The organism is Streptomyces sp. NPDC025793, assembly GCF_055558375.1.
On sequence record NZ_JBVHMR010000002.1, the window covers coordinates 91,180 to 203,987 of the forward strand.

A 112,808-nucleotide genomic window follows, 5' to 3' on the forward strand; every position below is an offset into this window, starting at 1 on the left:
TACCGCGAGGCGATGCTGAAACAGGGCAAGTCCCTCATCCGCGTCACCCCCGACCGCTGGGGCCCGGTGGCGACCGGGGGGTTTCCGGCGCGGCTGGCCGGTGAGGGGTGAGGAGGGGGGTCAGCCGCGGCTGACCATCGCCTCGATGCCCGCGATCAGCAGGTCCAGGGCGAAGGTGAAGTCGCGGTCCAGCATCTCGGCGACCGTGTCACCGCCGCGGGCCGCCACGAGGTCCCTGGACTCCTCGATGGCCCCGGCGGTCTCCGGGGTCTCGGCCACCATGGCCATGGCCTGCTGGTAGTACTCGTCGGCGGTCAGCCCGGAGTCCGCGATCCGGGCGCCGAAATGGCTCTCGATCGTGCCGTAGCCGTAGACGAACTGGAAGACCGCCGAGATCGCCCCCATCACCCCGTGCGCGGGCAGCCCGGCCCGGCGCACGACCCGCTGGACCACGCGGGAGAAGGTCAGCGAGTTCGGGCCGATGTTGAGGTAGCTCCCCGCCAGCGGCGACAGCCAGGGGTGCCGTACCAGCAGCGCCCGGTACTCGGCGGCCAGCGCGCGCAGCTGCTCGCGCCAGTCCTCACCCCCGGCGTCCGGATCGGGCAGCGGCAGCTCCCCGAAGGCGGCGTCCAGAGCGAGTTCGAGCAGGTCGTCCTTGGTGTCGACGTACCAGTACAGGGACATCGCGGTGACGTTCAGCTCGGCGGCCAGCCGGCGCATCGAGAACTTCGCCAGCCCTTCGGCGTCCAGCAGCCGTACGGACGCGTCGGTGATCCTCTTGCGGTCCAGCCCCGAGGGCTGGCCGCCGCGTCCGCTGCGCTGTGCCTTCTCCCCCTGGAACCACACACTGCCCCGCGCCGACCGCGCACCCTGCTCCACCATCGGCGCCTCTCCCTCCGCGGACTCCGGCCAAGTGGTCCAACTTTAGGGGCGCGGCCTACGCCGCCGCCCGCTCCGCCCTGCGCAGCAGCCCCGCCGCCACGAACCCCCCGACGAGCACGGCCACCGCGCCCACCAGCTGGCCGGCGCCCAGACCGGCGGACAAGGACGCCCCCGACGCGACGGAGGAGCTGAGGACGGCGCCCAGAACGGCCACACCGAGACCGTTGCCGAACTCGGCGAGGGTGCCGTTGATCCCGGCCCCCACGCCCGCCTTCTCCGGCGGGATCGCGCTCATGATGGCGTGGGCCATCGCCGGGTTGGCGACCGCGCAGCCCGCGCCGATCAGCAGCAGGCCCAGCAGCGTACCGGCATAGCCGTTCGTGTCGATCTCGGCGATGGTCACCAGTCCCGCCGACATCAGCACCATGCCGAGCGCGATCGACACCGGCGTGCCGAGCCTCGTGGACCACTTCGCCGCGACACCGGTGAAGTTGAGCAGCACGACCGCCAGCGCCAGCGGAGCGGTGCGCAGCCCGGCCTCCAACGGCTCGTAGCCGAGCACGAACTGCAGGTGCTGGGTGAGCAGGAACAGCGAACCGGTCATGCCGAAGCTGAGGAGCACGGCCCCCGCGACCGCACCCGTGAACCGGCGGTCGCGGAAGAAGTGCAGGTCGAGCATCGGCTCCTCGGCCCTGCTCTCCCACCGGGCGAAGGCCCCGAGCACCAGCACCGCCACGGCCGCCGTGGCGAGCACGCGCGGCGAGGTCCAGCCGTGGAGCGGGCCGGAGATGATCGCGAAGACGACCGCGGCCATGCCGACGGTGGACAGCAGCGCGCCGAACAGGTCCGGACGGTCCCCGCGGGGGTCCTTCGACTCCGGTACGAGGGCCACGACGGCGACCAGGGCCAGCGCCGCGACCGGGATGTTGACCAGGAACATCGAGCCCCACCAGAAGTGGCCGAGCAGGAAGCCCCCGATCAGCGGGCCGGTCGCGAAGCCGAGGGCGTTGACCGCGCTCCAGATGCCGATCGCCCTGGGCCGCTCCTCGGGCGTGAAGATCTGCATCGCCACCGCGAGCGTGGTGGTCACCAGCAGTGCGCCGCCTATGCCCATGCCGGCCCGCGCGGCGATCAACTGCCCGGTGGAGTGGGAGAGTCCGGCCGTGAGCGAGCCGATGCCGAACAGGGCGAGACCGGCCATGAGCATCTTCTTGCGGCCGTAGCGGTCGGCGGCGCTGCCCGCGGTGAGCAGCAGACCGGACTGCACCAGGGAGTAGGCGTTGATCATCCACTGGATGTCCGAGGTGGCCGCGTGCAGCTCGCGGGTCAGCGAGGGGATGGCCACGTTCAGGACGGTGTTGTCGAGCAGCACGGTGAGCTGCGCGAGGCAGATGACACCGAGGATCAGCCACCGCTGGGGGTGACCCTGGTGGCCCTGGGGGCCTTGATGACCTTGGGGGGTGGACATGTTGTACACCGTATAGCGGTCACTATACGGTGTACAACGCGTTATCGGTTCCGATGTGTCAGCCGCTCTTCTTCCGCGTGAGGTCGTAGAAGGTGGCCGAACCGACCGTCACCTTCTTGAAGTTCTTCCGGACCCACGAGCTGATCTGCGAGGCGGAGCCGTTGCCGCTGGTGCCCATGCCGCCGCCCATGCCGCCACCGGCGATGAAGTAGTGGATCCTGCCGTCCGCCGCGTACTTCTCGAACTGCGCCAGTGTCGGGGACGGGTCGGTGCCGTTGAAGCCGCCGATCGCCATCACCGGGTCACCGGTGGCGAGCTGGTAGCCGGCCGCGTTCTGGGAGCCGATGGACGCGGCGACCCAGGTGTACCTCGGGGCGTCCCGTGCCAGCAGCTTCTTTGCGGCGGAGGAGACGTCCGCGCCGTTCAGCAGGCCGCCGGCACCCATGCCGCCGCCCATGCCGCCCGTGCCGCCCTCGCCCGTCCGGCCCGCGCCGGGGAAGCCGTTGCCGTTCTGCCTGCCCTGGGTGTTGCCGTTCCGGCCCGGCATGCCCCCGCCCGGGAAGCCACCGGTGCCACCGCCCGGGAAGCCGTTGCCGTTCTGCTGACCCCGGCCCTGCTGCCCCTGCCCGCCGGGCGTGCCGCCGCCGAAGCCGCCGCGCATGCCGCCCTTGCCGCCGCCCGGACCGCCGCCCGGACCGCCGCCGAAGCCCATCATGCTCGCGCCCGCAGGACCGGCCGTCGGGATGGAGCCGGTGTGCGCGGAGTCCACCGTGCTGAGGGTGTACGCCGTCGGACCTGCGAGCGCCGCCACGAGGCCCACCGCCGCGGCGCCGAGGGCCAGTTGCCGGGAGATCCGGCCCGCGAGGACCAGGCCCAGCGCGGCGGTCAGACCGCCGATCAGCACCAGCCACTTCAGCCGGGGAAGGTAGTCGGCGGTGCGGTTGAGCAGGACGTAGCCCCAGACCGCGGCCGCGACCGCGGAGGCGGCCAGCGTGATCGACGCCCACAGCTCCTGCCGCTTCTCCCACAGCAGCCCGGCGCCCATGCCGATGACGGCCGCGAGGTAGGGGGCGAGGGCCACGGTGTAGTACTGGTGGAAGATGCCCGCCATGTAGCTGAAGACCACCAGGGTGATCAGCAGCGAGCCGCCCCAGACCAGGAACGAGGCCCGGGTGACGGAGGTCCGCTTCAGCTTGCGGGTGGCCACCAGGCCGGCGGTCAGCAGGATCAGCGCGGCCGGGAGCAGCCAGGAGATCTGGCTGCCGATCTCGGAGTTGAACATCCGGTCCCAGCCGGTCGCCCCCCACTGGCCGGTGCCGCCCGCGCCGCCCATGCCGCCGACGCTGCCGGTCTCGTCGCCGTTGATCCGGCCGAGGCCGTTGTAGCCGAAGGTCAGCTCCAGGAAGCTGTTGTGCTGCGAACCGCCGATGTAGGGGCGCGAGGAGGCCGGCCACAGTTCGACGATCGCGACCCACCAGCCGCCCGCGACGACGAGCGCGAGGGTGGCGGCGGCCAGCTGGCCGAACCGCTTCTTCACCGGGACCGGGGCGCACACCGCGTACACGATCGCCAGCGGCGGCAGGATCAGGAACGCCTGGAGCGTCTTGGCGAGGAAGGCGAAGCCGATCGCGGTCCCGGCCCACACCAGCCACCTCGTCCGGCCGTCCTCCACGGCCCGTACGACGAAGTAGCAGGCCAGGGCCATCAGCAGGGCCAGCATCGCGTCCGGGTTGTCGAACCGGAACATCAGCGCGGCCACGGGGGTGAGTGCGAGGACCGCGCCCGCGATCAGACCGGCCCCGGGGCTGAACCGGCGCCGTACGCCCGCGTAGACCACCGCGACCGAGCCCACGCCCATCAGCACCTCGGGCGTGAGGATCGCCCAGGAGTTCAGGCCGAAGATCCGGACCGACAGCTCCATCGGCCACAGGAACGCCGACGGCTTGTCCACGGTGATGGCGTTGCCCGCGTCCAGCGAGCCGAAGAAGAACGCCTTCCAGGACCTGCTGCCCGCCTGCACGGCCGCCGAGTAGAAGGAGTTGGCGTAGCCGGAGGCGCTGAGGTCGTACAGGTAGAGGAGCAGGGTGGCGGTCAGCAGGGCGAGGAGGGCCGGGCGCGCCCAGCGCGGGTCCTCGGGCCGGCCGCGCCACAGCCTGCGGAAGAAGGGCCGCTGGGGCTCACCGGCCCGCGGGGCCGGCGGGGCAGCCGCGGCGGACGGCACCCACGCGGCCGTGCCGCTGTGCTGGTCGACGGTCATCGGGGGTCCCTCGGATCGGTGTCGTGGGGGTGCACCGGCTGCAACTGCACGGTGGCGTCCCGCCAGGTGCCCTCTCCGGCTTCGTACGACCGCTGGTGCGGCGACGGTGCGTACGGGTCGGCGGGCGTGCCGTACGGCGGGGTGGTGGGGGCCTGGTTCGTGCGGTACGTCGGCGAGGACGGGGTGTGCCCGGCGACCACCGTCGAGCCGGAGCCGGAGCCCGGGCCGAAGTGGCCGCGGTCCGGGAAGACCCAGGCGCGGAAGAGCAGGAAGCGCAGCACGGTCGCGGCGAGGTTGGCGGCGATGAGCACCGCCAGCTCCGTGGAGTGCGCCGGGCTGGAGCTGGCCGCGTTCAGGGCGGCCAGCGAGCCGCTGGTCAGGACGAGACCGATGCCGAAGACGACCAGGCCCTGCGCCTGGTGCCGGACGGCGCCGCCCCGGCCGCGCACCCCGAAGGTGAGCCGGCGGTTGGCGGCCGTGTTGGCGACCGCCGAGACCAGCAGGGCGAGCGCGTTGGCGACCTGGGATCCGGAGAACTGCCGGAAGAGGCTGTAGAGCACCAGGTAGAAGAGGGTCGACAGGCCGCCGACCACGCAGAAGCCGACGAGCTGGCGGGCCAGCCCCTTCGGCACGTCCTGGATGTCACGGTCGCGCGGGTCGTCGCCGAAGGGCCGGGTGAGCCGGTCCAGCGACAGCGAACCGGTGGCCAGGGCCTTGCCGACCCGCCAGACGCCCTTGAGGTCGTCGGTCGCGGTCTTCACGATGTGCACGGTGGAGTTCGGGTCGTCGACCCAGTCGACCGGCACCTCGTGGATCCTGAGCCCCGCGCGCTCGGCGAGCACCAGCATCTCGGTGTCGAAGAACCAGCCGGTGTCCTCCACCAGCGGCAGCAGCACCTGGGCCACATCGCGCCGGATGGCCTTGAAGCCGCACTGCGCGTCCGAGAAGCGGGCCTGGAGCGAGCCGCGCAGGATCAGGTTGTAGGTGCGGCTGATGAACTCCCGCTTGGGGCCGCGTACGACACGCGAGCTGCGGGCGAGCCGGGAGCCGATCGCGAGGTCGGAGTGGCCCGAGATCAGCGGCGCCACCAGCGGCAGCAGGGCGTTGAGGTCGGTGGACAGATCGACGTCCATGTAGGCGAGGATCGGCGCGTCGGACGCGGACCACACGGTCGCGAGGGCCCGGCCGCGGCCCTTCTGCTCCAGGCGGAAGTTGGTGACCTCGGGGATCTCCTGCTCCAGCCGCGCCGCCACCTGGGGGGTGGTGTCCGTCGACGCGTTGTCCGCGACGGTGATCCGGAACGCGTACGGGAACGTGCGCTTGAGGTGGTCGTGCAGTCTACGGACGCACGGCTGGAGGTCCTTCTCCTCGTTGTAGACGGGGATCACTACGTCCAGGACAGGCGTACCGGCGTCTGTGGCCGGGAGGTGCTCCCGCGCCGGCAGAGTGCCGGGAGAAGAGTCGGTTCGCATGGGGCCGACTCAACTCAAACCCCCTGTTGCGCCCATGTGGTGGCACTGTGCTGTGCCTGTGAGTGCGATGGCCGGTCGGTTTCGGGGGCCGGCCGGGGAACGACGGGAGTGAGGGCGGGCAGATGCACGGTGAACACGGTCCGCCCGGGAACGCTGTCCACGGTCACCGCACCGCCGTGCGCGTTCGCGACGGCCTGCACGATGGCGAGCCCGAGCCCGGTGGACCCGGTGGAGCGCGAGCGCGCGGAGTCGCCGCGCGCGAACCGCTCGAAGACGTGCGGCAGCAACTCGGGCGGTATCCCCTGCCCGTTGTCCTCGACGTCGACGCACAACCAGGGCCCGCGCCGCTGCACGCGCGCGGTGACGGTCGTCCCCGGTGGCGTGTGTTTGCGGGCGTTGCCGAGCAGGTTGACCAGCACCTGCTGGACGCGGGCCGCGTCCGCCGCCACGAGCGCGGGCTCGTCGGGCAGATCGAGCCGCCAGTTGTGGTCCATGCCGGCCGCGCGGGAGTCACTGACGGTGTCCACGACGAGCGGGATGAGATCGGTCTGCTCGAACTGGAGCGGCCGTCCGGCGTCGAGCCGGGCGAGCAGCAGGAGATCCTCGACGAGGAGGGTCATCCTGCCCGCCTCGGACTCGATCCTGCCGAGGGCGTGCCGCGTGTCGGGCCCGACCTGTTCGCGCCCGCGCCTGGTCAGCTCGGCGTAGCCGCGGATCGACGCGAGCGGCGTGCGCAGCTCGTGGCTGGCGTCGGCGACGAACTGCCGTACCCGCATCTCGCTCTGCTGGCGGGCGTGCAGGGCGCCGTGCACATGGTCGAGCATGCGGTTGAGCGCGGCGCCGACCTGGCCGACCTCGGTGTGCGGATCGCACTCGGACTCCGGGACCCGCTCGCTGAGCTTCACCTCGCCGGTGTGCAGCGGGAGTTCGGAGACGTGGGTGGCGGTGCCCGCGACCTTGCGCAGGGGGCGGGTGGCGACACCGACGAGCACGTAACCGGCGATGCCGGCGGCGACGAGACCGGCGGCGGTGACGCTGATCTCGACGAGGATCAGGGTGTCGATGTTGTCGTCGACGTCCTTGGTCGGCAGGGCGATGTAGTACGCGTCGCCGCTGTCCCGGCTCGTCACGTACTTCACGAGGTAGTCCCCGAGCCCGGGGATCTCCACGCTGTGCGCCTTGTTGTCCCTGGGCACGGCGTTCAGCGCGTTCTTCTGCGCGGCGGTGAGGTCGTCGGCGCGCATCCGCTTGAAGAGGCCTTGGTCGTCGTTCTGCTGCTGGGCGACAGCGCCGGAGCTGATCGAGCCGTTCTGCACGTACGCCGCGACGGTACGAGGCTGCGTCGGGCCCTTGGTGAGCAGGTTGTCGACCTTCTCACTCGGTGTCACGGCGTCCGACGCCGACGGGTCCGGGAGCGCACCGAGCCTCAAACCAGCCGGAGCCTGCATATGGCCGACCGCCCGCGCGGCGGTCTCGTTCACCTTGCCCTCCAGCTGCCCGTACAGATGCGAGCGCAGCGCCAGCGTCGTCACGGTGCCGATCACCGCGCACACCACGGCGATCAATACCACCGACGCGACGACGAGCCGGGTCCGCAGGGTGCGCGGCTGTCCGGGCCGTCGCTTCGGTCGTTTCTGTTGCTTGCGGGGACCCGGCCGTCGTCGTCCGCTCATGACACGGCGGGCTTGATCAGGTAACCGGCCCCACGCCGTGTGTGGATCATCGGCTCGCGCCCCGCGTCGATCTTCCGCCGCAGATACGAGATGTACAGCTCGACCACGTTGGCCTGACCGCCGAAGTCGTACGACCACACGCGGTCCAGGATCTGCGCCTTGCTGAGCACGCGCCGCGGGTTGCGCATGAGGAAGCGCAGCAGCTCGAACTCGGTGGCGGTGAGGTGGATGTTCGCACCGGCCCGCGACACCTCGTGGCTGTCCTCGTCCAGGGTCAGGTCCCCGACGACGAGCACGGAGTCCGAGCGCCGGTCGGCGGCACCGGACCGGCGGATGAGCCCCCGCAGCCGCGCCACGACCTCTTCCAGGCTGAACGGCTTGGTGACGTAGTCGTCCCCGCCCGCGGTGAGCCCGGCGATCCGGTCCTCGACGGCGTCCTTGGCGGTCAGGAACAGGACGGGCACGTCGGGCAGTTCGCGGCGCAGCCGGCCGAGGACGGCGAGCCCGTCCATGTCGGGCAGCATCATGTCCAGGACGACGGCGTCGGGCCGGAACTCCCGGGCGGTCTGTATCGCGCCCTGTCCGTCGCCGGCGCTCCTGATCTGGCAGCCCTCGTAGCGAAGGGCCATGCTCAGCAGTTCGGTGATCGACGGCTCGTCGTCCACCACAAGCACGCGGACGGGGCTCCCGTCCGGCCTCAGCAGTTCGGTGCGCCCCTGGGGCGAGGTCGTGGTCATGGTGCACACCTTGTCCGGGCCCTCTGAGAAGACGCTTTCCACACTCTGTGATTTCCCTGAGAAACGCACAGGCGGCTCTCAGGCGGCGCCTGGGAAGCGCCGCGGCCTCACGCCGTCCGGCTGAAGGCGTGGCTGTGCTCGACGCGGGCGACGTGGATCACGTACCGCTCGTACCACCGCTCCCGTCCGCGCCGCTTGGCGTCGAGGTGCTCGGGATGCTCCCGCCACCGCTCGATCCCGTCCAGGTCCCGGAAGTAGGCAACCGATACGGCGAGTCCGTCCGGACCGGGGCCATGGGCGAAGTCCTCCCCCAGGAAGCCGGGGATCTCCCGGACGAGGGCCGAGAGCCGGGCGGCGGTCCGCTCGTACGCACCGGGTTCGTCGTCGCCGCGGCGCACGGAGGTGAACACGACGGCGTAGTAAGGGGGTTCGTGGGCGGGAGTGGGAACGACAGTGGTGTCCGGTTGATCGCTCATGACGACAACCGTCGGCGAACGCCCTGCCGCGCGTCCATGGACCTTGCCGAAGGGGATCCGTCCGGGATCCGTTTCTTTACGTCCGGTCAGAACAACAGGTCCGGCTCCTGTCTGAACTCCCGCACCGGAAAGCCGAGTCGGCCCTCCCCGGACTCGCCCGGCACCAGCCCCCACCCCGCCATCAGCCGCGTGTCGAGCACGACGACCCCGCGCCCGCCGACCGCCAGATGCAGATCGGGCCCGGCGGCCGCGACCAGCTCACCGCTCACGGCGCCGCCCGGCACCAGCTCCAGCACCTCGCCGAACGCACCCGGGGCCCGGTCGAGCCCGAACACGCCGAGATGATCGGTGACATGGCACTCGGCGGCCCGCAGCGACTCCGGCCACGCCGGGAGCGCCACGGCCCGCGCATGCAGCTCCCGCACCTCGGCGGCGCGCTCCGCCGCGGCCCGCGGCAGCGCCGCCCGCACCGCCCGCTTCTCGGCGTACGGAATCCGGTCCGGCACCCGCAGCGCGGCCCGCAACAGCTCCTCGGTGCGCCGGGCGGCCATCAGCGGGCCGGTGCCGAGCCAGCTGAAGCAGACGGCACCCTGCTCCAGCAGCCGGGCGTCCCCCCGCTCGACCGCGGTGATCCCGACCTTGACCAGCCCGGGCCCGAACCACGCCAGATACACCCGGTACGGCCGGGGGTCGTCGGCGATCGTGTCGGCGGCCACGGAGTGCGCCCGGTCCAGCCGGGCGCACTCCTCGCACCGGGCCCCCGTACTCCTGCCCGGCATGCCGGCCCGCACCGGGCAGCTGTTCCCCCGCGCCCCGACGCAGGTCCGCACCCCGCCCCCGGGCACGGCGAAGGCGATCCGCTTCCCCCACGCCGGCGCGCTGCGCCGCCCGCCGTCCCAGACCAGCACCGGCCCGTCCGCCGACCAGCGCAGTCCCGAGCATTTCCATTCGCGTGCCATCCCTCCCGAGAGTAGAGGGAGGGTCTGACAGCGGGCCGCGAGCGGCGGACGGTCACTCGGCGGGCGCCGGGGCGACCGGTTCGGCCGCCGTCGGCGCGGCCACCGCGGCGACGCTCCGGCCGCGCCCCGCCAACCGGCAGCTCACACACCCCGGATGCCCCTCCCGTGCCCGCGTGTCGCGGAGCCGCATCCCCCACTGGTCCCGCGGCCGCACCCCCGGCGGCTTCCCCCAGCCGGCCAGATGCAGCACCCACGTCATGGCGACGCTCACCGCCACCACGACCAGCCCGCCCCCGACCACCGGCAGCGAGGCCGCGCACACCCCGAGCCCCGCCACGGCGCCGCCCACGGTCGCGACGCCGAAGCCGGTCCAGCCGGCGATCGTGTGACCCTCGTCGTACAGACTCATAGCCGCCTCCAAAGACGAGCCGAAACTCTCTCACGAGCTAAGAAGTTACGTCGCCGAATATCTCACGAACTAAGGGATTACGAAAGATGCACGGCACGCCGCGACCGTCCGCCACCCCGGCCATGGCACTGTCGGCGATGGACCACCTCATCGCCGCCCATGTGATCGGACAGCAGGAGCTGGCCCGGCGACTGGGCCTGAACGTCACCGACCTGACCTGCTTCGCCTTCGTCCTGGAGGCCGGCGACACACTGCTGACCGCCGGAGACCTGGCCGCCCGGGCCCACGTCACCACCGGCGCGGTGACCGGCATCCTCAACCGCCTCGAACGGGCCGGCTACGTCACGCGCCGCCCCGACCCCGGCGACCGGCGCCGGGTCCGCGTGGCCGCCGTACCGGACGCCGTCACGCGCGTCGAGGCGGTGTACCGGGGTCACTACAAGCGGCTGACGGACCTGTTCTCCGCCTACTCCCCCGAGGAACTGGCGGTCATCACCGACTGGTTCACCCGGGCCACGGACCTCGCACACGCGTACCTGGAGAAGCTGAACCGGAACGACCCCGATGAGGAGTGCTGAACGGCCGGGCGGCCGACGACACCACACGTACTGCGCACGCGGTGCGCACACCGTACGAGCATCCGACCCTGTGACGACCGGTGGATCGGTCCGCTCGCTCCCCAACTTGTCCAGACACCTTTTCTCCACGGATCGATCCATCGATGTTCGCGTCGATGTTCTTTCCGCCGTACCGGCGAGTACCTAGAGTCTGTCGCGCTGTCATGGACGCGCCCCGATCGTCGGCCACGCACCGGCCGGCCGGGGCCTCCTCCCCCTTCCTTCTGGAGAGCGCATGGTCTCGCGTCGTACCGCTACCGCCCTCACCTCCGCGGCGGCGGCCCTGCTGCTCGGCGCCGGCGGCTACACGGCCCCCGCCGCGAGCGCGGCCACGGGCACCGATCTGTCGGTGTTCGCCTGGAACGTCGACCTCGGCACCCCGGTCGTCGACACGACCCAGAACGAGAAGGCGGCCCAGCGCACCCCGGTCATCGAGTCGGTCATCCGCAAGCACAGCGCGGACGTGGTCGTGCTGGACGAGGACTTCAACAACACCTCGACCGCCGACATCACCAGCAAGCTCGCCGACCTGTACCCGTACCACACCCCGGTCGTCGGCCAGACGTGTTCCGGCGGCGGCTGGAACGGCATCAGCGGCGACTGTTCCAACTCGCTGTTCGTCATCAACGGCGGCACGATGATCCTCTCCAAGTACCCGATCACCGCCCAGTACGCCCACGTCTTCAGCAACTCGACCTACGGCACCTGGGACTACCACGCCAACAAGGGCGCGGCGCTGGCGCAGATCGACAAGGGCGGGGTGAAGAGCTGGGTCGTCGGCACCCACCTCCAGGCCGACGAGTCCGACACCTCCACCGACACCACCCAGGCCACGCGCCTCGCCCAGCTGGGGGAGATCCGCTCCTGGGCGGACGGCATCGCCGGCACCGGCGGCCCGGTGCTGATCGGCGGCGACATGAACGTGGAGTACTACGGCGGCCAGTCGCGCGGCGACTACGCCCACGCCCAGAGCGCGGTGAACGGCGTCCTCGGCACCCCCGCCACCGACTCCTCCCAGACGCTGCGGACCATGGACTGCCCGGTCTCCGCCTGGTGCCAGTACATGTCCGGCGTCGAGTCCTTCCCGAAGGACTACCGCGACGACCTCGACTACATCGGCTACCTGAACGCCGACGGCCGCCCGGTCCCGGCCGCGATGTCCGCGGTCAAGGTCGACTTCGACCCCCAGTCCGGCTGGACCAGCGGCCAGACCGACACCAACGCCCCCAGCGACCACTACCCGGTCGAGGCGGCCTTCCAGCTGAACTAGTCCGCTGGACCGTTCCGTACGACGCCGTCGGCCCCGGATTCCCTCCGGGGCCGTCGGCGCCGGTGACCGTTCGGCCCTGTGGCAGTGCCGTTCGGCCCTATCGCCCCGGGCCGGGACCGACCAGCCTGGAGAGATCGGCAAGGGAGGTCGTCATGGATGACCGCGACTTCCAGGCACATGGCCTGATCGACGAGTTCTTCGACCGGAGTCTGCCCGTGTACGAGGCGGCCGGCCCGCGTTGGCGCGAGAGCGGACAACTCGACCCGCTCACCGTCGCCCAGATCCGCATGTGGGCCGCCAACCGCACCCTTGCCGCCTTCAGACCCGGAAGGTCCGACACCGCGCGGGCCCTGCGGGAGGTCGAACGCAACTCCCTGGACCGGTGGCTCACCGAACGGGGCTTCATCTCCCCGACATGACGACGGAGGCCTGGGCGGACCTCGGCTGCGCTGGGCGGTGGCGGCACCACCTGATCCGGCCCGTTGCCGTACTTCGCTGCTGTACGCCCCTGAAACGCCGAAGGCCCCGGAGTGATCCGGGGCCTTCGGCGTGTGTGCACTCGGCAGGATTCGAACCTGCAACCTTCTGATCCGTAGGATCGGGCAGGCGGTTGGGCGGGGGCTCCGCCTTCCTTCCGGTGGGCGGGGGCTCCGCCTTCCTTCCGGCTGATCGCTGATCATCGTGATCGACGGCCTCTGTGTGCCGTCGTTGCCGTCAGGGTTGCCGTCAGTGCTGAGCGGTGACGCCGGCCGGCGCCGACTCGCAGCGTGCGCAGGACTACGGCCCCAAAGCCGCTCCGCCGCCCTCAGTGGTGGGCGTCACGAGGCCGTTATCGCCCGCTCTCGCCAGAAGAGCGGCGGCCGCGGACAGATCCGCCGACGGTTTCGTGGGTGCCGCCTGTCCGGGAAGCCGCGTGGTGGTTCAGCACCTTCATGATCTCCGAGGCCAGCACATCTGCCAGGGCCGGCGCGAGAGATTCTGCCAGTGCGGTCGCGAGGGTCTGCGCGAGCAGCACCCGTTCCAGTTCCGAGGAACGGGAAGGCGGCTGGGAAAGGACCGCTACGGCCGCCTCCATCAGGGCTCCCGCCACTGGGTCCTTTCCATGCTTGACACCGGTGCCGGTATGGGGGATTCCGGCATCGCGCACGATTTCCTCGAAGACCTCGTCAACGAAGGTCTCCAAGGGATCCCGTTCCGATTTTTCGCCGGACTCAGCTGCCATTGTGTTTCCTCAGGTCTTCGGTTGCCGTATGGGACCTGCCCCCCGATGCCGGCGACTGCCGGGATCGGAGGGCAGAGTGTCGCTGTTTCCTGTCAGCGGCGCATGAGCGCCGCAAGGAGCAGGGGATGCTGGATCAGCGACTCGCCACGCTCCTCACGGCGACGGCGCATGAGCGCGGCCAGCAAGAGCGGGTGCTCGATGATCGACTCCTCACCGCCCTCCTCACGGCGACGGCGCATGAGCGCGGCCAGCAGGAGCGGGTGCTCGATGATCGACTCCTCGCCACGCTCCTCACGGCGACGGCGCATGAGCGCGGCCAGGAGAAGCGGGTGCTCGATGATCGACTCCTCACCGCCCTCCTCACGGCGGCGCGCGAGCGCGGCGAGGAGAAGCGGGTGCTCGATGATCGGTTCCTCGCCACGCTCCTCTCGCCGGGACAGCAAGGCTGCCAGCAGAAGCGGACCGAAGGCGGATTCCTCGCCGAACTCTTCCTGGCCTACCCCGGCCTTTTCACGAGTGGGAGTCTCCGTCGCTGCCGTCATGGTTTCCTCTTTCTTTGGCGCATGACTCGGCGGAGGCTCGGCTGGCACAGGCCAGCCCCGCGCTCCGCCCTTCAGTGCCATCGTCGAGGTGAGTGACGCCGGCCGCATTTCGATCATGCTCCATGTGGTCACACAATTCACGAAAACTCGCGCGAGTCGAAAGCAAAGGGCACAGGGTGCATCCAATGAGGGGAACAGCTAAAATGCCAAGTTTCGTCGGCTGAAGTTCAGTCGGACCATCTTGCGAACGGCCAACAGACTTGGAAAGCGTGCGCCCGCCACGCCCACGCGAGAGAGGTTGTGCGCGGCCGGCGCCGGCAGGTCGCCTCCTGGCCATCGACGAAGCCCGAGCGTCGGATAAGTCCATGGGGGACCTGACCGGTGACGGCAAGGCGGACCTGCTCGCCCGCGACTCCTCCGGGAACCTGTACGTCTACCCCGGCACCGGCAGCCCCACGTCGCCCTTCGGGCCACGCATCAAAGCCGGCTGGGGCTGGGGCGGCTACACCCTGGTAGGCCCCGGTGATCTGACCGGCGACGGCAAGGCGGACCTGCTCGCCCGCGACTCCTCCGGGAACGTGTACCTCTACCCGGGCACCGGCAGCCCGACGTCGCCGTACGGCTCGCGGACCAAGATCGACACCGGCTGGGGCATCTACAACGCCATCACTTGATCGGAAGTACCTCGTTGTCCGAGGCTGAACCCGGCCGTTCCGGACTTCCCGAGCGACGGCGGTGCGCAACCCCCTGAGTGTCGTGGCCAACGCCGGTGCCGTCCATCGCGGCACATGTGAAACGTCCGCGGACACCGGGCCGCGGGCAGCCGTAGCCGCCACGGTTTCTCTTCGGGGAAGCGACAGGGGTCGCTGTACAGCAGCGAAGTACGGCAACCCCAGCAACCGGCCATGACCGGTAGGAACCCCGAGAGGCCGAACCGTGGCCTGTGCGACCCCCGTTGACCGATCTCTGTAGAGCTACGGATCAGAAGGCGCCCGTGCCGTGCCCCATCCGTGCCCGATCACGGGGGGGGAACAAGCGGGCGTTGCATAGCATCGCGGCCCCTGACCGTTTCAACTGGTCAGGGGCCGTTTGCCTGCGCAATGGGTGGGGGATTTGAACGCCCCGTGGCTCGTGCCGCGACGGCTTCAAGATCCCTGAATGCATCGCCCCCCGGTCTTCGGCCATCCGAGGAATTCAGCTCATCGGTTCGGGTGACTATCTGTGACGCCTTCGTCCCTCGGGCATATGCCGCGCGTGAACTGAGCCTCATAGCACGAGAGGCCGGCTGCCAGCCAGGGTGACCGGCGACCCACCCCCCACGCGGCGCCTCGTTGGCACCGGACGAGAAAGGGAGACCGGATGCGCGTACTGCGCTCTTTCGTGGGGAGCGTCCTCGCATCGCTCCTCCTGCTGGTCGGCCTATCACCGGCCACGGCCCACGCAGACCAACCCCGGGCGGGACACGGATCTCACTGCCCCACCACACACCGCAGCCGCGGGAACAACTCCGCACCGACGACGGCGTACCAGCGCTACTACCTCAACGACTGGCGGCTGGGACCGACTTACCTCCCCCGGACAGGCGCCCTCGGCAAGATGCTGAGGGGCTATCACCGCACGGACGACACCTCCGCCTACTGGTTCCTCGGATGCTACTGGCAGACGGATCCCCAGACGGGGAAGTCGGGCTGGTGGTATCCCGACAACAACGGCTTCGTGCTGAAGAACGGCAAGCCGGTGAAGCACTCCCTGACGCTGCGCAAGGGCCAGCTGGTCGACCTCTTCGGCAGCGGCTTCGGCAACTTTCTCGCCCCCGCAGGCACGCCGTACGCCAAGCGCGCGATCCCGCCGAGCAATCTCGACACCTACGTCAACACGTACCCGTTCAGCTACCACCTCTACCGGGTCCTCCAGCCGTTCACCGTCGACGCCGGCCCGATCAGGCCCTGGTTCGGCCAGCCCGGACTGGGCCTCCAGTACGTGACAAAGCCGACCATCCCCATGCTCATCAACGCGTACAAACTGGAAGAACTGCATGTGACCTGACGAAACCAGGCCCGGGGTGGCCGCGGATCTAACCGGTCGGCGGCCACCTCTGAGGCAGACGACGGGACGGACCTGATGGACAGCGCAGAACTCGTTGAAAGGCTCCGCGAGGCGGACGTTCCAGAGGCGTTCTACGACATCCCCGGTGTCCACGAGGTGCCCATCCAACTGGACGCTTACTACTTCCTGTGTCGTGAGGCCGACGGCTGGACCGTAGGGCTGCGCCAACGCTCTCAGGACAGCGTCATGCGGCGTTTCGCCACCGAGGCCGAGGCATGCGCGTACCTCTACGACACGCTCATCCAGTTGCCCTCTCCCCCCTCAGGGCCAGCGCAGCCCCTGGAAGAACTCCTTGCGAACACCGAGGAGATCCAACGACAAGCGTGGGAAGACTTCGATCGTCGGCGTGGGGGCAGCTGACTACGGTTGAATCCTGAGCCGACCTTCGTCCGACAGGCGAAACGCCCTGGACGCCTCCCAGGACCGCCGTGACGGCCCCACCGCCCTGCAGACCGGTCTCTCTCCTGAGGCAGCCTCCGCATTTGACCAGCTTCCACCGCCGACCACTTGAGGCTGGCAACGCCCGGCGCAGCACGAGTCACGGCGCGACTGGCGGGCCTCCATGATGGACCTGCCGGAGAGCTTCGGCCTGGAGGAAGAGGACGAGATCTAGAGGACGGTCCGTCTCAGCTGTCGTCTCATTCATCGCCGTTCCCAGCGTTCGGACGGTTCCGGCTAGCGGTTCCGTAACACGGTCGACGGTCCATGAACGTAGGTGAACGCCCACACGCGCGGCCCACCACCTCACCAACAGACATGGGAAGCGTGCACCCTCGGCGCCTGGTGGCTGGGGCTGCTCTGGTCGGACGTGGATCTTCACGAAGGCGTTCTCACCGTCCGGCAGGCCCTACAGCGGGTCGGCGGCGAGCTGCTGATCGTCGCGCCGAAGACGCAGCGCTCGGCCCGCCGCGTGGCCCTGCCGGCCGAGTGCGTGACCGCGCTCCGTGCCCAGCGCGCCCAGCAGACAGCCGATCGGAAGGCCGCCAGTGCGAGCTGGAAGGGGACAGGACAAGGCCTCGTCTTCACCACGAAGAACGGGACTCCCATCGAGCCGCGCAACCTGAACCGGTCCTTCGAGGCGCTGTGCGCCCGCGCCGGTGTCCGCAAGGTCCGCTTTCACGACCTGCGCCACACCTGCGCCTCGCTCCTCCACGAACAGGGGGCCGACGCCCGCATGATCATGGAGGTTCTGGGCCACAGCTCCATCCGCGTGACCATGGACATCTACACGTTCGTCCGGCTGGACTCCCAGCGCTCCGCCTTCGACCGTGTCGGGGATGCGCTGAGGGGTGACGACAAGGGATCAGAGGGTGACGACGGCTCGACCGGTGCTCTTGCAGCCGTCTAGTTGTTGCCCTTGCAGCCCGCCGCTGACGGCATGTCATGACACAACCGATCCTGGTGGGACTGCGCCGCAGCCCCACCGACGACGATGACGCAGATCAGAGCGGCCATGGCGGCCTGGGTGACAACCGTTACGGCGGCCCCGGCCCGCGCGGCGATCGCGGCCGCCACGATGGCGAGGACTCCGACCCCGCCAGCGGCGGCCAGGTAGTTCCACAACGAGTCGGTCGTGGCGGTCTTGCCCGGGTCGAGGTTGAACCCGGACAGGAACCAGAGTCCAAAGATCACAGCCAAGGCGATCAGCTCCAGGAACACCAGACCGCACCCGGCTCCGATGTCGGCGCCTCGGTCGGCACGGCGATGCCGTCCCGGGCCGGTGGTCGCGTCGAAGGCCGGTGGGGCGACGGGTAAGTTCATACTCGCCACGTTGCTCGTGCGGGCGAGGCGGGCGCATGAGTAGGAGTACTCAGCTCCGCCCGGGTGAGTCCGGTGATCCACCTGACACCCCTGATCGGCCCCGCGCCCGCCCCCGAGGCGGTTGCCGTCAAACACTGCCGTCAAGGCAAAAGCCAGAGGCCCTGTGGATCTCTCCACAGGGCCTCTGATCTGTTGTGCACTCGGCAGGATTCGAACCTGCAACCTTCTGATCCGTAGTCAGATGCTCTATCCGTTAAGCTACGAGTGCTTGTTCTTTTGTTTTTGTCTTCGTTTCGGTCCTTTCGGCCCGTCCCGGCGACAGGAAGAACATTACATGACTGCCGCCGCCATGTGAAATCCGTTCCCCACACCCACTCTGACCTGCGGAAACGTCAAACAGGGGCAGTGGGTGGCGATGATCCGGGAACGCCGAAGCCCCGGTCCTGGGGACCGGGGCTTCGGGATCGGTGCGGAGGCGGAGGGATTTGAACCCTCGATGGGCTTTAAGGCCCAAACCGCATTAGCAGTGCGGCGCCATAGACCGGACTAGGCGACGCCTCCAGCACAACCGCTCACGCGAGCGCGCGAGTGGTGCGTGCAGATGATGACACAGCCTCGCGGCCCGTCACCAATCGAGCTCCACGGTACTAGGCACGGGGGCCGCAGGGCAAAGGGCTTCCGCCCGGCGGGGCGCAACGTCCTGACGGCGGAGCCGTTGGGCAGGACATGGTCTTTCTCTCTCAGCGGGGGTCCGTGCGTGTCCCCCTCCGGCACGGGCGCCGCGACGGCGGGCACACCGTCCTCGCCGTGTCCTCCCTCGCCGCCGTCTCGGCCCTGGTCTCCCTCGCCGCCGCACCCGCCGTCGCCGCGCCCGCCGGGCCGCCGCCCGTGCGGCCCGAGGACCGGGCCGGCGATCACCTGACCGTCGCCGTGCAGCACGCCGGGTCCGGGAAGGACGGGACGTACGAGCTGTTCTGTCATCCGGACGGCGGAACCCACCCGGACCCGGCCGGGGCCTGCCGGGCACTGGACGGGACCACGCAATGGGGGCGGGACCCCTTCGCCCCGGTGCCCCCCGACTCCGTCTGCACCATGATCTACGGCGGTCCGGCCACCGCCCATGTCACCGGCACCTGGGCCGGCCGCCCCGTCGACGCCGTGTACGACCGCAGCAACGGATGCGAGATCGGGCGGTGGGACCGGATGGTGCCGCTGCTGCCCGCTCCGGGATCGGCCTAGGGCCCCGCCCGGTCCGCGCGATCCACCCGGTCCGCCCGGCGCGCCCGGCGCACGGGCGGTTCCCGGAAGTCTCTGCGGTGCCCGCCGGCCGGATCACTCCCGCATCACCCAGGCCGTAAAGGTCCCGCGAAGGTCTTGCGGAGCAAGGGCCGGAGCCGGGGCCGGAACCGGCGCCGTGGCCGGTGGTCGTGCACAGGTTCGGTGTCACTTCCTCGTGGGACCTCCCTCTCATCCGGCGCCGCGAGCGCAACACGTGCGCATAGACTCCCTCGCGTGACACGTCGCGGGCCGGTTGGCAAGATGGCCCGAGCGGTCGGCAAGGTGCGGTAACAGGGAGGAAGGCGTCTCGTGAGCAGCAGGCCATCCCGAGGCGCTGCTCGCCTCGCAGCCATACTCGACGCTCTGCCGGACGCGTTGGTCCTGGTCAACGCCAACGGAACCGTCGTCAACGCCAACACCATCGCGCTCGAGGCATTCGAGGCGCCGGGTACGGCTCTCGTGGGGCGTGGGCTGCTCGATCTGCTGCCCGAGTTCGACTCGCGGCTGATCCCGGGCTCGATGCGGCGGCCCGACCACATGGACCCGCACGGCCGGACCAAGCCGACCCGGATGATCGCCCGGCGGACCGACGGCTCGTCGTTCCCCGTCGAGGTCACGAGCGCGAACCTGGAGAACGGGCAGCAGGCGTACGACGGTTACGGCTACACCGGCGACGAGCTGCTGATGATCGTCGTACGGGACCTGTCGGGGACCGTGGACACCGAGGCGGAGCTGGCGCGCTCGCAGCGGCAGACCGAGATGATCCTGCGCGCGGCCTCGGAAGGTGTCGTCGGCACCGACACCGACGGGCGGATCGTGCTCGTCAACCCGGCCGCCGCGCAGATACTGGGCTACCGGGCCGGTGAGCTGGGCGGCAAGGAGCTGCACGACCTCGTGCTGCACTCGCGCGGCGACGGCACCCCCTTCCCGTACGAGGAGTCTCCGCTCGCCGACACCCTGCGCTCCGGGCGCAAGCACCGGGTGCGCGGGCAGGTGCTGTGGTCCAAGGGTGAGCAAAAAGTCTCCGTCGATCTCACCACGGCTCCCGTGCGCGACGGGGACCAGCTGGTCGGCGCCGTGATGACCTTCACCGACCGGCGGCCGTACGAGACGCTGGCCGAGGAGAAGGCCGCCCGGGAGAAGGCGCACGCGGAGGAGATCGAGCGGCTCTCCGAGGAGCACGCCTCCGATCTGACCGCGCTGCGCCAGAAGCACGTCACCGAGGTCGAGGAGCTGCGCGAGGCGCACGCGGAGGAGACGGCGGCGGCCGAGGAGCGGTACGCGGCGCTCGGCGAGCGGGAGAAGGACCGGTACGAGGCGCTCGCCGGACGGCACGACCAACTGCTGACCCTGCTCGGGCAGTCGCTGCGCGGGCCGCTGGACGAGCTGCGGCGCGAGCTGTCCGCGCTGGCCGCGGACGACGCCGGACAGCTGTGGCCCGAGGCCAACCAGGTGCTGCATCACCTGTCCGCCGGGTACGCGCGCATCACCACCCTCATCGACAACGTCCTCGGCTACCAGCGGCTGGACACGGGCAGCGAGGGCATCACCCGTACCAAGGTGATGCTGGACGCCGTCGTCGCCGCCGGTGTCGACGGCGCGGTGGAGCTGATCGGCCCCGGCCGGGTGCAGTTCGCCGTGCACGCGCCGCCCATCGAGGCCGAGGTCGACCCGCAGCGGCTCGCGACCGCGCTCGCTCACCTCGTGGCGGACGTGGCCGGCGTCGACGCCACCGGCAACGCGCCCGCCTCCACGGGCGGTTACCTGGACAACACGGTCGTGGTCGCCGCCGCCCAGCGCGGCGAGGTCGTCCGCATCGAGGTGCGCGGGCCGTACTCCGGGGGAGACCCGGTGCACGAGCCGATCGTGCGCGGGATCGTGCGGGCCCACGGCGGGGTGCTCCAGACGCACGAGGTGCCGGGGATGAGCGGCAGCGCGTACGTGCTGGAAGTCCCGATCGGCGGGGGCGCCGGGTCCGTGGCCGCCCTGTCGGCCGTGGCCGAGGCCGGCGCGGACGAGAGCGGCGCGGCCGACGGGCACACGGCCGGCGGTGGCGGACGACGGCGGGCCCGGCGGGCCTCCACGGACGCCTTCCTGGAGAGCGGTGACGTGCCCGGCGGGGGCGAGACCGGTGATGCGGAGGCGGCCGCGCCGACCGGGCGGCGGCGCCGGCGTGCCGCCGCGCCCGCCGAGGAGGCCGCCGTCGCCGTGGTCCCGGCCGAGGGCGAGCGGACGGCATCGGCACCGTCCAGCGGCTCCGGACGGCGCCGCGGCCGGCCCGCCGAGAACGGCGCCGGTGACGCCGGTGACGGTGCGGGCGTCAGCGAGGGCGCCGTGGTGACCGCGGCCGAGCATGCCGCGGGAGCGGCCGCCGCCGGTACGGGACTCGGCGCCGCCGTGCCGCCGCAGGGCGTGCCGGTCCGCCCCGACGCCGGGGCACCGGCCCAGGCCGCGCTGCCGGCCGCCCTCCCGGCCGGGCAGAACACCGCGGGCGACGCTCCGGGTACGGAGGACGCCCCGGGCGAGGGCGCGCAGCCGACCGGGCGGCGCCGACGGGCGCTGGCCGCCGCGGCCGAGCGCGCCGCCGCGCAGGAGGCGGCCGGGCCGCGTCCGGTCTTCGCCCTGCCGCCGGCCGAGGCCGACCGCGTACCGCGCTCCGCCGAGCCGGTGAGCCGCGAGGCCCGGCCGCAACCGCAGCCGCAGGTACCGCCGCAGCTCCCGGCGCCCGTCGAGGCGGCGCCCGGTGACACCGGCCGGCACGACGCCGTACCGCTCGACCAGTCCGAGGACCACACCCCGCCGCAGCCGCACCCCACCACTGCGCCGACCGGCCGGCGCCGCCGTGCCGTGGCCGGGCCGGCCCCGGGTGCGCCCGCGCCGGAGACCGCGCAGGCGCAGCCCGTTTCCGCCCCTGTTCCCGCCGCCGTTCCGGCGCAGGGTACGGCCGGTCAGGGCGTCCCCGTCCCCGCGCAGGCCGGTCCCGTGCCGGTGCCGGCCCAGCCGGTCGCTCCGGGACAGGCGGCGCCCGGTGCCCAGCCCGCGGCACCGGCTCAGGGCGGCGCCGCCACCGCCGCGCCCGCCGTACCCGGACAGCCGCTGCCCGCCCAGGCGGCACAGGCCCCGGCCCCGGCGCAGACGTCGACCCCGCCCGGCGGTACCCCGGCCGCGCAGCCACTGCCCGCCGAGGCCGCCGCGGCGGCCGTCGCTGCCGGTGCCGGTGCCGGACGGGCCCCGGCGCCCGCGACCGCCGTCCCGCAGCAGTGGCCCGGTGCCGACGACACGTCGGGCGCGGGCACTCCCGTGGCCGCCGCGGCACGGCCGGCTCAGCCGTTGCCCGCCGACGACGCCGCGGCCGATCCGAACTCCACGCAGGGGCGGGCGATCAGCGTCCGCACTCTCGGGCAGGGCGTGCCGTTCGCGCGGCAGGCTGCGCAGGTGCAGCAGCCGACGCAGACGCAGACCCCGCCGCCACACGCGCCCGGCGGTTCCGGCCGCCGGCGCAAGCTGGGCACGCCTCCCGACCCGGCGGCCCGCCCGGAGCCGGCGGAGGGGGCGCCCGCGCAGCCGGCCGTGGCGCAGCCGTCGCTCGGCGGGCAGTCCCGGCCCGCGCCGGGCACCGAGGGCGCCGGACGGTCGTACGCCATAGGCGCCCCGGACGCCGACGCCGCCGAGGGGCCCGAGCCGTTGGACGGTCCCGGCGGGGCCGTCGAGGTCGCGGACCCGCCGCGGCCGCAGCCGATGGACGACGAGCTGCCCCCGGAGCCGCTGGACAACCCGCGCCGGCTGCTGGTGTGGCCCGCGCCGGACGTGACGACCCAGCAGGCGCTGAGCGACCGCGGCTACCGCCCGGTGATCGTGCACTCCCGTGAGGAGGTCGACGCGCAGATCGCGGCCTTCCCCGCCGCGCTGTTCGTGGACCCGCTGACCGGGCCCATCACGCGTACGGCCCTCCAGTCGCTGCGCCAGGCCGCCGTGGCCGCCGAGGTGCCGGTGCTGGTCACGGCCGGGCTCGGGCAGGCGACGCGCGAGGCGGCGTACGGCGCCGATCCCGCCGTGCTGCTGAAGGCGCTCGCGCCGCGCGACAGCGAGCAGCACCCGCCGCGCGTCCTGCTCATCGAGGAGCACGCGGAGATCGCGCTGGCGCTGACCGCGACGCTGGAGCGGCGCGGCATGCAGGTGGCGCGCGCCGCGAACGACAACGACGCGGTGACGCTCGCGGGGCAGTTCCGGCCGAACCTCGTGGTGATGGACCTGATGCAGGTGCAGCGGCGGCACCCCGGATCCGGGTTCGCCGGGATCATCGACTGGCTGCGGGCGAACAGCCGGCTCAACCGCACCCCGCTGGTCGTCTACACCGCCGCCGTCGACCAGGCCGACCTGCCCCGGCTGGCCTCGGGCGAGACGGTGCTGTTCCTCGCGGAGCGGTCCACGAGCGCCGAGGTGCAGGGCAGGATCGTGGACCTGCTGGCGCGGATCGGCACCAACTGACGTCACGCCCCACACGTCACCGGCCGGTCAGGAACCGCTCTTCCCGACCGGCCGGAGCACCCGCACTGCGGGGTCAGAGGCGGGTGACGTCCAGGGCGCCGTCCGCGTACCGCCGGCGCAGCACCTTCTTGTCGAACTTGCCCACGCTCGTCTTCGGCACCGACTCGACGATCGTCCAGCGCTCGGGGAGCTGCCACCTGGCGATGTGGCCCTCCTCGGCGAGGAACGTGCGCAGGGTCGTGAAGTCGGCGTGCGCGCCCTCCCTGAGCACGACCGTGGCCAGCGGGCGCTCGCCCCACTTCTCGTCGGGTACGGCGACCACGGCGGCCTCGGCGACGTCCGGGTGGGACATCAGCGCGTTCTCCAGCTCCACGGAGGAGATCCACTCGCCGCCGGACTTGATGACGTCCTTGGCGCGGTCGGTGAGGGTGAGGAAGCCGTCGGGGGAGATGGTGCCGACGTCGCCGGTCTTCAGCCAGCCGTCCTCGCTGAACTTGTCGGCGGGGCGCAGCGGTTCGGCGTCCGCTCCGTTGTAGTAGGCGCCGGCGATCCAGTTGCCGCGCACCTCCAGCTCGCCCGCCGACTCCCCGTCCCAGGGCAGGCGTTCGCCGCCGGGGCCGCTGAGCCGGGCCTCGACGCCGGCCGGGAAGCGGCCCTGGGTGAGGCGGTAGGAGAACTCCTCGTCGGTGCCGACCGCATGGGCCGGCGGGCGGGCCACCGTGCCGAGCGGGGAGGTCTCCGTCATGCCCCAGGCGTGGCAGACCCGCATGCCGAGCTGGTCGAAGGCCGTCATCAGGGAGGGCGGACAGGCCGCGCCGCCGATGGTGACCTGGGTGAGGGAGGAGACGTCCCGGGGCCTGGCGGTCAGCTCGGCGAGCAGGCCCTGCCAGATGGTGGGCACGGCGGCCGCGTGGGTCGGCCTCTCGCGCTCGATCATCTCGGCGAGCGGCGCCGGCTGCAGGAAGCGGTCCGGCATCAGCATGTTGACGCCGGTCATGAAGGTGGCGTGCGGCAGGCCCCAGGCGTTGACGTGGAACTGGGGGACCACCACCAGGGAGGTGTCCTGGTCGGTCAGGCCCATCGACTGGGTCATGTTGACCTGCATGGAGTGCAGGTAGATCGAACGGTGGCTGTAGACCACGCCCTTGGGGTCGCCGGTCGTGCCGGAGGTGTAGCACATGGCGGCGGCCCGGCGCTCGTCCAGCTCGGGCCAGTCGAACGTGGTCGGCCGGTCCGCGATCAGTTCCTCGTACTCGTGCACCCGCGCGCCGGCACCGGCGAGCGGGGAACGGTCGCCTGGGCCGCAGACCACGATGTGCTCGACGGTCGGCAGCTCGGACAGCAGCGGCGCGAGCAGGGGGACCAACGAGCCGTTGACGATGACGACCTTGTCGGCCGCGTGGTTGACGATCCACACCAACTGCTCGGCGGGCAGCCGCAGATTGAGGGTGTGCAGCACCGCGCCCATGGACGGGACCGCGAAGTACGCCTCGACGTGCTCGGCGTTGTTCCACATCAGGGTCGCGACCCGGTCGTCGTCCCGGACGCCCAGTTCGTCCCGCAGGGCGTTCGCCAGCTGTACGGCGCGGGCGCCCGCCTCGGCGAAGGTGCGGCGCTGCGGCTCGCCCTCGCCGGTCCAGGTGGTGATCCGGGACTGTCCGTGGATCCTCATCCCGTGTTCGAGGATCCGAGTCACGGTCAACGGTACGTCCTGCATGGTGCTCAGCACGGCGGTCCTCCCGGGGCGGCGTTGCCCTGCGCGGCAGTAGGGGTAGGGCAGATTCTGCTCACATACCGCGCGGTATGTCACTAGGGAGTACGTCACCACACGAACGGGAACTCGACGCCGGTGAGGGTGCGCGTGGGGTGTCGGCCAGGGCCTGTCGTCACCTTCCCGTCGTCCGCCCGAAGGGCGGGCCGCGCGGCGTCCGGTGCGTGCGGCTGCACGGCGGAGGAGGGGGTCGACGCGATGGGGGCCCCTCCCGCGCGAGCGAAGCCGAGCGCGGGGGAGTCGGTGACCGACGACAACGCGGCGGGAGGTGCCCCCTCTGGGGGAGCGCGTGCCAGGGCCCGCGACGCCGGCATGGCCCAAACGACACCTCCTAGCGGACGAGGCCCAGCTCGGGGTCCTCACGCAGCTTGCCGAGCGCACGCGACACCGCCGACTTCACCGTGCCCACCGACACGCCGAGCACCTCGGCGGTCTGGACCTCGCTGAGGTCCTCGTAGTACCGCAGGACGACCATCGCCCGCTGCCGCGCCGGCAGTTTCATGATCGCCCGCCACATGGCGTCGCGCAGCGCCTGCCGCTCGGCCGGGTCGTCGTCGCCGGGCACCGGCTCCGGCTCGGGCAGCTCGTCGCAGCAGAACTCGTCCACCTTGCGCTTGCGCCACTGCGAGGTACGGGTGTTCAGCAGCGCACGGCGCACATAGCCGTCCAGTGCCCGCTGGTCCTCGATCCGGTCCCAGGCCACGTACGTCTTGGCGAGCGCGGTCTGCAGCAGGTCCTCGGCATCGCTCGGGTTCGCGGTCAGCGAGCGTGCGGTGCGCAGCAGGACCGGTTGGCGGGCCCGGACGTACGACGCGAACGACGGGTACGTGGGGGCAGCGCCGCCCTGGCGCACTCGGGCGTGGGGGAGGGTCTGTCCCGCTGGTGCGGCGGCAGCCGAGGCGCTGGTGCAGACGGGTGTGGTCATGGCTCCACGCTAGGAGCGGGAGCCGCCCCGGCGGATCGCCCGCAGGTCCCGAAGCGGCGTCCCCCTCAGGTTGTAGGGGTGGGGCAGGCTCCACCTCCTGAAGGTGGAGTACGACTACACCCGGTCTGCGGGTTCGGCCCTGAGGCGGACCCTGAGGCGGGGCGTGGGCGGCCGCCGGAACTCGACGGTCCCCGCCCCGTGGCCCCCGCCGTGGCCCGCGGTCACCGGCACCCTGGCTGCGGTCACCGGCACCCTGGCTGCGGTCGCCGGCGTCCCTCGGCTCACCCGTCCGACGTCAGGACCAGCCCCGACGTCGGGACCCCGGTGCCCGCGGTCACCAGGGTGCGGGAGGCGCCCGGTATCTGGTTGACCGCCGTGCCGCGCAACTGGCGCACCGCCTCCGCGATGCCGTTCATGCCGTGCAGATACGCCTCCCCCAGCTGGCCCCCGTGCGTGTTCAGCGGCAGCCGCTGCTCGGCGACGAAACCGGCCGCCTCCCCCCTCCCGCAGAAGCCGAACTCCTCCAGCTGCATCAGCACGAACGGGGTGAAGTGGTCGTAGAGGATCCCCACGTCGATGTCGGCCGGGCCGAGGCCGCAGGCCCGCCACAGACGGCGGGCCACCACGCCCATCTCCGGCAGACCGGTCAGGTCGCCCCGGTAGAAGCTGGTCATCTGCTCCTGTGCCCGCCCGGCTCCCTGCGCGGCCGCCGTGATCACGGCCGGGGGATGCCGCAGGTCCCGGGCCCGCTCCACCGAGGTGACGACAAGCGCCTGCCCGCCGTCGGTCTCCTGGCAGCAGTCGAGCAGTCGCAGCGGCTCCACGATCCAGCGGGACGCGGCGTGCTCGGCGAGGGTGAGGGGACGGCCGTGGAAGTACGCCGCCGGGTTGGTCGCCGCGTACGTGCGGTCCACCACGGCCACGTGCCCGAACACCTCCGGCGTCAGTCCGTACGTGTGCAGATACCGCTGGGCCGCCATCGCCACCCAGGAGGCCGGGGTGAGCAGCCCGAACGGCAGCACCCAGCCGAGCGCCACCCCCTCCGCCGACGGCTCCCGGTGCTGCACGCCCGCGCCGAATCTGCGGCCCGAGCGCTCGTTGAAGGCGCGGTAGCAGACCACCACCTCCGCCACGCCCGTCGCCACCGCGAGCGCCGCTTGCAGGACGGTCGCGCAGGCCGCGCCGCCGCCGTAGTGGACCCGGGAGAAGAAGGACAGCTCGCCCATCCCGCAGGCCTGGGCCACGGTGATCTCCGGGCTCGTGTCCATCGTGAACGTCACCATCCCGTCCACGTCGGCCGGCGCCAGGCCGGCGTCGTCCAGCGCGGCCCGCACCGCCTCCACCGCCAGCCGCAGCTCACTGCGCCCCGAGTCCTTGGAGAACGCGGTGGCCCCGATCCCGGCGATCGCCGCACGGCCGCCCAGGGCGTCCCGCGTCCGCGCGCTCATGACGCGCCTCCGCCGGGATACGGGCCCGGGCCGGGAGACGTGCCCCCGCCGGGGAGGGTGACCGTCACCGTCCCGGTCACATGCCGACCGATGCCGTTGGCGCCGACGACCCGCACGGTCGCCGTGTCGCCGTCGTCCCCTTCGACGAGCTCCTCTATCCGGCCGGTCAACACCATCGTGTCCCCCGGGTAGTTGGGCGCGCCCAGCCGGATGGCGACCTTGCGGAGCACCGCCGACGGTCCGAAGTGGTCGGTGATGTACCTGCCGACGAGGCCGTTCGTCGTCAGGATGTTCATGAAGATGTCCGGCGAGCCCTTCTGCCGGGCCAGCTCCGCGTCGTGGTGCACGTCCTGGTAGTCGCGGGACGCGATCGCCCCCGCCACGATCAGCGTGCGCGTGACCGGGATCTCCAGCGGCGGCAGCTCGGCACCCACCCGCGGCTCCGCCGCGCCCTCACTCGCCATGTGCGATCAACTCCCCCAGTTCCTGGAGCACTTCGGCACCGCAGCCCAGATACGCGTCCAGCTGCCGGCCCCACAGGAAGTGCCGGTGCACCGGATGGTCGAGGTCGGCTCCCGCCCCGCCGTGCAGATGCTGGCCCGTGTGGACCACGCGGTGTCCCGCCTCGGACGCCCACCAGGCCGCGGTCAGCGCGTGCGTGGCGTACGGCAGCCCGGCGTCCCGCCGCCAGGCCGCCTCGTAGGCCGTCACCCGGATCGCCTCGATGTCCATGTGGGCGTCGGCGGCGCGCAGTTGGACGGCCTGCCGGGTGGCGAGCGGGCGCCCGAACTGCTCCCGGGCGCCCACATGCGCCACGGCCCGCGCCAGCGAGCCCGCGCACACCCCGGCCTGGAGCCCGGCGAAGGCCGTACGGGCGGTGGCGAGGACGTCGGCATGGGCCTCCGGGCCGCCCACCGGCTCGGCGGGTGCCCGGTCGAGGGTCAGTCTCCCCGCCGACCAGGGCGCCGTCAGCTCGACCGGGGTGACGGCCGTGCCCGGGCCGAGGGGGACCAGCCACAGCCCGCGGCCGGCGTCGGCGACCAGCACATGGGTGGCGTCCCGCAGCCACGGCACGACCGGGACCGTGCCGGTCAGCTCCCCGCGCGCCGAGGCCCGCACCGCGCCCTGCGCGGGAAGCGCCCCGGCCACCACGGCCGAGCCGTCCTCGACCGCCGGGAGCAGTGCGCCGCGCTGCGCGTCGCTGCCGTGCGCGGTGAGGGCCAGCAGGCCGTACACACAGCTCGCCGCGTACGGCACCTGGGCCGTCGTCCGCCCCTGTTCCTCCAGGAGCAGCACCAGCCCGAGCAGGCCCAGGTCCGTCACCGCGCCGACCAGGCCCGCCGCGCACAGGGCCTGCCAGAGCTCCGGGTCGCTGCCGGTCCCGGCCGCCTTCAGCCGGTCGGGGCCGGCCAGGTCGCCGAAGATCCGCGCGGCCAGGTCACGGGCCCCTGCCTGGGCCTCGGTGGGCGTGAAGTCCATGTCAGCCCTCTCCCTCGACGACCCGGAAGACCGGCAGGACCAGCGCGCCCTCGTCGCCCCCGGCGCTCCCCGCGTCCCCGGCGTTCTCGTAGCGGCGGAACTCCACCCGGACCGGCAGCCCGATGCGCACCTTGTCGTACGGCACCCCGACCACGTTGCTCACCATCCGCACGCCCTCGGCGAGCTGGATCAGGCCGACCGCGTACGGCGGATCGAAGGCCGGGAAGGGCGGATGGTGCATCACCACGTACGAGTGGACCGTGCCCTCGCCGCTCGCCTCGACCGTGTCCCACTCCGGGCAGCCGCAGGCGTTGCAGCCCGGCAGCCAGGGATGGCGCAGCGTGCCGCAGTCCGCGCAGCGCTGGATCAGCAGCCGGTGCCCGGCCACGCCCTCCCAGAAGCCCGCGTTGTCCCGGTTGACCACCGGGCGCGGGCGCCGGGGGCGCGGAGCGGGCGGATCCCGGTGCGCGGGGGCGTACTTGAGGATGCGGAAGCGGTGCGTGCCCACCAGCTCGCCGGCGACCCGGACGTCGGTGCGGGTGGTCACGAAGTAGCCCGTGCCCAGCTTCGTCGTCTTCCGCTCCGACACCGCCTCGATCACCGTGTCGAAGGCCACCTCGTCGCCCGGGCGCAGGGGCCTCAGATACTCCTGCTCGCAGTCGGTGGCCACCACGGACGTGCAGCCCGCCGCGTCGAGCAGGCCGATCAGTTCGTCGTAGGCGCCCGTGCGCCCCGCGTGTCCGGACAGACCGCCCATCGTCCAGGCCTGGAGCATGGTGGGCGGGGCGACGGCGTCCGGGCCCGCGTACACCGGGTTGGTGTCGCCCATCGCCTCGCACCAGTGCCGGATCATCGGCAGGTTCACCGGGTCCTTGCCCACGGCGGCGACGGCGGCCGCCCGCCCTGCGTACCCCGCGAGCCGGGCGCCCAGCTCGTCCGCCTGCGGAACCCGCGCGCTCGCCTCCGCCCCCTCCGGGACCCTCGTGCTCACCGCTGTCCCCTCCGCGTCCCGGCCGCTCGCGCCGTCCGTGCCATCCCGAGCCGCGTCGTCGCGACGATCTCCCGCTGCACCTCGCTCACCCCGCCCCCGAACGTGTTGATCTGTGCCGCCCTGTTCAGCCGCTCCAGCTCGCCGTCCCCGAAGACCCCCGGGGAACCCGCGCGGACCAGTCCCGCCTCGCCCGCGATCTCCTGACACATGCGATACGTCGCGACAGTCGATTCCGTTCCCGCGAATTTCACGCCGCTCGCCTCGCCGGGAGCCAGCCGGCCCGCCCCCACGTCCGCCACCAAACGCCAGCTGAGCAGGCGGTTCGCCGCCAGGCGGGCATGTGCCTCGGCCGCCCGAAGACGCACCCAGGGCTCGTCGATCCGGCGGCGCAGATTCACTGGATCGGGTGTACGGGCGGCGGCGAGCGCGGCTTCGAGACACTCCTCGGCCTGCATGCCGAGCGCGGCGAGCGCGACGCGTTCGTGGTTGAGCTGGCCGGTGATCAGCGACCAGCCCTCGTGCTCGGTGCCGACCAGGTTCCGGGCGGGGACGCGGACGCCGTCGTAGTAGGTGGCCGTCGTCGTCTGCCCGCCCACCGTCTCGATCGGCGTCCAGGAGAACCCGGGCGCGTCGGTCGGGACGAGGAGGATCGAGATGCCCCGGTGCCGGGGCGCCTCGGGGGCGGTGCGGCAGGCGAGCCAGATCCAGTCGGCGTGCTGGGCGCCCGAGGTGAAGATCTTCTGCCCGTCGACGCGCCAGCCGTCGCCCTCCCGCACGGCCCGGGTCCGCAGCGAGGCGAGGTCGGTGCCGGCCGAGGGCTCGGTGTAGCCGATCGCGAAGACGGCCTCGCCGCTGAGGATCCGGGGCAGGAAGCGGGCCTTCTGCTCCGCGCTGCCGTACCGCATGAGGGTGGGCCCGACGGTGTTGAGCGTCACCATGGAGACCGGGGCGCCGGCCCGGTGGGCCTCGTCGAAGAACACGAACTGCTCGTCCGCGCCGCGCCCCTGGCCCCCGTACTCGACCGGCCAGCCGAGCCCCAGCCAGCCGTCGGCGCCGATGCGGCGCAACAGGGCGCGGGGGTCGGCGGGTTCGCCGCGCTCGGGGAGCACGGCCCGGAAGTAGGCGCGCAGTTCGGCGCGCAGGCGCTGCTGTCGCTCCGTGGGGGCGAGGTGCACGGCGGGCCTCCCTGCCTCGCGGACCTTCCCGGGAAGATTTCTGACTGTCCGTCAGATCAGAGGAGGTGTCAAGGTCGCCGACGCCACAGCCCGGGCCCGGACTCCCGACTCCCCGGGAGAACGCCGACGCGGCGGCACCGAAGTGCCGCCGCGCGACGTGTTACGACCCCGAAGCACACCCCACGAGGGCCCTCACCGGGAGGGACCTCGTCCCGGGCTCACCAGAGGTCGGCGAAGTTGACGGACACGTCGTCATTGCCCTGCTGGAGGGCGGTGAAGGCGGAACCGTTGACCTGAGCGGTGTTGCTCCGGTTCGACGCGCCGTCGCCGACCGCGCTCTGCTGGGTGGTCGACGAGTTGCCGAAGTTGTCGTGGCCGACGCCGCTGCCGATGGCGCTCGCCACACCGGCGTTCGATCCGTGACCCGCGATGGCGCCGTTGTCTGCGGCGGCGACACCGCTGAACAGGGCGGCGGCGAGCGGGAGAGCAGCGACGGCGGCGACAACGCGGGCGGTACGGATGCTTGCCATCTTGTTCCTCCAGAAAGCGGCCCGAGAGGCCGAACGTTTGTGAACTGTGGCTGATGTCAGGGCAGTTGGCCGACTGCCTCGACTTCGTGGACGACGTCGCGAATCAAGAGTTGCCCACCGAATCCCCGGCGAACCACCCGGGAAGCCCCGATTAGCACGCAAGCGTGAGGACAAGTCGATAAACCCCCATCGCTACCATTCGTCTCCTCTCCCCCCAGGAGGCGCGCTTCGCCACTTTCGCACCCCAAGCGGCACAAGGGGTGAACCGTTCCGCCGCGCGCCCCGCCCCACCACCGGCTCCCCCGCACACCGAACGCGCCCCCCTTCCCTTTTTCGAACGTACGTACGAACATGGATTCATGGCCACCACCGACCGGCAGGCCACGACCCTGGCCCTCGCACACGCGCTGTCCGCCGCCGAACGCGGCCTGGCCGTCATCCCGCTGTCCCGGACGAAGCTCCCGGCCCTGCGCTCCCCCCACCGCGACGACCCCGACCCGGCCGGAGCGCGCTGCCACGGCATGTGCGGCCGCCTCGGCCACGGCGTGTACGACGCCTCGGCCGACCCCGGCCGCATCCGCGCGCTGTTCGCCGCCGCCCCCTGGGCCACCGGCTACGGCATCGCCTGCGGGCTGCCCCCGTACCACCTGATCGGCGTCGACCTGGACACCAAGTCCGGCACGGACTCCTCGGCCGCCCTGCGCGAACTGGCCCTGCGGCATCTGTTCACGATTCCGGAGACGGTCGTCGTCCGGACCCCGAGCGGCGGCCGCCATCTGTGGCTCACCGGCCCGCCGGACGCCGTCGTACCCAACTCGGCCGGCCGCCTCGCCCCCGGCATCGACATCCGGGGCGCCGGCGGCTACCTCGTGGGCCCCGGCTCACGCACCGACCACGGCGTCTACACCGCCGCACCGGGCACCGCGCACCTTGCCCCGGCCCCCTGCCCGCCGTCCCTCCTGCGCCTGCTCCTGCCCCCGCCGCGCGCCCCGCACCCGGCCCCGGCCGTCCCCGGCGACCACGGCCGCGGCCTGATCCAGTTCGTCCTCTCCGCCCACGAGGGCCAGCGCAACACCCGGCTGTTCTGGGCGGCCTGCCGCGCCTACGAGAACGGCCTCGGCCCCGCCCTCGCGGACGCCCTGACCGAGGCGGCCCGGGGCACCGGCCTGACGGAACGCGAGGCCCGCGCGACGATCGCCTCGGCGGCCCGGATGACGGGACACCGACCGTGAACCAGCCGTGAACCGGGCACGGAAAAGGGGCGCCCCCAACCGGGGCGCCCCTTCTGACCAGCACATCTACGCTCTGTGCGGAGGCGGTGGGATTTGAACCCACGGTGACATCGCTGCCACGACGGTTTTCAAGACCGTTCCCTTAGGCCGCTCGGGCAACCCACCTCGTCCCCGTCCCACCTGGGGCGGAGCGGCTACAGCCTACCGGCCTCGGGCCTCGCGCGGGGTCCTTGGTCCACACAGGGTCCACTGGCTCTGATTCGACCCAAGATCCCTCCGGATCCGCCCTTTGGCCGAGGGCCCGATACCGAGGAAGCCTACTGTCGCGCTAGCCGCAGACATCGCCCCGCGAGCGCTGTTGCACCTGCCCTGACATAATTATCGAACAGCTATTCGGTATGTGACCTACGAGGACGGTCTTGCTCGCCATGTGTCTTTACTGCGAAAATTTCAGCCATGAACCCACAGTCGTGGCTCGACGCGTTCGTGCAGCGCAATCTGGTGGATCTTGCGCGGATGCGCGAGTACTGCGAGCAGGGCCTCGCTCAAGCGATGGTCCCGGAGCGCAAAAAGCGACCCAAGCCCGAGCGCATCCGGGGTGAGGTCGTCTCCATGGACATGCGCGACCGGGTACTGCTCGCCGCCGACAACCCGGTCTTCCGATCGGGACGGTTCAAGCTCGAAGCTCGACCGAATCGCTCCATTTGTCTGATCGAGAAGGAAACAGGGGTAGAAGTCCGCGTCCGCAAGGTGAGCGAACCGCCGGCCGTCGACCGCGCTACCTACACCTGGCCAGACGTGCAGCAGACAACACTTTTCGACCCCAGGAGGGAGAGCCTCGATCCAGGGCTCACGCCTGTCCTAGTGTGGTTCATCGACAAGCACGACCTCCTGAATCACTTCCGAGCAGTGATCGTGGACAATCTGGAGGAGCTCAAGCGCTCCCCTATGGTGGTCTGCGCCTCGACCGAGGTGCCCCCGCTCGCTTCTCTGAAGAGTCTGACTGGAGCAGCAACAGTCAGTACGCCGAAGGACGACTTCGAAGACTCGGTGGTATCACGGCGTCCGCGCCGGGAGGAGGGGTCGGGGGAAGTTCCACCACAGTTGTAGGCCCGACGACAAGCACGATGGAGATGGGTTGCTGTGGCTGACACGATCCCTGTGTATGGATACCGCGTACGCCAGGCGCGGACGATCCGCCGCAGTCCTATCAAACCGCTGGCTCAGCTGCTGGACATGTCGCCCTCGTCCTGGACCGCACTGGAACGCTCTACTACGACGGACATGCCCCGAATGCGCTTGAGAAGGCTCGCCACTAGCCTGAGGTTTCCGGCCGAGTTCTTCACCCAGCAGCCAGGGCTGCCGATTCACCGGGGCTCGTTGTTGTTCCGTGCCAAGAAGTCCATAAAAGCAGCGCAAGTGGATGCCCTCACCGCGTTCGCTGAGATGACGGCCGAGCTACTGGCCAGTCTCGCTGAGCATGCGACGCAGCCACCCCTCCGGCTCCCCCTGTCACTACCTTCGGGGACGTCTCCGGAGGAAGCTGCTCGCCTAACACGTGCCGCACTTGATCTGCCGGAGAACGAGCCGATTAGCCACGTTACCCACGCGCTAGAGCGCGCCGGCGTTCCAGTGGTTGTCGCGGACGTCGACATGCCTGACGCCAGGCATGATGCGTTCTCCGTCTGGGTCGGCGACTTCCATGAACAACCCCTGATCGTGGGGCGCCCGGTGAACTCATGGGAGCGCACACGATGGTCCATCGCTCATGAGGCAGGCCATCTCGTGTTGCATCGAGGCGGCGTCGGCGAGGTAGATGAGGATGAAGCCAACCGCTTCGCCAACGAATTCCTCTTGCCTAGCGAGATGCTGAGGGAAGAGTGGCCTGAGGCTGTAACGCTGAGTTCCCTCATGCCACTCAAGCAACGGTGGCAGATGTCCCTGGCCGCGCTGATCGTGCACGGCAAGCAACAAGGCCTCCTGGACGAAGACCGGGCGTCCGGGCTGTTCAAGCAGCTATCCGCCCGGCGCGATGCCGTCAGCGGCGTTACTTGGCGCGTGCAAGAGCCGGGATGGTCTGACCAGGAACCTGAGCGACCGAGGCTGCTAGCTGTGATGGCAGAACGCGGCCTGGACCGTCCAGCAAGCGCCGAACTCTTCGCCACGCTCACAGGTGGGTGGGCTGTGGACTTGATGGAACAGATCGTCTCTGGCCAGCGCTCAGCGCCTGCAGTGGTCCGGGAGCAGGCACGGGCGGCGCTTTCCGCCCTGCCGTCGAACGTCGTAGCACTTCGCCGGGCATAGCAAAGTCGGCCCGTCATGGGCCCGCCTGTATCGATTCACAGCGGGACCCATGCAGAGACTGTGAGACAGCGAGAACGCAGGAGGGTGCCTTCGACAAGAGGCACCCCTCGCTGGCTCTGTTCACGGAATCCGGTTCTGGCACAACTTCTATGGTCGACTACGGAGAGTCATGATCGTCGCTAGGGTCGGCGTGTCCATAGTACTCGGCGTGTGCCCGTTGGGCTTGCAGGAGCGATACGTCAGGCGGGGGGACGGGTTCACCACGTCGAAATGCTCCAAGGCAATCCAGAGCATGTTGAATCAGAGGCCGGAAAAGACGCCTGGGGTGCACCCGATCCGAAATCGCCTCCCAGTCCTCCATGGTCATTAGAATGTCACTGATTCGTCGTCGGAGTTCGCTGTCACGCAAGCGTCGGACAGCGATGCTCGGCGGGCCAAAGAGGTCCTCAAGAGGATCCACCCATGCATCATGAGCCTCGTCGTCCCACTGCCGAACTCGTTGTTCGGGAGCCGTTCGGACGTGCCGTTGGAGGTCCCAGAACCCGTTCTCCAAGATGCCCACGGCGGCAGTTTCAAGCTCGCGAATGCGTGTCTCCTCGGCACCGTGCGCCTGCTGCCGCTGGACAAGGTAAGCAGTGACGCCGGAGACGATCGCACCGAGCACTGTGCCGACGAACCCGAATACTGCAGGCAACCAAACGTTCATGGTAGGCAGTGTGGCGTGCAGTAGCGCATTGTCCGGTGTAAGAGAGCGAGATTTTCGCGGATTACATTCAAGCTTCAGGCCAGGAGGACGCGTGCACGAAGGAGTGCACCCGTCACTCACAGTGGCCTCTGCCCGGAAGTTGAGTCAGAACCCAATCTCGTGAACAAAGCCACCTCGCGGATGACTGCCTTGGTCGGGGCTCAGATTGCTTGGCCCCTGCCACGCTGCTCCAGGTCAGCCGAGATAGGGCCGCTCGCGGTGCTCCAGAAAATGACCGATCCGGAGCCGCTGCGTGTGGTGCATCGGCAGTCGATCAATCTCCTCTGGCTGGACGAACCGAAGCTCCGTGGACTCGTCCGAGATCGCGAGTTGTCCGCCGACCACGCGAGCGGTGAAACAGACATTGAACTGTCGGCGCACCTCACCGTCCGTATAGGCGATGACGTGGCGCGGGTCTGTGTATGTGCCAACGAGCCCGGTGATCTCCACGTCCAGGCCCGTTTCCTCCTTCACCTCTCGGACGGCGGTGCCCGGAAGCGAGTCGGTCATCTCCATGCCGCCACCGGGCAGTGCCCAGAGATCGTTGTCTCGTCGGCGCTGCAGGAGAATGCGTCCTTCCTCGTCAATGACCACCGCGGATGCCGCAACGACCAAACTGTTGGGCTTGGGGGCGTCCGGGTCGTCGTAGTACTCGGTCCGTGCCATGATCACCCTTCTCGGACTGGTGTCGCGGTCGCCCACACCGCAGCGAAGCTGTCAGCGTAGGTATCGAACATGCCGCCTGACCCACTTCGGCGCAGGTGCCAAACAGGGGCACCATAGGCGTTCACGCCCCAGACGTGAGCGTTGACCAGTGCCTGATCATCGGCCCGGTAAATCGAGTTGTAGAGCGTAGTGGCATGGGTTCGCACCTCGATGCCCGGTACCCCGACAAGGGGCCGATAGTGCATCAGCGCAAGACGGCAACGGGACTGGATCCCGTGGCCGAACTTCTCTTCCTCACCACGCTGTTGAACGTTTGAGCTGTCCGCGTCGCCGAGTGCGATACGGACTGCGCAGCCCTCGGCCGCGCGCTCCTTCAAGAGCTCGTTGAGCCTTGGGTACGCCTCGTGCAGGAAGACGGCGGCGTACACCAGCACGTCGATTTGACTGCGAGCCTGGGTCAGCATGTCCACGAAGGTGGACACGGGGATATCCGCCCGCTGATCGTAGAGAGCTACGAGTTCGGGACTGACGGCGCGGGCGGGGCGTGCCTGCCGGAGCGCTGGCCATAGAGCGTGCACGTCTTCTCCTAGCGTTTCCGCTGCCAACATGGCCGTGGCACGGCGCGGAGTACGTCCCAGATTGACCCATCGTTCGACGGACTTGGGATCGACTTCGACCTTGTCCGCGAGGGCGTTGTACGTCCAGCCGCCGGCCGCCATCGCAGCACGTAACCTCTCGTTCGGCATCTCAATCTCTCCTAACACCCGGGGACGGCACTAGGGACGTTCTACCCGACCCGGGACGTCCCGCAGTGGGGTTTGTCGGAGGTTCCAACGTCCTGTTGGGCCGCAGCATGCTCGTGTGCCATGGCGAGCAACCAGCAGACCAGACCAGGCATCGGTGAACTGGCGAAGGACAGCGCCAGCGGACGTATCGGCGTCGTCATGAGTGAGGTCGGCGCCCGGGTGCAGATAAGGCCCGTCGGTGGTGGCGTCGAGTGGGATGCCCTGCCGGCCAACGTGGTGGCGCTGACCGCGCGGGAGGAACTGAGAGCCCGCCTGGCCATCAGGAACGGCAACAGCCGGGACGGCCTGTGATGCGCGCCATCGGCCGGTACGCGGGGGTCCTGTTCATCATCGTGATCAGCGGGTCGTGTGGCCTGGTGATCGGCATGGCCCTCGGAACCAGCCAGTAGACCGGCCGCCCCGAACGGGGTGCCAGTTCCCCGGCTCCCCTTCCCCGCTCGGGGCGGCCTTCCAAGCCCCCGGTCACCCGTGGCCCATGCCCCGGCGACCGGTACGGGAGCAAGTGCCAGAGCACCGCGACACTCAAGGAGTACTCGCATGACGGCAACGGTCAACGACCAGAGGACCGGACGCGCAGTGGCTGGTGAGGAACTGTTCGACAGCCTCACCCACTTCGTGGTCGTCCACAACGAGCAGTCGCCCGAGAGGGCGGAACGGATCGCGGACCAGGCGGTGGCCTTCGTGGTCACTGCGGCGACCGCCACCGTCCCCATGGTCCCGTCGGATGACGTAGACCTCGGTCTGCACGCGCTCATCCTGCACACGAAGGAGTACGCCGACCTGTGCGAGCGGTTCGCCGGCCGCTTCCTCCACCACAACCCGAAGCCGGGCGGCGGAGCGCGTGACCCGGAGAAGGTCGCCGCCTCCGCGCACGCGATGAAGGCAGCCGGGTTCATGGTCTTCGACGACCTGTGGACCGTGGACGGCACGAACCTCGCGCAGTGCGACTCGGACTGCGGCCGTCCATACGGTCAGGCGTAGCGACACGACGCCAGCGACGCGGCCGGCCTCGGCTCGGGGTCGGCCGCCTCGCCCGGAAGGAGAACAGACGTTGTCCGGGACACCCGCTGAACTGCCGATCGTCGTGCTCGACGCGCTCATGCCTACGACTCAGCGCCTGGTCGTCAATCGCCGGGGCTCGATGGTCTGGGAGGTCGAGAGCCATCGGGGGCACTACGCCGTGAAGGTCGGCTATCCGATTGAGGCTACAGCCGAGTGGTCCGCCCAGCCCTGGACGGCGCTCGCGCCCGCACGTGAAGGTGCCGTGCTGCACCGCCTCGACTTCCATGACTTCGCGTACGGCGAATGGGAGCAGGGCACCTGGAACTTCCAACCGTGGCGCGAAGGGCCGGACCTCTACAGGCTGTGGGAGCCCTGCCGTGTGCAGGACTCGCGCGTCGAACCGCACACCAGCGTGGCGCTCGGCTGCGTGGAGGCACTGGCCGAACTGCACGGCAAAGGCTGGGCCCACGGTGACGTGCAGCCTGCGCACTTCATCATCGGTCCGGAGCGGACGCACCTCATTGACCTGGCCTTGGCACGCGGCGGCCACGTCCCCGAGGGGTACGACTTCCCGTTCCGCGGCTGCCTCGTCCACTACGAGGCGCCAGAGATTGCGCGCAGTGTGCTCGAAACCGGTGAGGCAGAGCCTACGCAGGAAGCCGACGTCTACGGGCTCGGCGCGTCCCTGCTCATCTCCGCCACGGGCTGGCGGGCTGTCGAGTACCCGGACGACGCACCGCGCCCCGAGCAGAGACGAGCCGTCGCGAGCGGCAAGCGCCGGCCTGTGAAGGTGCACGGCGAGCTGGGCGAACTGATCGACGCCATGCTGAGCCCCGCTCCTGAGGACAGGCCCACGATCTACGAGGTCGGTAAGGCCTTGAGCTGAACCGTAGATCCACCAACTAGAAAACCGGACCACCCCTCGGCCTGGACAGCATTCGGGGTGGTCCGGTCGCGGAATCCCTGGTCAGGACCCCGGTGCCGATGGTACCGGGGCGGTTGGCGTGCTCGTGTGCGGGTGCTGCTGCAACCCCGGCTCAGAGTTGTCGACTTGGAAAGGGGTTCTGACCTGAGCCACCGAAAGTCAGCCACGACGGCGGGTGCGCCGAACGAGCACCCGTCACGTGTGTTTCCAGCAACCACCCGCTGGCCTCAGCCACGCTTCTTCAATGCGTCACGGACCTCGACCTCATTCCGGCCTGGGCGTTGCCGCCTCAGCCGTCTGACGCACCGGTTCCGCTGCGGCTCTAATGCCGATCCGGCTGCGGAACTGTGGCTGACTGGCTGGTGGGTCTCGCTTGGCCGGTGTCGGCCTGGTCCTGGTGCTCGGAGCAGTCGGGTTGCTTCCTGGTCTGGTCGACCGCCTTGGCGGTGCTGCGCGCTGAGCGGCGGGGGGCCGCCGGAGCGGTGGCGGAGACAAGGAGCGGTGGCGGCCACGGGCCGCCAGCGCGCGCGGGCCGCCGTAGGCGGGCCGCCTTGATCCAGTAAAGAAACTCTGAACAGCTCCGCTGCGCTGGGCCCCTGGCCGGTCATGCGGCCATGCGCTGCCCCTGCTTTCTCATCCGTTCCGCAGTTTCCCGACCGCTATGAATGCCTATGGGCGCATTGCTGCCCATTTGTTCCGGCGGTCGGCGGAAAGTATCCACAGGTCGGCCGATGCATGGTTGCTGCCTGTGGAAAAGCCGCGGCTTACTACAGTCGTCGTTATGTAATCGTGATCTTTGGGGTGCCCTGGTGGTAAGCGGTCTGGTCGATGGGGCGTGCTGGTCGTTGGCGGTCACGCACGGCCGTTATGTGCTCGTGCCCCTGGTCGCCTCTCCATGGTCGGTGGCGTGGTCGGGGACGAGTGGTGAGCTGGCTGCATGGGTGCCGAAAGAACTGTGAGGCAGGTCACGAGAGGCGGCGTCACACCGGAGCGGTGTTTTTCAACCTGTACCGAGTGCAGGGGATCGCTCGTCACGGTGGAGGTGTCCGCTTTCGATGATCTGCTGTCTCGCACCTCGGAGGGTCCGGCGGAGCTAGGTACGAAAGAGGCGAGAAGAGTGATCGGCGTCATATCTGTTCAGAGTCACACGGGACTCGAAAAACCGACCTCTATGGGCGTCCGCTCGAAACGGGGCGGCGCAACATAGCCGATGATCGCCGGTTACCCAAACTGGCGTTTCTCCAGACCATTGATGCACTGCCGGGACGACTGGAAGGACAAGCGATATGAGCGCGCAGAAAAGCCGCGGGCCCGTACGGCGGGACGCGAAAGAAGGTTGTTGCCCGCCCGACGGGAGCGCGGAGCCGTCCACCTCGCACCTGCCCGGTTCGGCCGGTAGACCTGTCTCAACAGCCGCGATGACGGCTTGCCGAGCGCCACGGGCAAGCCCTGATCCGGCGGTGGATGACCGCTGGGCAAGCCTTCGGGTAAGCCCCCGGCGGTGGCTGAACTCGACACGCAGCAGCAGCACAACAACGAACGGGTGGAAATGAACAAGCACGAGGCAGCACTGATTGCGGCGAAGATCAAGGAAATTGAAGACAAGGTGACGCGGCTGGAGGATCTTGCGCGTCGGGTGCTCGAAAACGCCCGTGCTACTTCTTCGGCGACTTCTTCGCCTCGGTGACGCCGCCGAGTTGGCCGAAGACCTGGAACAGGGTGTCCAGCCTGGCATTTATGGCATCCAGTCGTTCCGACAGCTCGATGTATTCCGGCGTGGGCATCTGCCCGCCGCTTGCCGCCTCGGGAGCGCCGGCCTTCGGGTCGGCCTCCGGCAGAGGATCCGCGACGAAGTTGCCCCGACCCGGCATGGTGTTGATCAGTCCTTCGTCGCGCAACATGCGCAGGGCGGAACGCGCGGTCATGTTGGCGATCTCGTAGGTCGATTCCAGGTCACGAGACGAAGGAACCCGCTCGCCCGGCTTGAGGCGGCCGGAGCGGATCTGCCGCCGTAGCTCCTCGGCGACCAGACGGTATGGCGGGGTGTCGGAATCCTTGGGCAGCTTCATAGCCCGAGGGTAGCGGGCCTGGCCCGTCTACCGCAGTAAGACCCTGTTGCACCTCCTATTTTCCACATGCACCTCCCCGCCATAGGTGCGATGTGCGCTAGGCGCTTGACGGGCCCTTGGCAGGTGGTGCACTGTTGATCTCGCTTCGCCACTCCCGGCGGAGCACCTACCGAAAGGACGTAACTCCCATGGCTCGTATTCGTGTTGGCCTGCTCCCGTCCGCGTCGTTCATGGTCGGCAACCTGCCGGTGCCGAAGTACGCGGACCAGGAGAAGACGCAGTTCGCCGTGGACCGTGAGACCGGCGCGAAGCTGTTCGTGGTCACCCTCTTCTTCATGGAGGACGACCGCGCCGAGGCCATGAAGATCACGGTTCCGGAGACCGGTCTCCCCAACGGCCTCAAGCCGGGCATGCCGGTGATGCCGGTGGAGCTGTTCGCCACTCCGTGGGCCCGGATCTTCAACGGCTCGCTCTCGGACGGCATCGCCTATCGCGCAGAGCGCCTGGACCTGGTCGGCGGGTCCTCCCCGGCCGCTGAGGCGGCGTGAGCGGCAGTGCTTTCCGGTCCGGCGTCGAGTGCAGCTACCCGCTGCCTCACGCCGGGCCGGATGCCCGGCTCACCGATTCCCTCATCAACTCGGTGGCGGCCGTGCTCGTCGGCTACGGCTTCCCCCGCCTTACCGCCCCGGATCGGGCGGCCCTCGAAACGGCCCTTGCGGCCTTCCTCTACACCTCGCAGGAGAGCAACACATGAAGGACAACGACCCGACGGGAGGGGCCTTCGGCTACGGCCCCCTGGTCGTCGGCGTGGCGCTGGCCGTGCTGGTCGGCTGGTCGGTGTGGTGGGTGGTCCGTTACCTGCGGGCCGATGCCATGACCCGGCAGTCCATCCGGCAGGCCGTGCGGGTTCGGCGGACCTGGAAGCGGCTCGCGCAGATGCTGAAGCTGTGCGCCACGGACAAGATGCCGACCCCGCTGGCCTCCCTGGCGAACACGGACAACAAGCCCGCCAAGCCCCGCGTCCTGGTCCCTGCGCTGAAGGTCACGCACGACGCGTTCGGGGTGATCGCGCGGGCGGGATGTCTGCCGGGCGTCGGCCTGGCGGAGTACCAGAAGGCGGCCCCCTACCTGGCGGATGCCTGGCGTATGACCCGCGTGTCAGCGCTGCCGGGAGACAAGCCCGGACACGTCATGCTGCGTGGAGTGCGCGTGGACCCGCTGATCACGCCGACCGTTCACACGCCCACGGGCCGCCCGCCTGAGGAGTACGCGAAGTGGGACCTGGGGGTGGACGAGTTCGGCATGCCCGTATTCGTGCCCCTCAAGGAAGTGCCCGGAGTGGCTGTCGGCGGCCTGCCGGGCTTCGGCAAGACCTCGTGTGTGAACCGGCTGGTGTGTGACTGGGCGCCCTCGCCGGCCGTTCAGTTCGTCTTCTTCGACGGGAAGGTCTCCCACGCCTACGAGGGCGACTACGCCGACCTGGCACAGCGGGCGTTCGCGTTCTGCGGGGATGACCTGGAAGAAGCGAACAAGCTCCTCAAGGAGCTGGTGGCGCTGCGCCGTGCCCGCTCCGCGAGCATCCGCAAGGTGCTGGGCAAGAAGAACATGTGGCACGTCGGCCCGTCGGCTGACTGGCCCCTGATCGTCATCGTCATCGACGAGGCCCACACCTACTTCCGCGACCACAAGGGCTCCGACCCGGCCACGAAGAAGCTGGCGGCGTTCGCTGCGGAGAACGCCCGGCTCACGGAGGACCTGGTGAAGAAGGGCCGCTCGGTCGGCTTCCTGACCATCCTGACCACGCAGAAGACCACCGGAGACGCCATCCCCACCTTCATCCGCGATGTCTGCCCGGTCGGCCTGTCCTTCGCACAGAAGACCGCTGACGCCGCCGTGGCCGCGCTCGGCGACGACATCCGCGAGTGGCCCGACGCGAGCCCGGTCCTCCTCCAGGACCCCGCGTACGTCGGTGTCGCGGTCATGTCGCAGCACGGCCGACCCGGCTTCATCCGCATCCGCACCCCCTACGTCGCCGACGAGGATGCCGCCCGCGTCGCCGAAGCCACCGCCCACCTGGTGCAGCACCCCGCCCGGCTCCTGGAGAACCTGACCGGACGGACGGACGTGGACCTCACCAAGGACGACCCCGAGCCCCCCGCCATGGCGGCCTGACACACAAGGAGGACAGATGCGTCTCCGCATCCGCAAAGCGGTACGGGCCATGAGGCGGGCCACCGCTAACGGACGCTTGCTGGATGCCGCAGCGATCGGCGTCACGGCCTACCGCACCGCAAACGGCAGGGAACGCCAACTCCTGGAAAGGTTCCTCGGCCCCAACGCAGCCGAGATGGCCAGGCACAGGCCCTGACGGGTCCTGGCAACGAATCCCACGCAGCCACGAAAGGAGGTGAACTCAATGACTGAGGACCGGATCACCCAGCGCACCGTGACCGTCGTCATGGGCATCATCGCCGCCCTGGCGTTCGTCTTCTCCTTCGGCAACGTCTGGGCCCTGGCCCTGCGCCTGGGCGTCCCCGCCCCCATCGCACCCCTGATCGCCCCCATGGTCGACCTGTCCGTGGTCGGGCTCCTGGTCGCCCTGCGCTACCTCTCCCTGCGGGGCGTCCCGCCCGACCAGATGAAGGCGGCTACCCGCCTCATGCACGTCTCCGGCCTGCTGACCCTGGCCCTCAACATCGCCGAACCCATCGTCGCCGAGCACTACGGCCGCGCCGCCGTGGACGCCGTGGCCCCGGTGCTGCTCCTTGGCTGGGGAGCGGTCGGCCCGCAGCTACTGCGCTCCTTCCACACAGTCACCACCGACGCAGCCGCCCCGGCTCCCGCTGCCGAGACGGAATCGACCCACGAACCCGCCCCGGATCCGGTTGCCGAGACGAAGCCCGTCCCGGCCTCCACCGAACCGGAAACCGCCCCGTCGCCTACGCCACCCCTCACGCCGGAACCGGCCCCGGTCGCCACGCCCATCGCTCCGGCGCTCGTCGCTCCTGCCCCTGCCCCTGCGGTCAAGGTGCCTGAGCCCCTGCTCGCCGAAGCACGCTCCATCGCCGCCTCCCACCGCGCCGAGCACGGCGAACCCATCACAGCGGCACAGCTCAAGCGGCGACTCGGCATCGGCCTGCCCATGGCCACCGCCCTCCACGCCGCCCTGTAGAGCCGCGCTTCCCCGCCGGCCTCCCGGCATCTCCCGCCCTCGCCCGTCCCTGGGCCCAGTCCGTCATGCCTGCGGGCAGCAGCCCGAGCGCACTGTTCGCTGCTGCCCGCAGGTCCCACCCTCGCGCCAGAGAGGAGACCCCGCCACCCATGCGCCGCCCCCTCGACCTGCGGCACGTCATCAGCCCCGGCCTGCGGGACCTGATCGAACTGGCCAACACCCACGACTTCGACCGCGTACAAGAGCAGGTCCGCAACCTGCGCGGCTGCACCAGCCCTATCAACCTCCACGGCTGGACGATCACCACCGACCAGACCACCAAGGAAGTGGTCCGCTCCTACCGCTCCGAACACGAACCCTCCGGACGGCTGCTGACCACCTGCGGCAACCGCCGCGCATCCCGCTGCCCCGCCTGCTCCCGCGTCTACGCCGCCGACACCTACCACCTGATCAAGGCCGGACTCTCCGGCGGCAAGAACGTCGCCGAAACCGTCCGCGACCACCCCCGCGCCTTTGTCACCCTCACCGCTCCCTCCTTCGGCTCCGTCCACCGCAACACCGACAGCGCAGGCAAGCCCCGCCCCTGCCGCTGCGGCACCCAACACGCCGACGACGACCCAGCCCTGAGCACGCCGCTGAACCCGGCCACCTACGACTACGCCGGGGCCGTCCTCTGGAACGCGCACGCCGGACAGCTCTGGGCACGCTTCACCACCTACCTGCGCCGCGCCCTGGCCAAGCACTTCGGCATCACGCAGAAGGCGCTGAACTCCGCCCTGCGCGTCTCCTTCGCCAAAGTCGCCGAGTACCAAAAGCGCGGCTTGGTCCACTTCCACGCCGTAATCCGCTTCGACGGACCCGACGGCCACACCACCCCGCCCCCAGCCTGGGCCACCTTCGATGCCCTCAAGGCCGCCGTGGGCCTGGCAGTCAAACAGGCCCGGCTCACCATCGAATCCGACTCCATCGGCGAACGCGTCATCACCTGGGGCCGCCGGTACAAGGTCGACCCCATCACCGCCCTGGGCGACGGCGAACTCACCGACGCCAAGGTCGCCGGATACGTCGCCAAGTACGCCACCAAGAACGCTGAGGGCGCGGGCACCGTGGACCGCACCCTGATGTGCCGCCCGTGCGCCGGACGCGGCTACCTACGCGGCCCCGACGGCTTCCACGACCGGTGCCCCGACTGCGACGGCACCGGACAGGCCGAACCCATCAAGGCCCTGCCCATCCAGCAGCACGTACGTCAGATGATCCGTACCGCCTGGGACCTCGGCCACCTGCCGGAGTTCGCCGAGCTGAAGCTCTGGAAGTGGGCTCACATGCTCGGCTTCCGCGGCCACTTCTCCAGCAAATCCCGCGCCTACTCCACCACCCTCGGCGCCCTCCGCGACGTACGCCGCGCCTGGCGCCTCGCCCAAGCCGAAGCCGCCCGTGCCCGCGCCGGCCACCCCACCACCGACGAGACCACCCTCGTCACCGCCTCCTCCTGGACCTACCTCGCCAGCGGCTACCGCCCCGGCGAAGAACTCCTCGCCGCCCAGGTCCGCCACGACCTCAACCAAGCCGACCGCATCAAGACCGAAGGGGAGCCCTGGCTGTGACCACTCCGACCAAGGCCGACAGGCAGACGCTCAAGCTGGGGGAAGCACTGGCTGAGATCGGGGTGTCCCGTGCCGCCTTCTACCGCATGCGTGCTCGGGGCCAGGCTCCGAGGCACCTGAAGCTCCCCAACGGGCAGATCCGCATACGCCGAGCCGACCTCGACGCCTGGTTCGACTCCTGCGAGGTGCGGGAAGCGTGCTGACCTACGACGTGCAGATCTGGAGCATCCGCAAACGGGCCGACCGCGTGGCGGCCTATCAGCTCCGCTGGCGGGTCGGCCCCCGGCCCTTCTCCAAGAGCTACAAGATCAAGGCTCAGGCCGACGGTCGGCGCTCGGAGCTGCTGGCGGCTCTGCGCAACCGTGAGCAGTTCGACACGGAAACCGGCCTGCCCGCCTCGGAGCTGCAGGCGCTCAACTCCACCACGTGGTACGCCCATACCCGTGCGTACGCGGAGATGAAATGGCCTGGCGCCTCGGCCAAACACCGCGCGAGCATCGCTGACACGCTGGCCACCATCACGCCGAAGCTGGTCAAGGACAACCGAGGGGCCCCGGTTCCCAAGGTGCTCCGTATCGCCCTCTACTCGTGGGTGTACCGCTTCGTCCTCGGCGACGACGGGACGCTGAAGCCGCGTATCGACGTTGAGAAACCTCCCGCCGACATCGCGTCTGCGCTGGACTGGATCAGCCGAAAGTCCGTCGACATCACCGCGCTCAACACTCCCTCGGTGGTGCGTACGGCGCTCGACGCGCTGAAGCTGAAGCAAGACGGCACGGCCGCTGCCGAGAATACGGTGAATCGCAAGCGGACGGTCTTCAGCAACTGCCTTCGGTACGCGGTCGAACGGGAGCTCCTGGCGACCCTGCCCCTCGACAAGGTCGACTGGACTCCGCCCGAAACTGACGACGAGATCGACTTCCGGTTCGTCCCCGACCCCAAGCTGGCGAAGGCGCTGATCGACGCCGTAGGCGAGCAGGGGGCACGCGGACGCCACCTGATGGCGTTCTTCGGCTGCCTCTACTACGCGGCCAACCGCCCTGGTGAGGCGGCCAATCTCCGGGAAGAAGACTTCACCCTGCCCGAAGAGGGCTGGGGAGAAGTGCTGCTGTCCACGAGCACGCCCCGCGTCGGCTCCGGGTGGACCGACACAGGCGAGTCATTCGATACGCGCGGCCTGAAGAAGCGAGCTCGCAAGGCAACCCGGCCTGTGCCGATTCCCCCCGTCCTCGTGCGCCTGGTCCGCGAGCACATCAAGGAGTTCGGTACCACTGAAGACGGCCGGCTCTTCCGTGCAACCCAGGGCGGCGGCCTGCTGTCCAAGGAGTACGGGCAGGTTTGGAAAGTGGCTCGACTCGCGGCGCTGACCGAGTCTGAAGCGGCTTCCCCCCTGGCTGAGGTGCCGTACTCCCTCCGCCACGCGGGCGTCTCACTCTGGCTCGAATCCGGAGTCTCCCCGGCAGAGGTCGCACGCCGGGCAGGCCACAGCATCGCAGTTCTGTTCCGCTTCTACGCCAAGGCCATCCACCGCAAGCAGACGCTGGCCAACCAGCAGATTCAACAGGCTCTCGACGCGATCGACGAGCACGACCACGAGTAGGCGGTTACCTACTCGTATTCGGCATGCCTTGTGGGGTCCCCCTGAGCCATGGCTGTCGTCGGGTGGTGGCCCCACCACTACGCGTTGGCCGCTTTCCTGATGGCCTTGCCGATCTTCAGATCCAACTCAGTGAGGCCGAGGAGGCCACCGAAATGCTTGGCACAGCCTGGGTGTTCCTCAAGAGCACCAGCCAGGAGAAGAGCGGGCTCGCCCTGTAGGGTCCGCAGCCACGCAGCGATCTGGTCCTGTGCTCTGTACTGGTTCCAGACGGCGTCCCAGGTGCACATCGTGCGGGCGGCTTCGTCCAGCAGGTTCCATGCACCTCTGGATGCGGCGAAGGCTGACACGCGCTGAAGCCAGAGGGTGGCTCGATTGGCCTCCGGGAATTGGATGCGGCGGCGCGGGGTCGAAGCATGGTTGCTCATCGCTTCGAGGAGCCGTGCAGCATCGGCCGGGAGCTCGATGAGTACCTCGGCTGCAACCTCGGGCTTCAGCTGAGTCAGCGTGTCGATGTACAGGTCCGGGTCTTCCGGATGGTCGGCTATGAGGGAGAGGAAGGCTTCCAGGGACTCGCGGCTTCCGATAAGTGCCAGTGCGAGCAAGCGCTCGGCTTCTTCTCGAGTAGGCAGTTCCGTCTCGGCGAGCTGGTCCTGGACCAGTTGGCGTAGCTCGGTGGCAGTCTGGGGGCGATTGCGCGGATCGCGGGCTGTCGCCCTGCGGACGATGTTCCTCCAGGGGCCCGGAGCCGGCAGAAGAGGCACATTCATCTCCGGATGCTCGTCGGTGAGGGCCCAAGCGATGACACGGCCGACCCCGTAGATGTCCGCTGCGGCAGTCGCCTGGTGTGCGTCGATGAACAACTCAGGCGCAGCGAAGCCATCGGTTCCCACCTCCGTACGCGTGCGGTCCGCCTTGGTGGTCTGACCGCGGGGCCGGCGAACAACGCCCCAGTCGCCGAGTCGCCAGCTGCCGTCGAGCAGGAGGATGTTGGAGGGTTTGACGTCTCGGTGGAGCCATCCATGAGTGTGGGCAGCGTGCAGCACGTCAATGAGAGCATTTACCAGGTCCAGTAGTGCCGTTGGATTTTGCAGGAGGTCGCGGTGATCTTCGGCCGTACCTTGCGCCATGGGCATGACGAGCCAGCCCTCGGAGGGGTTAGCGTCAAGGATCGAAACATAGTGCGGGTGGGCGTTGAGGTCTTGGGCCACTTCGATTTCACGTCGCATCCGTGCCGCCGGGGTCTCCCGGTGCGATCGGCGGCGCTTGAGGGCGACCCGGACGCCAGTGGCCTTGTGTGTTGCGGCGAAGATGTCCGCCTGCCCACCTTCTTTCATCCTCACCCGGTCCATCGCGTAGTCCTTACGGTGGCCGCGGGCCGCGCCCTGCACAGCGGCGTACTCCCCCGGAGGCGCGGGCAGATCACCGGCCCGGGTGTCCTCCTCAGCCGCCTCCTCACCGCTGCGTGTCCTGGACGTCGCGACGAAGTTGCCTACCGCGTCGCGATCAGCTTCCGGCAGCCCCCAAAACGCGTCAGCGAACTGCTGGACCGGCAAGTCCCGACGATCGGCTTCGGCTGAACGGCGTCTCTCGGCATCCGAATGCCCACTCTCGGCGCTAGCGAGTCCATACGCACCGTAAATGGGATAACCGCTGATGTCGGCGACAGGCACGAAGGCATACCCGTCACGGCGCACCGCCTCATCAATGTGTTCCGCAAGATGGGCAACCTCGGCCTCGTCGGAGCGCACCTCGGGGTGAAGCATCTCCGCCAGGAAGCGCAAGAGCACTTCATCCGTACCGTCGCGGAGCCCGAATCTGTCGTCGTTGTAGATCCAGTCTTCTTCCCAGTCGTAGTTGTTGTACCGGTGCTGCCTGATGTCTTCTTCGGCGTTGCTGAACCTGATGTCCTCACTGGGAAGAGCCTCAAGGTCGTAGAGCCGACGCAAAAAATCGATCTCATCGACGTCGCCGTACCACTTCACGCCTTTGTCAGTCAGCTGCCGGAAGAGCCGCTTGCGTGTCACCAGCGTGATGTTGCGGGCATCGTGAGGTACTCCGGCCTCCTGCATCGGCGGGCCAACAGCGCCCAGTCGGCTCCGGATACGGAGCTTGTCATCAAGCTGGTATCCGTCGCGGTCGAATGCCTCACGCAGTTCATCCAGGACACTCGGCTCCAGACCGTCGCTGCCGAACTTGCGGCTCTCGCGGTCCAGCCGGCGCAGCAAGCTCTCGAAGACGCGCAAGGCCCGGCGTGCATGTTCTTCGTGGCCCCAGTCCACCGAAGCTTCGTACGCATCAAAGGTCTGTTGGCGGGCTCCGCCCTGGCGGGGCGTGACGGCCTCACTTCGCGGGAAGCCCTCGTTCTCCCAGTACTCCTCAATCGCACCGACGTAGAGGCTGCTCATCAACCGGCGGACAACATTTCGGGTGGCACGGGAGACAAGGTGACGATCAGCGACCATGTGTGCACATTAAATGATCCACAGGGTCGCTCATCACCCGTTGCGGTACACGAGACCGTTACGTGTAACGATCCCCGAGTGCCCTGGCGTTCGTGTCTTCACGCGACAGGGTGCACGCAAGAGCTAGCAATGCTCTGACCGGCGCCTGACCTCGCTCTTGGGCGGACCTGTAGGACTCCATGCATACGCGCTTGAGACATGGCAGCCTTCGAAGCGTGGACCTGGAAGAGCTTCTTCGTGTCATGGACCGCACCGCGGCGAACCTGACAAAGCTGGAGAGTGTGTGGGCGCGCGCAGCAACTTTCATCCCAGATAGTCCGATGCGCTGCTCTCACCCCGAATATGACGACTTGAGGCGATCCTGGGCAGATCTCCTGCCAGGACTCCCACCCATCGACGGCTGGACGATCACGGACGAGCTCCCGGACATCGACGCCATGGGTCAAAGCTTCATCGACTATTTCGAGATCGGTGAGCTACCTGATGCGGTGCACGCGGCTGGCGAAAAGCCTGGCCAAGACCTGGCCGAGTACCGATACCGCCTCAACCGCGCTCGCCGCCGCGCGGCCCGGGGCCGGCTGCAGCAACTCACCGCCGTTATAGAGACTGCGCTACCTCGCGCCTTGAACGAGGTGGAGAGGGACTCTCAGGCACATTTGGAGAACGACCAGACACAGCAGATTCGTGAGGCAGTGGCGGAAATCGAGCGGCTCATCGGCGACACCACCGAACGCAAGGGCCGCTGGTCTGATCTTCACCGGCACATGCGCTTCGGACAAGGCCACGACTGGCATGACATCGCCGAATACGACTGGCCGAGCGTGCGTGCCGATGTCGAGGCGGGGGCCCTCAGCGACAGCGGCCCCCTGCCCGTACCGGAGACAGACCTGGGCCACGCCGCCTCCGGACACCTCACAGGCGCCGCAACCATCGGTCTGCCCTGGGCGCGTCTGGATGACGACGGATTCGAACGGCTTCTCTACGACCTCCTACGAGACATCCCAGAGCACCAAAACGTCCAATGGCTCACCCAGACCCGTGCGCCTGACCGAGGGCGAGATCTCTCACTGGATCGCATCTTGCGCGACGGAACCGGCGGGGTCCGCACCGAACGCGTCATCGTTCAGGCCAAGCACTGGCTCAGCAAGTCCGTGAACCTCGCCGCGGTTAACGAGACCGTAGCCTCTGTCCAACTGTGGCAACCGCCCATCGTCCGCGGACTCATCATCGTAACCAGCGGCCGATTCACCACCGACGCCGTCGACTTTGCCGAACGTCACAACGCAAACGGAGCCCCACCCCATATCGATCTCTGGCCCGACAACCGCCTGGAAACACTCCTGGCCCAGCGCCCACACATCGCCGCAGCACACAGCCTCCGCCAGCCACTGGGCCCCGACTAGCTAGCAAGCCATAGCAAACACATCTGTACTGAACCTAGAGCGAGGCACAGCCGCGCTCGTCATACACGCGGTCGAAGCCATCGGGCATCCGCTGCCTGCCCGGCCCGATTGTCAGTGATGGGGCGTAACCTGCGCGCGGGCCAGGACGCCGACGTACGCCAGGTCCAACTCCCAGTACTGGAGGAGGGGGACATGCAACTCTCACCTGAGCAACGAGTCGCCAAATTGACGCGTTGGAAGAACCCGCCGAGCGAGGCGGAGGAGCAGCGCCTTGAGCGCGCACGTCGTATGGTCACACGCGCGGTGCAGCAGCACCCTCGGTTCGCTGGCCTCGGACTCAGCGTCGAGGCGAAGGGATCCTGGGCGAACAAGACGAACGTGAGCAGCGACAGTGACGTTGACATCAAAGTGGAGTTCACGCAGCGCGCGTACCACGGCATCTCCGCGAGCGGCATGAGCTATTGGGAGCAGGTGCAGCAGCGCAACAGCTACAACGGCCCTTGGACACCCGAAGCTTTCCGCGAGGAGCTCGGAGTAGCACTGAAGGGCGTCTCCAGCGCTGTGGACGCAACGCACAATGTCGCCTTCTACGTACCGGATGTACCCGGCAGCCGCCCCAGCACGGATGTAGTCCCGTGCTTCACGTACCTCCACGAGCCTGGTTGGGGTCGCCCCACGGCTCAGGGCACAGTCGTCTTCACGAAAGACGGCCAGCACGTCGTCAACTGGTCCCACCAGCAGCTGATCAACGGCCGGGAGAAGAACAACCGCACCGGTCGCCGCTACAAGTTCGCGGTCCGCGCGCTGAAGGCGGTGGAGAACGACCTGGTGCGGCTCGGGGAGATCAAGGACCTCCCGTCCTACTTCATGGAGTGCCTGATCTATAACGTCCCTGATCCGGTGCTCACGACTGGTTCCCTGGACAAGGCATTCGAAGGAGCCCTGACCCACCTGCGCCACCAGGTCAGTTTCTGGTGGGGAAACCCGAACGCATTGATCGAACCGAACGAGATCAAGAAACTCTTCCAGAGCGGCCAGAAGTGGAAGATCGACGATGCCCGCCAACTTCTCGACGCGGCGTGGCACTACCTCAACTACGGATGACCCCGATGACCTCACCAGCCCAATCCATACGCTGGGGCGCGGCCGCTGCCTCCACCATCTACGGCGTCCTGCTCTACCTACTGGGCCTACGGCCCGACCAAGAGCTGAAGTACGTCTTCGCCTATGTTCCTGCAGCTTTGGGGTACCTAGTTCTGGTCTTCGACAAATGGGCCTGGCGCTGGCCCGGCGTCCAGAAGATCACCGGGCACCCGCGCCTGGATGGCACTTGGCGCGCGACGCTCACCCCCAATGCCGAGAGCCACATCCCCGCCGGCGGCAACCGGGGACCCATCCGGGCCTATCTCACAGTCGAGCAGTCCTATTGGACCCTGCACGCCACGCTGCGCACTGCGGAGAGCAGTTCCCGCTCCAGCAACGCGACCATTGAGAAGACTGACGGATCAGGCATCTCTGAGCTGCGTTTTCTCTATGAGAACATCCCATTGGTCGCCCACCAGCAGCGCAGCCCTCGACATACCGGTGCCTGCCGATTGAGCCTGGCAGGCACGGCGCCCAGGGCGCTCGCCGGCCGCTATTACACCGATCGCTTCACTGCTGGTGACATGGAACTGGTCCTGATCAGCAGGACCACCGACTACAGCACTTTCGCTCTGGCCGCAGCAGCAGACACCACCGCACCCTGATGCCTATCGCTCACCGTGGTCCACGCCTGGTCCACACACGGTGATCCACAACGCGACAGAGCTGGGTCTAGGTGAGACAGGCCCCACCTAGAAGGGGTGTCTCTCAAGAGAGACACCCCTTCTGACCTGCATGCTTATGACCTCTGCGGAGGCGGTGGGATTTGAACCCACGGTGACATCGCTGCCACGACGGTTTTCAAGACCGTTCCCTTCGGCCGCTCGGGCACGCCTCCTCGCGCCGTCCACCTGGGACGGAGCGGGTAACAGCGTACCGGGAGCGGGCGTTCGGCGGGCGCCGTGGTCCGGTACCGGGCCCGGGAGGCGGTCACACGCGCGTGCCAGTGTCGGCGGTGGGTCAGCTGTCGCCCGCCCGGGCGCCCAGGGTCAGGTCCACCGTGTGCTCCTGGCCGCCCCGCTTGTAGGTGATCGTCACCTTGTCGCCGGGCTTGTGGGTCCAGATCTCGCCGATCAGGGTCGGGCCGCTGTCGATCACCATGTCGTCCAGCTTGGTGATCACGTCGCCGGGCTTCAGGCCCGCCTTGTCGGCGGGGCCGCCCGACTCGACCGCGGCGGAACCGGCCGTGCCCTGGTCGGTGATCTTCGCGCCGTCGCTGGAGTCCTCCAGCGAGACGGACGCGCCGATCTTCGCGTACACCGGCTTGCCGGTCTTGATCAGCTGCTGGGCGACGTACTTGGCCTGGTCGATCGGGATGGCGAAGCCCAGGCCGATCGAGCCGGACTGCCCGGAGCCGCCGAAGCCGCCGCCGCTGTTGGTCGACTGGATCGCGGAGTTGATGCCGATGACCGCGCCCGAGCCGTCCAGCAGCGGTCCGCCGGAGTTGCCCGGGTTGATCGGCGCGTCGGTCTGGAGGGCGCTCATGTACGACGCCTTGCTGCTGGAGCTGCCGTCGCTGGAGGCCACCGGGCGGTTCTTGGCGCTGATGATGCCGGTCGTCACCGTGTTGGACAGACCGAAGGGGGCGCCGATGGCGATCGTCTCGTCGCCGACGACCACCTTGTCGGAGTCGCCGAGCGGGAGGGGCTTGAGGTCCGACGGGGGGTTCTTGAGCTTGACGACCGCCACGTCGTAGCCCTGGGCGTGACCGACGACCTCGGCGTCGTACTTCTTGCCGTTCGGGAACGTCGCGGTCAGCTTGCCCCCGTTCAGCGCGTCCGCCACCACGTGGTTGTTGGTGATGATGTGGCCCTGGGTGTCGAACACGAAGCCCGTGCCGGTGCCGCCGTCGCCGTTCGTGCCCTGGGCCTCGATGGTGACCGTGCTGGGCAGCGACTTGGCGGCCACGCTGGCGATCGTGCCGGGCGCGCGCTTGACCTGGGTGGCGCCGCCGCCGTCGGAGGCGGAGACGGTGGTGGAGCCGCTGTCGTCGTGGTTCTTGGCCAGGGTGTAGCCGAGGCCGCCGCCCAGGCCGCCCGCGACCAGCGCGGCCACCAGGACCGCGGCGACGAGGCCGCCGCGCCCGCGCGGCTTCGGGGCGGGCTGCTGGTACGCCGCGCCCCAGACGGGAGCGCCCGGGCCGCCGGCACCGCCCGCGCCCGCGTCGCCATAGGACGGGGTCTCGGGGTGCGGCGGGGCGGCGGGCCGCGGGGGCGGCCAGGAGCCGTCGGGGGCTGGGCCGGAGGGGTGTGCCGCGGCGGCTTCGGGGGCCGGGCCGGCCGGGGCGTCCCCGGGGAGCGGCGGGAGGGGGGTGGTCGGCGCGTTCCCGTCGGGCGCGGGGCTCTGCGGGGAAGCGGCGGAAGAGGCCACCGGCACAGGAGGTGCGGACGGGGCCGGGGGTACCTCGTTGCCCTCGTTCTCGGTGCTCACAGCTCTTCTCCTCGATCCACGGCTGGTGTTGTCGGTCGCACTCGGTCACGCTCGGCAGCTTTGCGTGGTGCTGTGTTCGGTCTTCGCTGTTCCGTTTGTATGGAGACAGCTTTTCCCACGGGCCGTCAGAGCACCATAAGCGGTGGCTGTGGGTCCAGGGCCAGCCTTTATATAAGGTTTTTCCGACAAAAGTTACATAGCCCGGCATTGGGGATGCCCTCACCACCCCGAGCGCCACCGGACGGTGGCACGATGACGCGGTGACCCACGCACCACAGCGCTCCGTCCAGGTCGTCGCCCACCGGGGCGCCTCCGAGGACGCGCCCGAACACACCCTGGCCGCCTACAAGAAGGCCATCGAGGACGGCGCCGACGCCCTCGAATGCGACGTACGACTGACCGCCGACGGCCACCTGGTCTGCGTCCACGACCGCCGGGTGAACCGTACCTCCAACGGCCGCGGGGCCGTCTCCGCTCTGGAGCTGGCCGATCTCGCCACCCTCGACTTCGGCTCCCGCAAGACCCGCGAGACCTGGCTCGGCCGAGCCGCCGACAACGAGGAACCCGACTGGGAGCACCGCCCGGAGGACCGCGCGGAGACCTCGGTGCTCACCCTGGAGCGGCTGCTGGAACTGGTCTCGGACGCCGGGCGGCGGGTTGAACTGGCCATCGAGACCAAGCACCCCACGCGCTGGGCCGGGCAGGTCGAGGAGCGGCTGCTGACGCTGCTGAAGCGGTTCGGACTGGACGCGCCGGCCTCCGCCCCCGAGTCCCCGGTGCGGATCATGAGCTTCTCGGCACGCTCGCTGCATCGCGTGCGTGCCGGCGCCCCGACACTGCCGACGGTCTACCTCGTGCAGTTCCTCACACCGCGGCTGCGCGACGGGCGGCTGCCCGCGGGGGTGGGGATCGCCGGTCCCTCGATCCGCATCGTGCGCAACAACCCCGCGTACGTGGAGCGACTGAAACGAGCCGGCCACCAGGTGCACGTCTGGACCGTGAACGAGCCCGAGGACGTCGACCTCTGTGTAGAGCTGGGCATCGACGCGATCATCACCAACCGCCCGCGCGCGGTGCTGCGACAGCTGAACCGCATGTGACCCCGGACGCCTTCGTCACAGGGGGTGCACCGGCGCATTCGCTCCGTACATGAGCGTTACGAATGCGTCACCGGAAGGGGATTGGCCGGTTTCCCCCACAGGTCCAGGGGGCATCCACACCGTGGCGTGGGGCGAAGGAGGTCTCGGGGGTGGCGTTGGTGGTGGCACAGGAGGTGCCCACGTCGTCGAGCATGGCCGTACCCCATGGCCCTGCGGGCGTGGGGAAGGCGAGGCACCGGATGCGCGCGCAGCTGCGCAGCGGTGGCGTGTCGGAGCCGGTCATCGACGACGCCGTACTGATCCTTTCGGAACTGCTCAGCAACGCCTGCAGACACGGGCGGCCCCTCGGTGACGCACCGGCCGGTGACGGCGACGTGCGTGCCGCGTGGCGCGTCGATCCGCGCGGGCGGCTCACCGTCGAGGTGACGGACGGCGGCGGTCCGACCCGCCCGGCACCGGCCACGCCGTCGGTGACGGCGCACGGCGGCCGCGGGCTCAACATCATCACGGCCCTCGCCGACGACTGGGGCGTACGGGACGGCATCCGGGGCGAGGTGACGGTCTGGGTGGTGGTCCACGAGGACGTCCACGATCCCGATGCCGGGTGCCGGCGCGGCGGTTTCGCTACGCGCGTCACGGCCCCCGTACTCACCGGCATGGACATGGAGATGGCCGGCCTGGACTTCGCGGACGCCTTCGACGATCTGGACTGAGCCGCGCACCGGATCCGGCCCGTCAGGTCCCTTTGGCCCTCCGCAGGTTCACACCACTGGCGTCGAGCGCGCGTGCGTTGTCCACAGGTTCCCGTCGGCGATGGCCGAAGAGGCTAGGCTCGCGCCCGTACGAGAAGAGCCGTAACCGGGAGACACCCACGATGGCCAAGAAGCGACCCCAGACGAAGGCCAAGCCACAGATCACGGACGGAGAGATCCCGGTTGTCGGCGCCCGCGAGCCCTGCCCCTGCGGCAGCGGCCGGCGCTACAAGGCGTGCCACGGCCGGGCCGCCGCGCACGCGGTGACCGAGCTGGTGCACCGCCCCTTCGAGGGCCTCGCGGGCGAGGGCGACTGGGTCGCGCTGCGCGAGCTGGTCCCGGCCGCGACGGTCGAGCTGACCCTCAAGGACGGCCTGCCCGAGGGCGTTCCGTCCGTCACGCTCGCCACGGTACTGCCGATGGCCTGGCCGGCGCTGCGCCGCGACGACGGCTCGATCCTGCTCGGCCTGCAGAACGACACGGCGTCCGGCGACATCAGCCGCGACCTCGCGGACACGCTCCTGCGGGCGCTCGAAGCGCAGCCGGGCACGCCCGTGCAGGGCCGCCGCGCCCCCGCCGAGGGCCCCCGGCTCCAGGACCTGCTCGACGCCGACGCGCCGTTCGAGCCGGTCGTGCACAGCGGCTTCGAGTTCTGGGTGCCGGACGCGGAGAACGCCGCCCCGGACGTGGCCGCCTCCCTGGAGCGGGCCAACGCCGCCGCGATCCCGACGGCGAAGCTGTCCGGCGTGGACGCGGCGTACTGGTGCGAGACACCGGAGAAGAACCATCTGCGGTGGGTGATGCCGCATCCCGAGGAGCAGCTTCTGGACGCTCTCGCGCGACTGCACGCCGCGGGGCGCTCCAGCCTGGGCGAGGGCACCCGGCTCGTGGGCTCCTTCCGTGCTCACGGGCTCACGGTGCCGGTCTGGGACCTGCCGAGCGGGATGTCGGCCGAGGACGTGGAGAAGCCGGCCGCCGAGTTCGCCGAGCGGCTCGCCGCCGCCCTCGCCACCGCCGAACCGCTCACGGCGGACGAGCGCCGGGCCCGCGGCGGTCTGACCAACCGGCAGGTCACGCTCAGCTGAGGCCCCCCTCGCGGGCGTCACGGCTGACTGGTCGGTCAGCCGTGGCGACGACCTCCGGCGCGGGTGACTCCTGTCACAACTCGCCGTCGCAGCAGGGGAATCGGTGGCCGAATGCCCCAGCCGGAATTTGCGAACCGGCGATCTCTTGTTACCGTTCCCGTATCCCGGTTGCTGGTGCATCCCCCGTCGCCAGCAACCGGGTCTTTCCATGCCCGCATGTTCCCGGCCGCTCCGTCCGCATACGGCGGACGTTCCACAGCCGGGCGTCAACTCGCCGTCGGATCCCCGGAGTCGGCCGCGGCGTCGCCCGTGGACCCGTCCCCGGAGTTCGCCGGATCGCTGCCCGAGCGCAGCAGCAGGCCACCGTCGGCCCCGTGCTTCGCGAACTCGGTGACGGCCGTGTAGGCGTCCGCTCCGCCCCGGCTGGGCTCACGGGGTGTCTCGCAGGTGGCGGGCTCGTCGTCGGCGCCGGTGACACAGCGCATCTCGATACTGTGGCCGCCCGGGCCCATCAGGCTCAGCACGGAGTCGAGCGACGTGCCGGTGGCGTTGCGGTAGTAGGTGCGCGCCCAGGTCTCCGCTCCCTGGGTCAGCACACAGGTCTGCGCCTCGATGCCGTCGGGCGAGGTGAGCGCGGGGCCGCAGCGGGCGGCGGTGGCGAGGCCGAGCCCCAGCAGCCGGGGAGAGACATCGGAGGAGGGGACCTTGGCGTCGCCGTCCCCTCCCGCGCGCCCGGACCCGCCCGCACGCCCGTTCCCGGAGCGTCGCAGGGCGTCGTCCTGTCCCGGCACCGGCGGGTGCCCGGCGTCCTGTGACCGGTCACGCGCCGCGTGGTGGGCCTTCTCGCCCACCTGCCCGGCGGACGCCACGGCCAGCGGCAGCGCGACCGCGGCCGTCACGACGCCCATGAGGGCGAGCAGACGGAGGGTGTGCGGGTCCGGCCGGCCGCGCTGTGGCGGGCGGCGTCGGTGTTCCCCGGATGGTCGGTTTCCCCCGGATGGTCGGTTTCCCCCGGAAATTGGCAGCATGTGCGGAAGATAACGAGCGAGCGCGGCCCGACCACCGCACCCGCGCCGACAGCCCTACAACTCGGGCGCGCTCACACCCGTACGAGTGAGGGCGTCGACCACGGCGTCGACCACCGCCTCCACATCGGGCACCCAGGGTGCGGCCGAGCCGGGCAGCGGAGCGCGCTCCCAGCGGACGGCGCCCTCGCCGGTCTCGGACGGGGGCAGGGCGAGATAGCCGCCCTCGCCGTGGAAGCGCAGGGAGCCGGGGACGAAGTCCTTGGCGTAGAGCAGCTCGCCCAGCTGCTCCATGGAGTACGGCTTGACCAGCAGCGCCCAACGGGTGGGCGAGGCGATCACCGGGCCGAGGCGCATGCCCCGGCGGTCGAGCAGGGCGAGCGCGTGCGCGGCGGCGAGCGCCGGCAGGCTCACCCCGCAGGGAGCCCTGCCCCCGGTCGCGAGGACGATCGGGGCGCTCGGCCGGTTGGTCCACCACCAGCGCACCATGCGAACGTCGGTGGTGGCCGCGAGCAGGCCGGGGTCGAAGGGGTGCGCTCCGGGCACTGTGCACTCAGGGTCGGGGCAGCCGCAGCGGGCCCGCCCCCGCGGAACCGGGGCCACACCCGGGAGTACCGGCCACTGCCACTCGGTCGCGAAGGTCAGGGCCGCGTCGATCAGCTCAGGTCCCCCGCCGTTCCGCCTGGACAGGAGCCTGCGTCGCCTTCCGAGGATCTCGCGCATGAGCGCTCGTTCCTTTCCGTTGCACCGCTGGCAACACCGTGGTCCACATCACACCATGTGTCGATCACTTCACTGTGCGTACCTATTGGCGCATCACACCCCCGCGCACGGCAGGGGGATCCCCAAGGGGTCGAGCATGGGCCGCGTCCGTAGTGCGTCGGTCAAAAAGCACGGCTGCGGCGTGAGGGGTGGCGAAGTATGGCGTTTTTGCCGTCGCGCGTATTTCTCTCCGCCTCCGCCACGGAGGATGGGGCTCGGCCGTCGGTGGCTATGACGCCCGGGTCCGTCGCCAGGTTCCGGGTAGCCCCCAACCACCCCTGGCCTTCTCCGAGTACGTACCCATCACGACCGCTGTGACGCTCTGTGGAGCAAGGCCAGTCGACCGCAATGAACCGATACCCGAGGCAGTTTTCAGCCAACTTGGCAGTAAGGCAAGGGGTTCGGGGGAAACCTCGTCCGACTCATGGACACCAGGAATCCCCGCAGGACAATGCTGGACATCCCCTCACGAGTGCGTGTACATGTGGAGACACTGCTAGCGGCGCAGAATGACATGGGGGTTTGCGATGCTTCTGAGCAATACGCACCGGTCTGGAAGCCGGACACCATGAGTGCCCCGCACCCTCCGAAAGTGGCTGGAATCGATTCAACGGTTCCGACGCCCACACACACTGTCGCGCCCGCTCCCCCCGCCCCGGACGCCCCCTCCTCCACGGACGCCGCTTCCGTCACCGCGCCCGACTCCCCCGCCCCAGGCGCCCCCGCCCCCGGCGCCCTCCTCCAGGACCGGCTGGCCGGCTGGGTCTCGGACCTCACCACCCTGCACGAACTCACCGAGCGCATGTCCCGCACGGACCGGCTGGAACCCGCCCTGCACGAGCTGCTGCGCGCCGGATCGACCCTCGTCGGCGCCCGCCGCGGCCTCGTCGTCCTGGAGCCCGCCGACGGGCTCGGCCCGCACACCACCCTCGGCCTCGGCCTCGGCCGCGCCGACCTCGGCCACATCGAGACCGTCCCGCGCGGCGCCCTGCCCTACGACACCGGCGCGGGCACCGAGATCGCCCACCCCGACCTGCTCGCCGAGGACGGCCTCGACCCCCGCCACCGCGAGGTCGCCGCCCGCCTCGGCTACGCCGCCAGCTACGCCCTGCCCCTCGCCGGCGAGTCCGCCGGCCGCCTCGGCGCCGCCGTCTGGCTCTACGACGAACCCGCCGAGCCCGACGAGCGCCGGCGCCACCTGACCGGCCTCTACGTCCGGCACGCCACCGAGCACCTGGCCCGGCTGCTGGAGGTGGAGCGCGCACGCGCGCGCGTGGCGACCATCACCGCGGAACTGCTGCCCGCCCGGCTGCCCCGCGTGCCCGGCGTCCAGCTCGCCGCCCGGCACCGCACCGGCCCGCGCGGCGGCGGCGACTGGTACGACGCGCTGCCGCTGCCCGACGCCGCCCTCGGCCTGTCCGTCGGCTCGGTCACCGGCTCCGGCCCGAGCGCGGTCGCCGCCATGGGCCGGCTGCGCGCCTCCCTGCGCGCGTACGCCGTGATGGAGGGCGAGGACCCCGTCGCCGTCCTGTCCGACCTGGAGCTGCTGCTGCGGCTGACCGAGCCCGCCCGCTCGGCCACCGCCCTGTTCGCCTACTGCGAGCCCGCCCTGCGCAAGGTCACCCTGGCCGGCGCCGGACACAGCCCGCCGCTGCTCATCGGCCGGCGGCGCACCGAGTTCGCCGAGACCTCCGTCTCCGCCCCGCTCGGCATGCTCGCCTGCTGGGAGGCGCCCAGCGTGGAGATCCAGGCCGAGCCCGGAGAGACGGTCCTGCTCTACACCGACGGGCTGCTGCACCGTACCGGCGACCCCATGGACCGCGCCTTCGCCCGGCTGCACACGGCCGCAGCGAGCATCCCGCGCGCGCTGCGCCACGACCCCGACGCGGTCGCCGACCACGTCCTGCGCACCGCCTTGCCGGACGGCCTGGACGCGGCCGACAGCGAGGAGGACGTGGTCCTGCTGGCGGCCCGCTTCGACTGAGCGTCCGGAATGCATGACCGGGCATAACAGGTCATCCGACCCTGGTCCGTCCGCGGTACGACCGTACGATGATGGAGGCCCCCGCTCGGAGACGATCGCGAGCGACGTGGGCCGCCGGGGGAGATCACACGCCGTACCGAGGAGGATCACGTGTCCGACGAGCTCAACCCGGAGACCCCGGAAGAAGCGTCCGAGGAGCCCATCAAGCAGCGGAAGAACGGCCTGTACCCGGGCGTCTCCGACGAGCTGGCCGAGAACATGCAGTCCGGCTGGGCCGACACGGAGCTGCGTGACCTGAAGCCGATCCCGCAGGCCGCCGAGACCGCGCGCCGCCGCGCCGCGCTCTCCGCCCGCTTCCCGGGCGAGCGTCTGGTGATCCCGGCGGGCAACCTGAAGACCCGCTCGAACGACACCGAGTACTCCTTCCGCTCGTCCGTCGAGTACGCGTACCTCACCGGCAACCAGACCGAGGACGGCGTCCTGGTCCTGGAGCCCACTGCCGAGGGCCACCGGGAGACGATCTACCTCCTGCCCCGCTCGAACCGCGAGAACGGCGAGTTCTGGCTCTCCGGCCAGGGCGAGCTGTGGGTCGGCCGCCGCCACTCCCTCACCGAGTCCGAGGCGCTCTACGGCATCCCGGCCGCCGACGTGCGCGAGCTGGCCGACACGCTCCGCGCGGCCACCGGCCCGGTGCGTGTCGTGCGCGGCTACGACGCCGGCATCGAGGCGGCCCTGACCGACAAGGTCACCGCCGAGCGCGACGAGGAGCTGCGCGTCTTCCTCTCCGAGGCCCGGCTGGTCAAGGACGAGTTCGAGATCGGCGAGCTCCAGAAGGCCGTCGACTCGACCGTCCGCGGCTTCGAGGACGTCGTCAGGGTCCTGGACAAGGCGCAGGCCACCTCGGAGCGCTACATCGAGGGCACGTTCTTCCTCCGCGCGCGCGTGGAGGGCAACGACGTCGGCTACGGCTCCATCTGCGCCGCCGGCCCGCACGCCTGCACCCTGCACTGGGTCCGCAACGACGGCCCGGTCCGCTCGGGCGACCTGCTCCTGCTCGACGCCGGCGTGGAGACCCACACCCTCTACACCGCCGACGTCACGCGCACGCTGCCCGTCGACGGCACGTACAACGAGATCCAGAAGAAGATCTACGACGCCGTCTACGAGGCCCAGGAGGCCGGTATCGCGGCCGTGCAGCCGGGCGCCAAGTACCGCGACTTCCACGACGCCGCCCAGCGCGTGCTCACCGAGAGGCTCGTCGAGTGGGGCCTGGTCGAGGGCCCGGTCGAGCGCGTCCTGGAGCTGGGCCTGCAGCGCCGCTGGACCCTGCACGGCACCGGCCACATGCTCGGCATGGACGTCCACGACTGCGCCGCCGCGCGCACCGAGACGTACGTGGAGGGTGTGCTGGAGCCGGGCATGGTGCTGACGGTCGAGCCGGGCCTGTACTTCCAGGCCGACGACCTGACGGTGCCGGAGGAGTACCGGGGCATCGGCGTCCGCATCGAGGACGACATCCTCGTGACCGAGGACGGCAACCGAAACCTTTCGGCCGGGCTGCCGCGCCGGTCCGACGAGGTCGAGGCGTGGATGGCCTCGCTGAAGGGCTGATCTGCGTTTCAATGGCCGGGTGCCGGGGAGGCGCCCGGCCATCGGCATGCCTAGGGGGAGGGTATTCGTGGACGACTTCTGGTCCGGTGCGGGTGTGGACCTGCATCTTGAGACCGACGCGGGGGACGGCCGTCGGATCGGGCTGGAGCGGGCACTCAGGGACGCCGTCCGGGACGGACGGCTCGCGCCCGGGACCCGGCTGCCGGCCACCCGGCGCCTCGCGGCCGACCTCGGAGTCTCCCGGGGCACGGCGAAGGCGGCGTACGACCAGCTGGTGGCGGAGGGCTATCTGACGGCGCGGCAGGGCTCGGGCACCCGGGTCGCCGCGCTGCCGCCCGCCCTGGACGCCACGGGCCCGCAGGCCGCCGCACACACGCGTGCGCCGCGTTTCGACCTGCGCCCGGGCAGCCCGGACGTCGGCGCGTTCCCGGCCGCGGCCTGGCTGCGCGCGCTGCGCCGCGCCATCGCGACGGCACCCTCCCTGGCGTACGACTACGGCGACCCGCGCGGCCGCGTCGAACTGCGCACGGCCCTGTCGGGTTACCTGGGCCGGGCCCGCGGCGTCGTCGCGCCCCCGGAACGGATCGTCATCACCTCCGGGTACGTCCAGGGCCTCGCGCTCCTCACGCGTGTGCTGGACGGCGCCACCGTCGCCATGGAGGACCCCGGGCTGCCGTTCCACCGGGAAGTGGTGCGGCGCAATGGCGGGACCGTGCGCCCGGTGCCGGTGGACGCGCGCGGGGTGCGGCCCGGGGAGCTGGGCGAGGCGGCCGCCGTGGTGGTCACCCCGGCGCACCAGTACCCGACCGGGGTCACCCTGCACCCCGAGCGGCGGCGGGCGCTCGGCGACTGGGCACGCGCGCGTGGCGGGCTGATCGTCGAGGACGACTACGACGGCGAGTTCCGCTACGACCGCCAGCCGGTCGGCGCGCTCCAGGGCATGGCGCCGGGCCAGGTGGTCTACCTGGGCACCGCCTCCAAGACCCTCGGCCCCGCACTCCGCCTCGGCTGGATGGTGCTGCCCGCGCACCTGGTCGACGCGGTCGCCGACGCCAAGCTGCACAGCGACCACCACACCGAGACCATCGGCCAGCTCGCACTCGCCGAGCTGATCGACAGCCACGCCTACGACCGGCACGTGCGCGCGTGCCGACTGCGCTACCGGCGCCGCCGCGACCAGCTGCTGGACCGGCTGGGGTCGGGCCGGGGCGTGCGCGGGATCGCGGCCGGACTGCACGCCCTGATCGACGTGCCCGACGAGGCCGAGGCCCTCGCCCGCGCGCAGGCGCAGGGCCTGGCACTCGGCGTCCTGGGTGACCACTGGCACACCCCCGGCGCCCCCGCCGACCGCCCCCAGGGCCTGGTCGTCGGCTATGGCACACCCCGGGAACGGGCGTATCCGGAGGCGTTGGAGGCGCTGGCGAAGGTGCTGGACGGCTGACGGGCGGCTACGGCGCGCCCATCCGTCACGCCGTCAGCAGTGACGGGTCCTTCGTCCACTTGAGGATCTTGTCGAAGCTGACCACCGTCCCGCCCCGGCCCGGCTTGGCGCCGATGTGCACGTGATCGGCCAGCTCCCGGATCAGACACAGCCCGCGGCCGTGCTCGGCGTCCGCGCGGGCGGGCCGGATGTCCTGGGTGCGGCTGAGTCCCGGGCCGAACCCCGGGCCGAACCCCGGCCCCGAATCGGCCACTTCGATACGGCACTTCTCGCCGTCGAGGTACGCCGTCACCCGGTACGCCTCCACCGAGCCGTCCCGGGATCTGTCCCCGCCGTGCTCGACCGCGTTCGCGCAGGCCTCGCTCAGGGCGACTGACAGGTCGTAGGAGATCTCGGGGTCGACGCCCGCCGTCTCCATGGTGCCGATCAGCAACCGCCGGGCGAGCGGCACGCTCGCTGCTTCGCGACGCAGATGGAGTGACCACCAGATGCTCATGCTCCAGCCTCCTGGCCGCGGCTCGACATACCGATACCTATTGCCGCCCATAGGGGGCCGTAAGCACATCGTTGACGTGACACCGCCCATACAGCCGATGCGCGTCGGGAGGAATCGGTGTATGAGGGACGGCCGGGGCGCGCTGCCGCGGGCCGGCTCCCGCGTCCTGCCTCCGGCCGACTCCCGCGCCCTGCCGTAGGAAGCCGATAAGGGCAGTGCGATGATGAGGCCGCCATGACTGCCCCCCACGCGCGCACGGCGCACCCCGGAGCAGGGCTCCGGATCCTGCGGGCCGCGGTGTTCGCCGCGGTCTGTGTCGTGCTGGCCGCGTGCGGACACGCCCTGGCCTCCTGTGCGAGTGTGCCGCTGTGGACGCTCGGGGCCGGGTTCCTGGGCTGTCTGCTGGTGGTGGTGCCGCTCGCCGGGCGGGCCCGCTCACTGCCAGGCATCGCCGCGCTGCTCGCGCTCGGCCAGACCGCGCTGCACGCGCTGTTCGGGCTGGGCCAGCACGGGGCCGCGATGGCCTCCGGCGGCATGGTGATGACCACCCCGGGGGCGTCCGGCGCGCCGGGTTCGTCGCTCAGCGACACCGCACTCGTCGAGAACGCCGCCCGGCTGCTGTGCGGCTCGAACGCCGCCGCGCTCACCCCCGGGCACGCCTTCCACCTGCTGCTCGACGCGCGCCTCATCGACCGCGCCGGCCGGCCCGTCGCCGCCCTGCACGTCCTGTCCGGCGCGCACGGTGCCACCGGCTCCGCCGCGGGGCTGCTGCCGTCGCTGCCGATGCTGCTCGGCCACGTCCTCGCGGCCGTCGCCGCCGGCTGGCTGCTGCGCCGGGGTGATCTGGCCCTGGTGCGGCTGATCGAGCTGTCGGCGCACGGGGTCGCCGAGGGAGCGCTCGTACGGTCCCTGCGCGCGGCGCTCGCGCTGGCGTGCGCCCTGTGTGCCGGGCTGCTGCCCGCCGCCGATCCCTTCCCACGCGGCCGTCGTACCGCCCGGGACGAGGCACCCGCCCCGCACACCACCGCACTCCGGCACGCGGTGATCCGGCGCGGCCCGCCCGCCACCGCCTTCCTCCTCGCCGCCTGACGCGACGCGCGCACTCCGCCCCGGTTCCGACCGGGAACGCGGTTCCGACCGTGAAGAGGCCGCCGTCGCGCGGCACGCACGCGTGCCCACGCGTACCTCTCTTCGTCACCGGAACTCTCACCAGTGGAGTGCTCCTGCCATGCAGGCTTCTCGCATCGCCTCTCGGGTCACCGCCGCCACCGCCGTCGCGGGCACGGCCGTCCTCGCCCTGTCCGCCCCCGCCTTCGCGCACGTCTCCGTGCAGCCGGAGGGCGCCGCGGCCAAGGGCGGCTACGCGGTCGTCGACTTCAAGGTCCCCAACGAACGCGACAACGCCTCGACCACCAAGGTCGAGGTCACCTTCCCCACGGACCACCCGCTCGCCTCGGTCATGCCCGAGCCGATCGCCGGATGGAACGTGAAGGTCACCAAGACCAAGCTGGCCAAGCCGCTGACCATGCACGGCGAGAAGATCGACGAGGCCGTCTCCCAGGTCACCTGGACCGCCGCCGACGGCAAGGGCATCCAGCCCGGCTACTTCCAGAAGTTCCCGCTCTCCCTCGGCGCCCTGCCGGACAACACCGACCAGCTCGTGTTCAAGGCGCTCCAGACCTACTCCGACAAGGAAGTGGTGCGCTGGATCGAGGTGCCGCAGGCGGGCCAGGACGAGCCGGAGAACCCGGCCCCCGTCCTCCAGCTGTCCGCCGCGACCGACGGCCACGGCGGCTCGGCGAACGCCAAGGACACCTCCGACAAGACCGGGACCGCGGCCTCCGCCACGGACTCCGGCGCGCACGACACCGACACCACCGCGCGCGTGCTCGGCATCATCGGCATCGTCGTCGGCGCCGCGGGCGTGGCCTACGGCGTCTTCGCGGGCCGCCGCCGGACCGCCTAGCCCCCTCCTTCCGGAGCGCGCACCGGGGCCGTACGGCAGGTTCGTACGGCCCGCCCGCAGGACCCGCCCGTCCGGCCCCGGTGCGCACCGGAGTTCTTACATCTGGGACATTTCTCTATGCGCAAGAAGACGTTCGCAGCGGCCGTGCTGCTCGCCGCCACCGCCGGCCTGGCCCTCTCCGCGTGCGGCAGCGGCGACGACAAGTCGCCGGTCACCGCGGTCTCGCAGGAGTCCGACTCCGGCAAGCCCGCCACCGTGCTCGACCAGCCCTTCGCCAAGCCGGACATGGTCCTCACGGACACGCACGGCAAGAAGTACGACCTCCGCAAGGAGACCCAGGGCCACCCGACCCTGGTCTACTTCGGCTACACGCACTGCCCCGATATCTGCCCGACGACGATGAGCAACATCGCCGTCGCCAAGAAGGCGCTGCCCAAGGCCGAGCAGGACGACCTCCGGGTCGTGTTCGTGACCACCGACCCCGGTCGCGACACCCCCACCGAACTGGGCAAGTGGCTCAAGGGCATCGACCCCCAGTTCATCGGCCTGACCGGCGACTTCGCCACCATCCAGGCCGGCGCCCGCTCCCTCGGCATCTCCGTGGAGCCGACGACGAAGGACAAGAACGGCAAGCTCGTCTCCGTCCACGGCACCCAGGTCATGGCGTTCTCGCCGAAGACGAACGGCGGTTACGTCCTCTACGGCGAGGACGCCACCGTCGACGACTACACCAAGGACCTGCCCAAGCTCGTCAAGGGAGCCAATCCGTGAACCGTCCCGTGACGCGCCGCTCCGCCCTGGTGAGCACGGCCGCCGCCCTCGCCGGTGCGCTGGCCCTCGCCGGCTGCTCGGACTCCGGGTCCGGCTCCGGATCCGGCTCTTCGAAGCCCGAACTGTCGGTGAGCGGGCCGTACATGCCGCAGCCCGTCGCCGCCGACATGGCGGCCGGCTTTCTGACGATCACCAACAAGGGCGGCGCCAAGGAGGAGCTGACCTCGGTGACGAGCGAGGTCGCCGGCCAGGTCACCATGCACAGCACCACCGGCGGCACCATGCGGGAGCAGACCTCCTTCGCCATACCCGCCCACGGTCAACTCGTGTTCAAAAGCGGTGGCAACCATCTGATGTTCGAGAAGCTGAAGCGCCGGCCGAAGCAGGGCCAGACGGTCACCGTGAAGCTCACCTTCGCCACGTCCGGGCCCCTCACCGTCGAGATGCCGGTGAGGTCCGCCACGTACAACCCGGCGACCGGCCACTGAGGGAGGGACCACCTTGACGCGGACCATCACCCCCAAGGGGAGGAGCGGCGCCCTGCGCAGCCTGGTGCTGCTGCTGTTCGCCGTCGCCGGCGTGCTGCTCGCGGGCGCCGCCCCGGCCTCCGCCCACGCCGCGCTGACCGGCAGCGACCCGGCGCAGGGGGTGGTGGTCAAGCAGGCACCCGGCCAGGTGGCGCTCACCTTCTCCGAGAAGGTGGCGATGAACGACGACTCCCTGCGCGTCCTCGACCCCCGCGGCAAGCCGGTGCAGACCGGCAGGCCCGCCAACCTGAGCGGGACGACGTACGCCGTCAAGCTCAGGAGCGGGCTGGGCAAGGGCACCTACACGGTCACCTACCAGGTCGTCTCGGCCGACAGCCACCCCGTCTCCGGCGCCTACACCTTCTCCGTCGGGGCGCCCTCGCCGACGGTCGTCAGCGGCACCGGACCGACCGCTGGCGGCGGCACCGTGGGCGCGCTCTACGCGATCGGGCGGTACGCGTCGTACGCCGGCTTCATCGTGCTCGCGGGCGGCGCCGCCTTCGTGCTCGCCTGCTGGCAGCGCGGCGCGGGCGTACGGCCCGTGCAGCGCCTGGTCGTCGGCGGCTGGCTCACGCTCACCGCGGCCACCCTGTGGCTGCTGCTCCTGCGCGGCGCGTACACCACCAGCGGGAAGTTCGCCGACGTCTTCGACCTCGGGCTGCTCGGGCCGGTGCTCCAGACGAAGACCGGCGCCGCCCTGGTCTCCCGGCTGTTGCTGCTCGCGGCCGCAGCGCTCTTCATCGCCGTCCTCTTCGGCGCCTACACCCGCCCGTCTCCCACCACCCTGCCCGACGGCGCTTCGCGCCGACTGCCCGATTCAAGGGAAGCGGGCCAGGAGAAACGCGATCTGACCTTCGGGCTGGCGATCGGCGGAGTGGTCGTGGCGGCCGGGCTCGCGACCAGTTGGGCCATGGCCGAGCACGCCTCGGTCGGCCTCCAGCCGGGCATCGCCATGCCCGTCGACGTCCTCCATCTGCTCGCCGTCGCCGCCTGGCTGGGCGGGCTCACCGCGCTGCTGGTCGCCCTGTACCGGGCGCCCGCCGAGACACCGGTCGAGGCCGCCGCCGTCCGCCGCTACTCCCGGCTCGCCTTCTGCTCCGTCGTCACGCTCGCCGCCACCGGCACCTATCAGTCCTGGCGTCAGCTCGGCTCCTGGTCCGCCTTCACCGACACCCGGTACGGCCAGCTGCTGCTGGTCAAGATCGGTCTGGTGGCCGTGATGGTCGCCATCGCGTCGGTGTCGCGGCGCTGGACCCGGCGGCTCGCCGGCGTCACCGTCGCGGGTGCGCAGACCGAGGCGGAGGAGGCGGCCGCCGACGAGGCGGAGAAGGCGACGGAGGCCGAGAAGGAGCGGGTGACGACCGGCGCGGCCAAGCAGTCCGCTGACAAGAGCGCCGCTAAGGGCACCGGCAAGGGCAGGACGAGCGGCAACCCGCAGCGGGCCGAGCAACTCGCCCGGCAGCGGGCCGCCATGGCCGCCGCCCGGCAGAAGCGGCTGCGCGACGGCGACGCCCACCGCTCCGGACTGCGCCGCTCGGTGCTCGCCGAGGCGGGCGTCGCGGTCGTGCTGCTCGCCGTGACCACCTGGCTGACCCAGACCGAGCCCGGCCGCACCGAGCTGGAGGCCAAGGCCGCCACCTCCTCCTCGGCCGGTGCCGCCACCGCGCCCACGAACGGCGCGCTGACCCTGGACATGCCCTTCGACACCGGCGGCACCAACGGCAAGGGCGTCGTCAGCATCGACCTCGACCCTGCGGGCGTGGGCGCGAACGAGATGCATCTCTATGTCCAGAACCCCAGCGGCAAGCCCTTCGACCTCCCTGAGGTGAAGGTCGAATTCACCCTTGAGGCGAAGAAGATCGGCCCCCTTCCCGTGACCCCCGAGCACATCACCACCGGCCACTGGTCGGCGAGCGGAGTGCAGATCCCCCTGGCCGGCGACTGGAAGATCGCCGTCACCGTGCGGACCTCCGACATCGACCAGGTGACCGTCTCCAAGAACGCGCAGATCGGCTGAAGCACACCATGACCGACCAGTCCGTCCCGCAGGCCCGCACCTCCGCCGAGGTGCCGCAGACCCCCGAGTCCGCACGCGGCCGCGGTGTCTCCCGGCGCGCGCTGCTCGGCACCGCCGGCGCCACCGGGCTCGTGCTCGGCGCGGCCGGCGGGGCCGTGGGCTACGCCACCGCGCCCGCCTCGGCCACCCCGCTCACCTCGGTGGGCTCCGACCGGGCGATGTTTCACGGGAAACATCAGCCCGGCATCACCGAGGGCCTCCAGGCGCGCGGTCATCTCGTCGCCTTCGACCTGGCGGCGGGCGCCGGCCGCAAGGAGGCGGCGGCCCTGCTGCGCCGCTGGTCGGCGACGGCCGAGCGGCTGATGGCGGGCGAGGCCGCGCCGCACGACGACACCGGCGTGGCCCGCGACGCCGGCCCCTCCTCGCTGACGATCACCTTCGGGTTCGGGTACGGCTTCTTCGGGAAGACCGGCCTGGACAAGCAGCGGCCGGGCGCGCTGGACCCGCTGCCGGACTTCTCCTCGGACCACCTGGACAAGGCACGCAGCGACGGCGACCTGTGGGTGCAGATCGGCGCGAACGACGCCCTGGTCGCCTTCCACGCCCTGCGCGCGATCCAGAAGGACACGGGCGGCGCGGCCCGGCTGCGCTGGCAGATGAACGGCTTCAACCGCAGCCCGGGCGCCACCGCGCACCCCATGACGGCCCGCAACCTCATGGGCCAGCTCGACGGCACCCGCAACCCGAAGCCGTCCGACTCCGACTTCGACCGGCGGATCTTCGTGCCCGCCTCGGGCGAGCCCGCCTGGATGGCGAACGGCTCCTACGCCGTCGTACGCCGTATCCGGATGCTTCTGGACGACTGGGAGAAGCTGTCGGTGGCCGCCCAGGAGCAGGTCATCGGGCGTCGCAAGGCCAACGGGGCGGCGCTGTCCGGGGGCGACGAGACGACCCCGATGGACCTGGAGAAGACCGACTCCCAGGGCAATTACGTCGTCCCGCTCAACGCGCACGCGCGGATCACCCGGCCCGACAAGAACGGCGGCGCGGCCATCCTGCGGCGCCCGTTCTCGTACCACGACGGCTTCGACGCGGACGGCACGCCCGACGCCGGTCTGCTCTTCGTGTGCTGGCAGGCGGACCCGCTGCGCGGCTTCGTCCCGGTGCAGCGCAAGCTCGACCGGGGCGACGCGCTGTCAGCGTTCATCCGGCACGAGGCGAGCGGCCTGTTCGCGGTGCCGGGCGGTGCGGCGCAGGGCGAGTACGTGGGGCAGCGGCTGCTGGAAGGCTAGCCCGGGACCGGGTCGGTCCGGAATGCGGTCGGCCCGGAACCCGGTCGGTCCGGGATGCGGCGAGGTTACGGGGTTTACCGGTTTTACTGGGCTTTCCGGGTTCAAACCATCCGGTCGAGTGGCTCTCGTGAGACCGCCGGGCCGGGGCGGCCTGCGGCCATTAGGGTGAGGGACATGCCAGCGAGCTATGCGTATCTCGGCCCCGAGGGCACCTTCACCGAAGTCGCCCTGCGGACACTCCCGGAAGCGGCCACCCGGGAGCTGACCCCGTACGTGTCGGTGCAGTCCGCGCTGGACGCGGTGCGGGCGGGCGAGGCCGAGGCCGCGTTCGTGCCGATCGAGAACTCCGTCGAGGGCGGCATCACCACCACCCTGGACGAGCTCGTCGCGGGCGAACCGCTGACCATCTACCGCGAGGTGCTGCTCTCGATCACCTTCGCCCTGCTGGTCCGGCCCGGCACGAAGCTCACCGACATCAAGACCGTCTCCGCCCACCCGGCGGCCCAGCCGCAGGTGCGCAACTGGCTGCGCACACACCTCCCGGACGCGGTCTGGGAGTCGGCCGCCTCCAACGCGGACGCCGCCCGCCTGGTCCAGGAGGGCCGCTACGACGCCGCGTTCGCGGGCGAGTTCGCCGCCGCCCGGTACGGACTTCAGGCCCTGGAGACCGGGATCCACGACGCGGAGAACGCGCAGACCCGGTTCGTACTGGTCGGCCGCCCGGCCCGGCCCGCCGCACCGACCGGTGCCGACAAGACCTCGGTGGTGCTGTGGCAGCGCGACGACCACCCCGGGGGCCTGCGGGACCTGCTCGGCGAGTTCGCCTCGCGCGGGATCAACCTCATGCTGCTCCAGTCCCGGCCGACCGGCGCCGGGATCGGCAACTACTGCTTCTGCATCGACGCCGAAGGCCATATCTCCGACCGGCGGATGGCGGAGGCGCTGATGGGGCTGAAGCGGATCTGCCTCCAGGTGCGTTTCCTGGGCTCCTACCCGCGCGCGGACATCGCGCCGGCCGGGGCCCGGCCGACGCCGGCATGGGCCTCGGACGAGGAGTTCATGGCCGCTTCGGACTGGGTGGCGCGCTGCCAGGACGGCCGGTTCTGATCGGGCCGCAGGACCGGTCGTCACTCGCTTCGCGCCAGTCCTACCTGCACATCATCGTTATCCACAGAAGTTATCCACAGGTCCGCTTCTCGACCTGGGGACAAGTCGACACGAGTGCATGAGTCGGTCGACAAATCGTCCCTCACGCCCCCGATGCGGCCATCGACCCGCACCTCACCCTTCGTCCACCCGTTTCCTTTGATTCATCTTTTGGAGCGACCGCTTTCCACTCGAAAGTGGGTGTCACCCAGGTTTGTCCTGGGAATTCTTCACTCGGCCGCGAAGTTCCGGAGTGATCAATTCCGAAGTCCACAGGCATTCCACACAGCCTGTGGATAACTCTCGGCAGGGTGTGGATTCCTGTGGACAGCGGGGCCGCGAAGTCCCGTTCTCCACAAGGGAATCCGGTCAACCCGGCGCCGAAAGCATGCCTCGTCCCAGGGAGTGAGACACTTTCCCTTGACTTGTTCCGACACGTTCCGCAATTCGTCCATAACGGAACGTAAGTGACCAATAGTGGCGCATCGGAACTCCACGGAATAGTGATTCGTGAGCGGCGAGCCCGCACCGGTAGCCTTGGCCTCGTGATTGACCTTCGCCTGCTTCGTGAGGACCCCGACCGTGTGCGCGCGTCCCAGCGCGCCCGTGGAGAGGATGTCGCGCTCGTCGACTCCCTCCTGTCTGCCGACGAGCGGCGCAGGTCCTCCGGCGTCCGCTTCGACGAGCTGCGTGCCGAGCAGAAGCAGCTCGGCAAGCTGATCCCCAAGGCCACCGGCGACGAGAAGGCCGAGCTGCTGAAGAAGGCCGGCCAGCTCGCCGCCGACGTCAAGGCCGCCGACGCCGACCGCGACGCGGCCGACGCCGAGACCCAGGAGCTGCTCCTCCGGCTGGGCAACCTCGTCCACCCCGACGTGCCCGTCGGCGGCGAGGAGGACTTCGTCACGCTGGAGACGCACGGCACGATCCGCGACTTCGGTGCCGAGGGCTTCGAGCCCAAGGACCACCTGGAGCTGGGCCAGCTGCTCGGCGCCATCGACGTCGAGCGCGGCGCCAAGGTCTCCGGCTCCCGCTTCTACTTCCTCACCGGTGTCGGCGCCCTGCTGGAGCTGGCCCTGGTGAACGCGGCGATGGCCCAGGCCACGGCCGCGGGCTTCACCCCCATGCTCGTCCCGGCCCTCGTCCGCCCCCAGTCCATGGCGGGCACCGGCTTCCTCGGCCAGGCGGCCCAGGACGTCTACCACCTCGACAAGGACGACCTGTACCTGGTCGGCACCTCCGAGGTCGCCCTCGCGGCGTACCACATGGACGAGATCATCGACGCCGACAGGCTGCCGCTGCGGTACGCGGGCTTCTCGCCCTGCTTCCGCCGCGAGGCCGGCTCGCACGGCAAGGACACCCGGGGCATCTTCCGGGTGCACCAGTTCGACAAGGTCGAGATGTTCTCGTACGTCGACCCCGAGGACTCCCAGGGCGAGCACCAGCGCCTGCTGGAGTGGGAGAAGCAGTGGCTGACCTCGCTGGAGCTGCCGTTCCGCGTGATCGACGTCGCCTCCGCCGACCTCGGCTCCTCGGCCGCCCGTAAGTACGACTGCGAGGCGTGGATCCCGACCCAGGGCAAGTACCGCGAGCTGACCTCGACCTCGGACTGCACCGAGTTCCAGTCCCGTCGGCTGTCGATCCGTATGCGTGACGGCAAGCAGGTCAAGCCGCTCGCCACGCTCAACGGCACGCTGTGCGCCGTACCGCGCACGATCGTGGCGATCCTGGAGAACCACCAGCTGGCCGACGGCTCCGTCCGGGTCCCCGAGGTGCTGCGCCCCTACCTGGGCGGCCGCGAGGTCCTGGAGCCGGTCGCGCAGTGACGGGCTTTCCGTACCGGCTGATCGCGACCGACCTCGACGGAACGCTCCTGCGCTCCGACGAGTCGGTCGCGCAACGCACCCGGGACGCGCTCGCCGCGGCCACCGCGGCGGGCGCGGCCCACATCGTCGTCACCGGCCGCGCCGTCCCCTGGACCCGGCACATCCTGGACGACCTCGGCTACGACGGCCTCGCCGTCTGCGGCCAGGGCGCACAGGTCTACGACGCCGGCGCGCACCGCCTGCTGACCTCGGTCACCCTGGACCGCCAGCTGGCGGGGGTCGCCCTGGCCAAGATCGAGGCCGAGGTGGGCCCGCTGTATCTGGCGGCGAGCCGGGACGGGTTGGACGGCGACGTGCTGGTCGGGCCCGGCTACGCGGTCACGGGCACGCTGCCCGCGATCCCCTTGACGGACGCGTCCGACCTCTGGACGGCCCCGCTGAACAAGATCTACATACAGCACCCGACGCTGTCCGACGACGACCTGGCGGAGGCGGCCGAGCGCGCGGCCGGCGGCTTCGTCACCGTGGCCATGGCGGGCGAGGGCATCGTCGAACTGCTCCCGCTCGGCCTCTCCAAGGCCACGGGCCTGTCCCTGGCGGCCCGCCGCCTGGGCCTGAAGGCCGCGGACACGATCGCCTTCGGCGACATGCCCAACGACATCCCGATGTTCGCCTGGGCCGCCCGGGGCGTGGCCATGGCCAACGCCCACGGGGCGCTGCGCGAGGTGGCCGACGAGGTGACCACGTCCAACGAGGACGACGGGATCGCGGTGGTGCTGGAGCGGTTGCTGGGCTGAGGGCCGGGGAGGCGGCCGCGCGGCCAACCGCTGTGGGCCGTCGTTCCGCAGGGCGGAACGGGTGGGCACAGCCTGCAGCGCGGGGCGCCGACATGACCAACCCCTGCTGAAGACCGGCCGTACCACAGCGGCAGCGCCTCGCGGCCGCCCCGGACAGCTCCTGTGGCTCCACGGCGGGGTAACTACACCGGAGCCGGCCTCGGGCTGTCCTGTCGGGAGCTGGGCGTACTGCCGTGCATGGGCATCGCCCACCTCCACTCCCGGATCAGGGCGCCGGGACGTTCCCGGCGGATGGGGCACAGCCACTCTGCCCCGCAGCCCGGTTGAGCGCCACCGAATTACCGGCGGCGCCACCTGCGGCGCCGGGCCTTGCCGAAGAACCAGCCCGCCGGTGGCTCGTCGGAGCGCCACGGCTGCGGCTCAGGCGCCTCGGCACGCCAGCGGGCGGCGAGCATACGGGCCCGCGCGGACGGCTCGGAGGTCTCGGCACCGCGTATGAAGGCCTCGTCCAGGACCAGTTCGTCCAGTCCGTCCCCGGCGTCGCCCCCGGACCGTCCGCGCCCGTCGTGCTCCGGTATCTCCTCCGTCACCGAGACCTCCTCGCCATGCATCCGCTTTGCTCAGTTTGCCCGGACCGGTGTGAAGCCCCCGTCAAGCCGCCGGAGGCCTACTCCTCGCCCGCGAGCTTCAGCGCCCGCAGCTTCTGGCCGGCGTACCAGGTGGCCAGCACGGTGACCGCCACCAGCAGCACCATGGCCGTCGGCAGGCCCACGGTGGAGGTCACGAGGTCCCCGCCGGCGACCTTGTGGGCGACGGCCAGCGACCACTGCTGGACGCTGAGCGTGCGCGCGCCGGGCACCAGGGAGCCGAACAGCGCCTCCCAGACCAGTGCGTAGACGAGCCCGAAGACCACGGCGTGCCGGGAGACCGTGCCGAGCAGCAGGAACAGCGCCGAGTAGGCGATGGACGAGACCAGCGCGGCGACCGTGTAGGCGACGGCGATCTGCTGGCCGTTGCCGTTGAGGATCAGGCCCGCGATCAGGGTCGGCAGCGCCGAGAAGACCATGGTCACGGCGATGGCGACGATCAGCTTGGTGAAGATGATCGTGGGCCGCTTCAGCGGCTTGGCCAGCAGGTAGACGACGGAGCCGTCGTCGATCTCCGGGCCGATCGCGCCCGTGCCCGCGATGACGCCGATGATCGGCACCATCGTGGCGATCGCGAAGCCGCCGAGGACGTCGGCCGCGGTCTGGTCGTCGGCGCCGGTCAGGGCCCGCACGGCCACGGCGAGGACGATCAGCAGCACCGGCAGCGCGCCGAGGATGAGGGCCCGGCGACGGCCGAGCAAGGCCCGGTAGGTGAGCCGGGCGACAGTGGGGTCGTACATCTTCGGCCTCCTACGCCGCGACCAGGTAAGAAAAGACGGACTCCAGGGACTCGTCGGACGGCGAGACCGTGAGGAGCCGGATGCCGTGGTCCCGGGCGACCTTCGGCAGCAGGGCGGTGAAGCGGCCGAAGTCCACGGCCTGGATGCGCAGCGCGCCCTCGCTGTGGTCCACCTCGATGCCGGCCGTCGAGGGGTCGGCGATCAGCGCGGCCGCGAGGGCGCGGTCGTCGCTGGAGCGGACGAGGTAGCGGTGCGGGCGGTCGGTCATCAGGCGGCGGATCCTGCGGAAGTCACCGCTGGCCGCGTGCCTGCCGGCGACGACGACCTCGATGTGCCGGGCGAGCTGCTCGACCTCTTCGAGGATGTGCGAGGAGAACAGCACCGTGCGGCCCTCGTCGCCCATCTTCCGCAGCAGGTCCATCAGTTGCATGCGCTGGCGTGGGTCCATGCCGTTGAACGGCTCGTCCAGCAGGAGCAGCGACGGCTCGTGGACGAGGGCGCTCGCCATCTTCACGCGCTGGCGCATGCCCTTGGAGTACGTCGAGATCTTCCGGTCCTGCGCGTACTCCATCTCGACCGTGGCCAGGGCCTTCTGGGCCGCACCCGCCCCCAGGCCGTGCAACTCGGCGTTGGCCACGACGAATTCGCGGCCGGTGAGGAAGTCGTACATCGCCTCGCGCTCGGGGACGATGCCGATGTGCCGGTAGATGGCCTCGTTGCGCCACACCGGCTGTCCGTCGAGGGTGACCGTGCCGGTGGAGGGGGCGAGGAAGCCGCCCATCATGTTGATCAGGGTGGACTTTCCGGCGCCGTTGGGGCCGAGCAGGCCGGTGACGCCGGGGCCGATCGTCATCGTGATGTCGTTGACGGCGACCACGTTGCCGAACCAGCGGGAGACGTGGTCGATGCTGAGCGTGGTCACAGTCCCACCTTCTTGTAGCGGCGCATCAGCAGGCCGTAGCTGCCGGCGATCAGGGCGAGCACGACCAGGACGTAGACCACGCCCTGTCCGGCCGACGGGTTGATCGCGCCGGGGTTGCGGGCGGTCGCGCCCAGGAAGGCCGACTGGACGCCGTCGATGAGCGTGACGGGCGAGAACAGGCCGATCCACGGGATGGCGGAGGTGTGGTTCTGCACGTCGGCGATGGCCTGGAGCGTGGAGACCGCACCGTAGGAGATGACCATCACGGCGATCACGGCGGCGATACCGAAGCCCCGGCGCGGGGTGACGGCGGCGATGACCAGGCCGATGCCGGCGAACAGCAGGGAGAGCAGCGCCACGGAGACCAGTCCCTCGGCGAATTCCTTCGTCTGGTGGGCGAAGCCCAGCTTGGCCAGCAGCGCGCCCACGTACATCACGAGCAGGGGAGTGGCGGTCAGGATGAAGACCGCCGAGGCCAGCGACGCGTACTTGGCACGGACGTAGTCGGCGGTCTCGATGGGCCGCGAGAAGTACAGCGGCACGGTCTTGAAGCGCAGGTCGCGGGAGACGGACTGGGGTGCCTGCGCGGCGACGTACAGGCTGATCACGGCCTGCATGATGATCGCGTAACGGGTGTACGTCACGGGCAGTTCGTGCGCCTTGGTGAAGACGGTGACGGCCACCATGATGGCGGCGGGCACGCACATCACCGCGAACAGCACCATCGGCAGCACCTTGGACTTCACCGAGCGGCCGAGTCCGTAGGAGCCGCGCAGGGACTGCACGTACAGCGAGCGGCGGGCGTAGGCGCGGCCGAGGCGGGGGCCGTCGTAGCCGCGGTAGCCGATGTCGTGGATGCGGGTCTGGTCACCGGCCGGGGCCGGCAGGGGGTGCTCAACCGCCATGGCCGACGGCCTCCTTCCGCTGCTTGTCGCTGCTGTGTCCGTCGTCGGTGAACACCTCGGAGATGTGGTGCCGGCGCTGCTCCATGCGCACCAGGCCGAGGCCGAGGTCGGCGACGACGTCCCGGACGAGGTCGTAGATCTCCTCGCTCTCGGCGGTCAGCAGCAGGACGTGGCCCGCGCCGGGCAGTCCGGCGCCCTCGTTCTGCGTGTCCAGTCCGCGCGCGTGGAGCGCCTCGCGGACCGCGCGGGTGCCGTCGGGGTGGGTCTCGCTGTCGGTGACCTCGATCGCCAGGGTGGTCGTGGTCTGGGTGAAGTCGGTGGTGGAGCTGGAGCGCAGGAGCTTGCCGCCGTCGATGACGACGACGTGGTCGCAGGTGCGCTCCAGCTCGCCCAGCAGATGGGAGGTGACCAGGACGGAGATGCCGAAGTCGGTGTGGATGCGGCGGATCAGGCCGAGCATGTCGTCCCGCCCGACCGGGTCGAGGCCGTTGGTCGGCTCGTCCAGGAAGACCAGCTCCGGATCGTGCACCAGCGCCTGGGCGAGCTTGACCCGCTGCTTCATGCCCGTGGAGTAGCCGCCGATGGGGCGGTAGCGCTCCTCGTACAGGCCGACGTGGCGCAGGGTGTCCGCGGTGCGCTCGCGGGCGGCGGCGGGCGGCAGGCCGGACATGCGCGCCATGTGGACGACGAACTCGGTGGCCGAGACGTCGGGCGGCAGGCAGTCGTGCTCCGGCATGTACCCGACGCGCTCGCGGATGGCGCGACCCGACGACGGGGCGGCGACGTCCAGGCCGAGCACCTCGGCGCGGCCCTCCGTGGCGGGGGACAGACCCAGCAGGATCTTGATCAGGGTGGACTTGCCGGCGCCGTTGGCTCCGACGAGTCCGGTCACACCGGGTCCGATGTCCACGGACAGCCGGTCGAGAGCGGTCACCCGGGGGAACCGCTTGCTCAGGCTTTCGGTCGCGATCACAGTCACGCATACGACCGTAGTGATCCGGGCCACGCCGGTCGTCAGACCTCAGAGCCGTCTTCGTGTCAGTCCCAGGTATTACGGGACCCTAAGGGATGCCCCGCCTAAGGGTTACCGCGGGTTTTCCACAGCCTGCCGTCCCTCCTATTGACGCCACCTCTAACAACTGTCACATTCACCAGTGTCAAGTTACGGACGCGTACCGCAGTCGGCGAGGCGACGCGTCGAGTCGGCGGCACGACGGGACGGGGCGGCATGACGACGGCAGTGAGCAGCGAACTCTCCGTGGAGCTGCGGGGGTTCAGGCGGGTGCAGCGCCTCGCCTACGAGTGTGCGGAGGCGGTCGCGGCGCGCCTGGAGCCGGGTGTGACGGAGCGCGAGGCGGCGCGGATGCAGCGCGAGTGGCTGCGCGAGCGCGGGGTGCGGGACTGGTTCCATCTGCCCTTCGCCTGGTTCGGCGACCGCACGGCGTTCGTGAACTTCCGCGTCCCGCTCCAGTTCTTCCCCACCGACCGCGCCCTGGCGCCCGGGATGCCGTTCATCCTGGACATGGCTCCGGTCTACGAGGGATACACGGCTGACATCGGCTACTCGGGCTCCCTCGGGGTCAACCCGGTGCAGGACCGGCTGATGGCCGACCTGGAGGCGCACCGGGAGCTGATCCTGCGCGAGGTGCGCGAGCGGCGCCCGCTGCGCGAGATCTACGAGGACGTGGACCGCCTCATGGTCCGCCAGGGCTACGCCAACCGGCATCGCGCGTACCCGTTCGGCGTGATCGCCCACAAGGTGGACCGGGTGAAGCAGCGCCGCTTCTCCCCGCACCTGTTCGGGTTCGGCACGCAGTCCCTGAAGGGGCTGGCCGCCGACGCGCTGCACGGCCACCGCGAGGGCTGGTCGCCCCTGTGGTCGCCGTACCGCTTCTCCGACCACCCGCCGCAGCCGGGCCTGTGGGCGGTCGAACCCCACCTCGGCTTCCGGGGTACGGGCGCGAAGTTCGAGGAGATCCTCGTGGTCACCGACTCCGGGGACCCCGAGCAGAGCGCGTTCTGGCTGGACGACGATCTGCCGCACGTGCGGCGCTGGGCGGAGGAGAAGTGACGGCGGACGGCGCGGGAGAGGCGAGGGCGGACGTGACGCTGCAGGAGGCGCGGGAGCGCCGGATCGCGACCGGCGGGGTCGAGCTGTGCGTGGCCGAGCTGGGCGATCCGGAGCAGCCGACGGTGGTGCTGGTGCACGGCTACCCGGACAGCAAGGAGGTCTGGTCGGAGGTGGCCGGCCGCCTCGCCGGCCGCTTCCACGTGGTGCTGTACGACGTCCGGGGCCACGGCCGCTCGACGGCGCCGCAGCCGCTGCGCGGCGGCTTCACCCTGGCCAAGCTCACCGACGACTTCCTGGCCGTGCTGAACGCGGTCAGCCCGGACCGGCCGGTGCACCTGGTCGGGCACGACTGGGGCTCGGTGCAGTCGTGGGAGTTCGTCACGGTGGGCCGCACGGAGGGCCGCGTCGCCTCCTTCACCTCGATCTCCGGCCCGTCCCTGGACCACTTCGGGCACTGGATCAACGCGCGCGTGAAGCGGCCGACGCCCCGCCGGGTGGGCCAGCTCATCGGCCAGGGCGCCAAGTCCTGGTACGTGTACATGCTGCACACGCCCGTGCTGCCCGAGCTGGCCTGGCGCGGCCCGCTCGGCAAGCGCTGGCCGCGCATCCTGGAGCGCGTCGAGCAGGTCCCCGGCGGCGACTACCCGACCGCGTCCCTGCCCTCCGACGCGGCGCACGGCGCCTGGCTGTACCGGGACAACGTCCGCGCCCGGCTGACCAGGCCCCGCCCCGACGCGTACGCACACGCGCCCGTGCAGCTCATCACGCCGCAGGGGGACGCGTTCCTGTCCGAGCGGCTCTACGACGACCTGGAGCGGTGGGCACCGCAGCTGACCCGCCGCACGCTCCCGGCCAAGCACTGGGTGCCGCGCACCCGGCCCGACCACGTCGCCTCCTGGATCGAGGAATTCATCATGTCCGTCGACGGCGGCCGGCCGGAACCGAAGGCCACCGGCCGCCACGCGGCCCGGTTCGGCGGGCAGTTGGTGCTGGTCACCGGCGCGGGCAGCGGCATCGGCCGGGCCACGGCCTTCGCCTTCGCGGAGGCCGGCGCGCGCGTGGTCGCCGTGGACCGCGACGCCGAGTCCGCGGCCCGCACCGCCGAACTGTCCCGGCTCGTCGGCGCGCCAGAGGCCTGGGCGGAGACGGCCGACGTCTCCGACGAGCAGGCCATGGAGAAGCTCGCCGAGAAGGTGCACCGCGAGTACGGCGTGCTGGACGTGCTGGTCAACAACGCGGGCATCGGCCTGTCCGGCTCCTTCTTCGCCACCACGACCGACGACTGGCGCAAGGTCCTGGACGTCAACCTGTGGGGTGTGATCCACGGCTGCCGCCTCTTCGGCGCGCGGATGAGCGAACGCGGCCAGGGCGGCCACATCGTCAACATCGCCTCGGCGGCGGCCTTCCAGCCCTCCAGGGCCCTGCCCGCCTACAGCACCTCCAAGGCGGCGGTGCTGATGCTCTCCGAGTGCCTGCGGGCCGAACTCACCGGTCAGGGCATCGGTGTGAGCGCGATCTGCCCCGGCATCGTCAACACCAACATCACCTCCACGGCCCGCTTCGCCGGGGTCGACGAGACGGAGGAGCGGCGCCGGCAGAAGAAGTCGGCGCGGCTGTACGGCAAGCGCAACTACCCGCCGGAGAAGGTGGCCGACGCGATCCTGGACGCGGTGATCGGCGACAAGGCGGTCGTCCCGGTGACCCCGGAGGCGCGCGGCGCCCACCTCATGTCCCGTTTCCTGCCCGGGGCGCTGCGGCGCATCGCGCGCGTGGAGCCGAGGCTGTGACGTGACCGGACCGCCGCCCGCGCGGACGTACCGCATCGAGGACCTGGCGCACCACACGGCCACGACGGTGCGGACCATCCGCGCCTACCAGGACCGCGGTCTGCTCCCCCGGCCCGAGCGCCGGGGCCGCGCCAACCTCTACTCCGAGGCGCACGTCACCCGGCTGCACCAGATCGCCCACCTCCTCGACCGCGGCTACACCCTGGCGTCGATCAAGGAGTTGCTGGAGGCCTGGGACACCGGCCGGGGCCTCGGCGGGGTGCTCGGCCTGGTCACCGAGGTGGAGGGCCCGTGGACGGACGAGCGCCCCGACCGGGTCACCCGGGCCGAGCTCGACGCACGCTTCGGCGCCGCGCCCGACGACGACGCCGTGGCGGAAGCGGTCGAGCTGGGCGTCCTGGAGCGGATCGAGGGCGACCCGGACACTTTCTCGGTGCCGAGCCCCCAAGAGCTGGCCGTAGCCGTCGAGTTGCACGCGGCCGGGGTGCCGCTGTCCGCGATCTCGGACCATCTGCGGGAGTTGAGGGGCCAAGTCGAGCACATCGCCGCCCGTTTCCTGGAGTTCACCAGCGAGTACGTCTTCGCGCGCTACCTGGACGATCCCGGGCGGCGCACGGACGCGCACGCGGCGGAGGCGGCCTCGCTCGTGCGCCGGCTGCGGCCGCTGGCCCAGCAGACGATGGAGGCCGAACTGGCGCGAGCCATGCGCACATTGGCGACCAGACACCTGCGCACCCACCTCGTGACCGAGAAGCCGGCACCGGGGGCGTCCGCCACCCGTTCCGTGCCCTTGCCGACCGAGACGATCTCCGCCGTGGAAAGGCTCGTTGGTCCGAGGCGTGTCGCCGAGTTCATCGCGCTGGCGGCCGAACGGGAGGCGAAGGCACGGTCATTGGATCGGTTGGCCTCAGTCCCCACTGCGGACAAGGAACTTCCCGAACCACCCTAAATCACCCGTCAATTATCCACAGTTTCACCAATTCCCCTGTGGATAACCACAGTTGGTTGTGGATCAAACCTGGGGACAAAAAAGACCTGCGTGATCCGCGTCTCTCGCGCACGCTGGACACATGAAGGAAGAGCATGCCGAGAGACGCACCGTGAAGGTGTCGAAATACCTCTCCAAGCACCTGCGCCACCAGCCGGAGCGGATCGGGCTCACCCCGGACCCGGCCGGCTGGGTGGAGATCGACGCGCTGATCGCCGCGGCCGCCGCGCACGGGTTCCCGGTCACGCGCGAGGAGCTGGACCACGTGGTGGCCGCCAACGACAAACAGCGCTTCGCGGTCGACGGCGACAGGATCCGCGCCAGCCAGGGCCACAGCATCGAGGTCGACCTCGGTCTGCCCCCGGCGACCCCGCCGCCGTACCTCTACCACGGGACCGTCGCCCGCGCCCTGGACGCGATCCGCACACAGGGACTGCGGCCCATGAACCGGCACGACGTGCACCTGTCCGCCGACCGCGAGACCGCCATCCGGGTCGGCGCCCGCCGCGGCCGCCCCGTCGTGCTCGCCGTGAACGCCGGCGCCATGCACCGTGACGGCCACGTCTTCCACGTCAGCGCCAACGGCGTCTGGCTGACGAAGGCCGTACCGCCGCGACACCTGCGCTTCCCCGGCCCCCGCTGACCCCTGGTGACCTGCGCGCTTCGCTTCCTCCGAGGAACCTTCGCGCACGTGCCGCCGTCCTCGGTGGTATGGACCACTCGCCCGTACACCTGCCGACCACCCAGGCCGCCGTCGACGCCCTGCGCGCCCTCGCCGCCCGCTACGCGCGCGAGATCGAGGTCAGCGACGACATAGGCGCCGACCGGACTTCCCGCCGCGACGCCGCGGGAATCGCGGTGATCACAGATCCCGACGGCTCCCTGCCGCACGAGGCGTACGTCGAGTTCGGCGGCCTGCCCCGGGTGAGCGTGCGGCTCTATCCGGACGACGACGCGCTGATCACCGTCGAGGGCGTCGAGTGCCCCGACATCGCACGCGACGACGTGCCGGCCTTTCTCCGCTCCGTCTTCGACGGCCTCGCCCACGTCAGGGTGCGCCGCTTCCCGCCCGGCTACCGCCTGGTCGTCCCGCTGCCCGGCGACCGCACGCACACGGAGTACGTCCCGATGATCCTGCTGAGCCCGTGGCTGAGCCGGAACGTCCGTTGATCGTTTGGGTCGTTGTCCGTGGGGCCGCTTACTCTCGAACGCATGAGCCTGCGTCTGAGCACCGTGATCCTGCCCCACCGCCGCTGGAGCGAAGGCGGCCGTTCGACCTGGACACGGGCCGAGCAGCTGGGCTTCCACACCGCGTACACCTACGACCACCTGTCCTGGCGCACCTTCCGTGACGGCCCCTGGTTCGGCGCGGTCCCGACCCTGACCGCGGCCGCCGGCGTCACTGAGACCCTGCGCCTCGGCACGCTGGTGACCTCGCCGAACTTCCGGCATCCGGTGACCCTCGCCAAGGAGCTGATCTCCCTCGACGACATCTCCGGCGGCCGGATCACCCTCGGCATCGGCGCCGGCGGCACCGGCTTCGACGCGACGGCGCTGTTGAACAGCAGCCAGGAGCCGTGGAGCCCGCGCGAGCGCGCCGACCGCTTCGCCGAGTTCGTGCCGCTGCTCGACCGGCTGCTCACCGAGGACGCGGTGACCCACGAGGGCCGGTTCTACTCGGCGGACGAGGCGCGCAACATCCCCGGCTGTGTGCAGCGGCCCCGGCTGCCGTTCGCGGTGGCGGCCACCGGCCCGCGCGGTCTCAAACTCGCCGCGCAGTACGGACAGGCGTGGGTGACCACGGGCGACCCGAAGCTCTACGAGACCGGTACTCCGGAGCAGTCCGTCGAGGCCCTGCGCGGCCAGTTGGGCAAGCTGTCAGAGGCCTGCGCGGCCGCCGGGCGGGACGTGGCCGAGCTGGACAAGATCCTGCTCACCGGCTTCACCCCGGACCGTGCCCAGCCCCTCCGGTCCGTGGACGCCTTCGTGGACTTCGCCGGCCGGCACCGGGAGCTGGGCTTCACCGAGATCGTGATCCACTGGCCCATCCCGGACTCCGACTTCGCCGCGGACGAGAAGGTCTTCGAGAAGATCGCCATGGAGGCGCTCGCTCAACTGGTCTGACGTGGAAGGCCCTCCGGTGCACCGGATGCCGTCCGTGCCGCTGAGCGTCATCTGCGTCTCATCTGTGCGGAGTCCCGCACGGGCGTGCGGGCATATGCGCGAGAATGGCCGGGTGACCTCAGCGACCAGACAGCCCGGGACCCCGTCCGCCGCCCTACGGCCGCGGCTGATCGCCACCGACCTCGACGGCACGCTGCTGCGCGACGACAAATCGGTCTCCCCACGGACCGTCGCGGCGCTGGCCGCCGCCGAGGAGGCGGGCATCGAGGTCTTCTTCGTCACCGGCCGCCCGGCCCGCTGGATGAACGTCGTCAGCGACCACGTCCACGGCCACGGCCTGGCGATCTGCGGCAACGGCGCCGCCGTGGTCGACCTGCACGGCGGCCCCGGCGCCCACCGGTTCGTGAAGGTGCGCGAACTGGCCCGCCCGAACGCCCTGGACGCCGTACGGCTGCTGCGCGAGGCGGCGCCCGGCACGGTGTTCGCGGTCGAGCAGACCTACGGCTTCCACCAGGAGCCCGACTATCCCAAGCTGCACCTGGAGATACCGGACAACCTCCGGCCCGCCGAGCGGCTCCTCGCCCCCGACGGTCCGGACGCCGACCAGCCCGTGCTCAAGATCCTGGCCTACCACCCGGACCTCGATCCCGACTCCTTCCTCACCCTCGCCCGGATCGCGATCGGCGACCGCGCCAACGTCACCCGCTCCAGCCCCAGCGCCCTGCTGGAACTGAGCGGCCCCGACGTCTCCAAGGCCAGCACGCTCGCCCTGTGCTGCGCCGAGCGCGGCATCTCGCACGACGAGGTCGTCGCCTTCGGGGACATGCCCAACGACGTCGAGATGCTGACCTGGGCCGGCCGCTCCTACGCGATGGGCAACGCCCACCCCGACGTCGTCGCCGCCGCGTCGGGCCGCACGGTCGCCAACAACGAGGACGGCGTGGCGGTCGTGATCGAACAGTTGCTGGCGGACTGTCTCTAGGTCCTGCCGGCCCGGCGTCTCGGGTTCTCGCCGGTGAGGTCGCCGACGGCCGCGTCGACAGGGCCGAGGAAGCGGTGCGAGGGCGTGAACGCAGCGGTACGGCGGCCATGTCGATCTGCGCGGCGAACTACAGCATCCGGAAGTCGGTGGCGGCGGCCGTCTCATCGATCCGGTCCGGCGTGGTGTGCCGTTCCAGCCCGCTGCCCACGGACCGCATCGCCGCCTGCAACTACGGCATCCGCAGGGCGGGCTCGACGGCCCGGGTGACGGTCACCGCGCCGCCACCAGCGACTCCGCCGCCTCCTCCCGAAGCGCCATCGCCCGCAGCGGCCCGTCCACGGCGACGAGCTCCGCGTACCCGCCCCGCTGCACCACCCGGCCCGCGTCGAGCACGATCACCTCGTCCACCGCGTCCAGGCCCGCCAGCCGGTGGGTGATCAGCAGCGTCGTACGGCCCTCGGTCGCGGCCAGTAGATCGGCGGTGAGCGCGTCGGCCGTCGGCAGGTCCAGGTGCTCGGCGGGCTCGTCGAGGACCAGGACGGGGAAGTCGGCCAGCAGCGCACGGGCCAGCGCGAGCCGCTGGCGCTGACCGCCGGACAGCCGCGCCCCGTGCTCGCCGACCATCGTGTCCAGGCCGTCAGGCAGCGAGTCCACCCAGTCCAGCAGCCGGGCCCGGGCCAGCGCCCGGCGAAGATCGTCCTCGGTGGCCTCCTTCCCGGCCAGCAACAGGTTCTCGCGCACCGAACTGTCGAAGAGATGCGCGTCCTGCGCACACAGCCCGACGAGCCGCCGTACGTCGTCACCGGCCAGCGCGTACGCGTCCACACCGGCGAGCGTGTACGCGCCCTCCTCCGGGTCGAGGAACCTCAGCAGCACCTGCGCGAGGGTCGTCTTGCCGGCACCGGAGGCCCCGACCACGGCGATCCGCCTGCCCTGCTCCAGCGTGAGGTCGAACCCGGCCAGCGCCTCCCGCCGCTGCCCCTCGTACCGCGCGGCGAGTCCCTTGACCACCAGCGGGAACGGCGAGGCCGGCGCCTGGCGCGGCCGCTCCGGCTCACGTACGGGCTCCGGGGCGTCCAGCACCTCGTACACCCGCTCCGCGCTGCGCCGCACCCGCTGCCGGTGGCGCACGGCGAGCGGCAGCCCCAGGACGCCCTCGAAGGCGGCCAGCGGGGTGAGGACGACCACGGCCATCGCCACGCCGCCGAGCCGGCCCGCCGCCACCGCCTGGGCGCCGAACAGCGCGGTGGCCGCGACGGTCAGGCCGCAGATCAACGCGGTGAGCCCGTCGCCGAGCGCGGTGGCCACGGCGGCGCGCGAAGCGATCCGGGTGAGCGTGCCGTCGGCACGCCGGGCCGCGTCCTTACGGGCGGGCAGCGCACCGGCGACGGTCAGTTCGGCGGTGCCGGTGAGCAAATCGGTGACGCGGGTGGCGAGCACGCCCCGCGCGGGCGCCAGCCGCCGCTCGGCGCGCCGGGCCACGGAGGCGGTGACGAGGGGAACACCGACCCCGGCCGCCGCCAGACCGACCACGAGGGCGGCCCCGGCCTCGGGCAGCAGCCACGCCGTGAAGCCGACGGAACCGGCCGAGACAAGGACGGCCACGGAGGCGGGCAGCAGCCAGCGCAGCCAGTAGTCCTGAAAGGCGTCCACGTCCGCGACCAGCCGGGTCAGCAGATCACCGCGCCGGGCGCTGCGCAGTCCGGCAGGCGCGAGTCGCTCCAGACGCCGATAGACCGCGACCCGGGTGTCGGCCAGCATGCGCAGCACGGCGTCGTGCGACACCAGCCGCTCGGCATACCGGAAAACGGCCCGCCCGATCCCGAAGGCCCGCGTCGCCGTCACGGCCACCATCAGATACAGCACGGGCGGCTGCTGCGAGGCCCGCGAGATGAGCCACCCGGACGTCGCCATCAGCCCGACGGCGCTGCCGAGCGCGAGAGCCCCGAGCACCAGCGCCAGCACGAGCCGCCCGCGCAGGGGCCGGGCAAGCCCGCGAACCCGGGCAAGAGGGCTGCGGGGCTGGGCGAGGGTCTGCTCCGGCAGGTGTGCCGCGGCTGTCGGTTCACTCTCCAGTCGAGAGTGGCGGGTGGTGGGCAAGAAAAGGCGGGTGTCCAGGGAGTTCAGCTCCTCGGCATGCTCACCGCCGGTCAACCGAACGACCCGGTCGGCCACATCCAGCAGCGCAGGCCGATGGACCACGAGAAGCACAGTCCGGCCCACCGCCAGCCGTCGCACCGCCGCCACGACCTCCGCCTCGGTCTCCCCGTCCAGCGCGGCCGTCGGCTCGTCCAGCAACAGCACAGGCCGGTCCGCGAGAAACGCCCGAGCCAGCGCCAGCCGCTGCCGCTGCCCCGCCGACAGCCCGGCCCCGTCCTCGCCGAGCACGGTCTCCGCCCCCTCGGGCAGCGCGTCCACGAACTCCAGCCCGCCCGCGTCCCGCAGCGCCCGCCGTACGGCACCGTCGTCCGCGTCGGGCCGGGCCAGCCGTACGTTCTCCGCGATGGTCCCGGCGTACAGGTGCGGCCGCTGCGGCACCCAGGCGATCCGCGAGCGCCACTCCTCCAGGTCCAGGCCGGCCAGCTCCGCGCCACCGATCCGCACCCCGCCCTCGGCGGGCTCCGCAAAGCCCAGCAGCACGTTCAGAAGTGTCGTCTTGCCCACACCGCTCGGCCCGACCAGCGCCACGGTCTCGCCGGGCTCGACGGTGAACGACACGTCGCTCACCGCGTCGGCCGAGCGGCCGGGGTAGCGGACGGTGACCCCGTCGAAGGCCACCGCGCCCTCGGGCACCGCACCCGCACCGGACGCCGGGACCGGCGTCTCCAGCACCGCGAAGATCTCCTCCGCGGCGGCGAGCCCCTCGGCCGCCGCGTGGAACTGCGCCCCGACCTGGCGCAGTGGAAGGTAGGCCTCGGGCGCCAGCACCAGGATCACGAGACCGATGTACAGGTCCATGTCGCCGTGGACGAGCCGCATGCCGACCGTCACCGCGACCAGGGCCACCGACAGCGTGGCGAGCAGTTCCAGCGCGAAGGAGGAGAGGAAGGCGATCCGCAGGGTCTGCATGGTCGCCTGCCGGTACTCGCCGGTGATCCGGCGGATGGACTCGGCCTGCGCCTTGGCCCGGCCGAACACCTTCAGTGTGGGCAGCCCCGCGACCACGTCCAGGAAGTGGCCGGACAGCCGGGACAGCAGGCGCCACTGACGGTCCGTCCGGGACTGCGTGGCCCAGCCGATCAGGACCATGAAGAGCGGGATGAGCGGCAGGGTCCCGACGATGATCACCGCCGAGACCCAGTCCTCGGTGACGATCCGCGCCAACACCGCCACCGGCACGACCACCGCGAGCCCCAACTGCGGCAGATAGCGCGAGAAGTAGTCGTCCAGGGCGTCCACGCCCCGCGTGGCCAGGGTGACCAGCGAGCCGGTCCGCTGACCGCCCAGCCATCCAGGACCGAGCGCCGCCGCCCGGTCCAGAAGGCGACCGCGCAGTTCGGACTTCACCGCCGCGCTCGCGCGGTGGGCGGCGAGTTCGGTGAGCCAGGCGACGACCGAACGGCCCACCGCCACGGCCACCAACAGCAGCAGGGGAGTGCGCAGTTCAGCGACGGACCGGCCGTGCTGGAAGGCACCGACGACGACCTCGGCGATGAGCATCGCCTGGGCGATGACCAGCCCCGCACCGACGGCTCCCAGGCCGACGACCGCCACGAGGAAGAACCGGGTGGCGCGTGCGTAGCGCAGCAGACGCGGATCGATTGGTTTCACGTGAAACGTGCCCTTCGGTCCAGAGGGTGTGTTTCACGTGAAACACACCCTCGGCGGACTCAGTGCGCGATATCGGCGATGTGCTGCGTGCCGATCCGCTTGCGGAACACCCAGTACGTCCAGCCCTGGTAGAGCATGACGAGCGGGGTGGCGATCGCCGCACACCAGGTCATGATCTTCAAGGTGTACGGGCTCGACGAGGCGTTGGTGACCGTCAGGCTCCAGTCCCCGTTCAGGGTGGACGGCATGACGTTCGGGAAGAGCGACAGGAAGAGCATCGCCACGGCGGCCACGATGGTGAGGCCGGACAGGGCGAACGACCATCCTTCGCGCCCGGCCTGGTTGGCCACCAGAGCGGCGACCAGCGCGGCGACAGCCACGATCAGGGCCACCAGGCTCCTGCCGTTACCGCTGTGGTCCTGCGTCCACAGCAGGAAGGCGAGAGCCACCACGGCCGCGACGAGACCGACCCGCAGGGCCAGCTTCCGTGCCCGCACCCGGATGTCCCCCACGGTCTTGAGCGCGGTGAACACCGCGCCGTGGAAGGTGAAGAGGGTGAGCGTGACCAGGCCGCCGAGCAGGGCGTAGGGGTTGAGCAGGTCCCAGACGCTGCCGACGTATTCGAAATGCTGGTCGATCTTCACGCCTCGCACGATGTTCCCGAAGGCCACGCCCCACAGGAAGGCCGGGATCAGCGAGGTCCAGAAGATCGTGTGCTCCCAGTTGCGCTGCCAGTTCTCCTCGGGCCGCTTCGCGCGGTACTCGAAGGCGACGCCCCGGAGGATCAGGCAGACCAGGATGACCAGCAGAGGCAGATAGAAGCCGGAGAAGAGGGTGGCGTACCAGTCCGGGAAGGCCGCGAAGGTCGCACCGCCGGCCGTGAGCAGCCACACCTCGTTGCCGTCCCAGACGGGCCCGATGGTGTTGATCAGCACCCGGCGCTCCGGCCGGTCGCGGGCCAGCAGCTTGGTGAGGATGCCGATCCCGAAGTCGAAGCCCTCCAGGAAGAAGTAGCCGGTCCACAGGACGGCGATCAGGACGAACCAGACGTCGTGAAGATGCATGACTGTTCCCCCGGCCTAGTAAGAGAAGGCCATCGGCTTGTCGGCGTCACGGGTGTCGCCGCCGATCTTCGTGGGCGGGTTGAGGTCGGCCTCGGTCAGCTCGGGCGGACCGGCCTTGACGTACTTCGCGAGCAGCTTGACCTCGACCACGGCGAGGATCGCGTACAGCGACGTGAAGACGATCATCGAGGTGAGGACCTCGGCCTGGGAGACCCCGGGGGAGACCGCGTCGCGGGTCTGGAGGACGCCGTAGACGGCCCACGGCTGGCGGCCCGTCTCGGTGAAGATCCAGCCCCAGGAGTTGGCTATCAGCGGGAAGGCCAGAGTCCAGGTCGCGATGCGCCAGTACCAGGGGGACAGCTTCGAGCCGAGTGCCTTGTTCTTGAACAGCACCAGGTGCGGCACCTCGTCCTCACCGACCCGCAGATGCTGCGGCAGCATGAACTTCTTGCGGGTCAGCCACAGCCCGGCCAGGCCGATCGCGAAGGAGGCCATGCCGAAGCCGATCATCCAGCGGAAGCCCCAGAAGGCGACCGGGATGTTGGGCCGGTAGTCGCCCGGGCCGAACTTCTGCTGCTCGGCCTTGTTGACGTCGTTGATGCCGGGGACGTACGAGGTGAAGTCGTCGTTGGCCAGAAAGGACAGCAGGCCGGGGATCTCTATGGCCACGGTGTTGTGGCCCTTCTGCACGTCGCCGTAGGCGAAGATCGAGAAGGGTGCCGGCTTCTGCCCGTCCCACAGCGCCTCGGCCGCTGCCATCTTCATGGGCTGCTGCTTGAACATGACCTTGCCGAGGGTGTCGCCGCTGATCGCGGTGAGCATGCCGGCGATGACCACGGTGATCAGGCCCAGCCGCAGCGAGGTCTTCATCTCGCGGATATGCTTCTTGCGGGCCAGATGGTAGGCGGAGACACCGACCATGAAGGCGCCACCGGTCAGGAAGGCCGCCGTCAGGGTGTGGAAGGCCTGGCTGAGCGCAGTGTTCTGGGTCAGCACGGCCCAGAAGTCGGTGAGCTCGGCACGCCCCCTGGCCTTGTCGATCTTGTAACCGACCGGGTGCTGCATCCAGGAGTTGGCGGCGAGGATGAAGTACGCCGACAGGATCGTGCCGATCGAGACCATCCAGATGCAGGCCAGATGGATCTTCTTGGGGAGCTTGTCCCAGCCGAAGATCCACAGGCCGATGAAGGTGGACTCGAAGAAGAACGCGATCAGCGCCTCGAAGGCGAGCGGCGCACCGAAGATGTCACCGACGAACCGCGAGTAGTCGGACCAGTTCATGCCGAACTGGAACTCCTGCACGATGCCGGTGACCACACCCATGGCGATGTTGATCAGGAAGAGCTTGCCCCAGAACTTGGTCGCCCTGAGGTACTTCTCCTTCTCCGTGCGCACCCAGGCCGTCTGAAGCCCGGCCGTGAGGGCGGCCAGGGAGATCGTCAGCGGGACGAACAGGAAGTGGTAGACGGTGGTGATGCCGAACTGCCATCGCGCCAGTGTCTCCGGCGCCAAAGCCAATTCCACGTCGTCAGCTCCTTACTTCGCCGTGGTAGCGGCAGTTTGCCCCTTTTGCCACACACATCATGGGAGCAATCGGGACGCGCTTGTGAACGCGTTCACATTCACAAGCCATTATGACGCACTGATTTTCAGCCCGGCGAGGCGGGGTGGCTGTAGTGCCACGAAGTCAAGGCCTTGGCAGCGACTTCAACATCTTGTTGAATTGCGCGCCATGCAGATACGGATCTCCTGGCCCGCGGGGCACATCACCGCGACCCTCGACGCAGACACGCCGACCACGCAGGCCCTCGCCAAGGCACTGCCGTTCTCCTCCAGCGCCCACACCTGGGGCGAGGAGGTGTATTTCGACACAGGTTTCTCCGTTTCACGTGAAACGGACGCCCGGCAGGTCGTGGAGCCGGGCACCGTGGCCTTCTGGACGGACGGCGACGCGCTCGCTCTCCCCTATGGCCCCACACCGATCTCGCGAGGCGACGAGTGCCGCCTCGCGAGTCCGTGCAACATCCTGGGGCACCTCGACGGAGACCCCCGGGCCCTGGCGACCGTACGGGACGGCGACCCCGTCCGCGTGGAGCTGGCCGGAGACCAGGACTGACCCTCCTGCCGGGGGCTACAGGTCCTTGCGGAACGACTCCGCCACCTTCAGGAAGATGTCGTTCGCCTCGGTCTCGCCGACCGTGACCCGCACACCCTCGCCGGGGAACGGCCGGACCACCACTCCGTGCTGCTCACAGGCCTGGGCGAACGCGACCGCACGCTCCCCGAGGCGCAGCCAGACGAAGTTGGCCTGCGTCTCCGGTACCGTCCAGCCCTGGCCGCGCAGCGCGTCGACCACGCGTGTGCGCTCCCCCACCAACGAGCCGACCCGGCCCAGCAGTTCGTCCTCGGCCCGCAGCGAGGCGATCGCCGCCTCCTGTGCGAGCTGGCTGACGCCGAAGGGTACCGCCGTCTTGCGCAGCGCCGCCGCGACCGGCTCATGGGCGATCGCGAAACCGACCCGCAGCCCGGCGAGCCCGTAGGCCTTGGAGAACGTGCGCAGGACGCAAACGTTGGGGCGGTTCCGGTAGATCTCGACACCGTCGGGCACCTCGGGGTCGCGGATGAACTCCCGGTAGGCCTCGTCCAACACCACCAGCACATCGCCGGGCACCCGGTCGAGGAACCGCTCCAGCTCGGCCCGCCGCACCACCGTGCCGGTCGGGTTGTTGGGGTTGCAGACGAAGATCAGCCGCGTCCGGCCGGTGATCGCCTCCACCATCGCGTCCAGGTCGTGCACATCACCGGGCGTGAGCGGCACCTGCACCGACCGGGCACCGCTGACCTGCGTGATGATCGGGTACGCCTCGAAGGACCGCCAGGCGTAGATCACCTCGTCGCCGGGGCCGCTGGTGGCCTGGACGAGCTGCTGGGCGACGCCCACGGAGCCGGTGCCGGTGGCCAGGTGGGAGAGCGGAACGCCGAAGCGCTGCGACAGCTCGTTCATCAGCCCGGTGCAGGCCATGTCCGGGTAGCGGTTGAAGTCGGCCGCGGCCGCCGTGACGCTCTCCATCACGCCGGGCAGCGGCGGGTACGGGTTCTCGTTGGAGGACAGCTTGTAGGCGACCGGCCCTTCGGCCGTGGCGGGCTTGCCCGGCTTGTAGGTAGGAATACCCTCCAGCTCGGCGCGCAGCTTCGGGCTCGTCTCGCTCACCGCAGTCCTCCTCGCGACCACCGGCGGACCGTCGACACCGCCGGCTTCCAATACTCCACACCTTATGAGGATTCGGCCCCGGTGCGTACAGGTTGCGGGGACGGCGACAGGAGAACCTCGCCCCTCCTCGGCGCCATCGCGGGCATCCTGGCACGAAGGCGTACGTTTCCGGGGGCGCGCCGTACATATATCTATGCGCCGGTGGCTTGCGCCGTGGCGCGCATCCCCCGTGCAGGTGAGTTGAGACCTCTTCGAGACATCAGGCACTTGGCAGGCCCACACGCGTCACCACGCCACGTCTTACCCCTGGATCGTTCAAATGTCTTTCTTTCTAAGGCAGTTGACCACGAATGACCATGCAGAAACGTGCCTGTCAACGCGTGCATATGCGTCCGCACTACCCCACCGCATGAGCCCTACTATCGGCTCGCCATGACAGCAGCAGGGAAGCACCAGGTGAGCCGCGCGGAAACCTCACGTCGAGGCAGTCGGCCGGGCCGGGCGGGCATCAGAGACGTGGCCGCCGCCGCCGGAGTCTCCATCACGACCGTGTCCGACGCCCTCAACGGCAAGGGCCGGCTCCCGGATGCCACCCGGCGCCATGTCCGCGAGGTCGCCGACCGGCTCGGGTACCGCCCCTCGGCCGCCGCCCGCACCCTCCGTACCGGCAAGTCGGGCCTCATCGGCCTGACCGTGACGACGTACGGGGATGAACCTTTCACCTTCACGGAGTTCGCCTACTTCGCGGAGATGGCCCGGGCCGCCACGTCGGCGGCGCTCGCCCGCGGCTACGCCCTCGTCATCCTGCCCGCGACCTCCCGCCACGACGTGTGGTCCAACGTCGCCCTGGACGGCACGGTCGTCATCGACCCCTCCGACCAGGATCCGGTGGTCAGCGAGCTGGTCCGGCAGGGGCTCCCGGTCGTCTCCGACGGCCGCCCGGCCGGCGCGCTGCCCGTCACCGCCTGGGTCGACAACGACCACGAGGCCGCCGTACTCGGCATCCTCGACCATCTCGCCGCCGCCGGCGCCCGCCGTATCGGCCTGCTCACGGGCACCTCGACGGACACGTACACGCATCTGTCGACCACGGCCTACCTGCGCTGGTGCGAACGGGTCGGCCAGACCCCGGTCTACGAGGCCTATCCGGCGCACGACCCGTGCGCGGGCGCCGTCGCCGCGGACCGGCTCCTGGCCCGCCCCGACCGGCCCGACGCGGTCTACGGCCTGTTCGACCCCAACGGCACCGACCTGCTCGCCGCCGCCCGCCGCTACGGGCTGCGCGTCCCCGACGACCTGCTGCTGGTGTGCTGCAGCGAATCCACGGTCTACGCCAGCACCGAGCCGCCCATCACCACGCTCTCCCTGAAGCCGCGCCGCATCGGCACCGCGGTAATCCAGCTCCTGATCGACGCCATCGAGGGCGTCGAGTCGGACCATCCGGTCGAGCAGGTGATACCGACCGAGCTGATCGTGCGCACCTCCTCCCAGCGGCGTCCCCCGCGCACGACGGTGAGCCCGCCGCGGTCACCGGACCGGGCCTAGGGCCGCACAGTACGGGGCGCGCACCCCGTACTCCCGGCGGCGGGTGGAGGGGACCCGGCGGGTCGGCGACCGGCCCGCCTGCCGGGGGTCCGGTCGGCGCGAACCAGGCCGAACACCTGCCGAAACGGGGCGAAAGCGGCGGTGAACTGGAGTCCTGTTCCGATTCACCACCCCTGGGTCATCACACGGCGCGACGCGCATTCCTATGATGGGCCCACGACACCGCGGACCGCTGCGACCAGGCAGTCCGAAGCGGTGCAGCTGCGGCGCGATGGTGGAGGGGTCTGATGACTCAGGGGGCCGGTCAGGGACCCGAGGTGGAGCGGACGGCGACGCTGCGCGACTTCCGGGTACCGGCGTACGTCCACGAGACCGGTCCGTACGTCCGCACCGCCGACCCGGGTGACGCCGCGCAGCCCCATCCGGGCGACGCCGTGCCGCCCGCCGACGAGGCGTATCCCGACGGCTACACGCCCACCCGGCGCGACCTGCCGGTCATCACCCGCACCGACACCGTCCAGGTCCAGGCCGAACCGGCGCCCGCGGCCCCGGTGCCGCAGCCCGCGTCCGGCTCCGGACCGCTCTTCGTCGTCGGCGACGTGCACGGATACCTCGACGAACTGATGACCGCGCTCCAGGAGCAGGGGCTCGTCGACGCCTCGGGCCAGTGGTGCGCGGGCGATGCCCGGCTGTGGTTCCTCGGCGACTTCACCGACCGCGGACCCGACGGCATCGGCGTCATCGACCTCGTGATGCGGCTGTCCGCCGAGGCCGCCGCCGCGGGCGGCTACTGCAAGGCCCTCATGGGCAACCACGAGCTGCTTCTGCTCGGCGCCAAGCGGTTCGGCGACACCCCCGTCAACTCCGGCGCCGGCACCGCCACCTTCCAGGCGGCCTGGCTGCTCAACGGCGGCCAGAAGACCGACATGGACCGCCTCCAGGACCACCACCTCCAGTGGATGGCCCGCCTCGACGCCGTCGAGGAGGTCGACGGCTATCTGCTGGTGCACTCGGACACCACCGCCTACCTCGACTACGGCGACTCGATCGAGGCGGTCAACGACACGGTCCGCGAGACCCTCACCCGCAATGACGCGGACGAGTGCTGGGATCTGTTCCGCAAGTTCACCAAGCGCTTCTCCTTCCGTGACGAGGGGGGTGCAGACGCCGTCCGTTCCCTCCTCGATACGTACGGCGGTACCCGCATCGTTCACGGTCACAGCCCGATTCCCTACCTCCTCGGCGAAGTCGGCTCCGAGGACGGCGAGGAGGGCAGCGGTCCGGTCGTGGAGGGACCGCACGTGTACGCCGACGGGCTCGCCATCGCGATGGACGGCGGCGTGACCATGGCCGGAAAGCTACTGGTCCGGCAACTTCCTCTGGATAACTGACCGTTCTCCGGGAAGGCGTCCCCCCGGCGGAGTACGCGCAGGCCGGAACGCAATTTCCGCAACCCCCTGTCACCGCGCACCCTCACGGCTCTACCATCGGCTTATCCGTAGCAGGCTCCCCTCCGTTTCTGCCCGACGGCTCGCCGGCGTGCGAGCCCCAAGCCCTACGGAGCATCGGGGGATGCACATGAACAGCGTTCCGCAGCACCTGCTGAGCGAGGACCGCCAGGAATTCGAGCGGCTCCTCGATGAGGCGCTGCGCTCCGCACCACACCGACCGGAACTGGCCGCTGTCGGACAGCGGCTCAACTCCGAACAGCTGCGCACCATGGCGCTCAACGCCACCGCCCTGATCACGGAGGCCGCCGCAAGCGAGTACGAGCACTACATCGAGGTCCGCGACGAACTGCGCCACCCGGCGATGGCCCCTGCCGTCAGCGGCGATTCCGGTTCCGCGGAGCCGGGTCCGGCCACGGCCGGGCTCACCACCGCCTTCGGCGAGCCGGCCGAGAACACCGGCGCGGGCGCCATCGCGGTCGTCGCCGTACTGGCTCCCGTGCTGTCCGGGACCGCCGCGGCGATCTTCCTCCTCATCGGCTACATCCTGAAGACGCTGAATCCCGGCCAGACCTTCGGCGACACCATGCTCACCGCCGGCTGGGTGTTCGGCGCCGTGACCGCGGCCGCGATCCTCGTCGCCGCCGTAGGACTGCTGCTCACCGCCCTGCGCAACAGCTCCTCGGCCCAGGCCCAGACGCTGAACGCGGCGCACAAGGAACTGGACAGGGCCAGAGAGGCCTGGCGCAGCGCCCTGCTGGAGCGCGGGATCCTGCCGTTTCTGTGCGAGGCGCTCGCCGAGCCCGGACCGGCCCCCGCACGGCTGCGCACGACCCCGTCAGCCCCGACCGGCCGGATGCCCCGCCTGGGCTACGACCGCCCCGGCTTCAGCAGCCCCGACAACGGCACCGAGTCCGGCCGCACGGGTTTCACCAGCCCCGACTACACGAGCCCGGACTTCGGCGGCCCGGACCACCGCCCCGAGTAGCCCCACGGCAGCCGGCAGCCCAGGCGCCCCGGGGCGGCCGGCGCCCCGGGCGCGGCTCCGCGGTGCCCGGTGCCCGGCCGCGCCGCCGTCTCGAACGACCAGTTCGGGGCGGCGAGTTCACCGGGGCTGCGTCCCGGCGGTGCCGGACGAGGGCGGCGGCGGCCCGCCGCTCGCCGTCGATGCCCAGGGCCCGCTCGGCGTCCGCCAGAGCGGCGCGCACACTGTCGGCGCCCTCGCCCGGCATCAGCTCCGGGCTCGCGTCCCGGGCCGTCTCCGTCGCTTCGGTCTCCGAACCGGCACCGCGGACGAGGTCCGCGAAGCCGTCGGGCTTGCGGAAACCGCCCTCCGCCACGAGGTGGACGAACTCATCGCACGGCTCACAGGACCCTGAGGTCCAGAAGATAGACGCACACGACCACGACGGAGACCAGCTTCCCGGACGCCGAGCGGCCCAGCCAGACCGGCCACACTCCGTCTCCCCCGGTGGCGAACTGGATGAGGTCAGCGCCGCTCGCGCTCTCCGAGGTGCGCACACAGTAGCTGTCGCCGACCCGCTCGCCCGCGAGCTCCTCCCCGTCCATGCCGTAGCGCCGGTACTTGTCCGCGAGCACGTCCCACGCGGCGGAGTCGGCGAAGCCGCCCAGCGCGGCATCCGTGGCGAAGCCGTAGGCCTCGTGGTGCCGCAACAGCCTCGGGTCCTCGCCCTCGGCGAGCGCCGGCTCCCAGGTGACCGCCGGTTCGGTGTCGACCAGGAGCCGGACGGCGGCGCCCTCCTCCGTGGGGAACACCTCGTCGTCGTACTCCAACTCGTAGCTGAGCACGGTCTCCTGCACCGGGTACGCGCCCGGCGGAATGCGCTCCAGCAGCTCGCGCTGCCCGCCGTCGTCCGTCGTCAGGGGGCAGTCGACGGCGAGTCTGCCGCTCGGCACCCGCAGCACCGCGATCTCCCGCACGGTGGCGACGGTCATCTCCGGCTCGTCCTTCGTGGCCAGCCGCGTGCCGGGCCGGAACAACTCGCTCAGGTGTGACGGTGCGGTCGGGCGCGGCGGCAGCCAGGGGGACGGCGCCACGGGTATGCCGTCAGCGGCGGGCGCCGCCGGGGCGTCCGCGTGCCGGCCGCGCAGGGACGGTGCGGCCAGGAGCGGGCTTCCGACGCCTGCCACGCCGAACTGCGCCCGGTCCCGCCGGCGCTCGGCCTCGGGCACGTCCGGGCGTCCGTGCCGTGACGGGCCCAGGACACCCTGCGGCTCGGACACCGTGCGGCCCCTGCCGCCCGGGTAGAGGTCCGTCGTCGTGCGCCAGGCGTCCTGCGCGAACTCGGCCTGCTCCGGGGACTCATAGCGCCACTCCGACCGGTGGCGCAGGAACAGGCTCCCCGGTTCGAGCAGGCGCCAGTCCAGCTCCTGCGTACGGCGGCCACGCTCGTCGTACGCCCACACCCCCACGTAGTGGTCCGCCCAGGCCACGAGATGGACCTCGACCGGCACGGTCCGCCCCGGGACCCGATGGACCATCACATACGGCTGCTCCGCCCGGTCCCGGGCCTCGGCCTCGGCCCGTGTGAGCGGTTCCAGGGCGCTGCACGAGGACAGATCCCACCCCTTGGCGTACGACACCAGCACGGTGCGTCCGTCGTCGGCCATGTCGATTCCCCCTCCACGCCTGACAGGTTGCTGCGCTGCAATCGACCGTAGCGTCCGCCTCTGACAACGGGCCGAGGACGGGGCCGTGGGCGCCCGAGCACCTGTGAGCGCGGCCGGGCGGTGCTCACGGCCCTTCACCTGTGAGCACCGCTCCGGAGAGCCGTCAGTCGGCGATCGGCAGGTACACCCTGTTACCGCTCGCCGCGAAGTCCTTCGGCTTCTGGGCCATGCCCTCCTCGATCTCGACCCGGCTGCCGCCGTGTTCGCGGCGGATGTCCTGCGAGATCTTCATGCTGGACATGATCAGCCCTGAGTCTCACGCTCGTCGAATGTCTTCCTGGCCGTCTGGAATGCGGCGATATTCGCCTGCGACCAGTCGGTGATGCTCTGCACCAGCCCACCTGCCTCCTGGCCCAGTCTGGTCAGCTGGTACTCCACGCGCGGTGGCACGGTCGGGAACACAGTCCGCGTCAGCAGGCCTTCGCGTTCCAGCGCGCGCAGGGTCTGCGTCAGCACCTTCGGGGTCACGCCATCCAGCCGCCGCCGCAGTTCCGCGAACCGCATGGGTCGGCCGTCCTCAAGCGCCACCAGTACCAGCATGGTCCACTTGCTGGCGATCAGCTCCAGCACGGCACGCGTGGGGCAGTCACGCAGGAAGACGTCCACACCACCGTGTTTCCTCAGGTCGAAGCCGGTATCCATGAGGAACCTCGATATCAGATAAGTGCCTTCTTCCGCACTGTTATCACTCGGGCCGACCATGGGACGCACCGCGACCCACTGACAAGGAGTTCTGATGTCCGCCCGCATGCATGCCATCGTCCAGACCGCGTTCGGCGGCCCCGAGGAGCTCACCTACACCGAGACCGACGTGCCCGAGCCCGGCCCCGGTGAGGTATTGCTGCGGGTCGCCGGTGCCGGAGTCAACCCGGGTGACGCGGTGCTCCGCGCTGGTCGTGTGCCGGAGCTGGTCACCCTGCCGTGGACGCCGGGCAACGACGTGGCCGGTGTCGTCGAGCAGGTCGGTGAGGGCGTTACGCGGTTCGCACCGGGCGACAAGGTGTACGGCATGCTGTCGGTCACCCGATACGGCGCGTACGCCGAGTTCACTGCCGTGCCGGCCGACGCGCTGGCTCTCGCGCCCAAGAACCTCGGCCTGGTGCACGCGGGGGCTGTGCCTCTGGTCGCGTTCACCGCTTGGCAGGCGCTGGCCGTGCTGGCCCGGGTTCAGCCCGGCGACCGCGTACTGATCCACGCGGCGGCGGGCGGCGTCGGTCACGTCGCGGTGCAGCTGGCCAAGGAGTTGGGGGCGCACGTCATCGGTACCGCACGGGCGGCCCGTCATGACCTCCTTCGCGAACTGGGTGCCGACGAACTGATCGACTACACCACCACCGACTTCCGGACGGCCGTGGCTCCGGTCGACGCGGTCCTGGACCTGGTCGGCGGTTCCTACGGGCCGCGCTCTCTCGATGTGCTCCGGCCGGATGGTCTGCTCATCGGCGCGTCGATCGACCCGGGTACGGACGAGCGGCAGGCAGCCACCCGCGGACTGCGCTATGCATGGGTCGCGTCCGAGCCCTCCGGTGAGTTGCTGGATCGGATCACCGAACGCATCGAGGCAGGTCGGCTACGGGTCACGGTGCAGCAGACCTACCCGCTGGCCGAAGCGTCGGAGGCCCACCGCACCATCGAGGCCAAGCGCACCATGGGCAAGATCGTCCTTGTGCCGTGATCGACTCGATCACCAAGCAACCGGCATGGTCCGCGCTTCGCGTGACGCCCTCATGTCGACTCGGAAACGCGGACCGCTTGCAGCCGGGACTCAGTCCGCGATCGGCAGATACACCCGGTTCCCCGCCTCGGCGAACTCCTTCGACTTCTGGAGCATCCCCTCGGCGACCTCCTCCGCCGACGCCCCCTCAGCCATCGCGCCACCGAACCGCTCTGTGATGCTTTGGCTAATCTTCATGCTGCAGAACTTCGGCCCACACATGGAGCAGAAGTGGGCCGTCTTGGCGGGCTCGGCCGGCAGGGTCTCGTCGTGGAACTCCCGTGCCGTGTCCGGGTCCAGCGCGAGGTTGAACTGGTCCTCCCACCGGAACTCGAAGCGGGCGTCGGACAGCGCGTCGTCCCACTCCTGCGCGCCCGGGTGCCCCTTGGCGAGGTCGGCCGCGTGGGCGGCGATCTTGTAGGTGATGACGCCGGTCTTGACGTCGTCCCGGTTGGGCAGGCCCAGGTGCTCCTTGGGCGTGACGTAGCAGAGCATCGCCGTACCCCACCAGGCGATCATCGCGGCACCGATGCCGGAGGTGATGTGGTCGTACGCCGGAGCGACGTCCGTCGTCAGCGGGCCGAGCGTATAGAACGGAGCCTCATCGCAGATCTCCTGCTGAAGGTCGATGTTCTCCTTGATCTTGTGCATCGGGACGTGTCCCGGGCCCTCGATCATGGTCTGTACGTGGAAACGCTTGGCGATCGTGTTGAGTTCCCCGAGCGTACGCAACTCCGCGAACTGCGCCTCGTCGTTGGCGTCCGCGATCGAACCCGGCCGCAGGCCGTCGCCCAGCGAGTACGTGACGTCGTAGGCGGCGAGGATCTCGCACAGCTCCTCGAAGTTCTCGTACAGGAACGACTCCTTGTGGTGCGCGAGGCACCACGCGGCCATGATCGAGCCACCACGCGAGACGATGCCGGTCTTGCGGTTGGCGGTGAGCGGCACGTACGGCAGCCGGACGCCCGCGTGGACGGTCATGTAGTCCACGCCCTGCTCGGCCTGCTCGATGACCGTGTCCTTGTAGATCTCCCAGGTCAGCTCCTCGGCCCTGCCGTCGACCTTCTCCAGGGCCTGGTAGAGCGGCACCGTGCCGATGGGAACGGGGGAGTTGCGCAGCACCCACTCGCGCGTCGTGTGGATGTTGCGGCCGGTGGACAGGTCCATGACCGTGTCGGCGCCCCACCGGGTCGCCCAGGTCATCTTCTCCACCTCCTCCTCGATGGAGGAGGTCACCGCGGAGTTGCCGATGTTGGCGTTGACCTTCACCAGGAACCGCTTGCCGATGATCATCGGCTCGATCTCCGGGTGGTTGACGTTGGCCGGCAGCACCGCGCGGCCGGCCGCGATCTCCTCGCGGACCACCTCGGGCGAAACGTTCTCCCTGATGGCCACGTACTCCATCTCCGGAGTGATCTCGCCCCGGCGCGCGTAGGCGAGCTGCGTCACCGCCTGGCCACTGCGGCCCCGGCGCGGCTGGCGCGGCCGTCCCGGGAAGACCGCGTCGAGGTTGCGCAGCCCGCCGCGCGGTGACGTGTGCTTGATCCCGTCGTCCTCGGGGCGGACGGGACGGCCCGCGTACTCCTCGGTGTCACCGCGAGCGATGATCCAGTTCTCCCGCAGCGGCGACAGTCCCCTGCGGACATCGGTGTCGGCGACTGGATCGGTGTACGGGCCCGACGTGTCGTACAGCGTGACCGACTGCCCGTTAGTGAGGTGCACCTGGCGGACCGGCACGCGCAGGTCGGGGCGCGAGCCCTCGACGTACGCCTTGTGCCAGCCGATGGACTTCCCGGTCTCCTGGGACTTCTCGTCCTGAACGGAGACAGGCGTGCGTGCGTCCTTGTTGGTCATGAGACCTACTCCCTACGCCGGCATTACCCGGTAACAGGTTCGGCGGTCGACGCAGCGGTTTCCGTCTGCCGGTGCTTCCCGTGAAACAGACGTCGTTCCACGTGAAACATCGCGAATACGGAGGTCAGCGCCCTCTCAGCCCGGTGCTCCGAGCTCCCGCGTGTGCAAAGGTGCCTCCACGCTAGCGTCATATGTGGCGTACTGAACAGTGGGCCCCCGGGCGTTCTTGCAATGATCGGGCGGTGACCAGGACCGAGCAGTACCCGTACCAGCCCCCCGAGCCGCGCCGCCGGGACGGCTCAGCGGCAGGCGACGGCCACGGCTCAGGCCGGGGATCCGGCGGGGACGACGACCATCGTCACGACCGCGGCCACGCGCACGGGCACGGTCAGCCGCAAGCCCCTGGTCACGCACACGGCCACGGTCACAGCCACAGTCATGGGTCTGCCGCGCCGGTCTCCCGGCACCTGCGCAAGGTCATCGCGGCGATCCTGATCCCCTTCACCGCCGCGGTCGTGGTGGGGCTCGTGGTGCTGTGGCCGGGCGGTGCGCCGCCGCACAAGCGCACCGGCGTCGGCTTCGACCAGCAGACCCAGCAGGCCACCGTCACCCAGGTCGTCGAGGTCAGCTGCAAGTCGGTGAACGCCTCCGGCGAGACCCCCACCGGCGACACCGCCACCGCCGAGGGCAACTCGGCCCAGCAAGAGGCGAACGGCGCCTGTCACAAGGCCACGATCCGGATCGACACCGGCAAGGACAAGGGCCGCACCTTCACCGAGATCGTGCAGCCCGACCAGCCACGGCAGCTACACCAGGGCGAGGCCGTCGTAGCCGCATACGAACCCTCCGCGCCCAAGGACCTGCAGTACTCCGTCACCGACGTCAACCGCCGCTTCCCGATGGGCCTGCTGGCCGGGATCTTCGCCCTCGCCGTCGTGGTCGTGGGCCGACTGCGCGGCGTCATGGCACTCGTCGCGCTGGCCATCAGCTTCATGGTGCTGAACTTCTTCATCCTGCCCGCAATCCTGCAAGGGTCGAACCCTCTCCTCGTGGCGGTGATCGGGTCCAGCACGATCATGCTGATCGCCCTCTACCTGTGCCACGGCCTGTCCGCCCGCACATCGGTGGCCGTGCTCGGCACGCTCGCCTCACTGGCGCTGATCGGCATCCTCGGCTCACAGTTCATCGACTGGGCCGCGCTCACCGGCAACACCGACGACCAAACCGGCCTGATCCACGGCCTCTACCCGAAGATCGACATGAGCGGTCTGCTGCTCGCCGGTGTCATCATCGGCTCGCTCGGCGTCTTGGACGACGTGACGGTGACACAGACGTCGGCCGTCTGGGAGCTGCACGAGGCCAACCCCTCGCTGGGCCGGCGCGCGCTGTACCGGGCGGGCATCCGCATCGGCCGCGACCACATCGCCTCCGTGGTCAACACCCTCGTCCTCGCCTACGCCGGCGCCGCGCTGCCGCTGCTGCTGCTGTTCTCGATCGCGCAGAGCAGCATCGGAACGGTGGCCAACAGCGAGCTGGTGGCCGAGGAGATCGTGCGCACCCTGGTGGGCTCGATCGGTCTGGTCGCCTCGGTCCCGCTCACCACCGCGCTCGCCGCGCTGGTGGTCTCCGCCGACCGCCCCGGCCCGGACGCCCCGGCCGGCAACGGCGCCCAGCCCGCCCCGGCACGCGGCGGCCGGGGCCGGCGCCGGAAGCGGTGAGGCGTCAGCCCCTGCGGAGGTGAGGCGCGGCCACGTCGGATGTCCCAAAGAAGCGTTCCTGCATAGCTCCACGCACCACGCGGAGGCCCTGAGCCCCCTGCCGTAACGCTTCAGCCGGCGCTCTGTTCCTCGGCCAGGATGCGGTCCAGGGCCTCCTCCAGATGCGCGTCGAAATCGGCGAGCGCACCCTCCTGACCCAGCGGCACCAGCTTGTCGGTGCGGTCCAGAAAGGCCACGAGCGGCGGCGTCGACGAGCGGAACAGCGCCTGGTCGCCACCGACCTGCAGCCTGATCAACACTTCACCGAGCGCCTCGGAATCGGCGGGGGCGATGTGCACATCCCCTTCCCCGCACGGCCGGCCGACGCCGTCGATCAGCAGCTCGCGCCCGAAAGCCCAGGTCACCGGAGCGTCACCGGGCAGATGGAAGGTGAGCCGCACGGCATAGGGATCATCGGTCTCGTAGCGCAACTCCACCGGAATGCGGAAGGAGAGCTCCTCCGAAACGAGAAAGCTCATCATGACTTCTGCCTGTACGGACTCGCGCATCGTCTACCCCGTCATATGACATCGACTGGCTGGGAGTGGCCCTCTAAGCGTGGGTCAAATCTTGCTGAACGTACACAGCGCATCACAAGGAGTAAGTTTTCAGATACTGATAGAGAGGCTGAGGGTCCCCAGGTGGCGCCCGATCTCCGCCTGAAGCCGATGAGCCGCGGGCAGCAGCCGGTCGGCCTGGCTGACAGGCAGCGACATGGCCATCGTGGCCACGGTGGTGCCGACCGTGATCGGGACCGCGGCACAGACCGTCCCGAGCACGTACTCCTGGCGCTCCACCACCGGCTCCATCCGCCTCGTCCGGGCCAGCCGCCGTAGGAGGGCCTCGTTGTCCCGCACCGTGTACGGCGTGATGGGCTGCACGGGGTAGCGGGCGAGATGGTCGCGGCGGGCGTCCTCGTCCAGTTGGGAGAGCAGACACTGCCCGATCGCGTGCGCGTGGCCAGTCGCCCGGAAGTCGGCCCACTCCTCGACCGCGGGCACCTCGGGAGAGTCGGAGACGCACATGACCTCGATCTCGCCGTCCCGGTACATCGCGTAGTACACCGGCACACCGATGGAATCGCGCCAGTGCGCGAGCGTGTCCGCGACCGCGCTGCGACGTTTCTGCTGGGCTCCGCTGCTGCCCAGCCGCTCGGCCGCGTCACCGAGGAAGAACAGCCCCTTCTCGCGGCGCAGATAGCCCTCGTGGACCAGTGTGCGCAGCAGGTGGTACGTCGTCGGCAGGGCGAGGCCGGTCTCGCGCGCCAGCTGCTTGGCGGGGGCGCCGTAGACATGCTCGGCGACCGTCTCCAGCAGGCGCATCGCGCGCTGGACGGATCCGATGAGCGTCGCGGCGGTCGCGGGCTCCGGGGCGTCCGCGGAGCGCGGCTGGACGAGCAGGCCCGCGGAGGGGCGTCGGCCGGAACCGGCCATGGATTGCGGCCGGTTCGAGTCGCCGGGCGGCGGTGGCCCGGCGGCGTCAGGGGAGCGGGGAGGACGGGACGAGTCCGCGGGAAGGGCGGCGGCGGAGTCGATGTCCGCCGAGTGCGGCTGTCCGGGGACGGCCACGGTGGGCGCGCGCCGTGTGGGAGGTACGCAGGGACGCGGCGGGTTGGGGGGTACGTGGGATTCTGCCGGTGCGGTGTCGACCGTGGCCAAGAGGTACTCCCGGAGCGCGATGGGCAGCCCGTGCCGGGGAAGAGCACGGAGGGGTCTGCGCCACCCACGGGGCCTGACCCGCGGGGAGTTCCGGACTTTAACCGTCCGCCACCGCGTGCAGACGGCCTCGCGGGGAAACTTCCCTCCCCCGAGGGAACCCGTCACCCCGGCCGGGACCGGTGATCGCGTGATTCGCTCACCAGTCCCCGCGTGCCGTCACCAGTCGCTGCGCGACGAGGAGTTCGACATGAACTTGCGCACGATGTAGATCAGTCCGCCGACCAGCGCGACGAAGACCAGCGCCTTGAACAGCAGGCCGATCACGAACCCGACGACGGTCGCTATCAGGCTGCCGAACACGACCAGGGCGATGACCGGCACCGCGACCCACTTCACCCACCACGGCAGTCCCGCGAAGATCTCTCGCATCGCCTTTTCCTTTGCGTTGTCGTATGTCGTATGCGTCGTCGTACGTCTGCGTTCTCGTACGCCGTTGATGTTCCGCATTCGATGCTAGAGCCGCGAGGGGGCCCTGCGGGGGTCTGTCGTCCCTTGTCCTCCCCTGACCCGTCCCCTAGGGAACCCCGAGGCCCGGTCTCACGCCTCGGGCGGAGAGAAGACGACGAGAACCCTCAGATCCTCGCTGATGTGGTGGAACTTGTGGGCGACCCCGGCCGGGACGTAGACGACGCTGCCCCGTGCCACCTCGGTCGTCTCCATGCCGACCGTGATCGACGCTCGGCCGCTCACCACGAAGTACACCTCGTCCTGGTTGTGCGGCTTCTGCGGGTCGTGCTCGCCCGCGTTGAGCGCGTACAGACCGACCGACATGTTCCGCTCCCGCAGGAACTGAAGGTAGGCCCCCTCGTTGGCGGCGCGCTCCGCCTCCAGTTCGTCCAGCCGGAATGCCTTCATCGCCGCTGTCGCCCTCGTCTCACTGCTCGGTTCCGATCGGGTCTGCCACGATCAGACACATGAAGAATTTCGTAGTCAAGACGATCGCCAACGCAGGCGCCCTCGCAGTCGCCGTGTGGCTGCTCGACAAGATCACCCTGACCGGTGACAACACCGCCAAGAAGGCCGGCACGCTGATCGTGGTCGCGCTGATCTTCGGTCTGGTCAACTGGCTGGTCAAGCCGATCGTGAAGGTGCTCACCTTCCCACTGTTCATCCTCACCCTCGGCCTGATCACCCTGGTCGTGAACGCGCTGATGCTGCTGTTGACCTCCTGGGTGTGCGGCAAGCTCTCGCTGAGCTTCCATGTGGAGGGCTTCTGGACGGCCGTTCTCGGCGGTCTGATCATCTCCGTCGTCTCCTGGGCCCTGCACATGGTCCTGCCGGACGAGGACTGAGCACGCCATGACCTACCGCGTCTGCTTCGTGTGCACCGGCAACATCTGCCGCTCCCCGATGGCCGAATCCGCCTTCCGCGCGCGGGTGGCCGAGGCCGGGCTCGAGGACCGGGTCGAGGTCGGCAGCGCCGGTACCGGCGGCTGGCACGAGGGCGATCCCGCCGACCCGCGCGCCGTCTCGGTGCTCGAGGAGCACGGCTACGACGGCGAGCACGTCGCGCGGCAGTTCCAGCCGTCGTGGTTCGCCCGCCTCGACCTCGTGATCGCCCTCGACAGCGGCCATCTGAAGGCCCTGCGCCGCCTCGCCCCCACCGAGGAGGACGCCCTGAAGGTGCGCCTGCTGCGCTCCTACGACCCCGCCGCGGGCGACGACCTCGACGTACCGGATCCGTACTACGGACACCGCGACGGCTTCGAGGAATGTCTTGCCATGGTGGAGGCGGCGAGCACCGGGCTGCTCGCCGCCGTACGGGGGCGCCTGGAAGGGCGGGCCGCATGAGCGAGGCCGCCGCGGACCCGGGCCGGGTCGGCGAGAGCACGCGCGCGGTGCGCGCGGGACTGCCCGAGCCGGTCAAGCACGAACCGACCCTGCCCGGGCCGGTGTTCGCGGCGCACTTCCACCTGCCCGGCGAGGCGACGGGCCCGTACCTGTACGGCCGTGACGAGAACCCGACCTGGACGCTGCTGGAGCGGGCCATCGGCGAGCTGGAGGCGCCCGGGCGGGACGACGTCGAGACACTCGTCTTCGCGTCCGGCATGGCGGCGATCTCCTCCGTGCTGTTCTCCCAGCTGCGCGCCGGGGACTCGGTGGTGCTGCCCTCCGACGGCTACCAGGTGCTTCCTCTGGTCCGCACCCAGCTGGAGGCGTACGGCATCGAGGTGCGCACGGCGCCCACCGGCGGGGACCGCCAGCTGGAGGTCCTCGACGGCGCCCGGCTGCTGTGGATCGAGTCCCCGTCGAACCCGGGGCTGGACGTGTGCGACATCCGGCGGCTGGTGGCGGCGGCCCACGCACAGGGCACACTGGTGGCCGTCGACAACACCCTCGCCACCCCGCTCGGCCAGCGCCCGCTGGAGCTGGGTGCCGACTTCTCCGTGGCCAGCGGCACCAAGCAGCTCACCGGGCACGGGGACGTGCTGCTCGGCTACGTCGCCGGCCGGGACGCCGAGGTAATGGCCTCCGTACGCCGCTGGCGCAAGATCGTCGGCGCGATCTCCGGGCCCATGGAGGCCTGGCTCGCGCACCGGTCCATCGCCACGCTCGCCTTGCGTGTCGAACGGCAGAACACCACCGCCCTCGCGCTCGCCGAGGCGCTGAAGCAGCGGCCCGAGGTGTCCGGCCTGCGCCACCCCGGGCTGCCCGGCGACCCGGCGCACCAGGTCGCCGCGCGGCAGATGCGCCGCTACGGGTGCGTGGTCTCCTTCACCCTGCCCACGCGCGTGCGTGCCGAGCGTTTTCTCGCGTCCGTGCGCCTGGTGGAGGACGCGACGAGCTTCGGCGGGGTGCGCTCGACGGCCGAGCGGCGGCGCCGCTGGGGCGGGGACGACGTGCCGGAGGGCTTCATCCGGATGTCCGTCGGCGCCGAGGACCCCGAGGACCTGATCGCGGACGTGCTGCGGGCCCTGGACGAGTCCGCCGAGTGAGGAACTCGCGTCACACCCCTGAACCGCACGACGGTCCGAGCCTCCCCCCTCGTGGCTCGGACCGTCTTCGGCTCTCCGCGCGAAGAACCGTGCGAACAAGGCTAGTTGACTCTCTGTCAGTGTCCAATCACGCTAGCGACAGCAACGTATCGACATATTTATAGTTGGTGCCTGCCTGGGGGCGCCGGGGGAAGGCAGGGACAGGAGAGGGGAAACCGTGGATCTGGCCTTGCTGCGCACTTTCGTCACCGTGCACCGGGCCGGCTCCTTCACCCGCGCCGCGGCACTGCTCGGCCTCTCCCAGCCCGCCGTCACCTCACAGATCCGCACGCTGGAACGCCAGCTGGGCAAACCGCTCTTCCTCCGGCAGGCACGCGGGGTGACCCCGACGACCATCGGCGACGAACTCGCGCACAAGGCCGCGCCCCACCTCGACGCCCTGGTGGAGATAGCCGAGAGCGGCCTGGACGACGACTCCTCGCTGAGAACCCTGCACCTCGCCGGCCCGCCCGAGTTCACCGCTGAACGCGCTCTGCCCGCCCTCACCGAGCTGACCGGCGACGACGGCCAGGGCTACGCGCTGCGCGCCTCCTTCGGCACGGCCGAGGAAACCCTGGAAGGCCTGGCAGCAGGACACCATGATCTGGCCATCAGTACGGCCCGGCCGCGCGGCGCTCTGCTCACCGCGACTCCTCTCTGCGACGAGGAACACGTGCTGGTCGCCGCTCCTCGCTGGGTGGAACGGATCGGTGCGGAGGAGCTGCGCCTGAAGGGGGCGTCGGCGCTGGAGGACCTGCCCGTCGTCGAGGTCCACGAGTCGCTGCCCCTGGTCTCGCACTACTGGGCCTCCGTCTTCGACTCCCGCCCCGCCGCCTCGGGCGCGGTCGTCGTCCCGGATCTGCGAGCCGTGCTGGCCTGCACGATCGCCGGTGCCGGGCTGGCGGTGCTGCCCCGCTATCTCTGCGCCCCGGCCCTGGCCGAGGGCGCGATCGTGACGCTGCACGATCCGGCGGTGCCGCCGCTGCGCACGTACTTCCTGGTGGTGCGCACCGGAACCCTTGCCATGCCCCATGTGGCACGGGCCCACGAGTGGCTCCATCGGGCGGCCACGGGCTGGGGCTGACCTGCGCACCAAGGCGTTCGCGCGGGCAGATGTTTCACGTGGAAGCCAGATGTTTCACGTGGAACCAGCTGGGCCACATTTCTCCCATGACCGTCCGACCCGTGGTCAAGCGCACCGCGCGTGCCGTCCTCCTGGACGGTGACGACCTGATCCTGATCAAGCGCACCAAGCCCGGTGTCGATCCCTACTGGGTCACTCCCGGTGGTGGGGTCGAGCCCGGGGATCCGACTGTCGTGGACGCCTTGCACCGCGAGGTGTACGAGGAACTCGGAGCCAAGATCACCGATGTCGTGCCGTGTTTCGTGGACACGGTGGAACACATCGGCGAGGACGGCGGCGCGACCGGCGTGAAGGTGCAGCACTTCTTCGTCTGCCGTCTGGAGTCCATGGATCCGTCCCTGCGGCACGGCCCCGAAGTGGACGAGCCCGCCGGAGAGTACGAGATCGTGCGCGTCCCGTTCACCCGGGTCGGCATCGCCTCCGTCCACCTCGTCCCGCTGTCGCTGCGCCACTACCTGGACGGCAATATCGAGGGCGTACGGGCCATGCACGCTCCCGACCTCGGATAGCGCGCCCCATTCCCCGATCCCTCAGCTCCCGGCAGTGGGCAGTTCCTCCACGGCGTCGTGCCGTATTCGGCGTGACGGGACGCCGATGTCCCGCAGCACGTCGATGCCGCTGCGGATCATTCCGGGCGGTCCCGAGAGGTAGGC

104 protein-coding genes, 4 tRNA genes and 2 pseudogenes (1 of these 110 running past the window's edge) are annotated in these 112,808 nt (G+C 70.4%); 60 read left to right on the forward strand and 50 right to left on the reverse strand.

Annotation, left to right across the window (positions count from 1 at the left end; all coding sequences use genetic code 11):
* Positions 1-111, forward strand: a pseudogene (locus tag ACZ4MF_RS04210) (PPOX class F420-dependent oxidoreductase); the annotation flags it as partial.
* A 9-nt stretch (positions 112-120) separates the two neighbouring features.
* On the opposite strand, the gene ACZ4MF_RS04215 reads toward ACZ4MF_RS04210, so the two are convergent.
* From ACZ4MF_RS04215 to ACZ4MF_RS04255, 9 genes are all read right to left on the reverse strand, one after another.
* Positions 121-882: a TetR/AcrR family transcriptional regulator gene (locus ACZ4MF_RS04215; RefSeq protein ID WP_467489618.1), complete on the reverse strand. Its 762-nt coding sequence runs from the start codon at positions 880-882 to the stop codon at positions 121-123.
* Positions 883-937: 55 nt separating this feature from the next.
* Positions 938-2,359 (reverse strand): MFS transporter, encoded by a 1,422-nt coding sequence (locus tag ACZ4MF_RS04220; protein ID WP_467489620.1) that lies wholly within the window; start codon positions 2,357-2,359, stop codon positions 938-940.
* A gap of 49 nt (positions 2,360-2,408) precedes the next feature.
* Positions 2,409-4,607: a glycosyltransferase family 39 protein gene (locus ACZ4MF_RS04225; RefSeq protein ID WP_467489622.1), complete on the reverse strand. Its 2,199-nt coding sequence runs from the start codon at positions 4,605-4,607 to the stop codon at positions 2,409-2,411.
* A complete protein-coding gene (locus ACZ4MF_RS04230) occupies positions 4,604-6,079 on the reverse strand; it encodes a bifunctional glycosyltransferase family 2/GtrA family protein (protein WP_467489624.1) in 1,476 nt (491 codons plus the stop codon). Before ACZ4MF_RS04230 ends, ACZ4MF_RS04225 begins: the two co-directional genes overlap by 4 nt.
* Before the next feature lie 14 nt (positions 6,080-6,093).
* On the reverse strand, positions 6,094-7,752 hold the full coding sequence (locus ACZ4MF_RS04235) for an ATP-binding protein (RefSeq protein ID WP_467489626.1): 1,659 nt from the start codon (positions 7,750-7,752) through the stop codon (positions 6,094-6,096).
* On the reverse strand, positions 7,749-8,489 hold the full coding sequence (locus ACZ4MF_RS04240; protein ID WP_467489628.1) for a response regulator transcription factor: 741 nt from the start codon (positions 8,487-8,489) through the stop codon (positions 7,749-7,751). Before ACZ4MF_RS04240 ends, ACZ4MF_RS04235 begins: the two co-directional genes overlap by 4 nt.
* A gap of 107 nt (positions 8,490-8,596) precedes the next feature.
* On the reverse strand, positions 8,597-8,965 hold the full coding sequence (locus ACZ4MF_RS04245; protein WP_467489629.1) for an antibiotic biosynthesis monooxygenase family protein: 369 nt from the start codon (positions 8,963-8,965) through the stop codon (positions 8,597-8,599).
* 86 nt (positions 8,966-9,051) lie between these two features.
* The gene (locus tag ACZ4MF_RS04250) at positions 9,052-9,924 is read right to left on the reverse strand and encodes a DUF2797 domain-containing protein (protein ID WP_467489630.1); all 873 of its coding nucleotides are present in this window, start codon (positions 9,922-9,924) and stop codon (positions 9,052-9,054) included.
* Positions 9,925-9,976: 52 nt separating this feature from the next.
* Positions 9,977-10,333: an HGxxPAAW family protein gene (locus tag ACZ4MF_RS04255; protein ID WP_467489632.1), complete on the reverse strand. Its 357-nt coding sequence runs from the start codon at positions 10,331-10,333 to the stop codon at positions 9,977-9,979.
* A gap of 86 nt (positions 10,334-10,419) precedes the next feature.
* Between ACZ4MF_RS04255 and ACZ4MF_RS04260 the strand changes: the two genes are divergently transcribed.
* From ACZ4MF_RS04260 to ACZ4MF_RS04270, 3 genes are all read left to right on the forward strand, one after another.
* Positions 10,420-10,911 carry a MarR family winged helix-turn-helix transcriptional regulator gene (locus ACZ4MF_RS04260; RefSeq protein WP_467489634.1) on the forward strand — a complete coding sequence of 164 codons (492 nt, stop codon included), beginning with the start codon at positions 10,420-10,422 and terminating at the stop codon, positions 10,909-10,911.
* Positions 10,912-11,185: 274 nt separating this feature from the next.
* Complete coding sequence (locus ACZ4MF_RS04265; protein ID WP_467489636.1) at positions 11,186-12,220, forward strand: sphingomyelin phosphodiesterase; 1,035 nt, start codon at positions 11,186-11,188, stop codon at positions 12,218-12,220.
* A 152-nt stretch (positions 12,221-12,372) separates the two neighbouring features.
* Positions 12,373-12,639, forward strand: coding sequence for a hypothetical protein (locus tag ACZ4MF_RS04270; protein ID WP_467489638.1), 267 nt, complete (start codon positions 12,373-12,375; stop codon positions 12,637-12,639).
* A gap of 410 nt (positions 12,640-13,049) precedes the next feature.
* On the opposite strand, the gene ACZ4MF_RS04275 is transcribed toward ACZ4MF_RS04270, so the two are convergent.
* Positions 13,050-13,442, reverse strand: coding sequence for a hypothetical protein (locus ACZ4MF_RS04275; RefSeq protein ID WP_467489640.1), 393 nt, complete (start codon positions 13,440-13,442; stop codon positions 13,050-13,052).
* Positions 13,443-13,534: 92 nt separating this feature from the next.
* Positions 13,535-14,101, reverse strand: coding sequence for a hypothetical protein (locus ACZ4MF_RS04280; protein WP_467489642.1), 567 nt, complete (start codon positions 14,099-14,101; stop codon positions 13,535-13,537).
* 248 nt (positions 14,102-14,349) lie between these two features.
* Here ACZ4MF_RS04280 and ACZ4MF_RS04285 point away from each other — a divergent pair, with 248 nt between their 5' ends.
* The 4 genes from ACZ4MF_RS04285 (at position 14,350) to ACZ4MF_RS04300 (ending at position 17,438) form a co-directional block, all read left to right on the forward strand.
* Positions 14,350-14,658 carry an FG-GAP repeat domain-containing protein gene (locus ACZ4MF_RS04285; protein WP_467489644.1) on the forward strand — a complete coding sequence of 103 codons (309 nt, stop codon included), beginning with the start codon at positions 14,350-14,352 and terminating at the stop codon, positions 14,656-14,658.
* Between the two features lie 685 nt (positions 14,659-15,343).
* Positions 15,344-16,030, forward strand: coding sequence for a TNT domain-containing protein (locus tag ACZ4MF_RS04290; RefSeq protein ID WP_467489646.1), 687 nt, complete (start codon positions 15,344-15,346; stop codon positions 16,028-16,030).
* A 75-nt stretch (positions 16,031-16,105) separates the two neighbouring features.
* Positions 16,106-16,450, forward strand: coding sequence for a hypothetical protein (locus tag ACZ4MF_RS04295; protein ID WP_467489648.1), 345 nt, complete (start codon positions 16,106-16,108; stop codon positions 16,448-16,450).
* Between the two features lie 355 nt (positions 16,451-16,805).
* Positions 16,806-17,438, forward strand: a complete 633-nt coding sequence (locus tag ACZ4MF_RS04300; protein WP_467489650.1) for a site-specific integrase — start codon at positions 16,806-16,808, stop codon at positions 17,436-17,438.
* Here the strand turns inward: ACZ4MF_RS04300 and ACZ4MF_RS04305 are convergent.
* The 3 genes from ACZ4MF_RS04305 to ACZ4MF_RS04315 form a co-directional block, all read right to left on the reverse strand.
* Positions 17,435-17,851: a DUF6234 family protein gene (locus tag ACZ4MF_RS04305; protein ID WP_467489652.1), complete on the reverse strand. Its 417-nt coding sequence runs from the start codon at positions 17,849-17,851 to the stop codon at positions 17,435-17,437. The genes ACZ4MF_RS04300 and ACZ4MF_RS04305 overlap by 4 nt on opposite strands.
* 195 nt (positions 17,852-18,046) lie before the next feature.
* Positions 18,047-18,119 (reverse strand) — tRNA-Arg (locus ACZ4MF_RS04310).
* Between the two features lie 202 nt (positions 18,120-18,321).
* Positions 18,322-18,412: transfer RNA gene (locus ACZ4MF_RS04315), tRNA-Ser, on the reverse strand.
* A 192-nt stretch (positions 18,413-18,604) separates the two neighbouring features.
* Here ACZ4MF_RS04315 and ACZ4MF_RS04320 point away from each other — a divergent pair.
* Both ACZ4MF_RS04320 and ACZ4MF_RS04325 read left to right on the forward strand, forming a co-directional pair.
* The gene (locus ACZ4MF_RS04320; protein WP_467489654.1) at positions 18,605-19,090 is read left to right on the forward strand and encodes an SSI family serine proteinase inhibitor; all 486 of its coding nucleotides are present in this window, start codon (positions 18,605-18,607) and stop codon (positions 19,088-19,090) included.
* A gap of 348 nt (positions 19,091-19,438) precedes the next feature.
* Entirely contained in the window at positions 19,439-23,617 is a 4,179-nt protein-coding gene (locus ACZ4MF_RS04325; RefSeq protein ID WP_467489656.1) for a PAS domain-containing protein, read from the forward strand.
* Positions 23,618-23,690: 73 nt separating this feature from the next.
* Here ACZ4MF_RS04325 and ACZ4MF_RS04330 read toward each other — a convergent pair whose 3' ends face one another.
* The 8 genes from ACZ4MF_RS04330 to ACZ4MF_RS04365 form a co-directional block, all read right to left on the reverse strand.
* Positions 23,691-25,346 carry a long-chain fatty acid--CoA ligase gene (locus ACZ4MF_RS04330; protein ID WP_467489658.1) on the reverse strand — a complete coding sequence of 552 codons (1,656 nt, stop codon included), beginning with the start codon at positions 25,344-25,346 and terminating at the stop codon, positions 23,691-23,693.
* A gap of 373 nt (positions 25,347-25,719) precedes the next feature.
* Positions 25,720-26,313, reverse strand: coding sequence for a SigE family RNA polymerase sigma factor (locus ACZ4MF_RS04335; protein ID WP_467489660.1), 594 nt, complete (start codon positions 26,311-26,313; stop codon positions 25,720-25,722).
* A gap of 281 nt (positions 26,314-26,594) precedes the next feature.
* Positions 26,595-27,761 carry a lipid-transfer protein gene (locus ACZ4MF_RS04340; RefSeq protein ID WP_467489662.1) on the reverse strand — a complete coding sequence of 389 codons (1,167 nt, stop codon included), beginning with the start codon at positions 27,759-27,761 and terminating at the stop codon, positions 26,595-26,597.
* Positions 27,758-28,225, reverse strand: coding sequence for a MaoC family dehydratase (locus tag ACZ4MF_RS04345; RefSeq protein WP_467489664.1), 468 nt, complete (start codon positions 28,223-28,225; stop codon positions 27,758-27,760). The genes ACZ4MF_RS04340 and ACZ4MF_RS04345 overlap by 4 nt, the downstream gene beginning before the upstream one ends.
* Positions 28,215-29,240, reverse strand: coding sequence for an acyl-CoA dehydrogenase family protein (locus ACZ4MF_RS04350; RefSeq protein WP_467489666.1), 1,026 nt, complete (start codon positions 29,238-29,240; stop codon positions 28,215-28,217). The genes ACZ4MF_RS04345 and ACZ4MF_RS04350 overlap by 11 nt, the downstream gene beginning before the upstream one ends.
* A 1-nt stretch (position 29,241) precedes the next feature.
* Entirely contained in the window at positions 29,242-30,231 is a 990-nt protein-coding gene (locus ACZ4MF_RS04355) for a bifunctional MaoC family dehydratase N-terminal/OB-fold nucleic acid binding domain-containing protein (RefSeq protein ID WP_467489668.1), read from the reverse strand.
* A complete protein-coding gene (locus ACZ4MF_RS04360) occupies positions 30,228-31,406 on the reverse strand; it encodes an acyl-CoA dehydrogenase family protein (RefSeq protein WP_467489670.1) in 1,179 nt (392 codons plus the stop codon). Before ACZ4MF_RS04360 ends, ACZ4MF_RS04355 begins: the two co-directional genes overlap by 4 nt.
* Before the next feature lie 218 nt (positions 31,407-31,624).
* Complete coding sequence (locus ACZ4MF_RS04365) at positions 31,625-31,936, reverse strand: hypothetical protein (protein WP_467489672.1); 312 nt, start codon at positions 31,934-31,936, stop codon at positions 31,625-31,627.
* Positions 31,937-32,295: 359 nt separating this feature from the next.
* Between ACZ4MF_RS04365 and ACZ4MF_RS04370 the strand changes: the two genes are divergently transcribed.
* Positions 32,296-33,168 carry a bifunctional DNA primase/polymerase gene (locus tag ACZ4MF_RS04370; RefSeq protein WP_467489674.1) on the forward strand — a complete coding sequence of 291 codons (873 nt, stop codon included), beginning with the start codon at positions 32,296-32,298 and terminating at the stop codon, positions 33,166-33,168.
* Between the two features lie 78 nt (positions 33,169-33,246).
* Here ACZ4MF_RS04370 and ACZ4MF_RS04375 read toward each other — a convergent pair.
* Positions 33,247-33,335 (reverse strand) — tRNA-Ser (locus ACZ4MF_RS04375).
* 289 nt (positions 33,336-33,624) lie between these two features.
* On the opposite strand from ACZ4MF_RS04375, the gene ACZ4MF_RS04380 reads away from it, so the two are divergent.
* Together ACZ4MF_RS04380 and ACZ4MF_RS04385 are read left to right on the forward strand one after the other, a co-directional pair.
* The gene (locus ACZ4MF_RS04380) at positions 33,625-34,278 is read left to right on the forward strand and encodes a hypothetical protein (RefSeq protein ID WP_467489676.1); all 654 of its coding nucleotides are present in this window, start codon (positions 33,625-33,627) and stop codon (positions 34,276-34,278) included.
* A gap of 33 nt (positions 34,279-34,311) precedes the next feature.
* Positions 34,312-35,472 carry an ImmA/IrrE family metallo-endopeptidase gene (locus ACZ4MF_RS04385; protein ID WP_467489678.1) on the forward strand — a complete coding sequence of 387 codons (1,161 nt, stop codon included), beginning with the start codon at positions 34,312-34,314 and terminating at the stop codon, positions 35,470-35,472.
* 940 nt (positions 35,473-36,412) lie between these two features.
* Here ACZ4MF_RS04385 and ACZ4MF_RS04390 read toward each other — a convergent pair.
* Both ACZ4MF_RS04390 and ACZ4MF_RS04395 read right to left on the reverse strand, forming a co-directional pair.
* On the reverse strand, positions 36,413-36,883 hold the full coding sequence (locus ACZ4MF_RS04390; protein ID WP_467489680.1) for an NUDIX domain-containing protein: 471 nt from the start codon (positions 36,881-36,883) through the stop codon (positions 36,413-36,415).
* A 2-nt stretch (positions 36,884-36,885) separates the two neighbouring features.
* Positions 36,886-37,629 carry an XRE family transcriptional regulator gene (locus tag ACZ4MF_RS04395; protein ID WP_467489682.1) on the reverse strand — a complete coding sequence of 248 codons (744 nt, stop codon included), beginning with the start codon at positions 37,627-37,629 and terminating at the stop codon, positions 36,886-36,888.
* 120 nt (positions 37,630-37,749) lie between these two features.
* Between ACZ4MF_RS04395 and ACZ4MF_RS04400 the strand changes: the two genes are divergently transcribed.
* From ACZ4MF_RS04400 to ACZ4MF_RS04415, 4 genes are all read left to right on the forward strand, one after another.
* The gene (locus ACZ4MF_RS04400) at positions 37,750-37,980 is read left to right on the forward strand and encodes a hypothetical protein (RefSeq protein WP_467489684.1); all 231 of its coding nucleotides are present in this window, start codon (positions 37,750-37,752) and stop codon (positions 37,978-37,980) included.
* A gap of 246 nt (positions 37,981-38,226) precedes the next feature.
* Positions 38,227-38,670 (forward strand): glycine-rich domain-containing protein, encoded by a 444-nt coding sequence (locus ACZ4MF_RS04405; RefSeq protein ID WP_467489685.1) that lies wholly within the window; start codon positions 38,227-38,229, stop codon positions 38,668-38,670.
* A gap of 70 nt (positions 38,671-38,740) precedes the next feature.
* Positions 38,741-39,577 (forward strand): protein kinase family protein, encoded by an 837-nt coding sequence (locus ACZ4MF_RS04410; RefSeq protein WP_467489687.1) that lies wholly within the window; start codon positions 38,741-38,743, stop codon positions 39,575-39,577.
* Positions 39,578-41,117: 1,540 nt separating this feature from the next.
* Positions 41,118-41,303 carry a hypothetical protein gene (locus ACZ4MF_RS04415; RefSeq protein ID WP_467489689.1) on the forward strand — a complete coding sequence of 62 codons (186 nt, stop codon included), beginning with the start codon at positions 41,118-41,120 and terminating at the stop codon, positions 41,301-41,303.
* Here ACZ4MF_RS04415 and ACZ4MF_RS04420 read toward each other — a convergent pair.
* Positions 41,272-41,685: a GntR family transcriptional regulator gene (locus ACZ4MF_RS04420; RefSeq protein ID WP_467489691.1), complete on the reverse strand. Its 414-nt coding sequence runs from the start codon at positions 41,683-41,685 to the stop codon at positions 41,272-41,274. The two genes, ACZ4MF_RS04415 and ACZ4MF_RS04420, sit on opposite strands and share 32 nt — an antisense overlap.
* A gap of 188 nt (positions 41,686-41,873) precedes the next feature.
* Between ACZ4MF_RS04420 and ACZ4MF_RS04425 the strand changes: the two genes are divergently transcribed.
* The 7 genes from ACZ4MF_RS04425 to ACZ4MF_RS04455 all read left to right on the forward strand — a co-directional run bounded on the left by ACZ4MF_RS04425 (position 41,874) and on the right by ACZ4MF_RS04455 (position 48,064).
* Entirely contained in the window at positions 41,874-42,233 is a 360-nt protein-coding gene (locus tag ACZ4MF_RS04425; protein ID WP_467489693.1) for an SCO3933 family regulatory protein, read from the forward strand.
* Entirely contained in the window at positions 42,230-42,439 is a 210-nt protein-coding gene (locus tag ACZ4MF_RS04430) for a hypothetical protein (protein ID WP_467489695.1), read from the forward strand. Before ACZ4MF_RS04425 ends, ACZ4MF_RS04430 begins: the two co-directional genes overlap by 4 nt.
* On the forward strand, positions 42,436-43,857 hold the full coding sequence (locus tag ACZ4MF_RS04435; RefSeq protein ID WP_467489697.1) for an FtsK/SpoIIIE domain-containing protein: 1,422 nt from the start codon (positions 42,436-42,438) through the stop codon (positions 43,855-43,857). The genes ACZ4MF_RS04430 and ACZ4MF_RS04435 overlap by 4 nt, the downstream gene beginning before the upstream one ends.
* Before the next feature lie 244 nt (positions 43,858-44,101).
* Positions 44,102-44,857, forward strand: a complete 756-nt coding sequence (locus tag ACZ4MF_RS04440) for a DUF2637 domain-containing protein (RefSeq protein ID WP_467489699.1) — start codon at positions 44,102-44,104, stop codon at positions 44,855-44,857.
* Between the two features lie 149 nt (positions 44,858-45,006).
* The gene (locus ACZ4MF_RS04445) at positions 45,007-46,464 is read left to right on the forward strand and encodes a replication initiator (protein WP_467489701.1); all 1,458 of its coding nucleotides are present in this window, start codon (positions 45,007-45,009) and stop codon (positions 46,462-46,464) included.
* Positions 46,461-46,667 (forward strand): helix-turn-helix transcriptional regulator, encoded by a 207-nt coding sequence (locus ACZ4MF_RS04450; protein WP_266499569.1) that lies wholly within the window; start codon positions 46,461-46,463, stop codon positions 46,665-46,667. Before ACZ4MF_RS04445 ends, ACZ4MF_RS04450 begins: the two co-directional genes overlap by 4 nt.
* Positions 46,661-48,064, forward strand: coding sequence for a tyrosine-type recombinase/integrase (locus ACZ4MF_RS04455; protein WP_467489703.1), 1,404 nt, complete (start codon positions 46,661-46,663; stop codon positions 48,062-48,064). Before ACZ4MF_RS04450 ends, ACZ4MF_RS04455 begins: the two co-directional genes overlap by 7 nt.
* A 77-nt stretch (positions 48,065-48,141) precedes the next feature.
* On the opposite strand, the gene ACZ4MF_RS04460 is transcribed toward ACZ4MF_RS04455, so the two are convergent.
* Positions 48,142-50,526, reverse strand: a complete 2,385-nt coding sequence (locus tag ACZ4MF_RS04460; RefSeq protein WP_467489705.1) for an AbiJ-related protein — start codon at positions 50,524-50,526, stop codon at positions 48,142-48,144.
* Positions 50,527-50,741: 215 nt separating this feature from the next.
* Here ACZ4MF_RS04460 and ACZ4MF_RS04465 point away from each other — a divergent pair, with 215 nt between their 5' ends.
* From ACZ4MF_RS04465 to ACZ4MF_RS04475, 3 genes are all read left to right on the forward strand, one after another.
* Positions 50,742-51,929 (forward strand): restriction endonuclease, encoded by a 1,188-nt coding sequence (locus tag ACZ4MF_RS04465; protein WP_467489707.1) that lies wholly within the window; start codon positions 50,742-50,744, stop codon positions 51,927-51,929.
* A 192-nt stretch (positions 51,930-52,121) separates the two neighbouring features.
* Positions 52,122-53,033, forward strand: coding sequence for a nucleotidyltransferase-like protein (locus ACZ4MF_RS04470; protein WP_467489709.1), 912 nt, complete (start codon positions 52,122-52,124; stop codon positions 53,031-53,033).
* Positions 53,034-53,038: 5 nt separating this feature from the next.
* Positions 53,039-53,677: a Cap15 family cyclic dinucleotide receptor domain-containing protein gene (locus ACZ4MF_RS04475; RefSeq protein WP_467489711.1), complete on the forward strand. Its 639-nt coding sequence runs from the start codon at positions 53,039-53,041 to the stop codon at positions 53,675-53,677.
* Between the two features lie 146 nt (positions 53,678-53,823).
* Here ACZ4MF_RS04475 and ACZ4MF_RS04480 read toward each other — a convergent pair.
* Both ACZ4MF_RS04480 and ACZ4MF_RS04485 read right to left on the reverse strand, forming a co-directional pair.
* Positions 53,824-53,910, reverse strand: a tRNA-Ser gene (locus tag ACZ4MF_RS04480).
* Positions 53,911-54,032: 122 nt separating this feature from the next.
* Positions 54,033-55,502: a S1C family serine protease gene (locus ACZ4MF_RS04485; RefSeq protein WP_467489713.1), complete on the reverse strand. Its 1,470-nt coding sequence runs from the start codon at positions 55,500-55,502 to the stop codon at positions 54,033-54,035.
* A gap of 260 nt (positions 55,503-55,762) precedes the next feature.
* Between ACZ4MF_RS04485 and ACZ4MF_RS04490 the strand changes: the two genes are divergently transcribed.
* From ACZ4MF_RS04490 to ACZ4MF_RS04500, 3 genes are all read left to right on the forward strand, one after another.
* A complete protein-coding gene (locus ACZ4MF_RS04490) occupies positions 55,763-56,602 on the forward strand; it encodes a glycerophosphodiester phosphodiesterase (RefSeq protein ID WP_467489715.1) in 840 nt (279 codons plus the stop codon).
* Between the two features lie 62 nt (positions 56,603-56,664).
* Complete coding sequence (locus ACZ4MF_RS04495) at positions 56,665-57,315, forward strand: ATP-binding protein (RefSeq protein ID WP_467489717.1); 651 nt, start codon at positions 56,665-56,667, stop codon at positions 57,313-57,315.
* Positions 57,316-57,476: 161 nt separating this feature from the next.
* Complete coding sequence (locus ACZ4MF_RS04500; protein ID WP_467489719.1) at positions 57,477-58,439, forward strand: DUF5926 family protein; 963 nt, start codon at positions 57,477-57,479, stop codon at positions 58,437-58,439.
* A gap of 266 nt (positions 58,440-58,705) precedes the next feature.
* On the opposite strand, the gene ACZ4MF_RS04505 is transcribed toward ACZ4MF_RS04500, so the two are convergent.
* Together ACZ4MF_RS04505 and ACZ4MF_RS04510 are read right to left on the reverse strand one after the other, a co-directional pair.
* Positions 58,706-59,347 carry a hypothetical protein gene (locus ACZ4MF_RS04505; RefSeq protein WP_467489721.1) on the reverse strand — a complete coding sequence of 214 codons (642 nt, stop codon included), beginning with the start codon at positions 59,345-59,347 and terminating at the stop codon, positions 58,706-58,708.
* 174 nt (positions 59,348-59,521) lie between these two features.
* Positions 59,522-60,187 carry a bifunctional DNA primase/polymerase gene (locus tag ACZ4MF_RS04510; RefSeq protein WP_467489723.1) on the reverse strand — a complete coding sequence of 222 codons (666 nt, stop codon included), beginning with the start codon at positions 60,185-60,187 and terminating at the stop codon, positions 59,522-59,524.
* A gap of 490 nt (positions 60,188-60,677) precedes the next feature.
* Here ACZ4MF_RS04510 and ACZ4MF_RS04515 point away from each other — a divergent pair, with 490 nt between their 5' ends.
* The 3 genes from ACZ4MF_RS04515 to pdxR all read left to right on the forward strand — a co-directional run bounded on the left by ACZ4MF_RS04515 (position 60,678) and on the right by pdxR (position 65,262).
* Positions 60,678-62,210 carry a PP2C family protein-serine/threonine phosphatase gene (locus tag ACZ4MF_RS04515; protein WP_467490644.1) on the forward strand — a complete coding sequence of 511 codons (1,533 nt, stop codon included), beginning with the start codon at positions 60,678-60,680 and terminating at the stop codon, positions 62,208-62,210.
* A 150-nt stretch (positions 62,211-62,360) separates the two neighbouring features.
* Positions 62,361-63,821 (forward strand): aminopeptidase P family protein, encoded by a 1,461-nt coding sequence (locus ACZ4MF_RS04520; RefSeq protein WP_467489725.1) that lies wholly within the window; start codon positions 62,361-62,363, stop codon positions 63,819-63,821.
* Positions 63,822-63,888: 67 nt separating this feature from the next.
* Complete coding sequence (gene pdxR, locus ACZ4MF_RS04525; RefSeq protein WP_467489727.1) at positions 63,889-65,262, forward strand: MocR-like pyridoxine biosynthesis transcription factor PdxR; 1,374 nt, start codon at positions 63,889-63,891, stop codon at positions 65,260-65,262.
* A 25-nt stretch (positions 65,263-65,287) separates the two neighbouring features.
* Here the strand turns inward: pdxR and ACZ4MF_RS04530 are convergent, their stop codons facing one another.
* Positions 65,288-65,758, reverse strand: coding sequence for an ATP-binding protein (locus ACZ4MF_RS04530; protein WP_467489729.1), 471 nt, complete (start codon positions 65,756-65,758; stop codon positions 65,288-65,290).
* A 234-nt stretch (positions 65,759-65,992) separates the two neighbouring features.
* On the opposite strand from ACZ4MF_RS04530, the gene ACZ4MF_RS04535 reads away from it, so the two are divergent.
* The 9 genes from ACZ4MF_RS04535 (at position 65,993) to ACZ4MF_RS04575 (ending at position 76,097) form a co-directional block, all read left to right on the forward strand.
* Positions 65,993-66,847: a hypothetical protein gene (locus ACZ4MF_RS04535; RefSeq protein ID WP_467489731.1), complete on the forward strand. Its 855-nt coding sequence runs from the start codon at positions 65,993-65,995 to the stop codon at positions 66,845-66,847.
* Positions 66,848-66,986: 139 nt separating this feature from the next.
* On the forward strand, positions 66,987-67,724 hold the full coding sequence (locus ACZ4MF_RS04540) for a YcnI family copper-binding membrane protein (RefSeq protein WP_467489733.1): 738 nt from the start codon (positions 66,987-66,989) through the stop codon (positions 67,722-67,724).
* Between the two features lie 117 nt (positions 67,725-67,841).
* Positions 67,842-68,495, forward strand: a complete 654-nt coding sequence (locus tag ACZ4MF_RS04545) for an SCO family protein (protein WP_467489735.1) — start codon at positions 67,842-67,844, stop codon at positions 68,493-68,495.
* On the forward strand, positions 68,492-68,983 hold the full coding sequence (locus ACZ4MF_RS04550) for a copper chaperone PCu(A)C (protein ID WP_467489737.1): 492 nt from the start codon (positions 68,492-68,494) through the stop codon (positions 68,981-68,983). Before ACZ4MF_RS04545 ends, ACZ4MF_RS04550 begins: the two co-directional genes overlap by 4 nt.
* A gap of 13 nt (positions 68,984-68,996) precedes the next feature.
* Entirely contained in the window at positions 68,997-71,039 is a 2,043-nt protein-coding gene (locus ACZ4MF_RS04555; protein ID WP_467489738.1) for a copper resistance CopC/CopD family protein, read from the forward strand.
* Between the two features lie 8 nt (positions 71,040-71,047).
* The gene (gene efeB, locus ACZ4MF_RS04560) at positions 71,048-72,331 is read left to right on the forward strand and encodes an iron uptake transporter deferrochelatase/peroxidase subunit (RefSeq protein ID WP_467489740.1); all 1,284 of its coding nucleotides are present in this window, start codon (positions 71,048-71,050) and stop codon (positions 72,329-72,331) included.
* Between the two features lie 174 nt (positions 72,332-72,505).
* The gene (gene pheA / locus ACZ4MF_RS04565) at positions 72,506-73,438 is read left to right on the forward strand and encodes a prephenate dehydratase (protein WP_356032365.1); all 933 of its coding nucleotides are present in this window, start codon (positions 72,506-72,508) and stop codon (positions 73,436-73,438) included.
* A gap of 584 nt (positions 73,439-74,022) precedes the next feature.
* Positions 74,023-75,300: a serine--tRNA ligase gene (serS, locus tag ACZ4MF_RS04570; protein ID WP_467489742.1), complete on the forward strand. Its 1,278-nt coding sequence runs from the start codon at positions 74,023-74,025 to the stop codon at positions 75,298-75,300.
* Entirely contained in the window at positions 75,297-76,097 is an 801-nt protein-coding gene (locus tag ACZ4MF_RS04575) for an HAD family hydrolase (protein WP_467489744.1), read from the forward strand. Before serS ends, ACZ4MF_RS04575 begins: the two co-directional genes overlap by 4 nt.
* Positions 76,098-76,435: 338 nt before the next feature.
* Here the strand turns inward: ACZ4MF_RS04575 and ACZ4MF_RS04580 are convergent, their stop codons facing one another.
* The 5 genes from ACZ4MF_RS04580 to ACZ4MF_RS04600 all read right to left on the reverse strand — a co-directional run bounded on the left by ACZ4MF_RS04580 (position 76,436) and on the right by ACZ4MF_RS04600 (position 80,284).
* Positions 76,436-76,687 (reverse strand): SGM_3592 family protein, encoded by a 252-nt coding sequence (locus ACZ4MF_RS04580; protein WP_467489746.1) that lies wholly within the window; start codon positions 76,685-76,687, stop codon positions 76,436-76,438.
* 77 nt (positions 76,688-76,764) lie between these two features.
* Positions 76,765-77,484 (reverse strand): ABC transporter permease, encoded by a 720-nt coding sequence (locus ACZ4MF_RS04585; RefSeq protein ID WP_356032373.1) that lies wholly within the window; start codon positions 77,482-77,484, stop codon positions 76,765-76,767.
* Between the two features lie 10 nt (positions 77,485-77,494).
* Positions 77,495-78,406 carry an ABC transporter ATP-binding protein gene (locus tag ACZ4MF_RS04590; RefSeq protein ID WP_356032375.1) on the reverse strand — a complete coding sequence of 304 codons (912 nt, stop codon included), beginning with the start codon at positions 78,404-78,406 and terminating at the stop codon, positions 77,495-77,497.
* Positions 78,403-79,311, reverse strand: a complete 909-nt coding sequence (locus ACZ4MF_RS04595) for an ABC transporter permease subunit (protein WP_467489749.1) — start codon at positions 79,309-79,311, stop codon at positions 78,403-78,405. Before ACZ4MF_RS04595 ends, ACZ4MF_RS04590 begins: the two co-directional genes overlap by 4 nt.
* Positions 79,301-80,284, reverse strand: coding sequence for an ABC transporter ATP-binding protein (locus tag ACZ4MF_RS04600; protein ID WP_467490646.1), 984 nt, complete (start codon positions 80,282-80,284; stop codon positions 79,301-79,303). The genes ACZ4MF_RS04595 and ACZ4MF_RS04600 overlap by 11 nt, the downstream gene beginning before the upstream one ends.
* Before the next feature lie 255 nt (positions 80,285-80,539).
* Between ACZ4MF_RS04600 and ACZ4MF_RS04605 the strand changes: the two genes are divergently transcribed.
* The 7 genes from ACZ4MF_RS04605 (at position 80,540) to ACZ4MF_RS04635 (ending at position 87,263) form a co-directional block, all read left to right on the forward strand.
* Complete coding sequence (locus tag ACZ4MF_RS04605; RefSeq protein WP_071374970.1) at positions 80,540-81,382, forward strand: M24 family metallopeptidase; 843 nt, start codon at positions 80,540-80,542, stop codon at positions 81,380-81,382.
* 32 nt (positions 81,383-81,414) lie between these two features.
* Entirely contained in the window at positions 81,415-83,169 is a 1,755-nt protein-coding gene (locus ACZ4MF_RS04610) for an SDR family oxidoreductase (RefSeq protein WP_467489751.1), read from the forward strand.
* Position 83,170: 1 nt separating this feature from the next.
* A complete protein-coding gene (locus tag ACZ4MF_RS04615; protein WP_467489753.1) occupies positions 83,171-84,118 on the forward strand; it encodes a MerR family transcriptional regulator in 948 nt (315 codons plus the stop codon).
* Positions 84,119-84,239: 121 nt separating this feature from the next.
* Positions 84,240-84,800 (forward strand): RNA 2'-phosphotransferase, encoded by a 561-nt coding sequence (locus ACZ4MF_RS04620; protein WP_467489755.1) that lies wholly within the window; start codon positions 84,240-84,242, stop codon positions 84,798-84,800.
* 68 nt (positions 84,801-84,868) lie between these two features.
* Positions 84,869-85,327, forward strand: coding sequence for a hypothetical protein (locus ACZ4MF_RS04625; RefSeq protein ID WP_467489757.1), 459 nt, complete (start codon positions 84,869-84,871; stop codon positions 85,325-85,327).
* Positions 85,328-85,369: 42 nt separating this feature from the next.
* Positions 85,370-86,281, forward strand: coding sequence for an LLM class flavin-dependent oxidoreductase (locus ACZ4MF_RS04630; protein ID WP_467489759.1), 912 nt, complete (start codon positions 85,370-85,372; stop codon positions 86,279-86,281).
* Positions 86,282-86,375: 94 nt separating this feature from the next.
* Positions 86,376-87,263 (forward strand): HAD-IIB family hydrolase, encoded by an 888-nt coding sequence (locus ACZ4MF_RS04635; protein ID WP_467489761.1) that lies wholly within the window; start codon positions 86,376-86,378, stop codon positions 87,261-87,263.
* A 270-nt stretch (positions 87,264-87,533) separates the two neighbouring features.
* On the opposite strand, the gene cydD is transcribed toward ACZ4MF_RS04635, so the two are convergent.
* From cydD to ACZ4MF_RS04650, 3 genes are read right to left on the reverse strand one after another with little or no spacing between them, the layout of a single operon-like run.
* On the reverse strand, positions 87,534-91,034 hold the full coding sequence (gene cydD / locus ACZ4MF_RS04640) for a thiol reductant ABC exporter subunit CydD (RefSeq protein ID WP_467489763.1): 3,501 nt from the start codon (positions 91,032-91,034) through the stop codon (positions 87,534-87,536).
* 59 nt (positions 91,035-91,093) lie between these two features.
* Positions 91,094-92,098: a cytochrome d ubiquinol oxidase subunit II gene (cydB, locus tag ACZ4MF_RS04645; RefSeq protein ID WP_467489765.1), complete on the reverse strand. Its 1,005-nt coding sequence runs from the start codon at positions 92,096-92,098 to the stop codon at positions 91,094-91,096.
* 15 nt (positions 92,099-92,113) lie between these two features.
* A complete protein-coding gene (locus ACZ4MF_RS04650; RefSeq protein ID WP_467489767.1) occupies positions 92,114-93,622 on the reverse strand; it encodes a cytochrome ubiquinol oxidase subunit I in 1,509 nt (502 codons plus the stop codon).
* A gap of 208 nt (positions 93,623-93,830) precedes the next feature.
* Here ACZ4MF_RS04650 and ACZ4MF_RS04655 point away from each other — a divergent pair, with 208 nt between their 5' ends.
* Positions 93,831-94,214: a cyclophilin-like fold protein gene (locus tag ACZ4MF_RS04655; protein WP_467489769.1), complete on the forward strand. Its 384-nt coding sequence runs from the start codon at positions 93,831-93,833 to the stop codon at positions 94,212-94,214.
* A 15-nt stretch (positions 94,215-94,229) separates the two neighbouring features.
* On the opposite strand, the gene hisC is transcribed toward ACZ4MF_RS04655, so the two are convergent.
* Positions 94,230-95,309: a histidinol-phosphate transaminase gene (gene hisC, locus ACZ4MF_RS04660; protein WP_467489771.1), complete on the reverse strand. Its 1,080-nt coding sequence runs from the start codon at positions 95,307-95,309 to the stop codon at positions 94,230-94,232.
* A 432-nt stretch (positions 95,310-95,741) separates the two neighbouring features.
* On the opposite strand from hisC, the gene ACZ4MF_RS04665 reads away from it, so the two are divergent.
* The 3 genes from ACZ4MF_RS04665 to ACZ4MF_RS04675 all read left to right on the forward strand — a co-directional run bounded on the left by ACZ4MF_RS04665 (position 95,742) and on the right by ACZ4MF_RS04675 (position 99,290).
* Positions 95,742-96,854: a LacI family DNA-binding transcriptional regulator gene (locus ACZ4MF_RS04665; protein WP_467489773.1), complete on the forward strand. Its 1,113-nt coding sequence runs from the start codon at positions 95,742-95,744 to the stop codon at positions 96,852-96,854.
* A 287-nt stretch (positions 96,855-97,141) separates the two neighbouring features.
* Positions 97,142-98,245, forward strand: coding sequence for a metallophosphoesterase (locus tag ACZ4MF_RS04670; RefSeq protein WP_467489775.1), 1,104 nt, complete (start codon positions 97,142-97,144; stop codon positions 98,243-98,245).
* 181 nt (positions 98,246-98,426) lie between these two features.
* A complete protein-coding gene (locus ACZ4MF_RS04675) occupies positions 98,427-99,290 on the forward strand; it encodes a hypothetical protein (protein WP_467489777.1) in 864 nt (287 codons plus the stop codon).
* A gap of 377 nt (positions 99,291-99,667) precedes the next feature.
* Here ACZ4MF_RS04675 and ACZ4MF_RS04680 read toward each other — a convergent pair whose 3' ends face one another.
* The 3 genes and pseudogenes from ACZ4MF_RS04680 to ACZ4MF_RS04690 form a co-directional block, all read right to left on the reverse strand.
* A complete protein-coding gene (locus ACZ4MF_RS04680) occupies positions 99,668-100,933 on the reverse strand; it encodes a DUF4241 domain-containing protein (protein ID WP_467489779.1) in 1,266 nt (421 codons plus the stop codon).
* A 163-nt stretch (positions 100,934-101,096) separates the two neighbouring features.
* Positions 101,097-101,228: pseudogene (locus ACZ4MF_RS04685) on the reverse strand (thiamine biosynthesis protein ThiC); the annotation flags it as partial.
* Positions 101,229-101,236: 8 nt separating this feature from the next.
* On the reverse strand, positions 101,237-101,635 hold the full coding sequence (locus ACZ4MF_RS04690; protein ID WP_467489781.1) for a winged helix-turn-helix transcriptional regulator: 399 nt from the start codon (positions 101,633-101,635) through the stop codon (positions 101,237-101,239).
* A 94-nt stretch (positions 101,636-101,729) separates the two neighbouring features.
* Here ACZ4MF_RS04690 and ACZ4MF_RS04695 point away from each other — a divergent pair, with 94 nt between their 5' ends.
* Complete coding sequence (locus tag ACZ4MF_RS04695; protein WP_467489783.1) at positions 101,730-102,668, forward strand: NADP-dependent oxidoreductase; 939 nt, start codon at positions 101,730-101,732, stop codon at positions 102,666-102,668.
* Positions 102,669-102,758: 90 nt separating this feature from the next.
* On the opposite strand, the gene thiC is transcribed toward ACZ4MF_RS04695, so the two are convergent.
* A complete protein-coding gene (gene thiC / locus ACZ4MF_RS04700) occupies positions 102,759-104,561 on the reverse strand; it encodes a phosphomethylpyrimidine synthase ThiC (RefSeq protein ID WP_467489785.1) in 1,803 nt (600 codons plus the stop codon).
* Positions 104,562-104,803: 242 nt separating this feature from the next.
* Between thiC and ACZ4MF_RS04705 the strand changes: the two genes are divergently transcribed.
* Positions 104,804-106,279: a YibE/F family protein gene (locus ACZ4MF_RS04705; protein WP_467489787.1), complete on the forward strand. Its 1,476-nt coding sequence runs from the start codon at positions 104,804-104,806 to the stop codon at positions 106,277-106,279.
* Between the two features lie 110 nt (positions 106,280-106,389).
* On the opposite strand, the gene ACZ4MF_RS04710 is transcribed toward ACZ4MF_RS04705, so the two are convergent.
* From ACZ4MF_RS04710 to ACZ4MF_RS04725, 4 genes are all read right to left on the reverse strand, one after another.
* Positions 106,390-106,827 (reverse strand): SsgA family sporulation/cell division regulator, encoded by a 438-nt coding sequence (locus ACZ4MF_RS04710; RefSeq protein ID WP_071374953.1) that lies wholly within the window; start codon positions 106,825-106,827, stop codon positions 106,390-106,392.
* Between the two features lie 99 nt (positions 106,828-106,926).
* On the reverse strand, positions 106,927-107,751 hold the full coding sequence (locus ACZ4MF_RS04715) for an IclR family transcriptional regulator (protein ID WP_467490648.1): 825 nt from the start codon (positions 107,749-107,751) through the stop codon (positions 106,927-106,929).
* A gap of 441 nt (positions 107,752-108,192) precedes the next feature.
* Complete coding sequence (locus ACZ4MF_RS04720) at positions 108,193-108,405, reverse strand: DUF5326 family protein (protein WP_094218693.1); 213 nt, start codon at positions 108,403-108,405, stop codon at positions 108,193-108,195.
* A 168-nt stretch (positions 108,406-108,573) separates the two neighbouring features.
* On the reverse strand, positions 108,574-108,891 hold the full coding sequence (locus tag ACZ4MF_RS04725) for a cupin domain-containing protein (protein ID WP_071374950.1): 318 nt from the start codon (positions 108,889-108,891) through the stop codon (positions 108,574-108,576).
* Positions 108,892-108,950: 59 nt separating this feature from the next.
* On the opposite strand from ACZ4MF_RS04725, the gene ACZ4MF_RS04730 reads away from it, so the two are divergent.
* The 5 genes from ACZ4MF_RS04730 to ACZ4MF_RS04750 all read left to right on the forward strand — a co-directional run bounded on the left by ACZ4MF_RS04730 (position 108,951) and on the right by ACZ4MF_RS04750 (position 112,664).
* Positions 108,951-109,328 carry a phage holin family protein gene (locus ACZ4MF_RS04730; protein WP_071374949.1) on the forward strand — a complete coding sequence of 126 codons (378 nt, stop codon included), beginning with the start codon at positions 108,951-108,953 and terminating at the stop codon, positions 109,326-109,328.
* Between the two features lie 7 nt (positions 109,329-109,335).
* Positions 109,336-109,827, forward strand: a complete 492-nt coding sequence (locus ACZ4MF_RS04735; protein WP_467489791.1) for a low molecular weight protein-tyrosine-phosphatase — start codon at positions 109,336-109,338, stop codon at positions 109,825-109,827.
* Positions 109,824-110,972: a cystathionine gamma-lyase gene (locus ACZ4MF_RS04740; RefSeq protein ID WP_467489793.1), complete on the forward strand. Its 1,149-nt coding sequence runs from the start codon at positions 109,824-109,826 to the stop codon at positions 110,970-110,972. The genes ACZ4MF_RS04735 and ACZ4MF_RS04740 overlap by 4 nt, the downstream gene beginning before the upstream one ends.
* Before the next feature lie 217 nt (positions 110,973-111,189).
* Complete coding sequence (locus tag ACZ4MF_RS04745) at positions 111,190-112,095, forward strand: LysR family transcriptional regulator (RefSeq protein WP_467489795.1); 906 nt, start codon at positions 111,190-111,192, stop codon at positions 112,093-112,095.
* Positions 112,096-112,181: 86 nt separating this feature from the next.
* A complete protein-coding gene (locus tag ACZ4MF_RS04750) occupies positions 112,182-112,664 on the forward strand; it encodes an NUDIX domain-containing protein (protein WP_053660775.1) in 483 nt (160 codons plus the stop codon).
* Between the two features lie 21 nt (positions 112,665-112,685).
* On the opposite strand, the gene ACZ4MF_RS04755 is transcribed toward ACZ4MF_RS04750, so the two are convergent.
* Positions 112,686-112,808 carry the end of a globin domain-containing protein gene (locus ACZ4MF_RS04755; protein ID WP_467489797.1) on the reverse strand. Its footprint extends 1,293 nt past the window's final position, so 123 of the gene's 1,416 nt are visible here — the last part of the coding sequence; its start codon lies beyond the right edge, outside the window; the stop codon is at positions 112,686-112,688.

Excerpts from the sequence above, each read along its gene's own strand:
- ACZ4MF_RS04405 (WP_467489685.1), top strand. The coding sequence starts at position 38,227 with ATGACGGCAACGGTCAACGACCAGAGGACCGGACGCGCAGTGGCTGGT.
- ACZ4MF_RS04735 (WP_467489791.1), top strand. The coding sequence starts at position 109,336 with ATGACCTACCGCGTCTGCTTCGTGTGCACCGGCAACATCTGCCGCTCC.
- ACZ4MF_RS04475 (WP_467489711.1), top strand. The coding sequence starts at position 53,039 with ATGACCTCACCAGCCCAATCCATACGCTGGGGCGCGGCCGCTGCCTCC.
- ACZ4MF_RS04670 (WP_467489775.1), top strand. The coding sequence starts at position 97,142 with ATGACTCAGGGGGCCGGTCAGGGACCCGAGGTGGAGCGGACGGCGACG.
- ACZ4MF_RS04545 (WP_467489735.1), top strand. The coding sequence starts at position 67,842 with ATGCGCAAGAAGACGTTCGCAGCGGCCGTGCTGCTCGCCGCCACCGCC.
- ACZ4MF_RS04265 (WP_467489636.1), top strand. The coding sequence starts at position 11,186 with ATGGTCTCGCGTCGTACCGCTACCGCCCTCACCTCCGCGGCGGCGGCC.
- ACZ4MF_RS04245 (WP_467489629.1), bottom strand. The coding sequence starts at position 8,965 with ATGAGCGATCAACCGGACACCACTGTCGTTCCCACTCCCGCCCACGAA.
- ACZ4MF_RS04710 (WP_071374953.1), bottom strand. The coding sequence starts at position 106,827 with ATGCGCGAGTCCGTACAGGCAGAAGTCATGATGAGCTTTCTCGTTTCG.
- ACZ4MF_RS04695 (WP_467489783.1), top strand. The coding sequence starts at position 101,730 with ATGTCCGCCCGCATGCATGCCATCGTCCAGACCGCGTTCGGCGGCCCC.
- cydB (WP_467489765.1), bottom strand. The coding sequence starts at position 92,098 with ATGCATCTTCACGACGTCTGGTTCGTCCTGATCGCCGTCCTGTGGACC.
- ACZ4MF_RS04380 (WP_467489676.1), top strand. The coding sequence starts at position 33,625 with ATGAACCCACAGTCGTGGCTCGACGCGTTCGTGCAGCGCAATCTGGTG.
- ACZ4MF_RS04390 (WP_467489680.1), bottom strand. The coding sequence starts at position 36,883 with ATGGCACGGACCGAGTACTACGACGACCCGGACGCCCCCAAGCCCAAC.
- ACZ4MF_RS04285 (WP_467489644.1), top strand. The coding sequence starts at position 14,350 with ATGGGGGACCTGACCGGTGACGGCAAGGCGGACCTGCTCGCCCGCGAC.
- ACZ4MF_RS04495 (WP_467489717.1), top strand. The coding sequence starts at position 56,665 with ATGCGTCACCGGAAGGGGATTGGCCGGTTTCCCCCACAGGTCCAGGGG.
- ACZ4MF_RS04400 (WP_467489684.1), top strand. The coding sequence starts at position 37,750 with ATGGCGAGCAACCAGCAGACCAGACCAGGCATCGGTGAACTGGCGAAG.
- ACZ4MF_RS04425 (WP_467489693.1), top strand. The coding sequence starts at position 41,874 with ATGGCTCGTATTCGTGTTGGCCTGCTCCCGTCCGCGTCGTTCATGGTC.
- ACZ4MF_RS04740 (WP_467489793.1), top strand. The coding sequence starts at position 109,824 with ATGAGCGAGGCCGCCGCGGACCCGGGCCGGGTCGGCGAGAGCACGCGC.
- ACZ4MF_RS04595 (WP_467489749.1), bottom strand. The coding sequence starts at position 79,311 with ATGGCGGTTGAGCACCCCCTGCCGGCCCCGGCCGGTGACCAGACCCGC.
- ACZ4MF_RS04605 (WP_071374970.1), top strand. The coding sequence starts at position 80,540 with ATGACGACGGCAGTGAGCAGCGAACTCTCCGTGGAGCTGCGGGGGTTC.
- ACZ4MF_RS04535 (WP_467489731.1), top strand. The coding sequence starts at position 65,993 with ATGACTGCCCCCCACGCGCGCACGGCGCACCCCGGAGCAGGGCTCCGG.
- ACZ4MF_RS04240 (WP_467489628.1), bottom strand. The coding sequence starts at position 8,489 with ATGACCACGACCTCGCCCCAGGGGCGCACCGAACTGCTGAGGCCGGAC.
- ACZ4MF_RS04365 (WP_467489672.1), bottom strand. The coding sequence starts at position 31,936 with ATGGCAAGCATCCGTACCGCCCGCGTTGTCGCCGCCGTCGCTGCTCTC.
- ACZ4MF_RS04435 (WP_467489697.1), top strand. The coding sequence starts at position 42,436 with ATGAAGGACAACGACCCGACGGGAGGGGCCTTCGGCTACGGCCCCCTG.
- ACZ4MF_RS04510 (WP_467489723.1), bottom strand. The coding sequence starts at position 60,187 with ATGCGCGAGATCCTCGGAAGGCGACGCAGGCTCCTGTCCAGGCGGAAC.
- ACZ4MF_RS04500 (WP_467489719.1), top strand. The coding sequence starts at position 57,477 with ATGGCCAAGAAGCGACCCCAGACGAAGGCCAAGCCACAGATCACGGAC.
- ACZ4MF_RS04630 (WP_467489759.1), top strand. The coding sequence starts at position 85,370 with ATGAGCCTGCGTCTGAGCACCGTGATCCTGCCCCACCGCCGCTGGAGC.
- ACZ4MF_RS04225 (WP_467489622.1), bottom strand. The coding sequence starts at position 4,607 with ATGACCGTCGACCAGCACAGCGGCACGGCCGCGTGGGTGCCGTCCGCC.
- ACZ4MF_RS04275 (WP_467489640.1), bottom strand. The coding sequence starts at position 13,442 with ATGGCAGCTGAGTCCGGCGAAAAATCGGAACGGGATCCCTTGGAGACC.
- ACZ4MF_RS04730 (WP_071374949.1), top strand. The coding sequence starts at position 108,951 with ATGAAGAATTTCGTAGTCAAGACGATCGCCAACGCAGGCGCCCTCGCA.
- ACZ4MF_RS04270 (WP_467489638.1), top strand. The coding sequence starts at position 12,373 with ATGGATGACCGCGACTTCCAGGCACATGGCCTGATCGACGAGTTCTTC.
- ACZ4MF_RS04720 (WP_094218693.1), bottom strand. The coding sequence starts at position 108,405 with ATGCGAGAGATCTTCGCGGGACTGCCGTGGTGGGTGAAGTGGGTCGCG.
- ACZ4MF_RS04295 (WP_467489648.1), top strand. The coding sequence starts at position 16,106 with ATGGACAGCGCAGAACTCGTTGAAAGGCTCCGCGAGGCGGACGTTCCA.
- ACZ4MF_RS04530 (WP_467489729.1), bottom strand. The coding sequence starts at position 65,758 with ATGAGCATCTGGTGGTCACTCCATCTGCGTCGCGAAGCAGCGAGCGTG.
- thiC (WP_467489785.1), bottom strand. The coding sequence starts at position 104,561 with ATGACCAACAAGGACGCACGCACGCCTGTCTCCGTTCAGGACGAGAAG.
- ACZ4MF_RS04635 (WP_467489761.1), top strand. The coding sequence starts at position 86,376 with ATGCGCGAGAATGGCCGGGTGACCTCAGCGACCAGACAGCCCGGGACC.
- ACZ4MF_RS04680 (WP_467489779.1), bottom strand. The coding sequence starts at position 100,933 with ATGGCCGACGACGGACGCACCGTGCTGGTGTCGTACGCCAAGGGGTGG.
- ACZ4MF_RS04305 (WP_467489652.1), bottom strand. The coding sequence starts at position 17,851 with ATGAACTTACCCGTCGCCCCACCGGCCTTCGACGCGACCACCGGCCCG.
- ACZ4MF_RS04420 (WP_467489691.1), bottom strand. The coding sequence starts at position 41,685 with ATGAAGCTGCCCAAGGATTCCGACACCCCGCCATACCGTCTGGTCGCC.
- ACZ4MF_RS04515 (WP_467490644.1), top strand. The coding sequence starts at position 60,678 with ATGCTGGACATCCCCTCACGAGTGCGTGTACATGTGGAGACACTGCTA.
- ACZ4MF_RS04750 (WP_053660775.1), top strand. The coding sequence starts at position 112,182 with ATGACCGTCCGACCCGTGGTCAAGCGCACCGCGCGTGCCGTCCTCCTG.
- ACZ4MF_RS04445 (WP_467489701.1), top strand. The coding sequence starts at position 45,007 with ATGCGCCGCCCCCTCGACCTGCGGCACGTCATCAGCCCCGGCCTGCGG.
- ACZ4MF_RS04725 (WP_071374950.1), bottom strand. The coding sequence starts at position 108,891 with ATGAAGGCATTCCGGCTGGACGAACTGGAGGCGGAGCGCGCCGCCAAC.
- ACZ4MF_RS04665 (WP_467489773.1), top strand. The coding sequence starts at position 95,742 with ATGACAGCAGCAGGGAAGCACCAGGTGAGCCGCGCGGAAACCTCACGT.
- ACZ4MF_RS04440 (WP_467489699.1), top strand. The coding sequence starts at position 44,102 with ATGACTGAGGACCGGATCACCCAGCGCACCGTGACCGTCGTCATGGGC.
- ACZ4MF_RS04690 (WP_467489781.1), bottom strand. The coding sequence starts at position 101,635 with ATGGATACCGGCTTCGACCTGAGGAAACACGGTGGTGTGGACGTCTTC.
- ACZ4MF_RS04340 (WP_467489662.1), bottom strand. The coding sequence starts at position 27,761 with ATGAGCGCGCGGACGCGGGACGCCCTGGGCGGCCGTGCGGCGATCGCC.
- ACZ4MF_RS04215 (WP_467489618.1), bottom strand. The coding sequence starts at position 882 with ATGGTGGAGCAGGGTGCGCGGTCGGCGCGGGGCAGTGTGTGGTTCCAG.
- ACZ4MF_RS04540 (WP_467489733.1), top strand. The coding sequence starts at position 66,987 with ATGCAGGCTTCTCGCATCGCCTCTCGGGTCACCGCCGCCACCGCCGTC.
- ACZ4MF_RS04675 (WP_467489777.1), top strand. The coding sequence starts at position 98,427 with ATGCACATGAACAGCGTTCCGCAGCACCTGCTGAGCGAGGACCGCCAG.
- ACZ4MF_RS04620 (WP_467489755.1), top strand. The coding sequence starts at position 84,240 with ATGAAGGAAGAGCATGCCGAGAGACGCACCGTGAAGGTGTCGAAATAC.
- ACZ4MF_RS04345 (WP_467489664.1), bottom strand. The coding sequence starts at position 28,225 with ATGGCGAGTGAGGGCGCGGCGGAGCCGCGGGTGGGTGCCGAGCTGCCG.
- ACZ4MF_RS04470 (WP_467489709.1), top strand. The coding sequence starts at position 52,122 with ATGCAACTCTCACCTGAGCAACGAGTCGCCAAATTGACGCGTTGGAAG.
- ACZ4MF_RS04585 (WP_356032373.1), bottom strand. The coding sequence starts at position 77,484 with ATGTACGACCCCACTGTCGCCCGGCTCACCTACCGGGCCTTGCTCGGC.
- ACZ4MF_RS04460 (WP_467489705.1), bottom strand. The coding sequence starts at position 50,526 with ATGGTCGCTGATCGTCACCTTGTCTCCCGTGCCACCCGAAATGTTGTC.
- ACZ4MF_RS04395 (WP_467489682.1), bottom strand. The coding sequence starts at position 37,629 with ATGCCGAACGAGAGGTTACGTGCTGCGATGGCGGCCGGCGGCTGGACG.
- pheA (WP_356032365.1), top strand. The coding sequence starts at position 72,506 with ATGCCAGCGAGCTATGCGTATCTCGGCCCCGAGGGCACCTTCACCGAA.
- ACZ4MF_RS04715 (WP_467490648.1), bottom strand. The coding sequence starts at position 107,751 with ATGGCCGGTTCCGGCCGACGCCCCTCCGCGGGCCTGCTCGTCCAGCCG.
- efeB (WP_467489740.1), top strand. The coding sequence starts at position 71,048 with ATGACCGACCAGTCCGTCCCGCAGGCCCGCACCTCCGCCGAGGTGCCG.
- ACZ4MF_RS04260 (WP_467489634.1), top strand. The coding sequence starts at position 10,420 with ATGCACGGCACGCCGCGACCGTCCGCCACCCCGGCCATGGCACTGTCG.
- ACZ4MF_RS04350 (WP_467489666.1), bottom strand. The coding sequence starts at position 29,240 with ATGGACTTCACGCCCACCGAGGCCCAGGCAGGGGCCCGTGACCTGGCC.
- ACZ4MF_RS04280 (WP_467489642.1), bottom strand. The coding sequence starts at position 14,101 with ATGATCGAAATGCGGCCGGCGTCACTCACCTCGACGATGGCACTGAAG.
- ACZ4MF_RS04255 (WP_467489632.1), bottom strand. The coding sequence starts at position 10,333 with ATGAGTCTGTACGACGAGGGTCACACGATCGCCGGCTGGACCGGCTTC.
- ACZ4MF_RS04290 (WP_467489646.1), top strand. The coding sequence starts at position 15,344 with ATGCGCGTACTGCGCTCTTTCGTGGGGAGCGTCCTCGCATCGCTCCTC.
- ACZ4MF_RS04235 (WP_467489626.1), bottom strand. The coding sequence starts at position 7,752 with ATGAGCGGACGACGACGGCCGGGTCCCCGCAAGCAACAGAAACGACCG.
- ACZ4MF_RS04230 (WP_467489624.1), bottom strand. The coding sequence starts at position 6,079 with ATGCGAACCGACTCTTCTCCCGGCACTCTGCCGGCGCGGGAGCACCTC.
- ACZ4MF_RS04625 (WP_467489757.1), top strand. The coding sequence starts at position 84,869 with ATGGACCACTCGCCCGTACACCTGCCGACCACCCAGGCCGCCGTCGAC.
- ACZ4MF_RS04655 (WP_467489769.1), top strand. The coding sequence starts at position 93,831 with ATGCAGATACGGATCTCCTGGCCCGCGGGGCACATCACCGCGACCCTC.
- ACZ4MF_RS04505 (WP_467489721.1), bottom strand. The coding sequence starts at position 59,347 with ATGGGCGTCGTGACGGCCGCGGTCGCGCTGCCGCTGGCCGTGGCGTCC.
- ACZ4MF_RS04250 (WP_467489630.1), bottom strand. The coding sequence starts at position 9,924 with ATGGCACGCGAATGGAAATGCTCGGGACTGCGCTGGTCGGCGGACGGG.
- ACZ4MF_RS04370 (WP_467489674.1), top strand. The coding sequence starts at position 32,296 with ATGGCCACCACCGACCGGCAGGCCACGACCCTGGCCCTCGCACACGCG.
- ACZ4MF_RS04335 (WP_467489660.1), bottom strand. The coding sequence starts at position 26,313 with ATGACCACACCCGTCTGCACCAGCGCCTCGGCTGCCGCCGCACCAGCG.